The sequence below is a fragment of the Arthrobacter sp. 05N429 genome (assembly GCF_056397045.1).
This window is the reverse complement of the sequence record NZ_JBFTMQ010000002.1, coordinates 226968-339024: the sequence shown is the minus strand read 5'-3', so window position 1 is coordinate 339024 and position 112057 is coordinate 226968. Positions and strand designations below refer to the sequence as shown.

Here is a 112057-nt window from a genome sequence, read left to right as displayed (position 1 = left end):
TAGTCCACGGTCGCGCGGGAGAAATGCGGCAGGGCGGTGTCGCCACCGACGAATCCGGTGCAGGCCACAATGTGCACACCTGTCTTGGCGGACAGGGACTTGTAGTAGTCCACGTCGCGGCCGTTGCAGATGCCCGTGGCGTCCACGAAGGTCCCGCCGCCATATTCGCGGAATTTCCGCAGCTTCGGCACGGTCTCCTCATAGGCCTGCTCGGGGGTCTTCCACCACGTCGTGTCGAGTTCGGACCCGGGCATGCCGTACCCGATGTGTTCGTGGACCGCCACGATTTCCAGTTCTTCGGCCGGGATGGTTCCCAGCACGGTATTGACCTTGGTCATTCGTTCACTCACCTCAGGGGTTCGAAAGTTGCTTGTGTGGGCCGACGGGTGCTTAGCGCACGGTCAGCAGGTTGCGCGGGTTGTCCACGAGGATGCGCCGGGCGTCCTCGTCGTTCAGGCCTTGGGCCTTGAGGAAGGGGGCGAACGTGGACATGACGTGGCTGAACGGCAAGTCGTAGTCGGGCTGCCCCTTGGCCACGCCGATCGAGTTGCCCGAAAGGATGATCTTGTCCGCATGGCCGGCCGCAACGAGCTTGAGCACCAGTTCGGCCCGCTCATGGTCGGTGAGGTAGTCCGCGTGGTCGTTCAGGCCCACGTGGTCGATTCCGACGAACGCTCCGCGGCGAGCCACCTCGAGGGCAGCGCCGTCGGCGTCCTTGCGGTCCAGGCCGCCGACGAGCACACGGTCGGCCTGGAGCTCTTCGGCCAGGACGATATCGAGATCGTGCCGCGCGTCGGCACCAAACCGGATAGACACCGGGACGCCGGTCTTCACGGCTGTCCTGGCCGCACCGCGGAACAGGCTCTCCTCTGTCGGGGTCATGCCGGCCCGGTCGGCCGTGGTGGCCACCAGCCCGGCGGCGCCACGCCGCTCAACACGGGGAACCACCATGCCCTCGGTGACTTCCCTGCTGAAGAGTTCGGCGAACCTCTCGGCGGGCCACGGCGTCGGCGGGTTGGTCTGCGGCGTCAGGAAGTAGCCGCCGAGCATTTCCTCCGGGCCCATGCCCGTCGACGCGACGATGTGCACGCCGGTAGAGCGCGACAGCGCCTCGTACAGTTTCACGTCGCGGCCGTGGAACATGCCCGTGCTGTCCACAATCGTTTGCCCGCCGTGCTCGCGGAAGCCCGTCAGCTTTCCGGCCAGGATCTCGAAGATCTCCGCCCGGTCCATGGAGATGTCCGGGGCGTACTGGGCCCCGGGAACCACCGACAGCAGCGCCTCGTGGACGGCAACCACACCCAATTCAGAAGCTGGGATGGGCCCAAGGACCGTATTGACGGTTTGTTGGGTCGGGGGGTGGAACGTATCACCGGTGGCGACGGGTGGGGTGGAACTCACTGGCTTCTCCCTTGAAGATCGGTGCCGAATGCAGGGGGCCGCGGAGCTTGACCGTGCCGGCGTCGCCCCGTTGCTGTGTAGCCAGCGTCACATATTTCTATACAGAGTGTCAAGCAAATATACGTGACGTACATTCATGGAGCTTCATGTCGGCTATATATCCAACAGTTCGTTAATACTCTTGACACTCTGTAAATATAATGGCCACAATGTGTTGAACGCCACATCCACCTCCGGCTCAGCCCGGGGCTAGTCCCGATGGGGCACCAGCCCTGGCGAAACGCCGGAGGATCGACCGGAAACAAAGGAGTTTCATCGATGAGTCAAACCTTTAAGGTGTCGAGCCGAGGCTCGGTACGCGCCACCTTCGTAGCCGCCTACAGCGCGGTCACGCTGGCCCAAATCACCAACGCCCTGCCAGGAGCCCTCAGCGGCACGTTTGCTGTGGAATTCCACACCTCGGGGGCTGGCCTGACCTGGATTGCAGGCATGTTCCTGATGGGCATCGTTGTGTTTGAGCTCAGCTGGGGCCTCCTGGGTGATGTTTTCGGGCGCAAGAAGTTGCTCTACGTCGGCGCTGCTGTAAGCGTTGTCGGCTCCGTGCTGGCCGCGCTGGCGCAGACCACCGAATTGATGATCTTCGCGCAGGCGGTTGGCGGCATCGGGGCCGGCATCCTGTTCCCCATTTCGCTGTCCATGATCGCGGCGATCACGCCGGACCACCGCGCACGGGCGAAGGTCATCGCCACGTGGGCAGGATTCCTGTCCCTCGGCGCGGTGATCTCCCCAGTGCTCGCCGGGTTCACGGCGCAGTTCTTCACCGTGCCGGGTGTTGCTCCGGGCGCACCGAACGCGTTCAGCGGCTGGCGGGCGGCCTACCTGGTTGCGGCCGCCATCGCCGTGCTGGTTCTCATCGTCGCGCTCCGGGCGAAGGACTCGGCGGCGGCGGAGGGGCGCAAACTGGACCTGCCCGGCCAGATTACGCTCGCGCTCGGCCTTATCGCCGTCCTCTACGCCACTGTGACAGCGGTGGATGCCGGCTTCGGCAGCGCCCAGGTGATTGCAAGCTACGTAGCCGGCGGAATCCTGCTGGTCGCCTTCGTCGTCATCGAATCACGCACCGCGCAGCCGCTGATCCACCTGTCCCTGTTCAAGAACAGCGCCTACTCAATCACCGGCGTAGTGGCGGTCACGGGCATGTTCGCCTTCCTCGCGATCTGCTTCAGCACGAGCGTCGCCGTCAGCGGCCTCGCCCTCGCCGAGACCTGGAAGATCGGTGTGCTCTTCGTCTTCATCCAGGGTCCCGCATTCGCCTTCATCCCGATGGTGGGATGGCTTATCCACCACGTGGCCCCGCGCTGGGTCCTCACCGCGGGTTTCGCACTCATGGCCGTCTCCGGTTTCTGGCTCTCGACATTCGCCCTCGGCACTCCGGAGGCCTTCGGCGGCACCCCATGGACGGCCTTCATCCCGCCGCTTCTCGTGCTCGGCATCGGATTCGCCCTTACGGTCGGCTCCGTCACGGCTGTTGCCATCAACACCGTCCCGCCCCAGCAGATCGGCATGGCCTCGGCGACGACGAACCTCCTTCGCGACCTCGGCTTCGCCCTCGGCCCCGTTGTCGGCTCAGCCATCGCCTTCGGCATCGGAGCGACGGCCTTCGCGGGTCCCCTTGCCGGGATCCTCGGCGGGGCGGGACTGCCCGCAGAGGCCGTCAGCGGGCTGGCGAACGTGCCGCCGCTGGGCTTCCTCGCCGGCTGGGACGGCGTCATCGCCCAGTTCACCGGTCAGGCAGTGGCCGGCGGCGCACCCGCTCCTGCCGTCGACGGCATGGTCCAGGCCCTCAACGCCGCACAACCGCAGATCCAGGGCGTGGCAGGGACCTCGCTGGGCCAGGGGTTCCAGGCTGTGTACCTCACCGCGGGCATCGCGGCGGTCCTCTCCGCCATTCTTACCCTCTTCATCTCCGCACGGTCTTCGGCACCCACGTCCGTTGCCGTCGCGGATACGACTGAGACGAACGTCGAGGCTGCCGTCTAAGACTGACGGCGCGTCCCGACCCCAACCACCCGCAAGGAGAACACCGTGACTGCACCCATCGAATCAGACATCGACATCTGGAACGACGACATCCTCATCGACCCGTACCCCACCTACGCCGCGCTGCGCGAGCAGGCCGCCGTCGTCCATCTGCCAAAAAACGACCTGTACGTCCTGACGCGTTACGACGCCATCCGCGAAGCACTGGGGGACCCGGAAACCTTCTCGTCCACCAGCATCGGTTTCAACCCCATGGTGAACGAGGCGCTGCAGGGCACCTCGCTGGCCTCCGACCCGCCCACTCACACGCAGCTCCGCGCCACGCTGTCCCAGAACCTCACCCCCCGCGCCCTCCGCGGCCTGAAAGTCACCATCGACGAGAAGGCGGACAAGCTCGTCGCCGAGCTCGCCGCCAGCGGCAGCTTCGAGGCCATCGATTCGCTGGCCCGCGCCTTTCCGATCGAAATCGTGGCCGACCTCATTGGCTTCAGCGGACACGTCAAGGACAACATGCTGCGCTGGGGCCAGGCCGCGATGCAGGTCATCGGCCCGCTGAACCAGCGCACCCAGGAGAGCTTCCCGATCGCCGGCGAGCTCTACGGCTGGTGCTCCACGGTCACCGCCGAGGACCTCACCCCCGGCTCAATCGGCCGCGGAATCTTCGACGCCGAGACCCGCGGCGAAATCCCCGAAGGCTCCGCAGGGCACATCATCCACCAGTACCTGGGGGCGGGTGTCGACACGACCATCGCCTCCATCGGGAACATCATCGCCCTGTTCGGCCATCACCCCGAGCAGTTCAAGCTGGTCCGGGAGAACCCGGAACTCGTCCCCGCAGCTTTCGCCGAAGTGCTGCGCTACTGGGCACCGATCCACGTCTGGGGCCGCAAAGCAACGCGTGATGTTGAAATCGACGGCGTCACCATTCCTGCAGGCGCCCAGGTGGGCATCCTCTTTGGCGCCGGCAACCGCGACCCGCGGCACTACGAGAACCCCGAAACTTTTGATGTGCTCCGCAACCCGGTGGACCACCTCGCCTTCGGCTATGGACCTCACGGCTGCGCCGGCCAGGGTCTGGCAAAGCTTGAAGCGCATGCGGTCATCGAGGCACTTGCCCGCAGGGTGAAAACGCTGACCATCTGCGACGAGGTCCGCGAACCCAGCAACATCACGCGGAGCCTCGAGTCGCTGCAGGTCGCAAAGGTGGTGGCAGCATGAGGATCGAACTGGACCGTCCGCGCTGCGAGGGGCACGGTCTCTGCGAGGAAGCGGCACCTGCACTCATGCACCTGGATGACGACGGCGAACTGGTCATCGATGTGCCCGAGGTCGACGGGTCCCGGCTTGATGCCGCCAAGGCGGCGGTCAGGGTCTGCCCGGTTGCCGCGCTGCGGTTGACCGCGGCATGACGATGCGCAGGATAGTGGTGGTCGGCAACGGCATCGCAGGGCTCACCGCCTGCGACTCGCTGCGCTCGGCCGGCTTCGACGGTGAGCTCACGGTGGTCGGCGCAGAGCGCCACCACCCCTACAGTCGCCCGGCCCTGTCGAAGGCGCTGCTGCACGGTGTTAATGGGGGCGGCGTCGACGATCTCCAGGCTCATGAGTTGCCCGAGCCGAGCCACAACGCGGCCGAGCTGCTCGGGATCAGCGCCACGGGTCTCGACGTCGACGCCCGCCTGGTCCGCCTCGACGGGGGCGGTGAGCTGCCGTATGACGGCCTTGTCATCGCCTCCGGATCCCGGGCGAAGCGCCTCGCCGCGGGACCCGGGCCAGGAGGAACGCAGGGGGACGGCCCGCCCCGGGAGCTCACCCTGCGCACCATCGAGGATGCGGTACTCCTCAAGGAACGCGTCGCGTCGCGCCCCACGGTCATCGTGATTGGCGGCGGACCGCTCGGCATGGAGGTCGCGTCCGGATGCCTGCACATGGGCAGCGAGGTCACCCTCGTCGCCGACGCCAAGCCGCTGTCCCGCCAGTTGGGTGACCATCTGGCCGGGCTCTTCACCTCCGCCGCCCTCCGCCGCGGACTCCGGGTGGTCCGCGGCGGCAAGGCCCGCTTGGTCGATCACGGTGCCGGGTCCAAAGTTGTCTTGGCCGACGGCACCGAACTCGAAGCGGATCTCGTCGTCACGGCCATCGGCGACGAGCCAAACATCGACTGGCTGGCCGGCTCCAGGCTCCTGGTCGACGGCTCGCTGCGGGTGGACACCCGAGGCCGGCTCCGGCCGGAGATTGTGGCAGCCGGCGACGTGGCGTTCTTCCCGACGAACCGCGGGCTGCAACGCGTGCCCCTGTGGACCAGCGCCATCGACCAAGCCAAGGTCGCTGCCGTCGGCCTGCTCCAAGGCGACGCGGCGCCCGAACTCAACTTCCAGCCGTACTTCTGGACGGAGGGCTTCGGCCTGTCGCTCAAGTCGGTCGGCTTCACCCCCGTGGCCGGCGCCCCCGACCACTGCGAGCCGGGCAACGGCCCGGAGTCGGTGCTCCTGCGCTGGGAGAACCAGGACGGCTCCGGAACCGCCGCTGCGGTCAACTACAGGATCCCCATCCCCAAACTGCGCCGACTGGCCGACGCCGGGCCGGGAGCGCTCCGCCCGGCAGCGCCCGTGACCGTCTGATGCGCGGCTGCGCGCAGCTTGCTTTACAGCGTGTCAGGCCGCTTGCCGTAGCGCATCTTTGCTCCTCCGCCGGGCAACTACCGCACACCATGGATAGGATTGGCTCATGTCGTCACTGCGAGAGGCCCAGAAGCAGCTGACCCGTGACATGATCATCGACCGCGCGCTCGAGCTCTTCACCGAGAAGGGCTACGCTGCGACGACGATCGACGAGATCGCTGTGGCGGCCGGGACAACCCGGGCGACGTTCTATGCGCACTACCCCACGCGCGCTGACCTGATGAGGGACTTCATGGCGCGCGTGAACGCCGTGCTCGACCGCGCGGATGGCCCCGGCCTGGCGACCACCGCCGCCGGGCTCGTCGACGTGGTCCGTGGCGGCGAGCTGGAAGGGATCCTTGCCTGGCTCGAGTCGCGTGCTGCGCTCTGGCCGGTCTTCCGCCCTTACCTCGACGTGCTCGACGAGGCTGCCGCCGTCGACCGCGAGGTGCGGGCGTTGGTCCGCGGGTGGCATGAGGAGGTCATCTCCGACATCGTCCGCGGCATGCAGCTGGCCGGCCGCTTCCCGCAGGAAACGCACCACATTCGAGGAACACTTGCGTTCACCCAGCTCGACTACGTCGCCACGCTTTGGACGCGACGCAAACTCGAGCCCAACCGCGACCATGCGCTCGAAGTGCTCGCCGACAGCTGGTACCACCTGCTCTGCGACGAAGGCTAAGAGTGAGCCACCCGTAGTCCTTGCCGTCCGGCGCGTGCTCAGTACAGGAAGATCGGCAGCCAGTCGCGGTTGTGTGCGTGGACCAGCGCGAGGAGCAGGACGAAGTCGAACGTCAGGTGCACAGCCACAACGTAGGTGAGGGACTTCGTCAGCTTAAACGTGTAGCCCTGCAGCAGCGCAAACGGGAACGTCAGCAGCGGCCCCCACGACTGGTAGCCGATCTCCCACAGGAATGACGAAAAGATCACGGCCTGCAGGATGTTGGCCAGCCAGTCCGGAAAGTGTTGCCGCAGCAGCGTGAACGCAGTGCAGATGAAGAACAGCTCGTCCCAGATGCCGACAGCGTTCACTCCGAGAAAGAGCCGCCAAAAGATGGCCGGGTCGGTTGCGTCCGGCCAGTTTTGGTAGACCCCGGTGCGGATCAGGTACGCGGGCAGAATGAAGTAGCCGAGCAGTACGACGCCGGCCAGGTACAGCTTTGCGATCAGCGGCCATTTCCGGCCGGTTTTCACCGGAAACCGGATGATTCTCTCGCCGTAGACGAACCGCGATACCAGCCACGGCACGAGTACGGCCAAGGCGAGGGCGCCGCCCATGAGGACGATGTGCTGCGTGCTCAAGTCAGCGTTCAGCGGCACCGCGCTGATGATGACCATGCCCGCCGCGACCAGCGCAAGGTGCCGCAGCAACGCGCGGTCGATGAAAGCCGCAGTGACCAGGCCCATGGCAAGAATTCCGTAGCCAAGGTGATTTTCTGCCCCAAACAGCACCACGCCGGACACCGAGACAAGCGCCGCCGGCACCAGCTTCCAGCTGAGCGCGGTGCGTGGAGCGTCCGTCGAGATCGATTGCACCCCACCAGCATGTCAGTGCCGACGACGGCACGCATCGTTCGCCGGAAAGCGCACGTGGGGTGCCGCCGTCGCCTGTCCCATCCCTTGCCGGGCTCAGTTCCGGCTCAGGAACTACCGCAAGAAATGTCAGTGCGCGCCGGGCCAGCCGGTGTAGGCCTCGGCGAGGTAGGCGCGGCCGTGGCGGGATGACACCACCGACTTGAGTTCGCCGAGCTGGCGGGCGCGGGCGAAGTCGTCGCCGTCGGCCGGGGTGTGGAGCATGGAGGTCATCCAGTAGGAGAACTGCTGGGCCTTCCAGACCCGGTCCAGTGCGTTGTGGCTGTAGGCATCCAGGAGTGCGGTGTTTCCGGTTTTGTAGAAGCTGTCGAGGCCCTCAAAGAGGACCTTGACGTCGTGCAGGGCCAGGTTCAGGCCCTTGGCCCCGGTCGGCGGGACGGTGTGGGCCGCGTCGCCGGCGAGGAACAGCTTGCCGTGGCGCATCGGGGTGTGCACGAAGCTGCGGAACTTCAGGACGGTTTTGTCGATGACCGGGCCCTCCTTGAGTTCGAAGCCGTTGCCGTTGACTCGGCTGCGGAAGGTGTCCCAGATCCGGTCCTCGCTCCAGTTGGCGACGTCCTCGTCCGGGTCGCACTGGAAGTACATCCGCTGGACGGTTTCGGTCCGCTGGCTGATCAGCGCAAAGCCGTTCCCGGAGTTGGCGTAGATCAGTTCCTCTGAGCTGCGCGGGGCCTCGGCCAGGATCCCGAACCAGGCGAAGGGATATTCGTGGAAGTACCACTTGCGCTGGGCTTCGGGGATCTGGAAGCGGCTGTGGCTGCGCGAGCCGTCGGCGCCGGCGATGAAGTCCGCCTGGAGCTCCCAGTCCACGCCGTCGGCGTCGGTGAACCAGACTTTCGGCTTGCCTTCGAGGTCGTGGATGGTGGTGCCGGTTACGCTGTAGCGCACGTCGCCGCCGTCGGCCCGGCGCCGTGCGGCGAGGTCGAGGAACACATCGGTCTGGGGGTAGAGCCAGACGGACTCGCCGACGAGGTCCTGGAAGTCGATCCGGTGGCTCTCCCCGTTGAAGCGCAGTTCGATTCCGTCGTGGCGGTCGCCGTCGCGCAGTACCCGGTCCGAGACGCCGCTGTCCACGAGCAGGTTCACGGAGCCATGTTCCAGGATGCCCGCGCGGACGGTTTCGGAGATTTCCCGGTGGCTGCGGATCTCGATCACGGTGGATTCGATGCCCTGCTTGGCCAGCAGGTGCGAGAGCATCAGGCCTGCCGGGCCGGCGCCGATGATGGCGACCTGGGTGGTGATGATCTTGCGGCTTGCCATGGGTGTCCTCGCTTCATTGCGGTGCCGGACTGCGGGGCGGCCGGCCGGGTGGGTGCTTGCTACAGTGTGCGCCCGGCCACGTGAGGTGCGTTACTCGGATTCCGTTGAATGGAATACATGCCAGGTTCCGGATTCTGCAGTTGCCGACCAATTCCGCGGGCGGCGGTCTGCAGGGCCGGAACCAGCGCCTGGAGCCGCATCTCCCGCAGGGGAACGACGGCGCCGAGCGCCGCCACAGTCCGGTTTCCCGCGTCGCGCACCGGTACAGCAATGCCCCACGTGTCCGGATCCACGACGCCGGCCAGCTGCGCGAAGCCCATGCCGGCCGCCTCGTCCAGCAGGGCGCGGATTTCCTCCGGCTGCACCTTCCCGGCGGGATCGTGGAATTCCCGCACGTACTTTGTCTGCACGGCGGGCGGCTGGTTGGCCATCAGTGCCAGCCCGACGGAGGACAGGTGCACCGGCATCCGGCCCGCCACCCGGGCCCGGTTCGCCACAGATCCGCGGCGCGACAGCCGCTCGACGAACAGCGCCTCCCCGCCCTCCAGCACGGCGAGGTTCACGTTCTGGTTGAGCACCTGCTGGATGTCCTCCATAAAAGGCATGGCAGCCTGGCGGAGGGCCAGGGTGGGCGAATTCCGGTTGACCAGCTCCCACAGGCGCAGGCCCAGCCGGACCGACCCGCCGCTGCTCAGCTCCAAGAGCCCGTGGCCGGCAAGCTGTCGGACCAGCCGGTGGGCCGTGCTCAGTGGCAGGTCGGCCCGGTCCGCAAGCTCGGAGAGGGACAACACGGTGACCCCCTCCGGGAACGCTGCGATCACCCGGACCACACGGTCCACCACCGAATCGCCGGTGCCTGAATTAGCCATGGCCATCACTTCCGTTGAATGGATCCTGCTGCCACTCTACGTGCCCGGACGGCTCTCTGGGCTCTCCGGGGGCCCTGCGCCGGGCCGGGAGCGGCATTCCGCGTATTTCTGCGGCAACTGCCGCCGCGCCCGAACCCGACTGACTGGTTTATTCCTCGTGCCCCTGGTCGCGGCTCATCTGGTCCTCGGCCGGCGGGGTCTCTCCCGGCGGTACTCCTCCGCCGGGTTCCAGCCCGGTGATCTTCCCGCTGAGCGGATCCGGGTTGGCCGAGGAGGCCGGGTCTGCCGCGCCGTCGCCGCGCGCTCCCGGGTGCTCTGCGCGGTCCGCCTGCTTCGGCGGATCCGGATTGGCCGGGTCATTTTCAGGATGATAGGTGCTCATACTTCTGCCTTTCGTGGGTCGTTCTGGCGGTATCTTCCGGCTATGGCTTCAGGACCACCTTGATGCAGCCGTCTTCCTTTTTCTGGAAGATCTCATAGGCGGCTGCGGCGCCGTCGAGGGAGATCTCGTGGGTTTTGAGGTCCATGACGCCAAGCGGGTCGGCGGAATCTTCCACGAGCGGGAGAAGTTCGTCCGTCCACCGGCGGACGTTGCACTGGCCCATCCGAAGCTGGATCTGCTTGTCGAACATGGTGAGCAGGGGCATGGGGCTGGCTGTGCCGCCGTACACTCCGCTCAGCGAGACGGTCCCACCCCGGCGCACGGAGTCGATGGCGGCATGGAGGACCGTCATCCGGTCGACGCCCGCGGTCTCCATGGCCTTCTTGGCCAGGGCGTCGGGCAGGAGACCCACCGCGTTCTGTGCAAAGGCGCCGACGGGCGAATTGTGCGCTTCCATGCCGACGGCGTCGACCACCGCGTCGGGGCCTCTTCCGTCGGTCATGTCGCGAAGCTGGTCACCGACGTCCTTGGTGAAATCGATCGTTTCCACTCCGTGCCGCTCGGCCATGCGGCGGCGTTCCGGAACGGGTTCGACGGCGATGACCCGGTGGCCGAGGTGCCGGCCCACCCGGCTGGCGAACTGCCCCACCGGTCCGAGGCCGAAGACGGCCAGCGTCCCGCCGACGGGGACGTCGGCGTACTTCACGCCCTGCCAGGCGGTTGGAAGGATATCCGAAAGGTAGAGGTATCGCTCGTCGGGCAGTTCCTGCCCCACCTTGATCGGCCCGTAGTCGGCGTGGGGCACGCGCAGGTATTCTGCCTGGCCGCCGGGGACCGACCCGTAGAGCTCGGAGAATCCGAACAGGCTCGCCCCGCTGTTGTGCGCATGGACCTGGGTTGTCTCGCACTGGGACTGCAACCCCTGTTTGCACATCCAGCAGTGGCCACAGGAAATGTTAAACGGGATGACCACCCTGTCGCCGGGCTTGAGGTTCATGACTCCGGACCCCACCTCCTGGACAACCCCCATGGGCTCGTGGCCCAGGATGTCGCCCGACTTCATGTACGGCCCGAGCACCTCGTACAGGTGAAGGTCGGAACCGCAGATCGCCGATGACGTGATCTTCACGATGACGTCCGTTGGTTCCTGGATTACCGGATCCGGAACCTCCTCCACGCTGACCGATCGTTTTCCCTGCCAGGTAAGTGCCCTCATGCCCGCTCCTTCAGTTGCTGTTGGAATTAATAAGTATGCTGACCAATCTGATTATTGCCTGCCTGCGCTTCGATGGGAAGGCGGCCCGGTGCGCGGTGCACAGTGCTGGCGGGCTGTCGATCGGCCTGCCGGCGGCCCGACGCCTATGCTTATGGAATGGAAAGTGTTCGCGCAGACGAGGGGCCGGTGAAGGCTGTGGACCACCGCTCCCTGGCCGTCTCCGTGATCGACATTTCCGCCGACATCCGCCGGAAATCGCTCAATGACACCGGCGTCCGGCCGCTGTCCAACGGCGTGCTGGAGATCCTTCGCGTCATCGAAAGCCACCCGGGCATCACTGTCGCGGAAGTCGCCGCCAGGCTTGGCCGGCAGTTCAGCAACGTCAGTGTCCAACTTCGGGAACTGGTCGCCGCCGGCCTCGTTACGCGCACCCGCGACGCCGCCGACAAGCGCTACGTCGCCCTCCACCCCACGCCGGAATCGCAGCGGATCAAAGCGCTCCTTGAGGGCGCCTGGGCAGAAGCGCTGGCCGCCGCGAGTTCACGCCTGCTGCCTGAAGAGCGCGAGCAGATCGCCGCCAGCCTGCCTGCCCTGCAGCGCCTCGCCGCGCTTCTCGCCGCGCCCGAGTAGCGCATCTCCCCGCCCAAATCACGTCCGAGCGCCCATCGACGGTAGTTATACTTGCATAAGTATTATTACTTTGAAGGGTGGAAACAGGCGTGGCAACACAGTTGGCAAAAGCAGGCACACAGCAGGGGAGCAGGCCCAAAAGCCGCTGGTGGGCGCTGGTGTTCCTGGCCCTCGCGCAGTTCATGGTGGTGCTCGACGGCACCATCGTGAACCTGGCGCTGCCGCGGCTCCAGGTCGAGATGGGCATCAGTGACTCGACGCGTTCCTGGGTGGTGACGGCCTACGCCCTGGCCTTCGGCGCCTTCCTGCTGCTCGGCGGCCGGATCGCCGACTTCTGGGGCCGCAAGCGGACCTTCATCGTGGCCGCCGTCGGCTTCGCCGTCGCATCCCTGGCCGGCGGCATCGCGCAGCAGCCGTGGGAACTGATCGGCGCCCGAGCGCTGCAGGGTGTGTTCGCGGCGCTGCTGGCCCCCGCCGCCCTTGCGCTCCTGACGGTCGCGTTTCCGGGCGGAAGGGACCGCGGCACGGCGTTTGCGATCTTCGGCTCCATCACCGGCGTCGGTGCCGCCGCCGGCGTCCTGCTGGGCGGGTTCCTCACGGAACACGTGAGCTGGCGCTGGTGCTTCTTCGTGAACGTGCCGATCGCCCTCATCGCCCTCGCCGGCGTATGGTCCCTCGTCAGCGAAAGCAAGGCCCAGGGATCCACCAGGTACGACTGGCCCGGCGTTGTCCTGGCCGCCCTCGGCCTGGGGTCCCTCGTGTACGGCTTCACCAACGCGGAGCATGGCTGGGACGCCCCCGAAGCCTGGGGTTTCATCGCCGCCGGCGCCGCGCTCATGGTGCTGTTCGTCGCCGTCGAGAGGAAGGTCAAACACCCGCTACTGCCGCTGCGCGTGGCCACCGAGCGGAACCGCGGTGCGGCCTTCCTGGCCTCGTTCCTGTCCGGCGCAGTCCTCATCGGCGGCATCCTCTTCATCAACTTCTACATCCAGATAGTCCTCGGCTTCGCACCGTTCCTCGCCGGCCTCGCTTCGCTGCCCATGACGGTAGCGGTGCTCATCACGGCGGGGCTCGTGGCGAAGAACCTGCCGAAACTCGGGGCAAAGATCCCGACGGCCGTGGGCCCGGTCTTTCTGGCGGCTGCGATGCTTTGGCTCTCCCGGGTCAGCGCCGAGGGCAGCTACCTCGTCAACATGCTGCCCGCGCTGCTGCTCATGGGTATCGGCCTGGGCATGGTCTTTGTGCCGATGCAGAACCTCGCCCTGTTCGGCGTGGACAAGGACGACTCCGGTGTCGCCAGCGCCCTGGTCAACGCCTCGCAGCAGATCGGGGGGTCCCTGGGCATCGCGCTGTTCAGCACCATCGCCGCAGCGGCCACGGCCGGCGGCGTTTCCCTTGCGGCGCTTTCGACCGGCTACGCCATGGTCTTCCTGTGGGCCGCGGGCGTCGCGATCCTGATCGCCCCGATCGCGGTGCTGCTCATCAACATCGACCCCGCCACGTTCACCGGCACCGACGGCGACGCGGCGGTCGTCCACCTGGGCTGACGGGCTGCTGCTCCGTCCGGAGGCAACCAAGCACAAAAGCGGAGGCCCCTCCGCCTGAACTGTTCAGGGGAGGGGCCTCCGCTTTATCGATCGTTGAGCTGGCCTCAGATCCACTTGGGCGCGGCAGGAACGCTCTCGTTTGATGAGCCAGTGCCCGGCGCGGAGGCGGTGACGCCGCCGTGGCCCCGCCCTGCTGCCCATTCGACGACGGCCGCCAGCGGTCCGGAGACCACGGTGGGGGACGCCGACGTCGTGTCCCCGAGCGTGAGGTCGCGGTCGGTTACCTTGACCAGAAGGCCCTGATCGGTGCCGCGGGTCTTCCAGGCGCCGGTGATGTCGTTGAGGAGCCGTTCCAGGACGGGGGCCGGGATGTCGGTGAAGGCGGCGCCGTTGGCCAGGTCCACGGCGTGCATCCAGACTTCGCGGCTGCGCATCCAGACCGTTTCCGTGGCGGGCACCTCGCGGCCTTGGATGGTCCGCACCTTGTGGTGCCAGGCGTCCCCGGGCAGGTCCCGCCATTCGACGTTCAGGTGCACGGCGGAGTGGTCGAAGAGGTGCCGCAACGCGATCGGGCTCAGCGTGGCGCCGAAGTCGATCTCGTGGTCCCGGACGTCGGTGGAGGCGTACATCGGGGTTTCCACCCCGGTGGCCGCCCACTCGATGAGCCGGGCGATGGCCCGGGCGTTGTAGCCGATGTGCGCCGTGATGTGGCGGCGGGTCCAGCCCGGCAGCAGCGAGTCGCCGTCGAGCTCCGCGTCACTGAGCTCGTTGAGCTTGCGGGCGAAGAACGCCGTGCCCCGGCGCGCCTGCAGCAGGGCTGCAAGGAGCTCCGGGTCCGTCGTCTGGTCGTGGCGGGCAACCATCAGGCTTCCTTGACCACGCGGTTCTTCAGCTGTCCCAGGCCCTCGATGGCGGTGACCAGGATCTGGCCTTCCTGCAGGTAGCGCTTCGGGTCCTGGGCGTGGCCCACGCCTCCCGGGGTGCCGGTGGCGATGACGTCGCCCGGGTTCAGCGTGATGATGGTGGAGATGTAGGAGACCAGGAACTCCGGGGTGAAGACGACGTCGTTGGTGGGGGTCTGCTGCTGGATGTCGCCGTCGACGGCGGTGGTCATGAGGCCGCCGCTGAACTCGTCCTTGGTGACCAGGGCCGGGCCGAACGGGGTGGACTTCTCCCAGGTCTTGCCCTGCAGCCACTGGATGGTGCGGAACTGGTAGTCGCGCATGGACACGTCGTTGAGCACGGCGTACCCGGCGATGTGGCCGGCGGCGTCGGCTTCGGAAATCCGGCGGCCCTTCTTGCCGATCACGACGGCGAGTTCGGACTCCCAGTCGACCGTGTCGGATTCCTGCGGCAGGGCCAGGTCATCGTTCGGGCCGATCAGGGATTCCTGGTACTTCGCGAACAGGGTGGGGAACTCGGGGACTTCCCGGCCCATTTCCTTGATGTGGTTGCGGTAGTTGTGGCCCACGCAGATGATCTTGCCGGGGGAGGGGACCACGGCGTCGAGGTCCGCGCCCTCGAGCGGGTGGGTGGCGCCGTTCGCGTTCTGCGCGGTCGCTTCCCAGCCCTCCGAGCGGAGCAGCGCTCCGACGTCGGCGAAGCCGTCGATCTCGGTCAGGGTGTCGCCGTCCTGGCGCACGGCCTTGGTTACTGTCTTGTCCCCAACAGAGGTGCGGAGGGTGAGGAGTCTCATTTGTTGTTGCGTCCTTCGATGTAGGTGCGGTTGAAGTTCAGCCGTTCGAAAATGGGGGCGTCGCTGAAGCGGAAGAGATCGAACTCCGTTTCCGCCTGCAGTGACCACTGGGCCCAGGACGGGACGACGAAGAGGTCGCCCTTTTCCAGGGTCCTGGTTTCGCCGTTCAGGACCACGGAGCCGGAGCCCTCGAAGACCTGCCAGACGCTGGAGCCGACCTCGCGCACGGCCTCGGTGGAGGCGCCGGCGCGGAGGCGGTGGAATTCGGCCCGGATGGTCGGCATCACGTCGCCGCCGGTGGTGGGGTTGGTGAAGCGGACGGCCGCGTGGCCCTGGGACACGGTGGCCGGGTGGCCCTCGTCCTCGAGCAGCAGCTGCTCGGCCAGTGCGCGGTCGGTGTGCTCCCAGCGGTAGGCCGCGATCGGGGAGCTCGTGGTGTCGTCCAGGCCCGAGAGGGGACGCAGGCCCGGGTGCGCCCAGAGCCGCTCGGACCGGGAGATGTCCGGGGTGGCCTCGTCGGTGACGCGCTCCGTGCCGAACTCGAAGAACCCGGCGTCGGCGTAGTGCACGAACGGGATGTCCAGACCGTCGATCCAGGCCATGGGCTCATCGGTGTCGTTGTGGTGGCCGTGGAAGTTCCAGCCCGGGGTCAGCAGGAAGTCGCCGCGGGACATCCGTACCGGGTCGCCGTTCACCACGGTCCAGACGCCTTCGCCCTCGACCACGAAGCGGAACGCGTTCTGGGAGTGGCGGTGTTCCGGGGCGGTCTCGCGGGCACCGAGGTACTGGATCGCAGCCCACAGCGTGGGGGTGGCGTACGGGGTGTTGCCCAGGCCCGGGTTGGCCAGCGCGATGGCGCGGCGTTCCCCGCCGCGGCCCACCGGAACCAGGTCGCCGGCGCGGGCAGCCAGCGGATACAGGTCGCTCCACCGCCAGACGTGGGGCACCGCCTTGGGGGTCGGGACCATGGGCATGAGGTCCGCGATCTCGGTCCACAGCGGGATCAGGTTCTCGCGGTCAAAATCCCGGTAGAGCTCCTGAAGCTGGGCGGCTTCTTCGGGCGTCGGCTCCGGGGCAGTGTGCCCGGCGGCCACTGATTCGTGAGTCGTGTTCTCGGCGCTGATGGACACGGAGGCCTCCTCGGTAGGGTCAGAACAGTTCATTGGCGTAGTTCGACTCTACGGACGGCGCAGTGTGATCCCCAACATATTCTGCTGGACAGAATCGTTGGGCGGGCTGTCAGTCCGGCTCGGCCGGATTGGCCGCGATATCGATCTCCAGCTGCCGGCAGGTTTCCCGCAGTGCGGGGACGAGCCCGGCGTCGAACACCCTGCGGAAGCGGGTCGCCGGGGTGGCGACACTGAGCGCGCCCACCACGAGCCCGTGCCGGTTGTGCAGAGCGATGCCAAGGGCGCTCACACCGTCCTCCGTGCCTTCGAAATTTGCGGCGAAGCCGTTGCTGCGGATGGACTCCAGCTCGCGCAGGAACGCAGCATATTCCGCGGCCGGAATGGTGTCCCCGCCGATCTCGGCATTGTTGCTGCGGAAGAGCTGGTCGATCATCGCGGGTTCCAGTTCGGCGAGCATGGCCTTGCCCCCGGATGTTCTGTTGGCGGGCATCACGGTTCCCTGCCGGTCACCCACCCGCAACACATTGTTCCCCTCGACGGTGGCCAGGAAACGCACCTTTGTCCCCACCCGCACCATGAGGTTGACGGTCTCGTTGAGCCGCGCGGAGAGCAGTTCCATGTGCGGCTGGGCCAGCGAGCGGAGCAGCCTGGTCCAGCTCAGCCCGGCCGGCCCGACGCCCATCGCCGGACCCGGCACGTAGCGGCGGGTTTCATCCTGCACTGCGAAACCCCGGTAGACCAGCATCGCCAGGAGGCGGTGGGCGGTGGACGGGGCCACGCCCAGCTCCTCGGCGGCGTCCTTGAGCCGCAGCGTCCCGCCGTCGCGGAGCAGCTGCAGGAGCTGCAGCGCGTTGTCCACCGCCTCGATGGAATAGGTCGGCCGCTTCTGGACGGGCTTCCGGGCCGACTTGGACGCTGGCTTGTTCTGCACATCAGAATTGTATTGTGGTTCACCTGCGGCGGCTAGGACAGTTAGTGGCATGAATCACACACCTTCCGCTGCAGCGCCGCACCGGTCCCCGCCAGGGGCTCCCGCACCCACTGCCGCCGACGGGCCCGCCTCCCGGTTCTCGAAAGGCTCGGCAGCCGCCGTCTTCGTCTGCTGGCTCCTGGTGGTCTTCGACGGCTACGACCTGATCGTCTACGGCACTGTCCAGTCCTCACTGATCTCGGAGACCGGCTGGGGCCTGACGAAGGCCACCGCCGGAACCATCGGTTCCATGGCCTTCGTCGGCATGATGATCGGAGCGATCTTCGCCGGCCGCATGGCCGACTCGTGGGGCCGCCGCCGCACCATCCTGGGCTGCGCCGTCGTCTTCTCGGTCTTCACCGTCCTCTGCGCCTTCGCCCCCAATGCCGCCGTCTTCGGCGCCCTTCGGCTCCTTGCCGGCATCGGGCTGGGCGGCCTGGTGCCCTCGGCCAACGCCCTCGTTGCCGAACTTGTCCCGACCAAATGGCGGTCCACCATCGCCACCCTGATGATGTCCGGTGTCCCGATCGGCGGATCCATCGCCGCCCTGGTAGGCATCCAGCTGATCCCCGCCTTCGGCTGGGAGTCCATGTTCCTCGTGGCCGGGCTGGCCCTGGTGATCGTGGTGCCGCTGGGGCTCAAATACCTGCCGGAGACGCTGGCCCCGGCCAGTGCCGCAGACAAGGCCGCCCGCAAGGCCGCCGGCAAGGCCCACACGATCAAGGAGCCGTCGGGCTTCTCCTCCCTCCTTCGCGCCCCGTACCTGGGGGTCAGCATCCTGTTCGCCCTGGCGACGATCGCCACGCTCTTCGCCTGGTACGGGTTGGGCACCTGGCTGCCCAACCTCATGCAGCTTGCCGGTTACAACCTGGGTTCCGCCCTGACGTTCGCGCTGGCCCTGAACCTCGGTGCGGTGGCCGGTTCGGTCATCACGGCCTGGGCCGGCACCCGCTTCGGCCCGGTGCCGACCGCCATCGCCGCGGCTGCCGTCGCCGCCGGCGCGCTGATGGTCCTGGTCGCCGGACCCCCGGTCACGGTCGTGTACCTCATGCTGGTCCTCGCCGGCGTCGGCACGCACGGCACGCAGTGCCTGATCATCGCCGCCGTCGCGAGCCATTACCCCGGCCACCTGCGCGGCACCGCGCTGGGCTGGGCGCTGGGGACGGGCCGCATCGGCGCCGTCGCCGCACCCCAGGTCGGAGGCCTCCTGCTGGCCGCCGGGCTGGGCGTCAATTCCAATTTCCTCGCCTTCGCCGGGGCAGCCGCGATCGCCGCGGTCCTGCTGGCCGCCGTCGGCCTCAAACTCAAGTCAAAATCCTCAATCTCACCCTTATCAACAGGAGCAAGCAATGTCTGAGCACGTCCAGTCCACCGGTGACCAGTCCACCGATGTCCTCGTCATCGGAGGGGGAATGGCCGGACTGGCCGGGGCCCTCGCGCTGCGGGAAAACGGCGCCAACGTCACCCTGGTGGAGCGGGCTCCCGAATTCGGCGAGGTCGGCGCGGGGCTGCAGATGGCGCCCAACGCCTCCCGCGTGCTGAAGCGCTGGGGCCTGCTGGAGAAGGCGCTGGAAATCGGCGTCCAGCCCAAGCACCTGGTCTTCCGCGACGCCGTCAGCGGGGAGGAGCTCACCCGCCAGACCCTCAACGGGGAATTCGCGGACCGCTACGGCGCGCCGTACGTCGTGATCCACCGCAGCGACCTGCACCGGGTCCTGCTCGAGGGCTGCGAGGCGGCCGGCGTCAAGCTGGTCAATGACGTCATGGTCGAAAGCGTGGAAACCGTCAACGGCCGCGGCGTGGCCCACACCGCCGCCGGCGTGGACTACGAGGCCGACGTCGTGATCGGCGCCGACGGGCTCAAGTCCACCCTCCGCCCGCTCGTGGCCACCGACGAGCCGGTGCCGTCCGCCTACGTCGCGTACCGCGGCACCGTTCCGATCACCGCGGACACCCCCAAGGCCGACCTCGAGGACGTCATTGTCTACCTCGGCCCGGACTGCCACCTGGTCCAGTACCCGCTGCGCAAGGGCGAGCTGCTGAACACCGTGGCCGTCTTCAAGTCCGCCTCGTTTGAGCGCGGCGAGGAGCAGTACGGCGGCGTGGACGAGCTGGAGGCCGCGTACAAGGACTGCGTCCCGGCCGTCCAGGAAGCACTGAAGAACCTGGCCACCGGCATCCGCTGGCCCATGTACGACCGCGACCCGATCGAAAACTGGGTCGCCGGCCGGATGGTGCTGATGGGCGACGCCGCGCACCCGATGCTGCAGTACCTCGCCCAGGGCGCCTGCCAGGCGCTGGAGGACGCCGCCGTGCTGCAGGACGCGAGCATGGGCACCGTCTTCACCGCCGACGGCGTCAACCCCGGTGGCTGGGACGGTGCGATCAAGGAGTTCAATACCATCCGCGCCGGCCGCACCGCCCGGGTCCAGCGCACCGCCCGCGTCTGGGGCGAATCCTGGCACGTCTCCGGCCTGGCCCGGACGCTGCGCAACCTGCTCTTCAAGAGCAGGAAGGACAACGACTTCCGGTACAACGACTGGCTGTACGGCCAGGACGGCGACGGCGTCCCGGCAGTCCGCGAGGCCCGTTCCACCCTGGCGGACCGGGTTTCCGCCTGACCTGATCCGAACAACGCGGGGTCACCTGGCGCCCGTCCCGAGGTCTGGGATGGACGCTAGGTGACCCCGCGTTGTTTGTTTGGCGGGCCGGGCAGGATCTTGCCGGCGCGCAGGACCGCCACCAGCTCGAAATCCGGGTCCACGGCGACGATGTCGGCGCGCATCCCGGCCCGGAGCGCCCCGATCTCGGCCTCCAGGCCCAGGACCCGGGCAGGGACCAGGGTTGCCGCCAGGACGGCGTCGGCGGGGCTCACCCCGCCGGCAATGGTGGTGCGGACAACCTCCAGCAGCGTCGCCGTGCCGCCGGCGAGGGCGCCGTTGCTGCTCAGGGTGGCCACGCCGTCGTGCACCACCACCTCAGACGGACCCAGGGCGTAGTCGCCGTCGGGCAGCCCGGTTGCCGCCATGGAGTCGGTCACCAGCGCGATGTTTCCGGCGCCGGCCAGGTCGAACACCATCCGGACGGTCTCCGGGTCGAGGTGGACCCCGTCGCCGATGAGCTCGACGACGGCGGTCCCCGCCGCCGCCAGTCGCAGGCAGGCCGCGGCCGGCCCCGGCGACCGGTGGTGCAGCGGCGGCATGCCGTTGAACAAATGAGTCACCGTCGGCCGGGCACGCGGCCCGAATCCCCGCGCAGCGCTGCCGATGAAGTCTGCGGCCTCCGTCAGCGAGGCGGCAGCCGTCCGCGCATCGGCGTCGGTGTGGCCCAGCGAGGGCGTGACACCGTGTCCGGTGAGCATCCGGACCAGCTCGCTGGCGCCCGGCAGTTCGGGGGCGTAGGTCACCGTCCTCAGGGCACCGCCGGCAGTGTCCAGCATTTCCCGCAGCAGTTCAGGATCGGGGTCCCGGAGCCAGCGGGGGTTCTGCGCGCCGCAGCGGGCGCGGGAGAGGAAGGGGCCTTCGGAATGGATCCCGGCGATGAGTCCCTCGGCGGTCAACGCTTTGAGGACGCCGAGTGCCCGCAGCAGCTCATCGGCCGGGGCGGTGACGAGGCTGGCCAGCAGCGTGGTGGTCCCGTGGCGGTGGAGAAAGTCCACGGCCTCCCGGCAGGCCTGGTCGTCTCCGGTCGGGAATCCGCCGCCAGCCGCGCCGTGGCAGTGGAGATCGACGAGTCCGGGCAGCAATGAGCTGCCGGGCGGCAGCGGGAGCTCCTCGGCGCCGGGGAATTGCGTGGGGTCATAGCCGCTGCTGGGTCCCGCGTAGGCGATCCGGCCGCCCGTCACGGCCACGATGGAGTCCGCGGACCGGCCGCCGTCCGTGAGGAGGGCGCCGCGCAGGATGTAGGCGGGAGCGGCTTCGCTGGATTCCGGCATCTGGAAAGTCCTCAGGCAATCAGCGTGAGCACCGCGATCCGGTACCCCTCGGTTGATTTGATGAGCTGGTAACAAAAGCGCTCAGGCTGCCGGCCGCTGTAGGACCAGGTGACGTCGGCCCAGACGGTGCCCGGCGCCTCGCCCATGATGATGATCTGCCGGCCGACGTCGTCCACTCCGGCGTACTGGCTGAAGGCGGAAGTGAAGAACTCCTCCGTCTGGCGGGAGTCGCTGACCGGAATCGACGTGCCGGGGAAGAGGATGAGTGAAGGCACCGCGTACAGGCCGGCGATCGCCTTGGCGTCGCGCGCCAGCAGCGCTGCGGTGTAGCGCTCGAAAAACTCTTCTACCTTGCCAGTGGTCGCAGTCATGGCCCCAGACTACAAACTCCCCGAGTCCCGCGCACCGGCTTCTTGATCCCGGCGACGGGACGTCATCGGGTAAATCGGCCCTACCGGCCGGCCGGCGGGCGGTCCGATAATCGGCGTATCCACCCCTGTTCAAACTATGGAGGCGATCGACGTGTCGGTTTATACGCTGGGAATCTGGTTGGTGCACCCGGGCCGCGAGAATGATTTCGTGCAGGCGTGGCGGGATCTGGCCCGGAAGACCCAGGAGGACTTCCCGCACGCGAAGGCCGTGCTGATGCATGACCACGACGTCCGGAACCGGTTCATCAGCACCGGACCGTGGGAATCCCTGGAACAGGTGGAGCAGTGGCGGGCGTCCGCGGTGTACACGCAGGGCATCGAGGCGATGAAGGACCTGCTGGAGCACTTCGAGCCGCACACCCTGGACGAGGCCGCGGGCATCGGCGGGGATTAGCCCTGGCTGCCTGATTCCCCGACCGTCAACGCCTCGAGCACTGCGGGCAGGAGCACGTTCCGGCCCCAGACCGGGTCAAACACCTCCACGTACCAGGACTCGGCCAGCAGCAGGGCGAGGGTTTCGTTGGCCTCCTCGGTCCAGTCCCGGAGCTGTTCCTCGCTGACCGGGCCTTCGCTGCTGCCAAGGACGGTCACCACGGCGTCCTCCCACAGGGTCACGGGGATGGAAGCCTGGCTGGTTTCCCCGGGAGCGTGCGCCACGGTGACCAGGCCGGTCCGCGTGGACAGATCCAAGAGCGCCGACGCCGACTCCGCGCTGCAGAAGCCCGTCACGTAGGCCCGCTGCGCATGTCCATCGGCGAGGACGCCGGGCTGCGATTCCTTGGTGAAAAGGCTGTTCCGGTTCAGCTCCGCGAGCCCGCCGGCGATGACCTTCGTTTCGGCGTCGAAACCGGGGGTGAACGTCCCCGGCTGGTATTCGCTGCGGCCTTCCAGCCAGCGCGCGGTGAGCTCGCCGGCCGCCGGGATCGTTCCGGCCTGCCGCCAGACCTCACGGTCTGCCAGAAGCCGGCCGAAGGAATCCCGCTCGGTGGTGTATCTGTCCTCTGCCATGTTTGAACGCTACGCCTCCCCGGCGGTGGTCGGCGAAGGACAGTACACAACCCTTAACAAAAGAACCGGCGGATAGACGTTCTCCCCCTGGCGGCCCTTCCAAGGTTTCCCGCTAGAGTTTTAGGGAGAACCAGCACTCAGCAACCGCCGCGAATCCGTGGCGGAGAAGTACCCGGGAGTCATCAGTGCGGCACGGATCCAAGCCCACCATCCGCGATGTCGCGGAGGCCGCAGGAGTGTCCCTGACCACGGTGTCCTACGTGCTTTCCGGCCGCACCGGCGGAAACACCCGGATCAGCCAGCCCACGCAGGACCGCGTCCATGCCGCGGCCCACGAACTCGGCTACGTGCCCAACGGGGCCGCCCGCGGGATGCGGCGCGGCCGCACCGACGTCGTCGCGGTGGCCATCACCAACCTCGACGATTCCCGGGACCGCGCGCTCGCGGCGGCAGCCTCCCGGATCCTGCCCCGGCACGGCTACCAGCCGGTCGTCCTGGTCGGCGAAAGCTGGCGTCGGTTTATGCTCTCCGGCGGCGCCGACGGCGTCATCCTCGGCTCCGTACCGACAAAGCGCACGGCCGCCGACGTCGAGACGATGGCGGAGCTCGTAGACCGCGGTGTGGCCCAGTTGGTCGTCTCGGACACCCTGCTGCCGGACGGCGTCGACGTCCTGGCGCCGGGAACCAGCACGACGCCGGATGCCCTCGCGGAGGGCGCCGTCGCCCGGCTGCTTTCCCGCCTGCGCGGCTGAGCACCCGGCCGGGCGCGGGAGGCTACGCGTCCCGCAGCGGGCGCCGCGCCAGCCAGGCCGCGACGATGGCGCCGGAGATGTTGTGCCAGAGCGAGAACACCGCGGACGGCAGCGCGGTCAGCGGGCTGAAATGCGCCGTCGCCAGGGTGGCGGCGAGGCCGGAGTTCTGCATGCCGACCTCGAACGCCAGCGCCCGGCGGGCCTTGTCATCCAGGCGCCCCAGCTTGCCCGCCAGATACCCGAGGCCGAGGCCGAAGCCGTTGTGCAGCACCACGGCTAGGAACACGATCCCGCCGGCGGCGACGATCTTGCTCGCGCTGCCGGCCACCACAATCGCGACGATCAGCGAAATGACGACGGCGGAGGCCCAGGGCAGGGCCGGCAGCACCTTGGCCACGAGCTTCTTCAGGAACAGGCGCGCCAGCAGGCCGGCGATCACCGGCAGCAGAACGGTCTTGACGATGTCCAGCACCATGCCGCCGGCGTCGATCTGCAGGTAGGAGCCGGCCAGGAACAGGATCAGCAGGGGCGTCACCACCGGGGCGATCAGGGTGGACACCGAGGCGACGGCGACCGAGAGGGCAACGTCGCCCTTGGCCAGGAACGCCATCACGTTGGACGCGGTGCCCGAGGGTGCGCAGCCGACGAGGATCAGCCCCACGGCCAGTTCCGGCGGGAGGTTCAGGGCGACGGCGATGAGCCAGCCGGCGCCGGGCATGATGACGTAGTGCGCCACGATGCCGAGGACCACGGCCCAGGGGCGCTTGGCCACGGATGCGAAGTCGGGTGGCGTCAGGGTCAGGCCCATGCAGAACATGATGATGCCCAGCAGGTACGGCACGCTGGGACCGAGGGGCTTGAACGCGCCCGGCAGCAGGTAGCCGGCGACGCCCGCGATGACGACCAGCAGCGGGAAAACGGTTACCGCGATCCGTGCGATCTTGGCCTCGGCGGCGAGGGCGGGGTTGACCGGGATCGCGTCTGGGCTGGTCTCCGGGGTGGACTCACGTGATTTGGTTGCCTCAAGCATCCAAGAATGGTGCCAGTGCGAAGGCTTAGGGGCCAGTTCGTGACTGCCGTGGGCCGTTTATGTCAGATTTTTGGCCCTGTCATGCCTTGTACGGCGGCCCCGGCCGGTCCGCAATCCCCGCGGTAGGGTAGAGGCGCAGGCAAGCTGCGGCCACAACGCCGGTGCCCCTGTTTCCGGATGAACCCTTCTGGCGCGGTGCTGCGTCTTCCCGAGCCCGAACGGAGCCAGCATTGGCCACCAAACCCGCCGGCACCCACGCCGCCCTCAGCCCCGAGCAGCTCCAATCAGTCCGCGGCACCCTGCGGTCCCCGCGCCGGCTCAAGACCGAAGTCCTCGGCGGGCTCGTCGTCGCGCTGGCACTCATCCCGGAGGCCATCGCCTTCTCGATCATCGCCGGCGTCGACCCCCGCATCGGGCTCTTCGCCTCCTTCACCATGGCGGTGACGATCGCGTTCATCGGCGGCCGTCCCGCAATGATTTCGGCGGCCACCGGCGCCGTTGCCCTGGTGGTCGCCCCGCTCGTGAAGTCGCACGGCCTGGACTACCTCGTCGCCGCCGTAATCCTGGCCGGCATCTTCCAGATCATCCTCGGCCTGTCCGGGGTGGCGAAGCTGATGCGGTTCATCCCGCGCTCCGTGATGGTGGGCTTCGTCAACGCCCTCGCCATCCTGATCTTTCTGTCCCAGGTCCCCGAGCTGATCGGCGTCCCATGGCTGGTCTACCCGCTCACCGCGGCTGGCCTGCTGATCGTCTTCGGCCTGCCGAAACTCACCAAAGCCGTGCCCGCCCCGCTCGTCGCGATCGTGGTGCTGACCCTCTTCACGGTCCTCGCCGCCGTCGCGGTCCCGACCGTGGGCGACAAGGGCGCGCTGCCGGACTCGCTGCCGTCGCTGTTCCTGCCCAACGTCCCGTTCACGCTCGAAACACTGCAGATCATCTTCCCGTTCGCCCTGGCCATGGCCTCCGTGGGGCTGCTTGAATCCCTCATGACCGCGAAGCTCGTGGACGACATCACGGACACCCACTCGGCCAAGACCCGCGAGGCCTGGGGGCAGGGCGTCGCGAACATCGTCACCGGCTTCTTCGGCGGCATGGGCGGCTGCGCGATGATTGGCCAGACCATGATCAACGTCAAGGCCTCCGGCGCCCGCACCCGGATCTCCACCTTCCTGGCCGGTGTTTTCCTGCTAATCCTCGTGGTGGCACTCGGCGACATCGTGTCCCTCATCCCGATGGGCGCCCTCGTGGCCGTGATGATCTTCGTGTCCGTGGCCACCTTCGACTGGCACAGCATCCATCCGTCCACACTAAAGGCCCTGCCCAAGAGCGAAACGCTGGTCATGCTCGCCACCGTGGCCGTGACCGTGGCCACCCACAACCTGGCGATCGGCGTCGGCGTCGGCGTTCTCGTGGCGATGGTCCTGTTCGCCCGCCGTGTGGCGCACTTCGTCACCGTGGACCGCGCCGTGGCGGAGGTCGACGGCGTACCGGTGGCGACGTACAAGGTCGACGGCGAGCTCTTCTTCGCCTCCTCGAACGACCTCTACACCCAGTTTCAATACGCCCTGGATCCCGGACACGTGGTCATCGACATGCACGCCAGCCACCTTTGGGACGCCTCCACTATCGCCTCGCTCGATGCCATCACCGAGAAGTACCGGCACCACGGCAAGACCGTCGACGTCGTGGGCCTCAACGACGCCAGCCTGCACATGCGCGAACGCCTGGCCGGGAAGCTCGGCTCCGGCAAGTAGGCTGCGCTCCTGCCCGGTTGCTTCTGCCGACGCGCGGGAAAGACCGGCGTGTCACCGGGTTTCTGACCCCCCTTTGGCTTGTAACTGGGAAGGAGCGCGCGGCCCTGGGCTGTCAGGGCGCTGGTTTGCTCGCTTTGCCGTCCAGCCAGAGCGTGTCCGACCCGTCGCGGTGCACGCCGGAGGACCCGACGTGCTTCGAATCGATCTGAGGCCCGTTCTTGATGACGTGGACCAGCGCCATGCCGTGGCCGCGGCCCAGCCCGTAGTCCTCCTTGAGCCATTCGAGGACCGGCCCCGCCTTCACGGACGGGCCGGTAAAGCCCTTCTCCCCGGCGATCTCCACGAGTTGGCGCGGGGTGAGTCCGGTCTTGTCCTCGATGGTGTCGAGATAGGCCTGGAACGACATGCGGGACTTCCTCTCAGCAGGCTGCGGGTTCCTCCGTCACTCTAGGGACAGCCGCGCCGCGCCGCCAGACCCTGTTTCCCCCGGATGCAGCCGAACCGGCGCGCTCCTGCCCAGTTACTGAGCGCGGGGCACGAAAAAGTACGGCGTGTTCCCCGGGTTCGTCGGGTTCTCGCGCCGCGGCCGGGGAGTAACCGGGCAGGAGCGCGGCCGGTGCGGGTTGGAGGCGGAACGGCTACGCTCGGGAACATGACGCAGACCTGGGATCCGGGCCAGCAGGGAGTCCTGGAACTTCCCTCCGGCCGGCTCATCCGCGGCCGCGGACTGCTCCAGCCGTTCCCGGCCGGCCCCCGGCCCGAGTTTGGCCTGTACCTGCTGGGACGGCGCCCGGCGCCGGTGGCCTGGGATTCCCGGTGGGTCCGCTGGCGGGATTTGCGCCTGCCGGCCGACGACGCCGAAACCCTGGACGCGCTCACGGAGGCCTGGCGCCGTGCCGAGACCGAGAGGGTCGAGGTCGCCTGCTGGGGAGGCCGCGGCCGGACCGGCACCGCCCTGGCCTGCCTTGCGGTCCTGGACGGCGTTCCGCCCGCGGAGGCCGTGGCCTTCGTGCGCGCGCGCTACCGCCGGGGCGCCGTTGAGACTCCATGGCAGCGGAAGTACGTCGCCCGGTTCCGGCGCCCGGAGGCCTGACGGGCAACCCCCAATGGTGCGCCAAACCCCGGCCCGGTCCCGGTATTAGGGCACACGATTGGGTCTTTTTGTTTGCCGTGGGCGGGCCTACCGTGGACAGACGGAGCCGCCCGGTCCGGGTGGCCGAATCCATGGAGGACTATCCAATGACGACGCATGTAGCCGACTGCAGCGTGACCAATTGCTCCTTTAACGACCACTCCAACTGCAACGCCGCCGCCATTACCGTCGGTGGCGCTGAAGATCACGCCTCCTGCGCCACTTTCATCGATATCGGCGTGCACGGAGGGCTGCCCAAGGTGCTGGCCGACGTCGGCGCCTGCCAGCGTTCCGAATGCGCGCACAACGACCACCTGATGTGCAAGGCCACCGAGGTGCATGTCGGTCCGGGCGTCGACAACGCTGATTGCCTCACTTACGCCCACAGATAGGCCGCGCAGAAAAGCTTGCCGAATACGTGCAGCCCTTTCCGCGGGCGAGGGTACGCTCGACTGCGAGACCGCATTTGCCCGACCCAGGAGACTCCCCTTATGGCTGCCGAAAGTCCGACCATCCTTGCGACCTCCGGCGGCTACAAGCCCGGGGCGCGGACGCGCCTGGAATTCAACAAGCTGGTCCATTACGCCGTCGACTTGTCCGGCGCCACCGGGCGGGCGCCGAAGATCGCCCACGTCGGCACCGCCAGCGGGGACCAGCGGTGGTTCAACAACGAGGTCAGCGAAGCGGGAAACGCAGCCGGATTCCAGCTCACGCACCTGAATCTGTTCACCATGCCCAACGTTTCCAACGTCGAGGAGTACCTGCTCGGCCAGGACGTCGTCTGGGTCAACGGCGGCTCGGTGGTCAACCTCCTGGCCGTTTGGCGCGCCCATGAACTGGACGCGATCTTCCGGCGGGTCTGGGAGGCCGGGGTGGTGTTGGCCGGCGTTTCGGCCGGCTCGATCTGCTGGTTTAACGGCGGGACGACCGACTCGTTCGGTCCCGAGCTGCGTGCCGTAAAGAACGGCCTGGGTCTGCTGCCTTACGACAACGGCGTCCACTACGACTCCGAAGCCGCACGCCGCCCGCTGGTGCACCGCCTGGTGGCGGACGGAACGCTGGGCGAGACCCACTGCACCGACGACGGCGTCGGCCTGCTCTACCGCGGGACCGAACTGGTCGAGGCGGTCACGGAAGTGCCCGGCAAAGCTGCCTACCGGGTGACGCCGGCCCCGACTGACGGGTTCGCTGCCGACGTCGTCGAGGAACGGATCGAGCCGAACGGACTCTAGGAGCTCAGGTCACTCACTCAGCAGGGTTCATGGCTTCGGACACGTGGCGCCGCGACCGGACAAAGGCCGCAACAGCGACAAAAATGCCGGTGGCACAAAGGGCCGTCGCCGCAAGCTGGGATTCCAAGTGCGCGCCCGTGGAAATTCCGAGGGCAATGGTCAACGGAAACCAGATGGCGAACCATCCGCCAACGACCGCGACGGTTCGAGGCAGGGATGGCCGCCCGCGTCCGATCAAGACGCCCAGACCCACGGCCGCGGTGGTCAGGCCGCCGGTGATCATGGCTGCAAGACCCAGCCGCGCCAGCCCGGGGTCGACGACGGGTTCGATGGCGTAAATCCGGATGGTCTCCAGGACGCCGGTCAGCAGCGAGAACAGCCCAGCCGCAGTCAGGGCCAGGGACAACGTGGTCATCGTCTTAATCCGCCGGTGGCCACTCTCCGGACGGCGGACGCGCCCAGCGAGTCCCACTAGCGTCCCGTGTCGAAGATGCTCAGTAGGTCCATTCCCGGCCGAAAGTGAATGGTCTGCAGGCCCAGGCCGCGGGCGGCCGCAATATTGGCGTCATTGTCATCTATGAAGATGACGTGCTCGGGGCGGGCGCCGAGCACGCCGAGAACATGATCGAAAATTCGGCGGTCCGGCTTGGCCATCCCCAGGACCCCGCTGAAGAACAGCTGGCGGAAATACTGCACCCAGCCGGCCTCCGAGCTGTACGTCGCGGCCATGCCGGCGGGCATGTTGGAGAGCAGCGCGAGCCGCTGATCGCGGGAGTGGAACGTCTCCAGAGCCGAAATGGTGCGTGGGTTCAAGTGCGACCATTGGGCCGCATCGAGTTCTTCAAGCTGCACCAGCAATTCGGCCGAAACGGGCCCGCCGATCACGCTGCTCCAGTAAGCCGCAGCATCGATTCTTCCCGCGTCGAAATCAAGTCTGGACCGCCAGTACGGACCTTCGTGGTGCCTCAGGTCAAGACCTGTTGCACGCCCAAGTCGGGTCCAATCGCTTTCCTGGGCGCATCGGAGATGACCATTCCATAGTCGAAAAGCAGCCATTCGGGCGCAGGGCTCGGGGAATTCATTCCGTCAGCTTAGACCTGGCGTGTCCCTTACCCCTGCGTCAGGCGGTAGCGCTCGATCTGCTTGAGCCGCCGCAGGAGGCTGTCGCGCCGCGGGTGCGGGACGGCGTCGGCCGGTTCGGCGGTGAGGTCGATGTGCTTGGTGCCGTACTGCCAGAGCAGCAGGTCATCGAGGAGCCGGTCCGGGCCGGGGGAGTAGCGGTGGTCCAGGGCCCGGCGGACCTCGGTGATCCGGTTGGCGCTGAGCAGCCCGGCCAGCTGCATGGTCTGGTTGAGGCCGTGGGCGGCCATCAGCTCGGCGGCCCAGCCCCAGTCGTCGTCGACCTTCCGGTCCACGTGCGGCAGGAGGGTGCGCCAGACGTCGCGGATCCGGTTCGGGGTCAGCTGGGCGGCGCCTTCGCCGTCCATGTCCCAGTAGCTGCGGACCTCTTCGTAGCGTTCGTGCAGGTCAGCGAACGCCCCCTCCACGGTTTCCAGCATGGCGGCCGTGGCAGTGAACTGGCGGTCAAAATGCGGGGTCCAGGCGCGCGGGTCCTCGGCCTTGAAGCGGATGTCGTGCTCGATCTCGCTCCAGGCGTGCGCGAACACGGTCCGGATCTGGCATTCGAAGAAGTAGCTGCCGTTCGGCGGCACGTCCGGGTTGAAGGCCTGCTGGTAGTCCTTGACGGCCTCGTTCTGGATGGTCCGCAGGATCAGGTGGCGGCTGGAATAGCCGTACGTGCCGGACTCGATCGAACCAATGTCCTTCTCGCGGTCGCCGCGGCAGTCGAAGAGCTGGCGCTGGCGCTTGATCAGGTTGGCCACCACAGCGTTTTCCGCCGGCAGCTTCGTGATGACGCGGACGCCCACCATGTCATTCAGGGTCCGGAACGGGTCCGGGAACTTCAGCACCGGCGGACCGCCCGGCTCCAGCGGCTCCTCCGTCCGGGAGATCTTCTCGCGGAAGGATTCGACCGTCTTGGTGCGGCCGGTGACGAAGAGCGGCGTCACCTCGGTTCCCTTGAGCATGCTCCGCAGCGTCAGCAGGACCTCGCGGGTGACCAGCTTCAGGGCAGGGCGCACCCGCTCGTACAGTTCCACGTTTTCCTGCACGGATTCGCGCAGGTCCGCGTCCAGTCGATCCCAATTGCTCGCCATGCGTCCAGCTTACGGCGGGGGTACGACGGCGGCCGGCTGACACCCGGGTGCCGGGGCGCCTTCGGGACCCCTACCCGGCCCGGCACGGCCTTACGCACTGCCGCGCGGCGCTCAGGGTAGGCTCGGCACATGGCTGATGTGCGGCGTCGGGCTTTAATCGCGGCCGCAGCGACGGTGACACTGGGGGCAGTCTCCGCCGCCTGTTCACCGGGCCCCAAGGAGGACAGTGTGAAGCGGCATAGGTACAGCTACGGCGATGACTCCAGCCAGTGGGGGGAGCTCTTCCTGCCGGATGCTGCCGCCATCAAGGGCGTGGTGGTGGTCATTCACGGCGGCTACTGGCGTTCTCAGTACGGCGCGGAACTCGGCGAACCCCTGGCCAAGGACCTCGCGGCGCACGGCATGGCCGCCTGGAATCTCGAGTACCGCCGCGCCGGAAACGGCGGCGGCTGGCCCCATACCTTTTCCGACGTTCTGGCCGGAATCGATAAGCTCGGCGACATCGCCGGTGAACATGGCCTCGGGCTGGACAGGGTGGTGGCCCTGGGGCACTCCGCAGGCGGGCACCTCGCGGTCTGGGCAGCGGGACGGAGCCGCCTCGCACAGCTCGGCGCCCCCGATGCGGACCGCCAGCTGCTGCGCAAGGACGACGACGGCGCGGTGCACCTGACCGGCGTCGTCAGCCAGTCCGGGCTGCTCAACCTCGCCGAGGCCGAACGGTTGAACCTGAGCAATGGCGCAGTCAGCAACCTGCTGGGCGGCTCCTCCGAAAAATACCCCAAACGGCATAAATACGCCGATCCGATGAGCGCAGTGCCGCTGAAGATTCCCGTGTATGCCGTCCACGGCACGGACGACGACACGGTTCCCGTCAGCCAGTCCGATTCATACGCGGCCGCGGCCAAGTCCGCCGGCGCGCCGGTCCAGCTCCTGAAGGTTCCGGGCGACCATTTCGCGCTGATCGACCCGAAGGCCGCCGCGTACCGGAAGTGCCGCGAACTCGTGCAGGTTCTGCTCGGCTGATCCCCGTCTGCCATTGCCACCCGCCGGTGGTAGCGTGGCGCCTATGCAAGTCGAAGTTCCCGCGGTTCTGCGCACCCTGGCTGCGGGCTTCACCCGGTTCCTCCGTGCGTTCGCGCCGCGCCATCCGGCCCAGGTGATCGTGCTGGGCTTCGCCGCCGCCGTCGCCGTCGGGACCGGCCTGTTGTTGCTCCCGATGGCCAAAGCCGGCGACGGCGGGGCCAGCCTGCTGGAGGCGCTGTTCACCGCCACGTCCGCCGTCTGCGTCACCGGCCTGATCACCGTGGACACGCCAGTGTTCTGGAGCGGATTCGGCCAGGTGGTCATCCTCATCCTGATCCAGGTCGGCGGCTTCGGCGTGATGTCCTTCGGCACGCTGCTCGGGGTCCTGACCGCCCGCCGGCTGGGCTTGAAATCCCGGATATCCGCCGCCACCGAGACCAAAAGCACCGGCTTCGGCGACGTCCGCCGCGTGCTGGTGGGCGTTCTGCTCATCAGTGTTGTCGTGGAAGCGGCGCTGGCGTTGAGTCTCGCGGTCCGCTTCATGGCCGGGTACGGCTATGCGCCGGGCGACGCGATCTGGCATGGCGTGTTCCATTCCATCTCGTCCTTCAACAACGCCGGTTTCGCCCTGTACTCGGACAACCTGATGGGGTTCGTCGGCGATCCCTGGATCTGCCTGCCGATCGCCGCGGCCGTGATCATCGGCGGACTCGGCTTCCCGGTCCTGTTCGAACTGGGCCGGCAGTACCGGCGCCCGATCCACTGGAGTATGAACACGAAACTCGTCCTCGTCGGATCGGCTCTTCTCCTGGCCGGCGGGACGGTGTTCCTCACCGCCGTCGAGTGGGCCAACCCGGCAACCCTTGGCGGTCTGCGTCCGGCCGAGCGCGTGCTGGCCGGGTTCTTCCAGTCCGTCATTACCCGCACCGCGGGCTTCAACAGCATCGACATCGCCCAGATGAACCCGGTGTCGTGGCTGGGCATGGACATCCTGATGTTCATCGGCGGCGGGCCCGCGGGCACTGCCGGCGGCCTGAAGATCACCACTTTCGCCGTACTGTTCTTCATCCTCAGTACCGAGCTGCAGGGCGGCACGGCCGTGAACATCTTCGGCAAGCGGCTGTCCCGCGCGGTGCACCGCCAGGCCATCACCGTCGTGCTGCTGGCGATCGCCCTGGTCACCGGCTCCACGATGTTCCTGATGCTGATCACCGACTTCGGGCAGGAACGGATCCTTTTCGAGGTCGTTTCAGCCTTCGCCACCGTCGGCCTGTCCACCGGCATCACAGCCGGCATGCCTCCGGCCGGACAGCTCGTGCTGATCCTCCTGATGTTCGTCGGGAGGCTGGGCCCGGTCACGCTGGGCGCGGCCCTGGCCCTGCGCGAGCGACCCCTGCTTTACGAGTACCCCAAGGAAAGGCCCCTCATTGGCTAGGAACATCTTCTCGTCCCGCTCCGCCGGCGCCAGCGACAAGGCGTCCTCGGTGGTGGTCATCGGCCTGGGCCGCTTCGGCGGCTCACTGGCCCTGGAACTGGAGGCGCAGGGCACCGAGGTGCTTGGCATCGACGCCAACGACGAAATCGTCCAGTCCTACAACGGGCGCCTCACCCACGTGGTCCGGGCCGACTCCACCAAGGAAGAGGCTCTGCGGCAGCTCTCGGTCCATGAATTCGACCGTGCCGTGGTCGGGATCGGCTCGGACATCGAAGCCAGCATCCTGACCACATCCCGGATCCTGAAATTCCAGCGGCCCCAGATCTGGGCGAAGGCCATCAGCGAACCCCACGCGGAGATCCTGGGCCAGCTCGGCGTGGAGCATGTCATCCGGCCCGAACATGACATGGGCAAACGCGTCGCGCACCTGGTCCTGGGCTCGATCCTTGACTACGTGGAATTCGAGGACGACTTCGTCATGATCCGCACCAGCCCGCCGTCCGCCGTCCGCGACCGCCCCCTCGGCGTGCTCGGGCTCCGGGACAAGTTCGGCGTCACCATCGTGGCCGTCAAACGTCCCGGCGGCACGTGGGGCCACACGACGGCGCAAACGGTTCTTTACGACGACGACCAGATCATCGTCCAGGGCAGCAAAGCCAAGGCCGAACGGTTCAGCACCATGCCCTGACCCACTAGACTGGGGGCAGGTGCGCCGGGAAGTCTGGTCGGCATAGTTCAGTCGACCCAAATTTTAGGACTCCCGCATGAGCGCCACTCCTCCTCCCGTCCGGCCCAGGCTGACCATCTTCGGCCGCGGCAGCTACGCCGAGTCCCTCCGGATCGGTGAGATCCTCCGCAAGGAGACTGTCGGCGGCGCCCTGCTCGTCGCGGCAGCCGTGATCGCGCTCGTCTGGGCCAACTCGCCGGTTTCGGAGAGCTACTTCGCCCTCCGCGACTTCAAATTCGGCTACGAACCGTGGCACCTGGAGCTCAGCCTCGGCGCGTGGGCGGCCGACGGGCTGCTCGCCATCTTTTTCTTCCTGGTGGGCCTCGAACTCAAGCGCGAATTCATCGCCGGGGACCTGCGGCAAATCAACAAATCGATCGTTCCGGTCGCGGCGGCCGTTGGCGGCGTCGCCATCCCCGCGCTGATATACGCGGTGATCAACTTCGCCAGCCCGGAGACCCTGCGCGGCTGGGCCATTCCCACCGCCACCGACATCGCCTTCGCCGTCGCCGTGCTTGCCATCATCGGCTCGCATCTGCCCAGCGCCCTGCGGATCTTCCTGCTGACCCTTGCCGTGGTTGATGACCTGATCGCCATCACCATCATCGCCGTCTTCTACACGAATGACCTCCAGCCGATGCCGCTGCTGATGGCGCTGATCCCGCTGGCCATCTACACTTACCTGGCGCACAGATACCGGCGCTTCTTCAAAATCAACGCCTCGGCCGCGTGGCTGATTCTCCTGCCGCTCGGGGCTGTCACCTGGGCACTGGTCCATGCCTCCGGCATTCACGCGACCGTGGCGGGTGTACTGCTCGGCTTCGCTATCCCGGTCCTGCGTTCGAAGGCCAGCGGAGGCCCCGAGGCCGGTCCGGGCCTCGCCGAGGTCTTCGAGCACCGGTTCCGCCCGATCTCGGCCGGCGTGGCCGTCCCCATCTTCGCGTTCTTCTCCGCCGGAGTGGCCGTGGGCGGCTGGGATGGGCTGGTTTCGGCGCTGACCGACCCAGTGGCGGTCGGCATCATCATGGCGCTGGTCCTCGGCAAACCGATCGGCATCATGGGCACCACCTGGCTGCTCACCAAGGTCACGAGGGCCCGGCTGGACACCAGCTTCAAGTGGATCGACGTCGTCGGAATCTCCCTGCTGGCCGGTATCGGATTCACCGTTTCGCTCCTCGTGGCCGAGCTGAGCTTCGGCCAGGGCAGCATCCACGACGACCACGCCAAGGTAGGGATCCTCGCGGCGTCTGCGCTGGCGGCCTTGCTGGCCGCGGCGGTCCTGCGGACCCGGAACCGGCAGTACCGGAAGGCCGAAGAAGAAGAGAAGGTCGACTCGGACCAGGACGGGATCCCGGACGTCTACCAGCAGGACGGCTCCACCCCCTAGCCCCCGGTAGCGGAGTTCGCCGGCCGACGTCGTTATTCTCAACGAAGCAGGTCTTGCGTTCATACCCCAGGGGGTTTGATGATGGAAGGTGCGCAGCCCCGCCGCCCGGTCGGCCGTGGCTGCGCAGACCGGCAGGAGTGAATCATGGACGTCGTCGTCATTGAGACCAGACAACTCGGGGACCGCAGCTACCTCGTCCACGACGGCACGTTTGCGCTGGTCATCGACCCGCAACGGGACACAGACCGCGTGGAGGCGGCCGCCCGCGACGCCGGCGTCACCATCACCCATGTCGCCGAGACCCACATCCACAACGATTACCTGACCGGCGGGCCCGAACTGGCCCGGGCGCACGGCGCGAGCTACCTCGTGAACGCCGCAGACCCGGTGACGTTCGAGCGGCAGCCGATCACCGACGGGCAAAGCGTTCAGGTCGGTGCGCTGACGGTCAAGGCCGTCGCCACCCCGGGCCACACGCACACTCACCTGTCCTTCATCGTGGACGACGGCAGGCAGCAGGCCGTCTTCTCCGGCGGAAGCCTGCTGTACGGCTCGGTCGGCCGCACGGACCTTGTGGGTGCCGGGGACACCCTCGGCCTGACGCATGACCAGTACACCTCGGTGCGCCGGCTCGCCGGGGAGGCCGCACCCACCGCAGCGCTCTTCCCGACCCACGGGTTCGGCTCCTTCTGCTCCTCGGGCCCGGCCAGCCGCGCCGGAGGATCCACCATCGGCGAACAGCTCACCAGCAACCACGCCCTGACGGACCCGGATGAGGACCACTTCGTCCAGGAACTCATCGCGAACCTCACCGCCTACCCCTCCTACTACGCCCACATGGGGGTCACCAACGCCGCCGGGCCGGGCCCGGCTGACCTGACCGTGCCGGAATCGCTCGATGCGGTGGAACTCCTGCGCCGGCTGGAGGGCGGCGAGTGGGTGGTGGACCTGCGCCGCCGCGTGGCTTTCGCCAACAACCACCTGCTGGGCAGTGTGAGCTTCGAATACGGCACCAGCTTCAGCACCTACCTGGGCTGGATCCTGCCCTGGGGCGAGCAACTGACCCTGGTGGGATCCCACGGCGACGTCGAAAAAGCCATCCGCGACCTTTCCCGGATCGGCATCGAATCCCCGGACGCCGCCCTCGGAACGGACCCGCACGCGCTGGCACCCCGCGCCGCCCTCGCCTCCTACCCCCGTGTGGGCTGGGACGGCGTGCTCGCCGGCCGTGCCCCCGGGGACACCGTCGTCGACGTGCGGCGGGCCGACGAGTACGCCGCCTCGCGGGTGGCAGGAGCGGTCAACGTCCCACTCCATGAATTGCTGCGCCGCCTGGATTCCGTCCCCGCAGGGAAGCTGTGGGTGCACTGCACCACCGGCTACCGGGCCGGCACCGCCGCGAGCCTGCTGCAGCGCGCCGGCAGGGATGTGGTCCACATCGACGCGAAATTCGACGACGCCGGGGCGGCGGGAATCCCGGTGGACAACGCCCCCGTCCCGGCGGGGCCGCCGGCCTGAGCGAGTTGCCCGCGTTCCGAAACACTGGGGCGCATGCCCGCGTTCTCTGGCAGAGTATGAGCATGCTCACAGTTATAGGCGAGGGCCTGGTTGATGTGGTCCAGCGCTCCTCCGGCATCCAGGCCCATGTGGGCGGCAGCCCCCTCAACGTCGCCGTGGGGCTGGCCCGGCTGGATCATCCGGTGCAGTTCATCGGCCGCTACGGCCGCGACGCCTACGGTGAATCGGTGGCCGCTCACCTGAAGTCCAGCTCGGTGCTCCTCCCGGTGGGCCCGGACGAGCTGCCCACGTCCGTGGCCACCGCCCTGATCGACGACGACGGCGCCGCCAGCTACACGTTCGAGCTCGCCTGGGAGCTTCCCGGCCTCGCGGACCGGCTGCCGTTCATGCTGCAGGCGACGACGCTGCTGCACACCGGCTCGATTGCCACCATGCTGGCTCCCGGGGCCGCCGAGGTGCTCTCCGCCGTCGAGCATGCCCATCCTTTGGCCACCATCAGCTTTGACCCCAACTGCCGGCCCAGCATCATCACGGACGTGGATTACGCGCGCCGGCAGGCGGAAAAGTTCGTCACGCTGGCCGACGTGGTCAAGGCCTCGGATGAGGACCTCGAGTGGCTCTACCCGGGCGAGGATCCGTTGGATTCGGCCCGGCGCTGGCTCTCGCTCGGCCGTTCCGAAGGTCCTGCCATGGTGGTGGTCACCCGTGGCGCCCAGGGGCCCTGGGGCGTGAATGCCGCCGGCGAAGCGCACTTTCCTGCACCGTCAGTAAAGGTGGCGGACACTGTGGGCGCCGGGGATTCCTTCATGGCGGCACTCCTCTCCGCCATCGTGGACCTGGGCCTGGACGGGGCGCAGAACCGCAAGGACCTGCGCGGACTTTCCGCCGGGAGCCTCCGGGAACTCCTGGCCCACGCCGCCTGGGCCGCCGCCGTCACCGTCTCCCGGGCCGGCGCCAACCCGCCCACCCGAGCGGAGCTGAACCGGATCGAGCTGGGCGCACAAACGTCACCCAGGGACGCCGGGAGTAACGACCCCGAAAGTGCAGAACTCCCCAAGAACTGAAAGGCAGCCATGACACACCACGATGCCACGTCCTTCCGCGTCAGCAGTGAGTCATTCGAGGACGGCCAGACCCTGCCGCCGGCCCAGCGCGGCGCCTCCACCGGCGCGGGCGCGAAGGACGAGTCGCCGCAGCTGAGCTGGAGCGGCGCCCCGGCCGGGACCCTGAGCTACGCGGTCACCGTGTTCGACCCCGATGCCCCGGGCCGCGGCGGCTTCTGGCACTGGGCCGTGCTGGACATTCCGGCTAACACGACGTCCCTGCTGGCCGGGGCGGGCTCGCGCCAAGGCGGGCACCTGCCGCCGGGTGCGTTCCAGCTGAAGAACGACGGCGGCAGCACCGGCTACATGGGAGCGGCCCCGCCCAAGGGCCACGGCCCGCACCGGTACATCGTCACGGTCCACGCCCTCGACTTGGCGCACTCCGGCCTCGACGCCGGAGCCCACCCCGCGAAGCTCGAAGCGAAGCTCGCCCCGCACACCCTAGCCCGGGCGAGCGTGACCGGGATCTACGAACGCCACTAGCCTGGAACTGTCGGGACGTCGGGGCCGCCAGACCGGATACCCGCGCCTCGGTCGCCTCGGCCGCCGAATTCACCGGACACGTACGTCCACGCCAGCGGTGCCCCGCGGATTCGCCGGTCGGCCGCACCCGACCCGGCCCCGCGCGGGCTCCACCGGCAGCCCCGCCCCCGCGCCGGCACCGCCAACGTAGACTGGCGGTATGCGGCTGGTAGCAAGTGATATTGACGGAACGATCCTCGGCCACGACGGCAAAATCAGTGACCGGACCGTCCGTGCGTTCCACGCCTGCCGGGAAGCCGGCGTCGAACTGGTCTTCGTCACGGGACGCCCGCCGCGCTGGCTCCACCCGCTGCAGGACCGGCTGGGGCACGCCGGAACCGTCATCTGCTCCAACGGCGCCGTCGTCTGGGACCTCGAGGCGGACCGGCTGATCTCCGCCCGGGCCCTGCAGCTCGACGCCGTGTTCGAGGCGCGCCGCATCATCCAGCGGCTGCGCCCCTCCGCACTGTTCGCCGCCGAGACCCTGAACGGCTTCCACCTGGAACCGGGGTTCATCGAGAACGGCTCCAGCGAACTGCTGGCCGAGGTCACACCGGCACCCTTGCACACCACCCTCGCCGCGACGGACTCCGTCGTGAAGTTCCTCGCCATTGTCCGGGAGGGCACCGCCGACGAATTCCTCGCCGAAGTGACGCCCGCCGTCGCGCATCTGGCCGCCGCCACCCACTCGGCCCCCAACATCGCGCTCCTGGAGCTGTCCCTCCCCGGCGTCAACAAAGCCGTCACCCTCGCCGAATACGCCGCCTCCCTCGGCGTCGCCTCCGCCGATGTGGTGGCCTTCGGGGACATGCCCAACGACATCGAGATGCTGCGCTGGGCCGGCGACGGCTACGCGATGGCCAGCGGCCACCCGGAAGCCATCCTCGCCGCCGGGCAGCAGGCTCCGCACTTCGACGACGACGGTGTCGCCCAGATCCTCGAGGCCAAACTCGCCGCCCTGGGTGTCCGGCTGCCCTGACGCGCCGGCAGGACCCCGCCGCGACTGTCCCGGTCAATCCAACAGCCGGCCCGCGCGGACACCGGACTCCCAGCTTTTGGTCAACTGGCGTTCACTTTGGCGTCCTAGGCTGAAATCTCACGACGGATCAGCTGACTGACGGTGGGACATCATGGCCAGGTACCGCACGAAGAATATGGAAGACATGCCCCTGCGCCCGGCGGCGCCGGACGCGCACTGGAAGAGCCTGCAGCAGGGTGACCGGGTCAGCGTCCGGCTGGCGCCCGGCTACGAGACCGAAGGCCGGGTGGACGCCGTCACGGCCGACCACACCGCCGTCTGGGTGGACCTCGACGGCGGCCGGGGCCGCACGCTGCTGCACTGCAGCGACGGCGTGGAGATTCTTCCGCACACGAACTGATCCAGCCCACCGGGCGGCCGGCGAACAGCAGAATTCAGGGTCACCAGAGACGGATCGCTTTCACGATCACTGATCACAAGGGAGCTAAGGCCCTGTGTGAAGGACGGTGCCGCCCAGGCTCTTCTGGATGAGTTTCGGGTCTTCGCTGACGACGGTCCAGTTCTTGCCGACATTGATTGAACGTTGCCCAGCCGGCCTCGCGAAGTCTAGCTGCGACTGCAGGTACGTGTCGTTGCTGTAGGTAGCAAGGAATAAGAACTCGCCGCAGCTTCCCGAGGAGGAGGCGTACTTGGCAGGCGGTGTGTCCAAGACCAGCTCCGGGCATCGCAGGCCCGCGGACTCCACTGCTTCCTTCAATTGGTCAATCGTCTCAAACGTGCCGCCATCCGCCGGCGGGGCCGTGGCATCGGAAGTAGAACAAGACGCCAATGAGAGAGTGATGATGGCTGTGGCAGTGCCCAACGTAAGTCGGTTCATATCTGGTCCCCAATCAGAAAACTCTTCCGTCACTCCAGCCTAGGCCCTCCTTGCACGCATCTCGCGCTTGGTCAGCCACTCACGGGCTTGTCTAAAGGAACTTCCAGTGGCGCCTTCCGCGGCCGCGGATGCCTGTCCGCGCAGTGCTGTACCGTGCTCCGCTAGGCTTCAGGAGTGAGCACCCCGCACCCGTTTTTTGCCTCCGGCTCTGCCTCCGGTGACGGCCCTGATCTTCCCGTGGCCATGGCCCACCGCGGCTTCTCCCGCGACGGCCTGGAGAACTCCATGGCCGCGTTCCGCGCCGCCGTCGAACTGGGCTTCCGGCACCTGGAGACGGACGTGCACACCACCGCCGACGGCGTCCTGCTGCTGTTCCACGACGAGACCCTGGACCGGGTCACGGACGGCCGCGGCCGGATTTCGGAACTCCCGGCAGAGACAGTGGCCCGGGCGAGGATCGGCGGTGCGGAGCCCATCCCGCTGTTCGAGGAACTCGCCGCGGCCTTCCCCGACGTCCGGTTCAACCTCGACGTCAAGGACTGGAACTCGGTGGACACCCTGGCCGCGGCGATCGAACGGTTCGGCCTGCATGACCGGGTACTGATCGCCAGCTTCTCGGACCGTCGGCGCCGGGCCGTACTGAAGCAGCTGAGCCGCCCCGCCGCTGGCTCGGCCGGCATCGTATCCAATGCCCTCTTCGTCCTGCTCGGACCCGTACTCCCCGCACCGCTGCTGCGCCTCACGGCCGGACGTGCGCTCCGCGGCGTCCACGCCCTCCAGGTCCCGGTCAGCTACGGTCCCGTGACCGTGGTGACCCCCGGCTTCGTCCGGCGCGCGCACCGGCACGGGCTGCAGGTGCACGTCTGGACCGTCAACGATCCCGCGGAAATGCACCGGCTGCTGGATCTTGGGGTGGACGGGATCGTCACCGACCGGGCGGACCTGCTCAAGGAAGTCCTCCAGAAACGCGGCGTCTGGAGCGCCTGAGCCGGCCCCGCTTCCGGGACTGGCAGGATGGGACCATGCGCATTTTGATCGCCCCGGACAAGTTCAAGGGTTCCCTGACCGCCGCCGAAGCCGCCGCCGCCATAGCCGAAGGCGCCCTGCGCGTCTATCCCGACGCCGAGGCCATCCAGTTTCCGGTGGCCGACGGCGGCGAAGGAACCCTTGAGGCGGCCGTCGCCGCAGGGTACGAGGAGCGGCTGAACGCGGTGGTGGGCCCCATCCTGGCACCTGTCGGCGCGGCCTGGGCGATCTGGAAGGACGCCTTCGGCGGGGCCACCGCCGTGATCGAAACCGCGCAGGCATCCGGGCTGGCGCACATGGAACCCACCCCGGCCAACGCCCTGCGCGCACACAGCTACGGCTGCGGCCAGCTGATCGCCGCGGCCCTCGACGCCGGCGCGACGGAGATCGTGCTGGGCCTGGGCGGCTCGGCAATGAGTGACGGCGGCAGCGGCGCCCTGCGCGCGCTGGGCCTCAAACCGCTCGACGCCGCCGGCAACGTGGTGCCGCTCGGCGGCGGTTCGCTCGCCGAGGTGGCGCAGCTCGATGTCAGCGGCCTCGATCCGCGGCTCGGCTCGGCCAGGTTCCGGATCGCGGTCGACGTGCAGAACCCGCTCGTGGGCACCGACGGAGCAGCCCACGTGTTCGGCCCGCAGAAGGGCGCCGACGCGGACGCCGTGGAACTGCTCGACGCCGGACTCCGCAACTGGGCTTCGGTGCTGCGCCAGTCCACCGGCCGGGATGTCAACGTCCCCGGCGCCGGAGCGGCCGGCGGCTTCCCGGCGTCGTTCCTGGCCTTCAGCGACGCAACGCTGGAAGGCGGCTTCGAGCTGGTGGCCGGACTCACCGGGCTGGCTGACAAGCTCGTACAGGCCGACCTTGTGATCACCGGCGAGGGCTCGCTGGATTCGCAGTCGCTGACCGGAAAAGCGCCGATTGCGCTCGCCGATGCCGCGCAGCAGCTGGGCATTCCCGTGATTGCGGTCGCGGGCCGGATCCTGGTCACGCCTGAAGACCTCGCCAAGCACGGGGTGGTGGCAGCGGCGCAGCTGCTGGACCTGGCCGGAAGCCCGGACGACGCCGTCGCCAACGCCGCGAAGTACCTCGCCTGGGCCACCAGCCAGGCGCTCGAGGGCGCCTGAGCGCTCAGGCGCCCGTCTCATAGTGCGGCTCCGCGACCGGTTTGGATTCGGGGGAGCCCCTCTCCCGGAGGTACACCGAAGCGCCCACCAGCACGGCGACGGCCAGGAACTCGCTTTGCCAGTTCTGGAAGGACTCAAACCAGAAGCGGCTCGTCGCCAGGTACTCGAGGACCGTCACGGGAGCCTCGCCGTGGCTCTGCTGCTCGGAGCTGTACTCGTCCGCTCCTCCGACGGCGTGGAGTGCGAAGGACGCGAGGAACAGCACCAGGAACATGATCGACAGTGAGTGTTCATAGAGCTTAAGGACCCGCCCCCCGCGGCGCACAGGCCATGGGGTGGCCGCCTTGAGGTCCGCGGTTCGAGGGTCCTCGTCCTGCGGGGCATCCCGGCCCACCGGTTTGGACTCCGAGGATCCTTTCTGGAACAGAAAGACCGTCAGGATGACGTACATGCCCATTTGCAGGAACTCGGACTCCCAGTTCTCAAATGTCGCTTCGAGGAACGCGCCCGTTCCCAGGTATCCCAGCACCGTCACGGCCGGTTCGCCGTGGGCCAGCTGGTCCGAGCTATAGTCCGCGGCTCCACTGAGGACCATGCCGCCGAAGAACACCACGAACAGGCCGATATTGGCCAGCAGCAGGCCGTGGTCCTTTGCCCACCGCCTCGCGGTCCTTCCTGGTGGTGCGCTGGGCTGTTGGCGTGCGGCGCTAACCATGTCAGTTCCCCTTTTCGGCCTGCCGACGCAGCCGGCTCGGCACAAAGACCAGCAGGATCAGCAGAACCGCCAGCAGTACCGCACCGGCCCACAACCCCGCGGCCCGGCCTGCCGTGACGTCGAAAACCAGCGACGACGTTCCGACGCTGAGGAGCCCGATGCCGGCCAGTGACACCTTGGCAATTCTGTCCGCGCTGGATACCAGGGCCGCCCTGAGGTGCAGCCGGAAGAGGCGGCGGTGCACGCTCACGGGCAGCAGGATCAGGGCTGTGGTCAGTGCGGCCAGCGCCACGTTGGCGAGGTACAGGGTGGTCTGGTAATCGTCCAGCGTCTCGAACCTCGCCTGGAACGGCAGGGTCAGCAGGAACCCCGCCAGGATCTGCACGCCGGTCTGCAGCACCCGCAGCTCCTGCAGCAGCTCCATCCAGTTGCGGTCCAGTTTCTCGACGGCGGACTCGTTCCTGCTGCCCTGCACGGACCGTTCCTGCGCGGCTTCAGCCGGGCCGGACTCGTTCGGAGCGGACTCCGGCTCTAAATCAGGCACTTGCACCTCCACGTGGATGAGGACGGGGCTGCGGGGGCAGTCAACTTCAACCTAGGCTTGAGCGTTACGAAATTCAAGCTGATACTAAGGTTGCTGATCAATTCCCGGGTAGGGTGTAATTGTTTACTCCGTGGGGGACGTCATTGCGGATCCGGGCCATCGCCCGCGACCCGGGACGCGGCCCTTGGAAACCGACACGTTGGGTAGGTGGACTATGAGCGATTCACGCAGACAGCAGGACCAGCCGCGCGACCCCCGGGGCGGCTACTACTCCGGGTCTTTCCCGGAGCAAGTGCAGGAACAGCCGGGCCTCACCGCGCCCATGGACCCCCAGCCGGACCACGGCGAGGAGAGCTACGAAGGCAGCGGCGCCCTCACAGGGAAGGCCGCGCTGATCACCGGCGGGGACTCCGGGATCGGCAAGGCGGTGGCCATCGCCTTCGCCCGGGAGGGGGCCGACGTCGCCATCTCCTATCTGCCGGAAGAGGAAGCCGACGCCCAGGACACGGCCGCGTGGATCCGAAAAGCGGGCCGCAAGGCGCTGCTGATCTCCGGGGACGGCCGCAACGAGGATTTCGCCACGAAGATCGTCGACGACGCGCTCGCCGAGTTCGGCCGACTCGACGTCGTGGTACTGAACGCCGCGTACCAGAAGAACCGCGACAGCTTCGAGTCGCTCCCCACCGAGGAGTTCGACCGCGTTTTCCAGACAAACCTCTACTCGCTGATCTGGACCGCGCGGGCGGCGGTGCCGCACCTGAAAGCGGGCGCGTCGATCATCACGACGGCGTCGATCCAGGCGTTCAACCCCTCGCCCGAGCTGATCGACTACGCCATGACCAAGGCCGCGCAGGTCGCCTTCACCAAGGCCCTGGCCCAGGAGCTCGGCCCGAAGGGAATCCGCGTCAATGCCGTGGCCCCGGGACCCATCTGGACGCCCCTGATCCCGGCGACCGAGTGGCCGGAGAAGCTGCCGTCGTTCGGCCAGAACACCCCGCTGCAGCGCGCGGGACAGCCGGCGGAGCTCGCACCGGCCTACGTGCTCCTGGCCTCCGATCACGGCTCCTACATTTCCGGCGCGGTCTTGCCAGTCACCGGCGGCAAAGGCCTCTGACCCCCGTCACGGCATTTCCGGAAGATCCAAGAAACCAGGCAGTTCACCATTCCACTACGGGAGGAACAGCATGACCGAGGAAAAGCAGCAGGAACCGATCGAGGAAAGCGGCGGCTACGGAACGCCCACGGCGGAGCAGGAGCTGCCCGGCGGAGACACCAGGAAATTCGCCCAGCCCCGCGAAGAAGAAGCTTTCGACGCCGCCGGACTCAGCCAGGACAGCCCGGACGGCGAGACGTACCCCGCCGGCGCACCCGACCTGAGCCAGTTCGGCGCCGAAGACCAGGACAGTGCAGGAGAACCCGGGGCAGGACGCTTCGGAGGAACGGAGGAACAGATGAGTTCAGAAAACGCCAGCACAACCCCTGGCTACGACGCAGACGCCACGGAGAATTCCGAGGTGGCCATGCCGTCCGCTGAGGCGGAGATGGATGCGACCAACACCGAAGAGTCCGACGCCGGGCGGCCGTTCTCCTCGGAGCCCGGCCAGGACGCCGCAGGGCTGCCGGACGGATCGGGAACGGACCTGCCCGAAAGCAAATCGGCCAAGGACGGCGACGGCGACGACGAGGAACCCTTCGACGCCGGCTAACGCCGCCGCGCGACGCCGGCTAACGCCGCCGCGCGACGCAGTGAAGGCCGGGATCCGGACACCCACGTGGCGTTCGGATCCCGGCCTTCGGGCTGTAATCCGGTGGCGGCGGCGCTAGCGGCGCTTCTTCGGCGCGCGTTTCACGGCGGCCGTGGCGGCAGCTACCGCGCCTTCCGTTTCCGGCTCGGCCACGGTGCCGCGGACCTTCGCGATCGCCGTCATGCCGTGGTAGATCACCAGGGCCGCCGCCGAGCCGAGGGCGATGCCGGTGAACACCAGGTCGCCGATGGTCCACGTGTAGTCGGCGATGCCGACGATCAGTGCGACGGCGGCCGTGGTCAGGTTGATCGGGTTGGAGAAGTTCACCTTGTTCTGCACCCAGATCTTGACGCCCAGGACGCCGATCATGCCGTAGAGCATCGTCGCGGCGCCGCCCAGGACGCCGGCCGGGACGGTGGCGATGAGTTCGCCGAACTTGGGCGAGAAGCTCAGCACCACGGCGAAGACACCGGCAACCCAGTAGGCCGCCGTCGAGTAGACCTTGGTGGCGGCCATGACGCCGATGTTTTCCGCGTAGGTGGTGGTGCCGGAGCCGCCGCCCATGCCGGCAAGGACGGTGGCGGCGCCGTCGGCCATCAGCGCCCGTCCGGAGACGCCGTCGAGGTTCTGGCCGGTCATGGCCGACACGGACTTAACGTGGCCGATGTTCTCCGCCACGAGGACCAGGACCACCGGCACGAACAGGCCGACGACGCCGATGTGGAATTCGGGGGTCTGGAAGAACGGCAGTCCCACCCAGGCGGCGGAGTCCATTTTGGTGAAGTCCACTTCGCCGCGGATCATCGCCACGAGGTAGCCCGCCACAACGCCAACCAGGATGCTCAGCCGGCCCAGGATGCCGCGGAAGAAGACGCTGACCACGATGATCGTGGCCAGGGTGATGAGGGCGGTGATCGGGGCGGCGTCGAAGTTGGCCTTGGCTGCCGGGGCGAGGTTGAGGCCGATCAGCCCCACGATGGCGCCGGTGACGATGGGCGGCATCAGGCGGTTGATCCAGCCGGCGCCGAACTTCTGCACCACCGCGCCGATGACCGCCAGCCCGACGCCGGCCAGCACCACGCCGCCGAGAGCGCCGGCGACGCCGTACTGCTGCTGCGAGGCCATGATCGGTGCGATGAAGGCGAAGCTGGACCCGAGGTAGCTGGGCACTTGGCCCTTGGTGATGACCAGGAACAGCAGCGTGCCGATGCCGGAGAAGAAGAGCGTGGTGGCCGGGGGCATGCCCGTGATGATCGGAACCAGGAAAGTTGCGCCGAACATGGCGACCACGTGCTGCATTCCGACGCCGATGGTCAGCGGCCAGGCAAGGCGCTCGTCCGGCCTGACGACCTCACCGGGGCGGATGGCCTTGCCGTTGCCGTGGAGCTTCCATTTGGTACCGAGCATGCTCATTGCCGGGGCCTTTCAGAGAATGTGTGGCGGGGCGGGAAGGAATCTTCCGGGGGCAACTTTACCGCGCCGGTGTTTCCGGCATGCGTCGCCGGCGGCGGCGCTGTATCTGACGGCGGCGCCGCTGTGCCGGACGTCACGGGGCGTTGCGGGAAGTGGGAAGCACAAGTTGAAGTTGCAACTATGGACAGTAACCAGTGGCCGCCGTTCCCGGCGGGCGCACCCAGCGAAAGGGATGCTCATGACCATCGCCCATGACGAAGCAGTAATCGACGCCGCCGCAGTGGACGCCATCTTTGCCGAGGCCCGCACCGCCAACACCTTCACCGGTGAGGTCACCGACGAGCAGGCCCGGGCCATCTACGAACTCACCAAGTTCGGACCCACCGCGTTCAACTCCCAGCCGCTGCGGGTGACCTACGTCCGGTCCGCTGAGGCCCGCGCCACCCTGGTGGAAACCCTCGCCAACGGCAACCGCGCCAAAACCGCCTCCGCACCGCTCGTCGCCGTCCTCAGCTACGACACGTCCTGGCAGGACCAGTGGGACAACTTCCTGCCCGGCTACAACGCGCCCAAGGCCATGTACGACGCCGCCCCGGACCTCGCCGCGGCCACCGGCAACAACAACGCCCACCTGCAGGCCGGTTACTTCATCCTTGCCGTCCGGTCCCTCGGCTTTTCCGCCGGACCCATGACGGGCGCGGACTTCACCGCGATTGACGAGGCGTTCTTCCCCGACGGCGGCCAGAAGAGCTTCCTCGTCGTCAACATCGGACAGCCTGCAGCCGACGCCTGGGGTGCGGCCAAGCCGAAGTTCGCTTACGACGACGTCGTCCGCACCGTCTGACGGGCAGTCGCTGACGCGGAGGTGCCTCCGGCACCATGGGGGACAGGCCGGAGGCACTCGGGACGCAATTCTGCGGTTGAGCGCAAGGCCGCATCCGGGGCCGCTTCCAGTTTAGTCCGCTTCGGTCCTCTTGCTACAGGGCTGCAGGGCCTGCGCTGGGGTTTCGTGGCGGACTTGCCGGTCGAACAGCGGGTCGCGTTAAGTCATGTCCGAGACGGGTGTCACACTTTGTGCGACGGGGTGCAATACTAGGCTCACCTGCGGCGCTCAGTCGGCGCATATCGGGCTATTGCGAGCGGACCGGGGGGCCACTACATGACGCTTGACACCTTATCTTTGCGTGTCGCCCTGGCGGTGGTCGACCTGACCCTGCTGCTGCTCTTCTACTTCATCACGTTCCGCCGGACGCGGTCCACCTACAGCGGCTCGTGGTGCCTGGCGCTCCTGTTTTTCCTGTCCGGCAACGCGGCGTACCTGCTGGACGGTTCGCCGCACCAGGTCTGGGCCAACCCGCTGGGGAACGTTTTCCTGGTGGCGGGCGCGGCCAGCATCTGGGCAGGAGCCCGTTCGCTGCGGACCACGCCCCCCAAGATCTGGTCTCTGGCAGCCGGCCCGGCCATTACTGCGGTGGTGTCGGCTCTGGACCAGCCCGGCACCAACGTGTGGTCCGGCGGCCCGGCCTATTTGGGATTCATGAGCCTGCTGATCGGCCTCGCCTGCCGGGAACTTTTTCTGCTGGACAGGCACTTCTCGCGCGTGCACCGCACGCTGGCCGTGGGCTCCGCCTTCCTCGCGGCGTTCTATCTGGGCCGCCTGGTTACCTTCGTTGTCGAGGGACCCGACGGGGCTGTGTTCCTGACCGTCTTTGGATCCGTTCCGGCGACCGTGACTTCGGCCGTGATCATGGTGGTGGCGTCCTTCACCATGGCGGAGCTGAGCTACGAGCAGCAGACCCAGGATCTCCGTGCCCGCGCCACCGTGGACGGGCTGACGGGGCTGCTGAACCGCACCGCCTTCCTGGACCTGGCGGAGGACGAACTGCGGCGCCTCAACCGGGCCAGGACCACAGCGTCGCTGATCCTGGCGGACCTGGACCACTTCAAGGCCATTAACGACGAGTATGGCCATTCGGCCGGCGACACCGCCCTGCAGGCGTTCGCGGAAGCCTGCACGTCCACCGTCCGTTCCACCGACCTTGTGGGCCGCTACGGCGGCGAGGAATTCATCATCCTCCTGCCGGGCGTAACCCCGGAAACTGCCGGTAACATCGCCCGGGACATCAGCGCCCGGCTGCAGGCGTCGGCGTCGGCGGTAATCCCCCGACTGCCTACCTCCAGCTACGGCATCGCGTCGACCTTGCCCGGCCGCGTGGATCTAGACGCGTTGATCGCCTCCGCGGACGCCGCGCTATACCGTGCCAAGACCCTGGGCCGCGACCGCTCAGTGCTCGCCGGCAGCCTCGAGGCAGAACCGGCCTGAGCAGCCCGGCCTTGGCTGAACCCACTGTCCGCCTGGGGCTCCAGGCGGACAGGATCTACGGCAACTCCACCGTCCAGACGCCACGCGTAGTTCGCCTTCGCGTTCGACTCGTATCTTGATGCGCCATACTTCCGCCGCACCCCGCCGCCGCTTCCTGGCGGATTGGGATCAGGCTGTGTGGGTCCCTCAACGACGCCGCCGAATTCGTCCACCCACCGACAGGTTCCTACTTCCGGGCATTGCGCGTGCACGCTCTCGTCGATGGAAACCCGTACTGAAACCTTGACCAAGGCGGCCGGCAGGGGGAGGGGTTCAACTTAGGAGCTAAGGCGCAGGTCGAAGGCTAGTTCGTCTGCACGCCATTCGGGACCCAGCGACTCGGGCCTGGGATTCTTCAGGAAGTCTTCCAGCGCCGCTTCGACGGGTCCAAGGTCGTGGACGAACTGCGAGGGAATGAAGCCTTTCATCGAACCCATCGGAACTTCCACCGACCCATCCGCGTCCTGTCCGGGCCGCGCCAAAATTACCCAGGAGTCGTCGCGTTCCGCATAGGAGTTCCGGTGGCAGACCAACTTCGACACCACAGTTCCGGCTACCTCAAAGCGTGCCGACCCATGCTCCACGACCACGCGCTCACGCTTGTCTCCGTCCAAGGCATGCAATGCCTCCCCGGCGGCTATCCGGGCCTCGGCAACCGTAGTGCATCCCTGGTCGTCAACGATCCACTTCGCCTTCACCTCGTCATTGAAGGCGGCCATCCTCCAGGCAGCACCAAGATTCGATCCTGCAACATATCCGCCCATCCAAATGAGCCCGGGTGGCCCCAACAAAAGACCGACGACGAGAAACGACGCAAGAAGGAGGAAACTGAGCCACTTCCAAGGCGTACCGAAGCGAAACAGGTACGTGCTCAATGCCAGTCCGGCAAGCAGAGGCACGATCTCCTGCGACGGCTGCTTGTTTGCACCGAACACCATGAGTACAACCGTGGCAGTCAGTATCACCACACCGGCGGCCAAGTAGAACCGGATCTCATTCCGGGTCTTGTTCCCCGCCATAACTAAACCCTTTCCTGGGTCTGAGCTCTTGCCATCCGCCGGGGTCCGAAAGTCCCCGACGAATGCCCACTGCGGCGCCGTACAAGGCAGGGGCACCACCCGCCCGCTCACTGCTGGCCCGAAGGCCCGCCGTTAGGAGATGACCCCGTCCACCAGCGCCTTCGCCTCGGCCTGGACCTGCTTGAGGTGCTCGGCGCCCTTGAAGGACTCGGCGTAAATCTTGTAGACGTCCTCCGTGCCGGAGGGCCGGGCCGCGAACCAGGCGTTTTCGGTGACCACCTTGAGGCCGCCAATCGCGGCGCCGTTGCCCGGCGCCTCGGTCAGCTTCGCCGTGATGGTTTCGCCGGCCAGTTCGGTCGCGGTCACGTCCGAGGACGAGAGCTTGCCGAGGGCCGCCTTCTGCTCCCGGGTGGCCGCTGCGTCGATCCGCGCGTAGACCGGGTCGCCGAACTGGTCGGTGAGGCCCTTGTAGAGCTGCGACGGCGACTTTCCCGTTACCGCGGTGATCTCCGACGCCAGCAGCGCCAACAGGATGCCGTCCTTGTCGGTGGTCCAGACGCTGCCGTCCATCTTGTTAAAGGACGCGCCGGCGGATTCCTCTCCGCCGAAGGCGCCTTCGCCGGAGAGCAGTCCCGGGACGAACCACTTGAAGCCCACAGGCACTTCGACAAGTTTGCGGCCCAGGCTTTCGGCCACGCGGTCGATGATCGATGAGGAAACCAGGGTCTTGCCGATCACGGACTGCGGGTTCCAGCCGGTCCGGTGGCGGTAGAGGTAGTCAATCGCCACAGCGAGGTAATGGTTCGGGTTCATCAGCCCGCCCTGCCCATCAACAAACGGCGTCACGATCCCGTGCCGGTCGGCGTCGGCGTCGTTGCCTGTGGCGACGTCGAACTTCGCGCCTTCCGACATGCGGTTGATCAGCGAGGCCATCGCCGACGGCGAGGAGCAGTCCATCCGGATCTTCTCGTCCCAGTCGAGCGTCATGAACGCCCACTGCGGATCGACGGTCGGGTTGACCACCGTGAGGTTCAGGTGGTGGCGTTCGGCGATCTCGCCCCAGTAGTCCACCGACGCTCCGCCCATCGGGTCGGCGCCGATCCGGACCCCGGCCTCGCGGATGGCATTGAGGTCCAGGACGGAGGGGAGATCGTCCACGTAGCTGCTGAGGAAGTCGAACTTGCCCGTCGTGCCCGCGCTGAGGGCGTCCGCGATGGGAATCCTTTTGACCCCGCGGAGGCCGTTTTCCAGCAGTTCGTTGGCCCGGTTGGCGATCCAGCCGGTGGCGTCCGAGTCGGCGGGTCCGCCGTGCGGGGGGTTGTATTTGAAACCTCCGTCGCCGGGCGGGTTATGGCTTGGCGTCACCACGATGCCGTCTGCCTGCGGGGCCCCGGTGGGGGAGTTGTTGTTGTGCGTCAGGATGGCGTGGCTCAGTGACGGTGTGGGGGTGTAGCCGTGGCGGGCGTCGATCAGCACGTTGACGCCGTTGGCCGCGAGGACCTCCAGGGCGGAATTCTGCGCCGGCTCGCTCAGGGCATGGGTGTCTTTGGCGAGGTACAGGGGCCCGGTGATCCCTTGGCCTGCCCGGTACTCCACGATCGCCTGCGTGATCGCGAGGATGTGGGGTTCGTTGAAGGAGGCTTTCAGGCTCGACCCCCGGTGCCCGGACGTGCCGAAGACCACACGCTGGCCGGGGTCGCCCAAATCCGGTGAAACGTCGTAGTACGCATCCAGGAGCGCAGTGAGATCAACAAGGTCTTGGGGTTGGGCAACAGTGCCCGCGCGGCTAGCCATGGCACCAGCATGCCAGACCGTCGCGGCAGGGGACATGATTTCGGCGGATTACGGCCCCTGTGACGCAAGAAATATCCTGCCCCTTGAAGCGGCGCGGCGGTAGGCTGAATCCAGAGACTTCACGAGGGGAAAACCATGACTGACCAGCCGAAACCGGACAAAGACGAGACTCCTGAGGGCTACCGGCCGCCGTCGTATATTCCGGCGCAGGAGTCCGACGTTCCTCCGCCCCCGGCGCCGCCAGCGACGTCGGCGTTCGAGCAGCACGACTACGGGCACCGGACACCCGGAGCGCCGGGCCAAGGCGAGCAGTACGGCCAGTCCGCGCCGGACTACAGCCAGCCCACCGACCCGTACGGCACGCCGGCACAGTATGGCCAGCAGCCGTACACCCAGCAGCCCTACGGGCAGCAGCCGTACAGCACGGCGCCTCAGTACGGCCAGCCGGGCACGCCGTTCAACGCCTACGGCCAGCCGGCCTACTACGGCGTGCCGCCGGAACCCAAGGGCCTGAGCATCGCCAGCCTGTGCTGCGGCATCGCCGCCTTCGTGGGTCTGGGCTTCTTCCTCCTGCCGCAGCTCGCGGCGGTCATTCTGGGGCACATGGCCCTCAAGCGCGAGCCGGCGGGCAAGGGCATGGCCATTGCCGGCCTGGTCATGGGCTATGTGGGGATCGCGCTGGCCATTCTGGTGATCGTGCTCATCGTGGTGGGACTGGCCATCGGCAGCTCAACCTACCGGGGGTCCGGGGTCTAGGCAGTTCCGCCAGAGGTAAGAGCCGCGACCAGCCGTCCGGCGTTGGCTTCGAGCCAGGTGCCGCGGCGGCGGATGACGTCGCCCACGCCGTCGTCCCACATCCGCGCCCAGCCCCCGCCGAGCGCCCGGGCGTTGTTTCGCATCCGCTCGTGGCTCAGCGCGGTGGCTTCGATTCCGAACGCGGGCAAACGCCGGCGTTCCTCGGCGTTCCAGCCGAAGGCGTCAGCGAAAATCCGGAGCCGCCGGAACGGGTCCGTCGCCTCCCAGCCGGGCCAGGCGTCGGCGGGGTCCCGGAGCGGAACCCAGTGCATCGCGGTGTTGAAGGAATCCTTGAACGCCGTCGTGGGGCCGGCGAGGTCGAAGTCGACCAGTCCGGCGGCACGGCCGCCCCGCACCACCACGTTCTGGGGCGTGACGTCGAGATGGCAGACCAGCTCTGCCGGATCCTGCCGGACCGGGCGGGGCGGGAACGGGTGGGCGCCGGGCACAAAACCGGCCGATGCCCCGTGCAGGCGCCGCAGCAGTTCCGCTACGGAGGCCAGGAGATCCTCGGACTGTGCCCACGCCTCCGGGACGGGACCGGCGCACTGTCCGGGCAGGAAGGTCAGCACGTCCCGCCCGTCCGTGTCCCGGCCCAGGAACCGCGGGGCGCCGTCGAATCCGGCGTCTTCAAGCCAGTCGAGGTACGCGGCGACCGCCAGGGACTGCGGCTGGTGCGGGCGGCGGATGGTTCCGCCCACCCGCACCACACCGTCGGTGACATCGCCCGCCGGCATGAGTTCGACGTCGGACGCCTCGCCTGCGGCGGGGGCGTAGACGCGGGACTCAAGCGGCGCGCGGTGCCTGGAGCTCATCGGCTCAGCGTACGCCGCCCATCAGCTTCTTGATCGCCGGCGAAGCCGCGGCCAGGCCAACGGCGAGCAGCATGGCCGTGCCGCCGATGCCGATGAAGTAGGGCAGCTCGTCCTCCGGGTTGTACAGGCCGGAGAGCAGGCCGGCCAGGGTGGTGCCCAGCGACACCGAGAGGAAGAACAGCGCCACCATCTGGGTGCGGAAGGCCTCCGGCGCCAGCTTGGTGGTCACGGACAGGCCGATCGGGGACAGGAAGAGCTCCGCGAGCGTGAACAGGAACAGGATTCCCACCAGTGCCAGCAACGGGGTCTTGCCCTCTCCGGCCAGCGGGATGAAGGCCAGGAAGGCCAGACCCATCACAAATAGGCCAATCGAGAACTTCAGCGCCGAGCCGGGCTGTTTGCGGCCCAGCCGGGTCCAGAGCGCAGCCATCACGCCGGCGAAGATGATGATGAATACCGGGTTGATGGACTGGACCCAGGCTGCCGGCATTTCCCAGCCGAACAGGTTCCGGTCCAGCTTCTCCTCCGAGTACACGGCGATGAAGGTGAATTGCTGCTGGAACAGGGCCCAGAATGCGGCCGAGGCGATGTACAGGGGGATGAATGCCCCGACGCGCCGGCGTTCGGTGCCGTTGACCTTCTTGCTGCTGAAGATCAGGGCGAAGTAGAGTACTGACGCGCCGATGGCCGCGTAGGCCATGGACATGGCCAGGTTCCCGGCGTTAACGATGCCGGTGGCCAGCAGCACGGCGATCACGGCGGCGATGGCGGCGAAGCGCAGGCCGTACTTGGTGCGCTCGGCGGCAGGCAGCGGGTTGTGCACCCGGTTTGCCTCTTCGGGCAGCTTCTTGCGGCCCACCGAGTAGATGGCCAGGCCCACGCCCATGCCGATGGCGGCGGCGCCGAAGCCCCAGTGGAAGCCCTGGCTTTCCTGCAGCCAGCCGGTGACCAGCGGGCCGATCAGCGCGCCGGCGTTGATGCCCATGTAGAAGATGGAGAATCCGGCGTCGCGGCGTTCGTCCTTCTCCCGGTAGAGGCTTCCCACCAGGGCCGTGGCGTTGGCCTTCAGGCCGCCGGAGCCGACGCCGACCAGCACCAGGCCGGTGATCAGGCCCGGAATGCCCGGTACCAGGGCGAGGCCTATGTGGCCGGCCATGATCAGGATGGCGGAGCCGAACAGCACCTTTTCGGAACCGAAGAGCCGGTCCGCGAGCCACGCGCCCAGGATGGTGGAGAGGTACACGCCGCCGCCGTAGGCGCCGACGAGGCCGGCGGCCAGGGCCTTGTCGATCCCCAGGCCGCCTTCAGCGGCCGTGAAGTACATGTAGTAGAGCAGGATGCCCTGCATACCGTAGAAGGAGAAGCGCTCCCACATCTCTACGGAGAAGAGGCTGGCCAGCATCTTTGGGTGGCCAAAAAAGGACGTATCCGCCGGCGTTGTAGCGGGGGGACGGGATAAATGAGTTGTGCTCATTTACTTAATGCTGACAGTGTGACGCGTGATTGTCACATTCGCAGCGTCCCGGGGCAAGTCATTCGCCCGGCGTTTCGCCCTCCTTTTCCGCCCCGTTGCGCTGTCAGTTAATGCTGCTACGAGGCCGGAATGGCAGCATTAACTGACAGCGCAAGCGGGGCGGGCGGGGGGGGTCAAGGGGGCGCGGCTACCCGGCGTCGAACATGATGACCTGGCGCACGGCCTTCCCGTCGGCCAGCTGGTCCATGGCCTGGTTGATGTCCGCCAGCGCGATCCGCGAGGAGATCAGTTCCTCGACGGGCAGCTTCCCGTCCCGCCAGAGCTGGGCGTATTTGGGAATGTCGCGCGACGGCACCGCGGAGCCGAGGTAGCTGCCGACGATTGTCCGGGCCTCGGCTGTGACGGTCAGCGGCGAGATCTGGGCGCGGGCGTCCGGGTGCGGCAGGCCGGCGGTGATGGTGGTGCCGCCCGCCGCGGTCGCGGCGAAGGCGGTTTCGAAGGCCCGCGGATTCCCGGCGCATTCGATCACGTATCTGGCCTTGACGCCCTCCTCGAGAACCTGCTGCGGGGTGTAGGTCTCGTGGGCGCCCAGGCGGCGGGCGTGCTCGAGTTTTTCCGCCAGCGTGTCCACGGCAACGATCCGCGAAACACCCTGCGAGATTGCCGTGATCAGCGCGGCCATGCCGACGCCGCCAAGCCCCACGATCATGATGCTGTCCTGCGGCCTGGGCCGCGCTGCGTTCAGGACGGCACCGCCTCCGGTCAGCACGGCACAGCCGAGGACGGCGGCGACGTCCGCCGGGATGTCGTCGTCCACCGGTACGGCCGAGGCGCGGTCCACCACGGCATGGGTGGCGAAGCCGGAGACGCCCAGGTGGTGGAAGATCTTCTCGCCGTCGCGGTCCAGTCGCATCGATCCGTGCAGAAGGGTGCCTTCGCCGTTGCTTTTCGAGCCGGCCGTGCAGGGGAGCCGGCCGTCTTCGGCGCAGTTTTCGCACTGTTCGCAGCGGGGCAGGAAAGACATCACCACGCGCTGGCCCGGGGCGAGGTCCGTGACGTCCGAGCCGACCTCGACGACGCGCCCTGCGGCCTCATGCCCCAGCAGCATCGGCACCGGACGCACCCGGTTGCCGTCCACAACGCTCAGGTCCGAGTGGCAGATGCCGGCCGCCTCGATCTGCACCAGGATTTCGGTGGGGCCGGGACCTTCGAGCTCCAGCTCGGCGATGGTGATGGGCCTGGAATCCGCGAACGGTCGGGGGCGGCCGATTTCCTCAAGTACTGCGCCGGTAATCTTCATCGATCCCTCTCATGTGGTTTCCAGGCTGAAAAACGTCGTGGCTTTGCTCTGCTAAACCGTAGCGGCACCGGCCCGGTAATTCACCCACGCCGGGCGGGTCGCGAGCCTAGAACCCCAACTGCGCGGCCAGCTGCAGCAGCAGCGCCTCGGAACCCATCGGCCCGATCAGCTGGACGCCCATAGGCAGCCCCGCACCCTTTGCCCCGCCGGTCCAGTGCACCGGAATGCTGATCGCAGGCAGCCCGCACACGTTCACCATGGACGACCAGGGCGCGTACTCGCACTGCTTGCGGTAATCGCCGTCGGCATCCCCCGCCCATTCGGCCGCCGGCCAGTACCCGTCGCCGTGGGCGGCCCCGGTGAACCAGCCCACCGGGCGTGGGGTCTGCGCCAGCGCCGGCATCAGCATCAGGTCCCAGGCGGCGTACTGGGCAATCGTGTCCCGCTGGAACTGGCGCAGGAAACCGAGGGATTCGGCGAGTTTGGCTGGCCCGCGCTGCTGCGCGCGGCGCCGGAATGTCCGTGTCAGCGGCGTCAGGAGCGCCTCGCGCTGGGGAGTGATCCGGGCGTCCCCGACGGCGGCGGTCCAGGCAGTGGTGAACGCGCCCGGGTAGCGGTTGTCGTAGCGGATGGAGGCTTCCGAAGTTTCGTGCCCGGCCGCCTCGAGCCGCCGGATGCCTTCGGCCAGGGCGTCCAGCGCCGCGGGGTCCGGGGTGAAGGGGAAGATCGTCTGCCACGGGCTGTCCAGGCTCACCCCGATCCGGAGCCCGGGCGGGTCCTGTGCGCTGAGTTCGAGGTAGCTGGAATCGGTGCTGCCGGTCCCGGGGTCGGTCCCTTTCACCATGGCATCGAGCAGCAGCGCGACGTCGGCCGCGGAACGGGCCAGCGGCCCGGACACCACCAGCCCGGCGGGATCGCCGGAGCTCTCACCCGCCGGAGCCAGCCCGCGGCCGGGCTTGAGGCCCACCAGCCCGCAGGCGGCAGCCGGAATGCGGACCGACCCGCCGCCGTCGGAACCGGGGGCAAAGGGAACCAGCCCGGCCGCCACGGCCGCGGCGCTGCCGCCGCTGGAACCTCCCGAGCTGCGGCTTAGGGCGTGCGGGTTCCGGGAGGGCGGCGCGATCCGGTTCTCGCTGTACGCAGTCAGGCCGAACTCCGGAACCTGGGTCTTGCCCAAGGAGACCACACCCGCGCCTTTCAGGGTGGCGACGAGGGCGCCGTCGGTCAGGGCGGGTTTGTGGTCCAGGGCGGCGCTGCCGTGGGTAGTGACGACGCCGGCGACGTCCGTCAGGTCCTTGAAGGCCACCGGCATCCCGTGCAGCGGCGCCAGACGGGTCCCGTCACGCGTGGCCCGGGCGTGGGACTCATCCGCCATGGCCGCGTCCAGCAGTGCCTGCTCCGCGGTGACCGTGATGAAGGCGCCCAGGTGAGGGTTTTCAGCAGCGATGCGGTCGAGGAAATGCCCGGTGGCCTGCCGCGAGGACAGCTCGCCCGAGCGGAGGGCATCGCGGAGCTCCACGGCGGAGAGCTCGTGGATCTCAGCCACAGTTTCGTGGCTCCCCGGGTGCGCCCTCCGGGGGACATGTCCAGTGGTGGTGTGGGCGGGTGGACATGGTGGCATTGTGCCCAGTCGTCGCGGCGGGGGGAGGGCATGTCCCTCGGGTGGGGGAGCGGGGAGCCACAGGGATCGCTGGCCGGTCTGCTGCCTCGGGTCTCCTTTGCGCCATCCCAGAAGCGTAACGTGCTGCCGGGTAGGGGTGCGGCACGGGCGGCTGGCGATACGCTGGAGGCAGACCATGCATTCTGCGGAAGGGACGACCATGAGCGACTTTGACACGGTGACGGTGTCCGGCATCCCCGAAGGGGCCAGGATCCTTGATGTCCGCGAAGGATACGAATGGGTCGCGGGCCACGCCGCCGGTGCGCTGCACATCCCCTTGGACCAACTCCCGGCGCGGCTCGAGGAACTCGACCCCGACGAGGACCTTTACGTCATCTGCCGCACCGGGGGCCGCTCCTTCCGCGCGGCCCAGTGGCTCACCGGGCAGGGGTACTCCGCCCTGAACGTGGCCGGTGGCATGGACCAGTGGCTGGAAACCGGTCTGCCGCTGGTGTCCGACAACGGACTCAAGCCCGTCATCCTGTAGTTGAAGAAAGAAGCGCCGATGCCCGCATCACCCGTCACGTACACCTTCCTCGGACCCGCGGGCACCTTCACCGAGGCGGCCCTGATGCAGGTCCCCGGCGCGGAGGACGCCGTGCGTATACCGTCGTCGAACGTCAACACGGCGCTGGACAGGGTCCGCGACGGCTCGGTGGACGCGGCGATGGTGCCGATCGAGAACTCCGTGGAAGGCGGCGTCACCGCCACCCTCGACGCAATCGCGACCGGACAGGAACTGCGGATCCTGCGCGAAGCCCTGGTGTCGATCAGCTTCGTACTGGTGGCCCGGCCCGGGACCAGGATCGAGGACATCCGCCGGATCTCCACTCATGGCCATGCCTGGGCACAGTGCAGGCTCTGGGCAGAAAATAACATTCCCAATGCGGAATATATCCCCGGCTCTTCCACGGCCGCGGCGGCCATGGGACTGCTGGAGGGCGATATCCATTACGACGCGGCGATCTGCGCCCCGATAGTGGCGACTGAGCAGCCAGGGCTCGCGGTGCTGGCGGAGAACATCGGCGACAACCCCGGTGCGGTGACGCGTTTTGTGCTGGTCGGCCGGCCCGGCGAACTGCCGGAGCCCACCGGCGCGGACAAGACCACCGTGGTGGTGCCGCTGCCGGAGGACCGCCCCGGCGCCCTCATGGAGATCCTTGACCAGTTCGCCACCCGAGGCGTGAACCTCAGCCGGATCGAGTCGCGGCCCACCGGCCAGTACCTCGGCCACTACTTCTTCAGCATCGACGCCGACGGCCACGTGGCCGACGCCCGCGTCGCGGACGCCCTGGCAGGCCTGCACCGGATCAGCCCGGCCACCCGCTTCCTGGGTTCCTACGGCCGCGCCGACGGACACCGGACCGTCGTGGAGCCCCACACGTCCGACCAGGCATTCCGGGCCGCCCATGCGTGGGTCAAAGACATACTGTCCGGGGCATCTGTGGTGCCGGAATATACGTCCGGGGCTTCGCCCACAGCGTAGACAAATGCCACATCGGGCACTTCCGCCCCTATGAAACTGTGCGTATGCTTGCCTGATCCATATTGGGGAAGTCCTCTACCGAGGGAGCAGGTCATGGCAGGAACCAGCCTTGAAAATGACGGCCAGGGAATGATCGTGAATCCCAAGCCGACCGCTGACAACCAGGACTGGGACGGCGACGACGCCGACCGTGCAGACCGGCTGCGCTTCGAAGAGGAGCAGGCCATGATCCGCGAACAGTCCGAGGCGCGCGCCGCCAAGGCAGCCGCGGAAGCCAAAAAGACCGCAGAAGCAGCCAAGGACGCTGCAGAGAAGTAGGCCGCCACAAAGGCAGCTGCGCCTAATCTCCCTCGGTGCCGTCCTTGACCCGGACGAGCAGCGAGCCGGGGGCAATCTGCACGGTGACCTTCGTGGCCGCGCCGGTCGGATCGCCGTCGACCTGTGTTGGCATCGGCTCCGCACAGCGGATGGTGATCTTGCCGGAGCGGTAATACGTCATCACCGGCAGGTTCCGCTTGTGCTTCAGCACGATTTTCCAATACATCGCCAGCCAGCCGATGGCGCTGCGTGGACTCATCACCACGACGTCGAGCATCCCGTCATCGATCATGGCCTGGGGGATGAAATCGATGCCGCCGGGGATCAGGCCGCAGTTCGCGAACAGCACGCTGCGGATCTTCCGGCTCTGTTCCGGCTGGTCGTCCAGCGCGATGGACACCTTCTTGCGGCGGCCCGGGAGGTGCCGCACGCCCGCTTCGGTGTAGGCCAGCCAGCCGACGGCCTTCTTCAGCCCGTCGTTGGTGTCGCCCACGACCTCCGCATCCATGCCAATGCCGGCAATGACCAGGAAGGTGTGCTCCGCCGCCGCGTTGGTGCGTGAGTTCTCCACCTTCATCCGCGCCGTGTCGATGAAGCGCTGGTGCCCGAACAGGGCGGTCTGGACACTTCCGTTCAGGTCGCCCACGTCGAGGTGGATGTTGCGGGCCAGCAGGTTGCCGGTGCCGAGCGGAATGAGGCCCATGGCGATGTCCGTGCCGGCGAGGGCGTCCGCCACCACCCGGACAGTGCCGTCACCGCCGCCCACGAGGACGACGTCGGCGCCGTAATCGATGGCGGCCCGCGCCTGTGAGAATCCGGGGTCCTCGACGGTGGTGTCGAAGAAACGCGGCGGCACCCAACCGGCCGCGGCGCACGCACTTTCAATCACAATGCGGGCCTCATCGGACCGGGACTTGATGGGGTTCATCACCACGGCGACCCTCTGCTGGCCCTGGCCGGGGCTGTGCGTTTCCTCCCACACGGCGCTGCGCGTGTGTTTGGCCTTGAGCTTGCGCACTCCCCACCAACTGGAGACGGCGAACGCCAGGACTCCAGCGATGATGAGGTACAGCAGCCAGTCGCGCATTGTGCTCCAACACTATCCCGCCGGTGGCCGGAGCCCTGATCGACTGTCGATTGCCCGGTAATGCTGGATGGATTGGATACTCTTGTCTGGTGATCGACGTAAAAGACCTCAGCGAAAATCCGGATAAGTTCCGGGCCAGCCAGCGCGCCCGCGGCGCCGACGAATCCGTGGTGGACGCGATCATCGCCGCGGACTCGGGCCGGCGCGCGGCCCTGATCCGCTTCGAAAACCTGAGGGCCGAGCAGAATGCGTTCGGCAAGAAGGTGGCGCAGGCCAAGGGCGAGGAAAAGCAGGCCCTGCTGGCCGAGGTGAAGGTCCTTGCGGGCGAGGTCAAGGCCGCCTCCGCCGAGGCCGACGTCGCACAGGCAGCCCATGAGGAACTGCTGCGCGGCATCCCGAACCTGATCGTGGACGGCGTCCCGGAAGGCGGCGAGGATGACTACATCGTGGTCAAGACCGTCGGTGAGCCCCGCGAATTCACCGATTTCGAGCCCAAGGACCACCTGGAGATCGGTGAGCTGATCGGCGCCATCGACATGGAGCGCGGCGCCAAGGTCTCCGGATCGCGTTTCTACTTCCTGCGCGGTGCGGGCGCCCGGCTGGAAATGGCGCTGCTGCAGATGGCCATGGAGCAGGCCATCGACGCCGGCTTCGTGCCGATGATCACGCCGACGCTGGTGCGTCCGGAAACCATGCAGGGCACCGGTTTCGACGTCAAGCACGACGCCGAGATCTACCGCCTCGCCGAAGACGACCTCTACCTCGTGGGCACCTCCGAAGTGGCCCTCGCCGGCTACCACGCGGATGAGATTCTGGACCTCTCCGCCGGCCCGATCCGCTACGCCGGGCAAAGCTCCTGCTACCGCCGCGAGGCCGGTTCGCACGGTAAGGACACCCGCGGCATCATCCGGGTCCACCAGTTCAACAAGGTGGAGATGTTCATCTACACCACCGTGGAGGAGGCCGCCGCCGAGCACGCCCGGCTGCTGGCTTGGGAAGAGGAAATGCTGGCCAAGTGTGAACTGCCCTACCGGGTGATTGACACCGCCGCCGGAGACCTCGGCAACTCCGCCGCCCGCAAGTTCGACTGCGAGGCATGGGTCCCGACGCAGGGCGCCTACCGCGAGCTGACCTCCACCTCCAACTGCACCACCTTCCAGGCGCGCCGGCTCAACATCCGCGAACGCGTGCTGAACGAGGACGGGGCCCCCAAGGGAACCCGCGCCGTCGCCACGCTCAACGGCACCCTGGCCACCACCCGCTGGATCGTTGCCATCCTGGAGCACCACCAGAACCCGGACGGCTCCGTCAACATCCCGAAGGCACTGCAGAAATACCTCGGCGGCATGACGGTCTTCCCGGTCATCTGACCCGCAGTCCAGGCCCGTGGCCCCGCCAAGTGCGGCGGGGCGCGGGCGCCAGCAAACTGTTCATCCCCGGTTCACCGCACGCTGTGGCCTGCGTCCTAGCGGCTGTCGGGGGTGTCTGCTCTACTTGTGAGATGACAACATTGACTGAATCCTCAGTCGCCGGCAACGATGACCGGCGAGACAACAACCAGAACCAGAAGAACTCAGCGGCCCACAAGCTGATGGTCGCGCTCGACGTCGACGGCACCCTCGTGGACCACGACGGCCACATGTCCGTGCCCGTCCGCGAAGCCGCCAAGGACGTCGTCGCCGCCGGCCACCACGTCACCATCGCGACCGGCCGGTCACTCAACGCGGCGCTGCCCATCATCGAGCACATCGGCATCGACAACGGCTACGCCGTGTGCTCCAACGGCGGTGTCACGCTGCGCCTGGATTCCAGCCTCAGCGACGGCTACGAGATCGTGCACAAGGCCACGTTCGACCCGGGTCCTGTGCTGCGCGCGCTGCGCAAGCGGCTCCCCACGGCCAAGTACGCGCTGGAGGACAAGGACGGAAACTTCCTCTCCACCGAGCGCTTCCAGGACATGAGCTTCGGCGTGGAGGCAATCGGCGTCGACTTCCAGACCATGCTGGAGGCCACCGCGGTCCGCGTGGTGGTCTTCAGCGCCGAGAACACGCCCGAGGAGTTCAACACCGCCATCCGGCACATCGGCCTGGCCGGGGTGACCTACTCGGTGGGCTGGACTGCGTGGCTGGATATCGCCGCCGCCGGCGTCACGAAGGCCAGCGCGCTGGAGCACCTCCGCGGACGGCTGGACATCGAGGCGCACCGCACGGTCGCCGTCGGCGACGGACGCAATGACATCGAAATGCTCACCTGGGCCGCCCGCGGCGTTGCCATGGGCCAGGCGCCCGAGGAAGTCATTGCCGCCGCGGACGAGGTCACCCACTCCGTTTTCGACGACGGCGCCGCCCACGTGCTGCGCAGCCTGCTGCTCTAGCAAACGCCGCGCGGGCCGGGTCCTGTCAGCGTGGGGCCGTCAGCGCACCTCGAGGATGAGGCCCAGAAGCCTGGCCGCGGCGGGACGCGCCGCGTGTTCCTCATTCCACTGGGCCCGGGCCACGGCCTTGCTGACCGCCTGGGTGGTGATGCCGAGCTCCTCGGCCACTGCCTTCTGCTGCCCGCGGACGCCCGGGGTCAGCAGGTCCAACACCCGCCATTCCGCGGGGCTGCGGTCGTGCACGATGTGCCCCAGCAGCCGCAGCACAGCCTCCGCCTCCGCCGCGAGGTCGGCCAGCGGGCCCTCCACGGCCACCGGGATGCGGTCCTTGCCGTTGCGCAGCCGGTCCACGGCCCGGCGGGCGTAAATCAGCCCGTGGCCTGAGGCGTCCTTAATCTGGTTAGGCAGCGGCTCATTGACCGGCCCGACGCCGATCCCGACGTACCAGGCGCCGGTCCGCAGGGCGATCATCGCCGCCTCGACGGCCTGGTGCGGGAAGTCCACGATGCCCTGGACCTCGTCCTCCACGGAACGGTCGAAGTCGAGGCGCGCCGGGATGTGCCGCAGGTCCTTGAGGAGCTGCGGCACGCAGTCGCCGTCGCGCCGGCTGTCTGTCTGGTTGATGGTCAGCGTGAACATTCTGGGACCACACTACCCGGTGGTAGATTCGTGGCAAATGTCCCAGTCCGACCTCGTCACATGACGGCCAGAGCCGGTGGAAACGCTGAATCGGATGGCCCTGCAGCCGGCTGGAAACCGGAACGGGCGGGTTGCCTCAACTGCCCTGAGATGTTGCGATGGATGCTGCGCCGCCGGCGGAGGCCCGAGTGAAACGAGGACTGCAGTGAGACGTGACGCGAATGGTGCCCGGCCCGGTGACGAAGAGCTAGACCTCGTGGACCGGTGGTGGCGGGCCGCCAACTACCTGTCCGTCGGGCAGATCTACCTTCGTTCCAACCCGCTGCTGCGGGAGCCCCTGGCCGCCGGCAACACCAAGTCCCGGCTGCTCGGCCACTGGGGCACCACACCGGGGCTGAATTTCGTCTACGCCCACCTGAACCGGGTCATCCGCCGGGACAGCCAGAGCATGCTGTTCATTGCCGGCCCGGGGCACGGCGGTCCCGCCGTCGTGGCAAACGCCTGGCTCGAGGGCACCTACTCCGAGATCTACAGCAACGTCGGCGACGACGAACCGGGCATGGCTGAGCTGTTCCGGCAGTTCTCCTACCCCGGCGGCATTCCCAGCCACGCCGCCCCGGAAACCCCGGGCTCCATCAGCGAGGGCGGAGAGCTCGGCTATTCCCTGGCGCACGCCTACGGCTCCGTCTTCGACAATCCGGACCTGATCACCGCCGTCGTCATCGGTGACGGCGAGGCGGAAACCGGGCCGCTGGCGGCGAGTTGGCATTCCCACAACTTCCTGGACCCCGTGCATGACGGCGCAGTGCTGCCCATCCTGCACCTGAACGGCTTCAAGATCGCCAACCCCACCATCCTGGCGCGTATGCCCGAAGCCCAGCTGGAGCAGCTGCTCCGCGGCTACGGGCACGAGCCGCACTTTGTGACCGTGGCCGATCCGGACGACACGGCGGCCGCGCACCGGGACTTCGCGGCTGTGCTGGACGACTGCCTTACCGAGATCCGGGCCATCCAGTCGGCCCGCAGGGGCGGTGCGGGCGGACCCGACGAAGGACGAACCGCCCCGGGCGGCGGGTCAACCGGCGGGCCGGCGGCGCGTTGGCCCGTGATCGTGCTGCGCTCGCCGAAGGGCTGGACCGGGCCCAAGGTAGTCGACGGGCTGCAGGTGGAAGGGACGTGGCGGAGCCACCAGGTGCCGCTGTCCGAGGTGCGCACCAACGCGGCGCACCTGGAGCAGCTGGAGGAGTGGCTCGAATCGTACCGGCCCGGCGAACTTTTCGACGGCGCCGGGCGCCTCCGCCCGGACGTCGTGGAGAATGCCCCCGCGGGCGACCTCCGGATGAGCGCGACCCCGTATGCGAACGGCGGCGGCCTGCTGCGGGACCTCAAGCTGCCGGCGTACGGGGACCACGCAGTCCCGGTGGCGCAGCCCGGGGTGGAGCGGGTCAGCGCCATGATCACGCTGGGGTCCTGGCTCCGGGACGTGATCAGTCTGAACCCCAAGACGTTCCGGCTGTTCGGCCCGGACGAGACGGCCTCCAACCGGCTGCAGGACGTCTACGAGGTCACTGACAAGGTATGGCAGTACCGGATCGACGAAGTCGATGAGCACCTTGCCCGCGCCGGACGGGTCATGGAAGTCCTCAGCGAGCACCTGTGCCAAGGCTGGTTGGAGGGGTACCTGCTGACCGGACGGCACGGTGTCTTCAGCTGCTACGAGGCCTTCATCCACATTGTCGACTCGATGTTCAACCAGCACGCCAAGTGGCTCAAGGTGCACCGTGACCTGGCCTGGCGCCGCCCGGTCGCGTCGCTCAACTATCTGCTGTCCTCGCATGTCTGGCAGCAGGACCATAACGGCTTCTCGCACCAGGATCCCGGCTTCATCGACCACGCCGTGAACAAGAAGGCCGAGGTCATCCGGGTGTACCTGCCGCCGGATGCGAACACCCTGCTCTCCGTCATGGAGCACTGCCTCGAGTCACGGGACTACGTCAACATCGTGGTCAGCGGCAAGCAGCCCTCGCCGACCTGGCTGGGCCCCGCCGAGGCCGCACACCACTGCCAGCGCGGCCTGGGAATCTGGGAGTTCGCCGGGTCCGAGGTCCCCGGCGAGGAGCCCGACGTCGTGCTGGCCTGTGCCGGCGACGTGCCCACCGTGGAGACGGTCGCCGCCGCGGAACTGCTCAAGGCCGGGGCTCCCGGGCTGAAGATCCGGGTGGTCAACGTGGTGGACCTGATGCGGCTCCAGGACGCCAGCGAGCATCCGCACGGCCTGACTTCCCGGGACTTCGACGGAATTTTCACGGCGGACAAGCCCATCATCTTCGCCTACCACGGCTATCCGTCACTGATCCACCGGCTGGCGTACCGACGGACGAACCAGGAGGGGCTGCACGTCCGCGGCTACAACGAGGAAGGCACCACCACGACGGCGTTCGACATGGCCATGCTCAACGGGATCGACCGCTTCCAGCTCGCCATCGACGCGATCGACCGGGTGCCGGGCCTTGCGGAGAAGCACTCGCTGCTGCGGCAGGCGCTGCAGGACAGCCGCATCCGGGCGCACAACCAGACCCGGGACCACGGCGAGGACTCGAAGGAAATCAGCGGATGGACCCTCGGCCTGGAGTAGCCGGGCAGCCGGACCGCTACGGGATTCCGGCCAACACGCCCAGCCCGCCGGCGGGCAGGTGGATCCAGCCCTCGGTCCGGGCTGCCCGGGCATGGCCGGCATCCGGGCGGATGGTCGCGCCGAGGGCCACTGCCCGCGCGGTGAGGGAGGCGATGAGCGCGTCGAACATGTCGTCGGAGCCGGCCAGCCGGTCCTCGAATCCGGCCAGGTCCAGCCAGGGTGCTGCCTGCTTCAGCCCCTCCAGGATCCCGGCCAGCCGCTGGGTTTCCGCGCCGCCGCGGCCCTTGTAGCCGCGGGCCAACAGGCCCCAGGACTTCAGCGACGCCGCCGGATAGACCTCGGCCAGCCGGCCACTGCCGTCCCTGGCCTGCGGTCCGTGTTCCACGGCGATTTTGGCCTGGATGACGGCGCAGCGCATCGCGGGATGGGCCAGCCGGTCGGCGGAGACGCTGAGCGGGATCAGCCCGGTCCGGGCGGTGATGAAGCGGTCGGTGTCCCGGTAGGCCAGCAGCCGGCGGCCTTCGATTCCGTCATGGTCGAGCACGGGATGCGGCTCGGACGCCAGATGCCCGGCCAGGAAGGGCAGGAAGGCATCCGGCCAGCCCACAGGGCAGTCGATCCCGGTCATGTCGGCAGAGCCGTAGAGCCGCACAATCTCCTCGTCTCCGACGTCGAGGGCAAGGTGCTCCAGACGGGCACCGCCGTCGCCCCATTCGAGAACGGCGGCGGCAGTTTTCCGGGCGGCCGCGGCGAGGTCGACGCCAAGGGTCAACACCCGCGGCCCTGAGAGGCGCAGGGACGTGGGCGTCGAATCGACCGTCAACCGGCTCAGACCTCGTGGTACCGCAGGGCGCCGGGCAGTCCGCCGCGGCTGTCCAGGCCGTCCCCGGCGGCAAAGCGGGCCCAGACGGCGCGGAGGGCCCGGCCCTGGGCGTTGATTTCCTCCCACGAAGCACCCGCGAGCAGGCCCGCTCCTGCCCAGGTCTGCCTGTTGCCGAACAGCAGCGGCAGGTCAACGGTGTGCGCGGCACCGTAGACATTTCCCGGCGCCGCCCAACTCAGCACGTAGCTGTACGCCGTGCCGCCCGCCTGCGCGTGCCGGCGGGCGAACTTCCGGGCGGCCCTGCCGTAGACCGCCTCGGTCACGGCCCAGTTGATGGCTTTGACCACAGCGGTTCCGAGGAACGGGACCCTGGCCAGGCGGCTGACGGCCCGGTTGCGCGGCAGGAACAGCCGGGCTTCATCGGAGGTGTGGCCGATCAGGACCTCGATCCCGGGGGCCGTGGCATTCCAGGCGTCCTCAATGCCGGATTCCGGCGGCAGGGGAGCGTGCCCGTACTGGGTGCCGAACGGCATGGCCGCGATCAGCCCGAATTTCCGGGCCACCTGGGACACGTGCCCTTCGATCTCCACGACGTCCATCGCCGGGGTGTCTTCGGTGACGGTTTCGGCAGCGATGCCCATGGCGGTGCTCATCTTTTCCCGGCCCCGGGTGATGCCAAGCGGTGCGCTCTGGATGATGGCGCGCTGGAAGAGCGCGGGGGCCTCCGGCGTCGCCATGAGGTGGGCGACGGCGTCGCCCCCGGCGGACTGCCCGAAGGCCGTGACGCGTCCCGGATCGCCGCCGAAGGCGCCGATATTGCGCTGGACCCAGCGGAACGCCTCGAGCTGGTCCAGCAGGCCGAGGTTCGCGGGCCTGCCCGTGCCGGTTGCCAGGTAACCGAAGAGGCCCAGGCGGTACGTCACGGATACAACGATGACCCGGTTTTCCGCGACGAGGGCCTTGGGATCGAAGATGGCAAGGTCGCCGGAGCCGGATGTGTAGGATCCGCCGTGGAGCCATACCATCACCGGGACCCGCTCGTCCGCGGCGAGGCCTGCCGGCATGGTGATCGAGAGCCGCTGACAGTCCTCACTGCCGGGAAGCTCGCCGTAGCGGGTGCCGAGGATGTCATCCAGGAACGGGACCGGACCCTGCGGGCACGCCGGGGAAAGGGAGGTGGCCGCGAGTACCCCGGCCCAGTCGGGTGCAGCCACTGGGGGCTGGAACCGTCCCGCAGTGGCGTAGGGGATTCCGGTGGCGCGGACCACGTCGCCGTCCTGCCATCCGGCGACCGGACCGCAGGGGGGACTAAAGGAAGGCTCGGCGTTCATGAGCCAACGATTTCACACATTCCTGACCCGCCACTGACAACCGCCAACCCACTAACCTGCAGCCGTCGTCGGGCCTTAAACAGCAACGCGGGGTCACTTTCGGCCCATCCCGGGGGATTTATGGGCTGCAAGTGACTCCGCGTTGGAGTTGAGGAACGTTAGTGCGTGTGCGGGACGTAACGCTTGATGGATGCCTCGAGCTCGGCCTCGGCGGCGGCGCGGTCGCCCCAGCCCTCGGCCTTGACCCACTTGCCCGGCTCCAGGTCCTTGTAGCGGGTGAAGAAGTGCTCGATTTCCTTAATCAGGTACTCGCTGACGTCGCTGATCTCGTTGATGTGATCGAAGCGCGCGTCGGCCGGCACGCAGAGCACCTTGGCGTCTCCGCCGCCGTCGTCGGTCATGTTGAACACGCCGATGGGGCGGGACTCAACGATAACGCCGGGGTGCAGGTCGAAATCCTGCAGCAGCACCAGGGCGTCCAGCGGATCGCCGTCTTCACCGAGGGTGTTCTCAAAGAAACCGTAGTGCGTGGGGTACTGCATGGAGGTGAACAGGACGCGGTCCAGGCGGACGCGGCCCGTTTCGTGGTCGACTTCGTACTTGACGCGTGATCCCTTGGGGATCTCGATGGTCACGTCATGCTTCATGGACTGCTCCTCGACGAATTCAGGGGGTTCGCGGCACCCGTGACATCTCCGAAAAGCAGTGCCGGTGCCGCCGACTACTATTGAGGATATAGCGAGAGGCCCTGGTTTCAGGAACTAGTGGGGACATTTCAGGACTAAAGGACCAGCAGCAGCATGAAACGCAGAACGATCCGCGCAGGCATGGCCCCGATCTCCGGGCCGTTGCGGCGGAGCCTCCCGCTGCTGCTCCAGACCCTGCTGGTGGTGGCCGTCGCCCTCCCCGCGGGCCTGGCCGCCGCACCGGCCTTCCTCGGCCCCCAAACCCCCGCAAACCCGGCACAGTCCGCCCCGGCCTGGCACCAGGCCCCCGGCACACTGGCCGCCGGCGGCGGCCCAACGGACGGGATCGAACCGCTCACTGCCGCGGCCCCCTTCCCGGCGCCCGGCTCCCTCGCCGCGCAACTCAACCAAACGCTGAAGGTCGACGGCGCCGGAAGCTTCACGGGGGTGGTGCAGGACGCCTCCACCGGAGAGGTCCTCTTCGACCGTTCCGGCGACGAGGTCCGCGTTCCCGCCTCCAACATGAAGCTCCTCACGGCCGCCGCCGCCCTGCGGACGCTCGGCCCGGAACGCCGCTTCAGCACCAGGGCAGTGGCAGGCGCCGCTCCCGGATCCGTGGTGCTGACCGGCGGCGGCGATGTGCTCCTCGGCGCGGGCGAATCGGTCCCGGGTGCGGTGCTGGGCCGGGCCGGGCTCGCCAGCCTGGCGCAGGCGACAGTCCGCGCCCTGCAGGACGACGGCGTCACCGTCCCCCTGACGGTGATGCTGGACGACTCCCTCTTCACCGGCCCCGCGCTGAACCCGGCTTGGAGCCCGGAGGACGTCGCCGCCGGTGAGGTGGCCCCGTTGTTCCCCCTGGCACTGAACTCGGCCCGCTTTGACCCTGCCAAGACCACCGGCCCGCGCCCGCAGGACGCCGCCATGAGCGCCGCCGAGGCGTTCTCCGCCCAGCTCGCGACGGCCGCCGCCGCCGCGGGGCTGACGGTGGCACCCGGCGTCGTGCGGGTTCCCGCCGGAACGGACACCAGCGACGGCGGTTCGGACACCGGTGCCGCCAGGGTCCTCGCCGAGGTCCAGTCCGCCACCGTGGGAGAGCAGGTGGACCTGCTCCTGCGCACCTCGGACAACTACCTCACCGAGGTGATCGGCCGGATGGCTGCGCTCGCGGCCGGGAAGCCCGGCAGCAACGAGGGCGCGGTCGCGGCTGTACTGCAGCAGCTCGAACAACTGCAGATCCCCGCCGGCACGCTGCGCGCCGCCGACGTCTCCGGGCTGGCGCTGGCCAACCAGGTCTCCGCCCGGCAGCTCTCCGAAGTGGTCCGGGCCATCACCTCGGGCGCGGACACGCGGCTGCGCGCCGGGCTGGCAGGGTTCCCGGTCGCCGGGCTTACCGGAACCCTGGGGGACCGCTACATGGATGCCACCACGGCCCGCGGCGCCGGACTGGTCCGGGCCAAGACCGGCACCCTGAACACGGTGATCGCGCTGAGCGGTTACGTAGTGGACGCCGACGGCCGGCTTTTGGTGTTCTCCTTCATCGGCAACGGCCTGACCCCCGGGGCGGCGAACAAGACCGCGCTGGACCGTACCGCCGCCGTCCTGGCCGGCTGCGGCTGCCGCTGAGCCCGCCGGCGTTCGCCGCCCGACGAATTTAAGGCGCATTGTCAGGCCCTTGTGATCTGATGGGACCTATGGAGTCCTCTGCCCGCGAGACATCAGCCCAAGCCCAAGCCCTCATCAACTGGGAGCTCGCCGCTTCCACCGCCGCCCGCCTCACGCCTGCCGGGCCTACCCTGGGCTCGGCTGAGATCGGCGCCGCCGTCGAGAATCTGCGGCTCATGGCGGACAATTCCGTGCCGCACGTCCATGACATCACCGGACTGGAAGCCGCCCGCGACCTGCGTGATTCCTCGGTCCTTGTCGTGGACCGGGCCTCCTGGTCCAAGGCCAACACCCAGAGCTTCGCCGTCATGCTTCAGCCCGCGATGGAGAAGATGCTCGAGGGCCGCCGGGGCGCGCTGAACCCCGGTGCGGCCAGCGTCAGCGGCGCCATCACGGGCAGCCAGCTCGGCGCCATTCTCGCCTTCCTCTCGAGCAAGGTCCTGGGCCAGTACGATCCCTTCTCCGCGCTCGCCGAGAACTCCACGGCCCCTGCCGCCGGACGCCTGCTCCTCGTGGCGCCGAACATCATTTCCGTCGAACGTGAAATCAACGTTGAACCCGAAGACTTCCGGCTCTGGGTCTGCCTCCACGAACAGACCCACCGGGTGCAGTTCGCCGCCGCGCCCTGGCTGCGGCACCACATGCTGGACGAGATCGAGAACCTCAGCGGCCAGCTGCTCGGGAACGTCGATTCCCTGATGGAGCGGGCCTCCGCCGCGGCGAAATCGCTCAAGGACCGCACCGCGTCCGGAACCGCCCCGAGCCGTGGCGCCATCCTCGACCTGCTGCAGAACCCCGAGGAAAAGGCCGCGATCTCGCGACTGACCGCCCTGATGAGCCTGCTCGAAGGCCACGCCAACGTGGTGATGGACGCAGTCGACTCCAGCATCGTGCCGTCCGTGAAGACCATCCGGCAGCGCTTCAACTCCCGGGCCACGGAGCGCGGCGTGATCGAAAAGTTCATCCGCAATCTGCTGGGATTGGACGCCAAGATGCGCCAGTACAGCGACGGAGCGAAGTTTGTCCGCGAAGTGGTGGACGTGGCCGGCATGGAGGGTTTCAACAAGGTCTGGGAGTCCGCGGACCACCTGCCGAGCGAGGCCGAGATCCACGATTCCAGGCTCTGGCTGGAACGGATGGGGCACTAGTTCCCGTGACTTCCAGTCCCGTATCCGGCGAACAGGTTTCCGGGGGCCAGGTTTCCAGTGGAAGGCGCCGGCCCGGCCGGCTCGCGCCTGTCGTCGGCACCGCGCGGAAAATGCTGCAGGACGCGCTCGCCGCTGCGGGCTACCCGGAACGGGTCCTGGTCGCCTGCAGCGGCGGGCCCGACTCTCTGGCCCTCGCCGCCGTCGCCGCCTACTTCGCCCGCCGCGGGCACGTGGACGGCCACCCCGTCTCCGTGGGTGCCGTCGTTGTGGACCACCAGCTGCAGCCCGGTTCCGCCGACGTCGCCGCTGCCACCGCGGTGGTGCTGCGGGAACTGGGGCTCTCGCCCGTGCAGATCAGGACCGTCGACGTCGCCTCCACCGGCATGGGACCTGAGGCGGCGGCGCGGGACGCCCGCCACGCCGCCCTCGACGCCGCCGCCGACGACGCCGGAGCCGGTGCAATCCTGCTCGGCCACACCCTTGACGACCAGGCCGAACAGGTCCTGCTCGGGCTCGCCCGCGGCTCCGGCACGCGCTCCCTGGCGGGAATGCGGCCCGTCCGTGACCGCCTGCTGCGGCCTTTCCTGGGGCTGCGGCGCGCGGACACCCTGGCGATCTGCGACGTTGAGGGCCTAGACCCCTGGCACGATCCGAGCAACGCCGATCCCTCATTTGCGAGGTCCCGGACCCGCGTGGAGGTGCTGCCGCTGCTGGAGGAGAAGCTGGGCCCGGGGGTTGCCGAATCGCTCGCGCGGACTGCCGCCATCCTGCAGCTTGACGCCGACTACCTCGAAGACGTGGCGGAAGACACCTATCTCCGGCTCCGGGAACAGTCCGGGGCCACCGTCAGCCTCCCGGAGGAAGCCCTGCGCGAACTCGCGCCGGCGGTGAGGTTCCGTGTCATCGCGAAAGCAGCGGCCGCCGTCGGAGGCCAGCAGCCCAGCTACCAGCGCTTGCTGGCCGCGGAAGCACTCCTCCGCCGGCAGGGATCGGCCGGTCCCGTGGAGCTCCCCGGCGGGGTCAGCGTCTACCGGCTCTCGCTCGCGCAGCTCCTCGCCGAGGGGCAGCCCGGCCCCGACGGTGTTCCCCGCGAAGCGGCCCGCTGTGGGAAGCTTGTATTCCGGCCTCAAAAACCGCCCAAAATATAGTTGCCCCCGCATCTACACAGGAGTTATTGGTGGATTCAAACGACGTCCAGTCAGATCTCAAGCACGTTCTGTACTCCAAGGAGCAGATCCAGTCACGGATCACCGAACTCGCTGCCCAGATCGACAAGGACTACGAAGGCCGCGATCTGCTGATCGTCGGCGTGCTCAAGGGCGCCGTGATGGTCATGGCTGACCTCGCCCGCGCCCTTCACAGCCACGTTTCAATGGACTGGATGGCCGTCTCGTCCTACGGTTCCGGCACCCAGTCCTCCGGCGTGGTCCGGATCCTCAAGGACCTCGACACGGACCTCATGGGCAAGGATGTGCTGATCGTCGAGGACATCATCGACTCCGGCCTGACCTTGTCCTGGCTCAAGACCAACCTGGAATCACGCGGCACGGCGTCGGTGGAAATCTGCACCGCATTCCGCAAGCCCACGGCCGCGAAGGTCCAGATCGACGTCAAGTACGTCGGCTACGACATCCCCAACGAGTTCGTCGTGGGCTACGGCCTGGACTACGCCGAGAAGTACCGCAACCTGGACTTCGTCGGCACCCTGGCGCCGCACGTTTACGAGTAAATCGTTCACGCAGAGGCACCCCCCGCCCGGGACCCGGGCGACGGGGAGGCCCGGCTCCGCTACGCCCTCAGGGAACTTTTGGACTACACCGTGCGTGACTTACAGCGACGGTGTATAGCTAGAAGCTGACGCAGCACCACACGCGCGCAGATCGGTCGCCGTGCAGCACTACCAGGAGGGACGGGGTCTGCCCCGATCAGATGAAAGCTAAGAGTTTCTTCAAGGGCCCGGGCATCTGGATTGTCGTTGTCATCGGCATGCTCCTGCTGGCTTTTGCCACCCTGTCCCCGGGCGGCTCCGCCCGAATCGACACCGACAAGGGTCTCGCGCTGCTGACCGATGGCGGCAAGGTCGAACAGGCCAAGATCTTCGATGCGGAAAACCGTGTGGACCTGGTCCTGAAGGAAAACCTGCAGGTTGACGGCCAGGACAAGGGCAAGAACATCCAGTTCTACTATGTCAACGCCCGCGCCGACGATGTGGTCAAGGCTGTCACCGACTCCCGGCCCCCGAGCGGCTACACCGACCAGCCGATCGAGAACAACTGGTTCGCCGGGCTGTTCTCCCTCCTGATCCCGGTCCTCCTCCTCGGCGTCCTGTTCTGGTTCCTGCTCTCCCGCATGCAGGGCGGCGGCTCCAAGGTCATGCAGTTTGGCAAGTCCAAGGCCAAAATGGTCAACAAGGACATGCCACAGGTGACCTTCAGCGACGTCGCCGGAGCCGACGAGGCCGTCGAGGAACTCGAAGAAATCAAGGAATTCCTCCAGGAGCCGGCGAAGTTCCAGGCCGTGGGAGCCAAGATCCCCAAGGGCGTGCTGCTTTACGGTCCTCCCGGCACCGGCAAGACCCTCCTGGCCCGCGCAGTCGCCGGCGAAGCCGGCGTCCCCTTCTTCTCGATCTCCGGTTCCGACTTCGTGGAAATGTTCGTCGGCGTCGGCGCCTCCCGCGTCCGGGACCTGTTCGAGCAGGCCAAGGCCAACTCGCCGGCCATCATCTTCGTGGACGAGATTGACGCCGTCGGCCGTCACCGCGGCGCCGGCATCGGCGGCGGCAACGACGAACGCGAGCAGACCCTCAACCAGCTGCTGGTCGAAATGGACGGCTTCGACGTCAAGACGAACGTCATCCTGATCGCCGCCACCAACCGCCCCGACGTCCTCGACCCGGCGCTGCTGCGTCCGGGCCGCTTCGACCGGCAGATTTCCGTCGAAGCCCCCGACCTGATCGGCCGCGACCAGATCCTCAAGGTCCACGCCAAGGGCAAGCCGATGGCGCCCGACGTCGACCTGAAGGCCGTGGCCAAGAAGACCCCCGGCTACACCGGCGCCGACCTCGCCAACGTCCTCAACGAGGCCGCCCTGCTGACCGCCCGCTCCAACGCCAACCTGATCGACGACCGAGCCCTCGACGAGGCGATTGACCGCGTGATGGCCGGCCCGCAGAAGCGCAGCCGCGTCATGAAGGAACACGAACGCAAGGTCACCGCCTACCACGAAGGCGGGCACGCCCTCGTGGCCGCGGCACTGCGGAACTCGGCTCCGGTCACCAAGATCACCATCCTGCCCCGCGGCCGTGCCCTGGGCTACACCATGGTGGTCCCGGAAAACGACAAGTACTCCGTCACCCGCAACGAACTGCTCGACCAGATGGCCTACGCCATGGGCGGCCGCGTCGCGGAAGAGCTCGTCTTCCACGACCCGTCCACCGGCGCGTCCAACGACATCGAAAAGGCCACCGGGATCGCCCGCAAGATGGTCACCGAGTTCGGCATGAGCGAGCGTGTGGGTGCGGTGCGGCTCGGCCAGGGCGGTGGCGAGCCCTTCCTGGGCCGCGACGCCGGCCACGAGCGCAACTACTCCGACCAGATCGCCTACATTGTTGACGAGGAAGTACGCCGGCTGATCGAGGGCGCCCACGACGAGGCCTACGCCATCCTCACCGAGAACCGCGACGTCCTCGATGAGCTGGCCCTCGAACTGCTGGAACGCGAAACGCTGAACCAGGCCGAAATCGCCCAGGTCTTCACCCAGATCCGGAAGCGCGATTTCCGCGAGATCTGGCTCTCCAAGGAGACCCGTCCGATCCAGGAAATCGGCCCGGTGGAATCGCGCATGGAGAAGGCCGAACGAGAAGCGCAGGAAGAAGCCAAGGAAGCCCGACTCGAGGAACCGCTGGACGCCCTGCCGCCGCACGCTCAGGGCGTTGCCGGACAGGATTCGTTCCAGGGCGGTGTAACGGATCTCGGGACCGATGGCCATCCCGGCTAGGCTTCTTCAGTGACTTCTTTCTTCAATGACGACGACGACGCTCCCGCCACCGATGATTTGGCGGCGGGAGGGTCCGTTCCCGGCACCGTCGTGGACCAGGCCCGGATCCAGGCGGCAGTCCGCGAGATCCTGCTGGCCATCGGCGAGGACCCGGACCGCAGCGGGCTCCTGGACACCCCGAAGCGGGTCGCCAAGGCCTACACCGAAATGTTCGCCGGGCTCCACCATGATCCGGCCGAAATCCTGGCCACCCAGTTCGAGCTGGACCACGAGGAACTCGTCCTGGTCAAGGACATTCCGTTCTACTCCACCTGCGAGCACCACCTCGTGCCGTTCCACGGGGTCGCCCACGTGGGCTACATTCCCTCGCATGACGGGAAGGTCACCGGGCTGAGCAAACTTGCGCGGCTGGTGGACATGTTCGCCCGCCGTCCCCAGGTCCAGGAACGCCTGACCACCCAGATCGTCGAAGCCCTCGTCACCCACCTCAAGCCGCGCGGCGCCATTGTCGTCGTCGAATGCGAACACCTCTGCATGTCGATGCGCGGCATCCGCAAGCCCGGCGCCAAGACCGTCACCAGCGCGGTACGCGGGCAACTCCATGACCCGGCCACCCGTGCCGAAGCCATGAGCCTCATCATCGGAAGGTAAGAACACAGAATTATGGATTCCCTCGCCGCAGCCCCCGGAACCGGACCCGCGACTTCGCCCCTGCCCGTACTGCGCAAGTCGCGCCCGGCAGCGCAATTCAAGGATCTCCCCACGGACCGGACGCTCGTGATGGGGATCCTGAACGTCACCCCGGATTCCTTCAGCGACGGCGGCAAGCACGCCGCCGCGGACACGGCCATCGCGGCCGGCCTGCGGATGTTCTACGCCGGAGCGGACATCATCGACGTCGGCGGCGAATCCACCCGCCCGGGAGCAGCCGAGGTCGGCGCCGAGGAAGAGCAGCAGCGGGTCGTGCCCGTGATCCAGGCACTGGTCAAGGCCGGTGCCCTGGTCAGCATCGACACGACGCACGCCGCCACCGCCGCGGCTGCCCTCGATGCCGGGGCCGCGATCATCAACGACGTTTCCGGACTGAGCATGGAGCCGGAGATGGCCGAGCTCGTGGCCCGCAGCAAGGCCCCGTACATCCTCACCCACCGCCGCGGCAATGCTGTCACGATGGACTCCCTGGCCGAATACGGGAACGTCGCGGACGAAGTGGCCGCCGAACTGGCCGGAGTCCGCGACAAGCTGTACGCGGCCGGCGTCGCCCCCGAACAGATCATCCTGGATCCAGGCCTGGGCTTCTCGAAGAACGAGGAGCAGAACTGGGAACTCCTCCAGCGCCTGGACGTCCTGCAGGCCATGGGCCACAAGGTCCTGGTGGCGGCCTCCCGCAAGCGCTTCCTCGGCAGCCTCCTGACCGTGGCGGGCAAGGCCGCCGCACCGGCCGAACGCGACGCCGCCACGGCCGCCGTGACCGCCATCAGCGCCTACCGGGGTGCCTGGGCAGTCCGCGTGCACGACGTCGGTCCCAGCCTCGACGCCGTCAAAACCGCCGCCCGCATGACCCCCGCCCTGCCGGCTGCCGCCGGCCACGGCTGAACCGACGACCACCCATGGACCAGATCACGCTGAGCGGCGTCACCGCCGTCGGCCATCACGGAGTGTTTGATTTCGAACGGCGCAACGGCCAGCCGTTCGTCGTCGACGCCGTACTGCACCTGGACTTCAGCCGCGCCGCCGCCTCCGACGACGTGCTCGACACCGCCCACTACGGTGAAGTGGCAGAATGCATCCGGGGCTGGATCACGGGGGAGCCGCTGAACCTGATCGAGGCGCTGGCCGTGCGCATCGCCGAGGACGTGCTCCGGAAGTTCCCCGTCGTCGCGGTGGACATCACGGTGCACAAGCCCAAGGCTCCGATCGAAGTCGAGTTCGGCGACGTCTCCGTCAGCGTCCGGCGGACCCGGCAGGAGCAGCCATGAACTACACCCGGGCCGTCCTGGCGCTCGGCAGCAACCTGGGGGAGCGCAGCGACACCCTTTCGGCGGCGGTCGCGGACATCGTCGATCCGCCCGAGGTCCGGCTCCTCGCGATTTCGCCGATCGTCCAGACGAAAGCCGTCGGCGGGCCGTCCGGCCAGCCGGACTTCCTCAACATGGTGATCGCGGTGGAGACCACGCTGACGCCCCTTGAGCTGCTGCAGCACTGCCACGCCGTGGAACAAAAGCACCTCCGCGTCCGCGAAGTGCACTGGGGCCCGCGCACCCTCGACGTCGACATCATCACCTACGGGGAGCTGGTCAGCTCCGACCCGGACCTGACGCTGCCCCACCCGCGGGCGGCGCAGCGGGCGTTCGTGCTTTACCCGTGGTCGCTCATTGACCCGGCTGCCGAGCTGGACGGCGAACGCGTGGGCGAGCTGGCCGCCAAGGCCGCGGACTTCGCCGACCTCGTGCCCTTCGACGGCTTCGAAAACCTCCACGGCGTGGCCGGGGCGGTGGAATGATGAAGCTGACCAACCCCCTGACGCTGCTTGTCATCGGCTCTGCCGTGGGGGTCCTCGGCTGGCTCGCCGCCGTGCTGACCACCCGCTACGGCCTGAACACCCCCGTGCTGCCGCTCAACGGGCTCATCACGATGGGTGTGATCGTTGTACTCACGCTCGTGCTGGGCATCAGGGTCCGCCGCTGGCGGAACGGCAACAAGAAGAAAATGCTCAACCCCATCCTGGCCGCCTGGACCCTGGTCCTCGCCCAGGCCTGCGCTTACACCGGCAGCGTGCTGCTGGGCTGGCATGCCGGGATCTTCGTTGACCAGCTGCGGCTCTGGAACCTGCGCAGCGACCAGACCCTCGCCTGGCAGGCCCTGGTCATGGCCGGCGGCGGGCTGGTGATGATCGTGGTTGGCCTGATGGTGGAACGGTTCTGCCGGATACCGCCCGAGGACGGCGAGGGCGAGTCGGCTCCGGGCCCCCAGGAACAGCGCAAGCCCAAGTCGGAAGGCGAATATGCATACCGAGGCGATTGATCCTCCGGGCATCACGTGGCTGCGCGTCTCACCAAAGTACGTCACGGTACGGCTCGCCAGCTGGGCCCTGGCCAACCTCATCGTCGTCGGGCTGCTGTGCTTTCCCCTGATCCTCGTCCTCAACGGCTGGTGGCAGTCGTTCCCGCTCTGGCTGGCCGTTGCCATCCCGGCGGTGATGCTGGTCCTGGCCCTGTGGCGGCTCCTGCTCATTCCCCGCCAGGTGCGGGCCATCGGCTACGCCGAGCGCGAGGATGACCTGCTCATCCGCCGCGGCATCTTCTTCCAGCGCACGCTCGTGGTCCCCTACGGCCGCATGCAGTACGTGGACATCGGCGCCGGGCCGGTGGAACGCGGGCTGGGGCTGTGCACGCTGAAACTGCACACCGCCTCCGCCGGCACCAACGCGGAAATCCCGGGCCTGCCCGCCGCGGAAGGCGCGCGGCTCCGCGAGCAGCTCTCCGCCCGCGGCGAAGCCCGGCTGGCCGGGCTGTGACGGGTTCGCCGTGCAGGCCACGCAGTGAAGTCACAGCAATGAAGGCCGGCGCAGGGAAGGGGCCCCGGTGAAGCCGGGGGCTGCCCCGGAGGCCGCTGCCGGGGCCGCGGCGGGAACCGCGGACGGTGCGTGGCTGCGTGTGCACCCGGCCTCACCCTTTGTGCGCGGCTGGGTGGCGCTGGCCGCCATTGGATTCTTCTTCTTCCGGGATACCTTCGAGCGGATGCTCCGGGGCGGGCCTTTGATCGATCAGCAGCTCGCGGGCCGGGCGCCATGGCTGCTGCTGGGCGGCGGCGTGCTGTTGCTGCTCACCGTCCTCGGCTACATCCTGAGCTGGTACTTCACCCGCTACCAGGTGGCGGAAGGCTATGTCCGGCTGAACACGGGCTTCCTCTTCAAACAGCAGCGGCAGGCCAGGCTGGACCGCGTCCAGGCGATCGACATCGTGCAGCCCCTGCTGGCCAGGATCTTCGGGCTGGCCGAGCTGAAGTTCGAGGTGGCCGACGCCGGGGAATCTGCGGTGCGACTCGCCTATCTCCGCATGGACGAGGCACGGCAGCTCCGCGCCGCGATCCTGGCCCGCGCCGCCGGCGTGGTGCCGGACCCTGCGCGCCCCGGGGAGGCACCCGCGGAGGCGCCCGAGCAGGCCGTCCTGACCGTCCCGCCGCGGCGCCTCATCGGGTCACTGGTGCTGAGCGAGCAAAGTGTGTTCATCGTCGTCGGCGGCGTGGTTTCCGTGGTGCTTTCGGCCCTGACCGAGAACCGCAGCTTCTTCCTCTTCCTGATCCCGGCCCTGCTGGGCATGGCGGCCGCGTACTGGAACGCCATCAACCGGGGCTACAACTTCACCGCAGCCATTTCGCCGGACGGAATCCGGCTGCGCTACGGGCTGCTCGACACGCAGGCGCAGACCCTGCCGCCGGGCCGGATCCAGGCGCTGCGGGTCAGCCAGCCGCCGCTCTGGCGGATCTTCGGCTGGTACCGGATCCAGGTCAATGTGGCCGGCTACGGTGCGGCGGGCAGCGACGGCGAAAGCTCGTCCCGGACCACGCTCCTGCCCGTGGGGACATTCCCCGACGTCCTCACCATGCTCTCCCTCGTCCTGCCCGACCCGGGCACCCCGGACCCGGTGGCGGTCTTCAGGGCCGGCATCACCGGAATCGCGGGCCCGGGCGGAGTTCCGGCGGGTGCACCGCGAGCGGACGACGACGGTTTCGTCACCACCCCGCGGCGGGCCCGGCTGCTGGCACCCCTGGGCTGGCGCCGCAACGGCTTCACCGCCACCGACACTGCCCTGCTGATCCGCTCGGGCCGCTGGTGGCGCCACTTCGTGGTGGTCCCGCACCAACGCACCCAATCCATGTCGCTGGAGCAAGGCCCCCTGGCGCGGCGCTTCCGCGTCGCGGACCTGGTCCTGCACACCACGGCCGGGCCCGTGTCCCCGCGCCTTATCCAGGCCGGTCTCGACGAGGGACGTGCCCTGCTGGATGCGCAGGCGGCCCGCGCCCGGGCCGCGCGCAAACGGCAGACCAGCGAGCACTGGCTGGACCATGTCCGGGCTCTCGCGCCAGAACCCACTATTACCGCAGCACCCTCCCACACCGCAGAACCCGACAGGCAGGACGACCGGCAGCATGGCTAAACCAGGACGACTCGGCATCGGAATCGTCGGCGCCGGCAAGGTCGGCGCCGTCTTGGGGGCGGCGCTGCGCGGCGCGGAGCACGCCGTCATCGGTGTCTCGGCGGTATCGGACGCCAGCCGCGAACGTGCGGAAACCCTGCTTCCCGGCGTCCCGGTGCTGGACGTGCAGGACATCGTCGAACGCGCCGAACTGGTGCTGCTGGCCGTCCCCGACGATGCGCTCGGCCCGCTCGTCGAGGGTCTGGCCAAGCTCGGCGCCTGGCAGCCCGGCCAGCTGGTGGCCCACACGTCCGGCCGTTTCGGCGTCGGAATCCTGCATCCGGTCCGCGCCGCCGGGGCCGTCCCGCTGGCGCTGCACCCCGCGATGACCTTCACCGGGATGAGCCTGGACCTGACCCGGCTGCTGGACTGCACCTTCGGCGTCACGGCGGACGCTGCAATGCTGCCCATCGCGCAGGCCCTCGTGGTGGAGATGGGAGCGGAGCCCGTCGCCATCGCGGAGGCCGACCGCACGCTCTACCACGCGGCCCTCGCCCACGGCTCAAACCACCTGGTCACCCTCGTGGCGCAGGCCTCACAGCTGCTCCGGGAGGTCGGCGTCGAAGCCCCCGAACGCATGCTTGGCCCGCTGCTGCGCGCGACCCTGGAGAACGCCCTGGCCTCAGGCGAATCAGCCCTGACCGGGCCGGTGGCCCGCGGCGATGCGGGCACCGTGGCCGCGCACGCCGAAACCCTGCGGGAGCACGACGGCGGGGCCGGCGGCGATATTCTGGAGGCGTACCTGGCCATGGCCCGGGCGACAGCCCGCCGGGCAGGACGCCGCGGACTGCTGAAGCCGGAGCAACTCGACGCCATCGCGCAGGCGCTCGACGGCCCCGGCGATGACGGCCGGCAACCCTAAGGAAGGTCCAAAACTTTGGCGATCCAACTTGTGACCACGGCTGCCCGGCTCCGGGCCGAAAGCGCCCGTCTGCTCAAGGAGAAAGGTGGCACCTCACAGGGCCTGGTTCCCACCATGGGCGCCCTGCACGAAGGCCACGCCGAACTGGCGCGCACCGCCGTCGAGCAGAACGACGTGGTGGTGGTCAGTATCTTCGTGAACCCGCTGCAGTTCGGCGAGGCCGTTGATCTGGAACGGTACCCGCGGACCCTGGACGCGGATCTGGCACTCCTGGACGCCGTGGGCGTGGACCTGGTGTTCGCGCCGGATGTCGAAGAAGTCTATCCCGGCGGGGAACCCCTGGTCCGGATCAGCGGGGGCCCGATGGCCGGGAAGTGGGAAGGCGCCTCCCGCCCCGGGCACTTCGACGGCGCCCTGACCGTGGTGGCCAAGCTGCTGCATTACGGAATGCCCGGCGCGGCGGCGGGCACCGAACTGCCGGCCTACCGGGCGTACTTCGGCCAGAAGGACGCCCAGCAGCTGGCCCTGGTCCAGCGCATGGTCGCCGACCTGAACTTCCCCGTGGAGATCATCCCGGTGCCGATTGTGCGGTCCGCTGACGGGCTGGCGCTGTCCAGCCGCAACCGCTTCCTCTCCGCCGAGGAACGCGAGGCGGCCCTGGTGCTCTCACGGGCCCTGCACCTGATCGAGGAACGGGCCAACGCCCACCAGCCGCTGGACCTGGAGTCCGTGCAGGCGCTCGTGGAGTCCCAGCCGCTCGTGGAACTGGACTATCTCGACGTCGTGGACCCCGCCACCCTCGAACCGCTCGCGGAGAACTGCCGGGACACGCCGTTCCGCGGCGAGGGCCTGGCCCTCATCGCGGCCAAAGTGGGCCCGGTCCGCCTGATCGACAACGTCCCGTTGGACTCCTGAGCCAAACCCCACCACCACGTTGTATTTGGGGCCGCAGGAATTTTTCTCCACCGTCGGGAATTACCGCGGCGGATCCCGGGTTAGCACGTTCAGTAGCGGCCAACGCCGCAGGACCCCAATTCAAAACTCCCTGAGGGAACCCCTATGTCTACAGACGTCTCTTCACAGACTCCCGGCGATCCCGTGCAGACCGCGCCGGCCGCGCCGCCCCAGGTTGCCGGCGGGGCTGCCGCACTCCCGGCGAAGATGTCCCGGGAATCGGTCACCGTCATCGCCACCCTGCTGGTGGCCACCTTTGTGGTGATCCTGAACGAGACCATCATGAACGTCGCCCTGCAGCGGCTGATGGTGGATCTGGGGGTCACGGCACCCACCGTGCAGTGGCTGTCCACCGGTTTTATGCTCACGATGGCAGTCGTGATTCCGACGACCGGCTTCATCCTGCAGCGGTTGTCCACCCGCGCCGTCTTTATGCTGGCCATGGGCCTGTTCTCCGGCGGCACGCTGCTCGCGGCGCTGGCTCCGGGATTCGAAATCCTCCTGCTCGCCCGGATCATCCAGGCCGGCGGCACCGCAATCATGCTGCCCCTGCTGATGACCACCATCCTCACCCTGGTCCCGGTGACACGCCGCGGCTTCGTGATGGGCAATGTCAGCATCGCCATCTCCGTGGCCCCGGCCATGGGCCCCACCGTTTCCGGCCTGATCCTTGAGCACTTCTCCTGGCGCTTCATGTTCGTCTTTGTCCTCCCGATCGCCCTGGTCGCCTTCGCCATCGGCGCCCGGTTCCTGACGAACATCGGCGAAAAGGAGAAGACCCGGCTGGACCTCCTGTCCGTGCTGCTGACCGTTCCCGCGTTTGGCGGGCTGGTCTACGGCCTCAGCCAGATCGGCGGAGGCGAGGGTGGCCCGGGCTCGCCCGCCATCATTGCCCTGGCCGTGGGCGTCATCGCCATGGTGGCGTTTGTCCTCCGCCAGCTGCGGCTGCAGAAGTCCGCGGCGCCCCTGCTGGACCTCCGCGCCTTCACGTTCAGGATGTTCACGGTGTCCGTGCTGCTGCTCGTGGTGGCCATGATCGCCCTCTTCGGCGCAGTGATCCTCCTGCCGCTGTACCTCCAGGAAGTCCGCGGGCTGACGTCCCTCGAAACAGGGCTGACCCTGCTGCCCGGAGGCCTCGCAATGGGGCTGCTGGGCCCGTTCATCGGCCGCCTCTTCGACAAGGTAGGCCCGCTGCCGCTGACCGTCACCGGCTCGTCAATGCTGGTGCTGGCCCTGTTCCAGTTCTCCCTGCTCGACGCCGGCACCCCGGTCGGGTGGATCATCGCGCTGCACGTGGGCCTCAGCCTGGGACTGGCCCTGATCTTCACACCGGCCTTCACCACCGGGCTGAACCCGCTGCCGCCGCACCTGTATTCACACGGCTCCGCCATCATGAGCACCTTGCAGCAAGTGGCCGGGGCCGCCGGAACGGCGCTGCTCGTCTCGATCTTCGCGGTGGTGTCCGCCGGTTCCGGAATGGTCGCGGGCATGCACGCGGCGTTCCTCACGGCATCGGTTATAGCCGTCGCCGCCGTCGTGCTGGCCGCCATGATGCGCAAGACCGCAGCAGTCGAACACCCCGCAGCGGAACCCGCCGCGGCACACTGACCGGTTAACCCAACGCGGGGTCATTTATCGCCCATCCGGGCGATAAATGACCCCGCGTTGTTTGACGCAGCCTAGCTGGCGAAGAACTCGCTGAGCGCGGTGATGAGCTTGTCCGGTGCCTTGTTGACGCCGTCGTGCCCCATGCCCGGCAGGATCGTGTAGCTGGAGCCGGAGAGCACCTCGTGGATCTGGGCGCAGGCCACACCGAAGTACGCAGGGCTCTTCTCGCCGACAATGATCAGCGTTTCCAGCGGCAGTTCCAGGAACGGCTCGGCCGGCATGTCCGCGGCGATGATGGCCTTGATCTCCCGGACGCCGGTCTTCATGAGCTCGCGCATCTGCTTGCCGAGGGGCGTGCCGGCGGCCAGCTTGTTCGCCAGCGTCAGCATGGACAGAGGCATCCGGGACAGGGCGCTGCCGGTTTCGAGGCCCCTGAGCAGGACGGCGAGGGCGCGGTCGTCGTCGCCGGCCGCCGTCGCCTTCTCGTATTCGGTGGTCCAGTCAGCGGTGACGCTGTGGTTCACGGAGACGGCGGGGTCGTACACGGCGAGGCGTTCCACCGGCAGGGTGCGGGCAGCGTGCAGCGCCACCGCACCGCCGAAGCTGTGCCCGAAAACGTCCGTGCTGGAGGTGTGCTTCATCACCGCATCGAGGTCATGGATGTCACCGTCGAGGGTGTAGTCCTCCGGCTGCGGCGAGGAGCTGCCGCGGCCGCGGCGGTTGAAGGTGTGCACCGGGCGGCCCAGGGACGCGCTGAGCTTCTGTGCGAAGCGGGTGTAGTCGGCGGCGGTCACCATTGACGCCGGAACGACGACGACGCCGGAGCCCGCCGAGGCAAGCTCGGCACCCGTGCTGAAAAGCTCGATCGTTCCGCCGTCGGGGGTTCTGATGTTCTCGCGGGTCATGCTCCGAGCCTAGCCGAGGCTGCAGCTACGGCGTAGTAGGGGCTGGACGCGGCCGCAGGAGGCTAATCGCCCAGCCGCCCACCGGAGACCTCCAGGTAGCAGGAACCGCAGAGTGACTCGTACCAGACATCCTGGCCGTCGATCGCGACCTGGTCGCCGTCGAAGACCACCGCGTCACCCGCCCGGCGGGTGTTGAAGATGGCCTTGCGGCCGCACCGGCAGATGGTCTTGAGTTCCTCGAGGGTGTGCGCGATCTCCAGGAGCCGCAGCGATCCCGGGAACGCCCGGGTGCGGAAGTCCGTGCGGATTCCGTAGGCCAGCACGGGAACGTTGTCCAGGACTGCGATCCGGAAGAGATCGTCCACCTGCGCCGGTTCGAGGAACTGGGCCTCGTCCACCAGGAGGCACGCCACGGGCTGCGTGTCCACATGCTCCAGCAGCGCATTGGGGTCGTCTCCATGGGCCTGGGCGGTGAACAGCTCGCGGGCGGAGGCGCCGGCCGGGATGAGAAAGTCCACCGAACGGGTCATGCCCAGGCGGGATACGACGTCGGCGTCGCCCTTGGTGTCCACATCCGGCTTGGCCAGCAGAACTCGCTGGCCGCGTTCCTCATAGTTGAAGGCGGCCTGCAGCAGGCCCGTCGACTTGCCGGAGTTCATCGCGCCGAAGCGGAAGTAGAGCTTGGCCAAGGGGGTCCTTTCGAAGGGGTCGCCCACCGATTGTAAGGGCGCGCCCCTCAGCGACCCAGCCTGAACCGCCTCCTGCGCGCCGGGAGGGGCTGCAGGCTCCCCGCCCCGGCCAGGAGGAACCGCGCAACCGCCCGGGGTAGCCGGATTCCGGGGCGGAGCGGGCTCTCGTGGAGCTGGCCCGGCAACACGGCACACTCGATGGACGGGACGGCGGCGGCGAGCTGCCGGGCCGTTTCTGTGAAATAGTCCGGGCTCCAGCCGCCGCACAGCATCAGCGTCGGGGTGGTCACGGCCGCGAAGTCGTCCAGTAAGGCGTCGGCGTCCAGCACCGCCCGTATCTCCGCGACGGCGGTGGGCAGCAGTTCGCGCATCTCGGCGCCCATGCTGGTCCGTGCCGAGAGAATGCTGAGCATCCGCAGCGCGCCCAGCGGAAGCTTGGCGACGGGCCCGCCCACCTCAAGGCCCTGGACCATGTGCGCCCAGGCCTCGTCGAGCTGCCCGGCGGCGACCGAACGCTCCAGCTCGGGCCGCCAGCGCCGGGTGAGGTTCCCGGAGAGGGACACAGCCGCGTCATAGGTGACCATCCGGCGGATCGGCACCGTCCGTGCCGCCTCAAGGGCCACGAAACCGCCGTAGCTGTGCGCCACGACGTCGCTCGACCCGGTCTCCCGCAGCACCGCGGCCAGATCGGCGACCTCCGTGGCCGCCGAATAGCCCGGCGGCTGAGGGGAGGACCCGGCCCGCCCGCGCCGGTTGTAGCAATATACCGGGCGGCCCAACAGGCGGCTGATGTTCCACGCGAACGGGCGGTACAGCGCCGCGGTGATCGATGTGCCGTGCACGACGACGATGCCCGGGCCGGGCGCCGGCCCTGGTGCAGGCCCTCCCGCCGGGACCGGGCCGGCAGGCGGACGGAAAGAGAGCAGCTCCAGGTGCCCCTCGCCGTCGTCGGTGCTGATGGTCCGCGTCTCCACAGCCCTGAGTCTATTCCGCGGAGGGTGTCCTGCGGTGGCCCTTTACCGGGCCGGAACTGCCCCCGGCCGAATCCCCGGTAAACTTGGGGATTGTGACTTCCCAAAACACCTCCGCCCCGAACACCGCCGCCGATTCCCACGACGCCAGCGAACAGACGCGCATCCGCATGGAGAAGCGCGCCAAGCTGATCGAGCGCGGCATCGAGGCGTATCCGGTAGGTGTCGAACGCACGCATTCACTGAACGACGTCCGCGAAAAGTACGCGCACCTCCAGGCTGACGAAACCACCGGCGACGTCGTCGGGGTGACCGGCCGCATCGTCTTCGTCCGCAACACCGGCAAGCTCTGCTTCGCCACGCTCCAGGAGGGCGGGGTTGACGGCAAGGCCGTCCGGCTGCAGGTCATGCTGAGCCTGGCCAACATCGGCGAGGAAGCGCTCGCCGACTGGAAGGCCCTCGTGGACCTGGGCGACCACGTCTTCATCAAGGGCGAGGTCATCTCCTCGCGGCGCGGCGAGCTCTCCGTCATGGCCGAGTCCTGGTCCATGGCGTCCAAGGCCCTGCGGCCGCTGCCCGTGCTGCACGCGGAGCTCAACGAGGAAACCCGCGTCCGCCAGCGCTACGTGGACCTGATTGTCCGCGACGAGGCCCGCGAGATGGTCTACACCCGGGCCGCGATCACGCGTTCCATCCGCGAAACCCTGCACCGCCAGGGCTACGTCGAGGTGGAAACCCCTATGCTGCAGCTGGTGCACGGCGGCGCCACGGCCCGTCCCTTCGAGACGCACATGAACGCTTTCGACCAGAAGATGACCCTGCGGATCGCCACCGAGCTGTATCTCAAGCGCACCGTCGTCGGCGGAATCGACCGCGTCTACGACATGGGCCGCGTCTTCCGCAATGAGGGCGTGGACTCCACGCACAGCCCCGAATTCACCACCCTCGAAAGCTATGAGGCCTGGGCCGACCAGTTCGTTATGGCGGACCGGATCAAGGAACTCATCCTCGACGCCGCTGACGCCGCCGGCGTGGGCCGCGTCCTGCAGACCGAGGCCGGGGAGATCAACCTCGACGGCGACTGGGCATGGATGGCGGTCTACCCGGGACTGTCCGACTTCGTGGGGCAGGACGTCACCCCGGAAACCCCCGTCGCCGAGCTGCTGGCACTGGCCGCCAAGCACGAGGTGAAGGTGGACACCAACTGGGACGCCGAGAAGCTCGTCGTGGAACTCTTCGGCGAGCTCGTCGAACCGACGTTGCTGAACCCGACCTTCGTCTACGATTACCCGCCGTCCGCCCAGCCGCTGGCCCGCCAGCACCGCGAGGATGACCGGCTGATCGAAGCGTGGGACCTCATCATCGGCGGCATGGAGCGCGGCACCGCGTTCTCCGAACTGATTGACCCGGTAATCCAGCGCGAACGGCTCACCGAGCAGTCCCGCCGCTCCGCCGCCGGCGACGTAGAGGCCATGCAGCTGGACGACGACTTCCTCCGTGCCCTCGAGTACGGAGCCCCGCCGATGGGCGGAATCGGCCTGGGCATCGACCGGCTGGTCATGCTCTTCACCGGCGCCGGAATCCGCGAAACAATTCTGTTCCCGCTGCTGAAGCCCGAAGGACACTGACCATGGAGTACGTTGCCGTATTGCTTCCCTCCGTGGTGGTCGGGCTGATCTTCTGGTTCGCCATGAAATCGATTTTCAATGCCGACAAATCGGAGCGCCAGGCCGAGGCCCGTGCCCAGGCGGAGGCCGATGGAAATGTCTCCGGGGCGGATACCCTCCGCAACGACGGCCATTCCAGCGGCCCGAACTAATAGCAGACTATTCCGCCTTGGGTTTTCCTTTGGAAGCGTTTTTTCGCTTTGACTCGCTGCCATAAAGCAGAGGATACTTTTAACCAGATACATCCTGCTTTTCCTAAATACTCATCCTTTTGGAAAGAGAGTCTTTAATGGCACAGAAAGTGAAAATCATCCTTGTCGATGATCTGGATGGGGGATCCGCGGACGAGACCGTCCGGTTCGGCCTTGACGGCGTCAGTTACGAAATCGACCTGTCGGCGGGCAATGCTGCAGAACTCCGCTCGGCAGTTGAGCGGTTTGTAAACCACGCGCGCAAGACCTCAAGTGGCCGCGCAACGCGAACCAAGATTGCATCCGGCCGCAATCAGGACTCGGCCCAGATCCGGCAGTGGGCCCGCGATAACGGCTATGCGGTAAACAGCCGCGGCCGTATTCAGGCTGAAATTCAGGAAGCCTACCAAAAGGCAAATTCCTAGCAGCCGAGCCGAGAACGCTGCGTCGTGGACGGAGCGTCGGGCCGCAATACCAATGACTGGCCCCCGCCTTCGGGTGGGGGCATTGTCATGTGTGCCCGCAGTGGCCGGAAGCGTCGCCGGCAGTTCCGGGTCGCCGTGCGTTCCAGCCCGGTTACCGGCCCAGAAAGAGGCCAACACCCGGGGACGCGCCGGCCGGTCCGGGGTGTCGGCGGAAGTAACTGGGCAGGAGCGCACCAGGCCCGGAATCGAATCTGCAGCCGGCCCGGCCGCTCCACCCGCTTCCGACGCCGGACCGCCCGCCCACGCTGTCGCAGGTCCACCGCCGGCCCGCGCGGCCACACTGTCGCAGGGCCACCGCCGGCCCGCGTTCACACCCCCGTGTGACGCCGCTTCGGCGTCCGGGTTTCCCCTGTGGCGAACAAGCCCCAAATCTTGAACCCGGCCACGTAGCATCAAAGTACGTCGTAGCTAGGAGTGTGGCGAAATGTTTGAGCGATTTACGGACCGTGCCCGTCGCGTAGTTGTGCTTGCCCAAGAAGAGGCACGCATGCTGAACCACAATTACATTGGTACCGAACACATCCTCTTGGGTCTGATCCATGAAGGTGAAGGTGTTGCTGCCAAAGCCCTTGAGTCCTTGAGCATTTCGCTCGACGGCGTCCGCGAGCAGGTACAGGAGATCATCGGACAGGGCCAGCAGGCCCCATCCGGACACATCCCCTTCACCCCGCGCGCCAAAAAGGTCCTGGAACTCTCGCTCCGCGAGGCCCTCCAACTGGGACACAACTACATCGGCACCGAGCACATCCTGCTCGGCCTCATCCGCGAGGGCGAAGGCGTTGCCGCCCAGGTGCTGGTCAAGCTCGGTGCGGACCTCAACCGCGTCCGGCAGCAGGTCATCCAGCTGCTCTCGGGCTACCAGGGCAAGGAAACCACCGGTGCCGGCGTTGGCCCAGGGCAGGCCGAAGGCACTCCCGCCGGTTCCGTCGTCCTGGACCAGTTCGGCCGCAACCTGACCCAGGCCGCCCGCGAGAACAAGCTGGACCCGGTCATCGGGCGCGAATCGGAAATGGAACGCGTCATGCAGGTCCTTTCCCGCCGCACCAAGAACAACCCTGTCCTGATCGGTGAGCCCGGCGTCGGCAAGACCGCCGTCGTCGAGGGCCTCGCCCAGGCGATTGTCCGCGGCGACGTTCCGGAAACCATCAAGGACAAGCAGCTCTACACGCTGGACCTCGGGTCCCTCGTGGCCGGTTCCCGCTACCGCGGCGACTTCGAAGAGCGCCTCAAGAAGGTCCTCAAGGAGATCCGCACCCGCGGCGACATCATCCTGTTCATCGATGAAATCCACACCCTCGTGGGTGCCGGTGCCGCCGAAGGCGCCATCGACGCGGCCTCGATCCTGAAGCCCATGCTGGCCCGCGGCGAGCTCCAGACCATCGGTGCCACCACGCTGGACGAGTACCGCAAGCACATCGAGAAGGATGCCGCGCTGGAGCGCCGTTTCCAGCCGATCCAGGTCAAGGAGCCCTCTGTCGCTCACGCGATCGAGATCCTCAAGGGCCTCCGTGACCGGTACGAGGCGCACCACCGCGTCACCATCACCGACGGCGCCCTCGCCTCCGCGGCGAGCCTGTCCGAGCGCTACATCTCGGACCGGTTCCTGCCGGACAAGGCGATTGACCTGATCGATGAGGCCGGCGCACGGCTGCGCATCCGCCGGATGACCGCCCCGCCGGAACTCAAGATCATGGACGAGAAGATCGCCGCCATGAAGCTGGAGAAGGAATCCGCGATTGACGCGCAGGACTTCGAAGGCGCCGCCTCGCTGCGCGACAAGGAGCAGAAGCTCATTGCCGAGCGTGCCGAGAAGGAACGCCAGTGGAAGACCGGCGGCATGGACGACATCTCCGAAGTTGATGAGGACCTCATCGCCGAGGTGCTGGCGAACTCCACCGGCATCCCGGTCTTCAAGCTGACCGAGGAAGAGTCCTCGCGACTGCTGAAGATGGAAGACGAGCTGCACAAGCGCGTCGTCGGCCAGGACGAGGCCATCCGGTCCCTGTCCCAGGCGATCCGGCGGACCCGTGCAGGCCTGAAGGACCCCAAGCGTCCGGGCGGTTCGTTCATCTTCGCCGGCCCCACCGGTGTCGGCAAGACCGAGCTCGCCAAGGCTCTGGCCGAATTCCTCTTCGGCGAGGAAGATGCCCTGATCACCCTGGACATGTCCGAGTACTCGGAGAAGCACACGGTGTCACGTCTCTTCGGTGCCCCTCCGGGCTACGTGGGTTACGAGGAAGGCGGACAGCTGACCGAAAAGGTCCGCCGTCGTCCGTTCTCCGTGGTCCTGTTCGACGAAGTGGAGAAGGCGCACGCCGACCTCTTCAACTCGCTGCTGCAGATCCTGGAAGACGGCCGCCTGACCGACTCCCAGGGCCGCGTCGTGGACTTCAAGAACACCGTGATCATCATGACCACCAACCTCGGCACCCGGGACATCTCCAAGAGCGTTGCCACCGGCTTCCAGTCGGGCACCGACACGCAGACCGGCTACAACCGGATGCGGGCCCGCGTCACGGAGGAGCTCAAGCAGCACTTCCGCCCCGAGTTCCTGAACCGTGTTGACGACGTTGTGGTCTTCCCGCAGCTGACCCAGGACGAGATCATCGAGATCGTGGATATGTTCGTTGGCCGCCTGGAGAAGCGCCTCAAGGACAAGGACATGGGCATCGAGCTCACGCCCGCGGCCAAGGTGCTCCTGGCAACCCGCGGTTACGACCCCGCCATGGGTGCCCGGCCGCTGCGCCGGACCATCCAGCGCGAGATCGAGGACCAGCTCTCCGAGAAGATCCTCTTCGGCGAAATCCACGCCGGCGACATTGTTGTAGTGGATGTGGACGGCGAAGGCGACGACGCCAAGTTCACCTTCGCCGGCAACACGAAGCCGCGCATCCCGGAGATCGCTCCGAGCGTCTAAGCACTAAACCAAAGGCCCCGTCATTCCCGCAAGGGAGTGGCGGGGCCTTTGCGTTATGCCGCCGCCTCCAGCTCGACACCGGCGACATTGCCATGCCGCCGCCCAATCTGAAAGTACCGTTTCACTCTTAGTGAACTTGATGTGATCCAGCGCACAGGGGGTGTTGAATCGGTGCATGGCTTCCAACGATTCAGAGACCCTGAGCGAAAAACCCGAAACACCGTTCCACGACCTGGACCACTACCTCGCCATCCCGAAGGTAAGCGGCCTGGCGCTGAGCCCCGACGGCAGCAGGCTGGTCACCACGGTGGCCACCCTGAACGCCAAAGGCACCGAATACGGCACCGCACTCTGGGAACTGGACCCGGAAGGGCAGAAACAGGCCCGCCGGATCACCCGCAGCGCCAAGGGCGAGGCTGGCGCAGTGTTCGCCGCCGGCGGTGACCTGTACTTCAGCTCCGCCCGCCCCGACCCGGAAACCCCCGAGGCCGATCCCGTGAACGCCCTGTGGATGCTGCCCGCGGACGGCGGCGAGGCCCGCGTCGTGCTCACCCGTGCCGGTGGAGTCAGCGGACTCCTGGCCGCGAAAGACACCGGCGCCCTGTTCGTCAACGCCTCCGTGCTGGCGGGGTCCACGGACGAGGACGGCGACGAGGAGCGCCGCAAGGCGCGGAAGGACAACAAGGTCGCCGCCATCCTGCACAGCGGCTATCCCGTGCGCTACTGGGACGCCGACCTGGGGCCCGCCCAGCCGAGGCTGTTCGCCGTCGAACCGGGCGAGGAACAGGAGCCGGGCAAACCGGCAACGGTTGACGCCGCGGCGCCGCTCAAGCTCCGCAACCTGACTCCCGACGCCGGGAGCGGACTCCGCGACGCCGATTCCGTCGTCAGCCCGGACGGCAAGACCATCTACAGCAGCTTCAACAAGCCGCTTGCCCTCGCGAATTCACGGTCAATCCTCGTCGCGATCGACGTCGCCACCGGCACCCGCAAGGTCCTGCTGGATACCGAGGGAATGAGCTACTTCCCCGGGCCGGTCAGCCCCGACAACCGGACGCTCGTGGTGCTCAGTGAGAGCGACACCACGCCGGAAGCGGCCCCGCAGGTCAAACTGCACCTGCTCGACGTGACCGGCGGCGCGCCCGCGGCCGAAACCGCCCTGAGGCCGCTGGCCCACGACTGGGACCGCTGGGCACGCCCGGCCGCCTGGCTGCCGGACGGCTCGGCCCTGCTCGCCACCGCAGACGACGACGGCGCCTCGCCCGTCTTCCGGATCAGCGTGACCGGAGACGGGGGAGCCGGCCAGGTCACCCGGCTGACCGCCGATACGGCCGCGTACACCGACGTCGTGGTCGCCCCCGGCGGGCGCGCCGCCTACGCGCTGCGCAGCTCCTATGAATTCCCGGCGGAAGCGGTGCGGATCGACCTCAGCAGCGGCGACGTCGTCCGTCTCCCTGCCCCCGCAGAGCGCCCGCAGTACAAGGGTTCCCTGGAACGCGTCGAGACGACGGCGGCCGACGGAACCCGCGTGCCGGCGTACCTGGCGCTCCCCGAAGGCGCCACCGCCGGAAGCCCTGCGCCCCTGCTGCTCTGGATCCACGGCGGCCCGCTGGGCTCCTGGAACGCCTGGACCTGGCGCTGGAATCCCTGGCTGCTGGTGGCCCGGGGCTACGCCGTGCTGCTGCCGGACCCGGCACTCTCCACCGGCTACGGCCAGCACCACATCCAGCGTGGCTGGGGCGAATGGGGGAAGGCTCCGTTCACCGACCTGATGGCCATCACCGACGCCGTCGTGCAGCGGCCGGACATCGACGAGACCCGCACGGCGGCCATGGGCGGTTCCTTCGGCGGCTACATGGCCAACTGGGTGGCCGGCCACACCGACCGCTTCAAGGCAATCGTCACCCACGCCAGCCTCTGGGCTCTGGACCAGTTCGGCCCCACCACGGACGCCGCACAATACTGGCTCCGTGAAATGACGGCCGAGATGGCGCTGGAGAACTCCCCGCACCTGCACGTGGAGAACATCAGCACCCCCATGCTCGTCATCCACGGCGACAAGGACTACCGCGTCCCGATCGGCGAGGGCCTGCGCCTCTGGTACGAGCTCCTCTCCAAGTCCCAGCTGGCGGCCGACGAAAACGGCGAAACCGAACACCGCTTCCTCTATTTCCCGGACGAAAACCACTGGATCCTGCAACCGCAGCACGCCAAGGTCTGGTACGGCGTAGTGGAGCACTTCCTCGCCAGGAACCTGCTCGACAAGGACCTGCCGGTGCCTGCTGAGCTGGGTCTCTAGGCCAAGCCCGGCCCGGGTCCAGCGCCTCCTCGCCTCCGGCTCGGAGGCTGGGACATTTACCGCGTGCTCGCTCGTACACCCCGCCGTCCCCTGACCTCGCAAGCTCGGCCAGGGAACCCGACGGCGGGGCACTCGCTTAGACGCACGCTACATAAATGTCCCAGCCTCCTCCGCCTAGCGCGTCAGTCACCGATCCAAAAATCAATTCAGATAGCCCCGCCTCCCGCGCGACACTTTCTTGGATTAGGAACACTTAACTCATAAGCGCTATTTCCCGAGCTAGTTGCCACCCTTGAGTCCTCCGTTCGCCGCGAAGGTGAGGCGCTGACAGACCCAGCAAAGAGTCATGCAAACACCCCCAGTAGGATTGGGCTGTGACTGAGCCAATCCGCATCCGCCTTGCCCGCACCAGCGATGTCGGGGCGATCAAGACGCTCGTGGCCCCCCTGGCCGATCAGCGGATCCTCATGGCCAAGGAAACAGTGGCCTATTACGAAAGCCTGCAGGAGTTCCGGATCGCCGAGTCCTCTGACGGTGAAGTGATCGGCTGCGGGGCGCTGCACGTTATGTGGGAGGACCTCGCCGAGGTGCGCACGCTCGCGGCATCGGATGCCTGGCGGGGCAAAGGCGTGGGCCATCTGCTCGTGGAGCGCCTGCTGGAAGACGCCCGGGCTCTTGGCGTCTCCCGCGTGTTCTGCCTGACCTTCGAGGTGGACTTCTTCAAGAAGCACGGCTTCGAAGTCATGGCCGACCAGACCGCCGTCGACCCCGTGGTGTACTCGGAACTGCTGCGCTCCCATGATGAGGGTGTTGCCGAGTTCCTGGACCTGGCCCGGGTGAAGCCCAATACGTTGGGCAACACAAGAATGATCAAGGTGTTGTAGGCCCGCGCCGCTGATCACCCCCCCCAAAAACAGCAAAAAGCACCGCAAAAAGAGCGCCGTTAAAACTACTGCAGCAGCTCCAGGGCGGGCCGAAAAGGTGCCGCTGCCGGCGCGGTACATGGTCTTCCCATCAATAAATTTGATGGATAAACTGATCCGGTCCAGGGGGTGGACTTCCCGAGTTTCGGAGGCAAGAAATTGCACGATCGCGTGATTTTTCCAGATTTCTCCGCATTCCAAATGACTATCGCGGACGCGGCCTCACCGGGGCGCGCCGAGGATCCGGGCGCCGGGGACGACGAACACCCGGCGCCGGAGATTAACGGCGGGCGGCTCAATGCGCCGCCCTTCTCCTGGCTTGGCAGCGACGCCTGGCCGAACTTCCCGTTGTGGGCGGACAAACCAACCTGATGCACCCGCGGATCCCGGGGCGGGCTGCCGTCCGAAAGAACCCCGGTTCAGCGTAGAAGGTTGTGAAACCGGAGCCTACCGCTCGCATGGGCCCCGGTAGTAGGGTTCAAGCAAGCAGCCAGGACACCATCCAGGGAGCACAGCCATGAAGAAGCTCATCAATGATCCCCGCGCCGTGGTTGACGAGTCAGTGGAGGGCTTCGGGCTTGCCCATGCCGACCTCGTGACCGTCTTTGCGGACCCCAAGTACATCGTGCGCAAAGACGCGCCGGTGGCAGGAAAAGTCGGACTTGTCTCCGGCGGCGGCAGCGGGCACGAGCCCCTGCACGGCGGCTACGTCGGGATGGGAATGCTCGACGCCGCGGTGCCGGGCGCTGTTTTCACCTCACCCACACCCGACCAGATCCTCCCGGCCACCCTTGCCGTCAACTCGGGCGCCGGCGTCGTGCACATCGTGAAGAACTACACGGGCGACGTCCTCAACTTTGAGACGGCTGCCGAGCTGGCCCAGGCGGAAGGTGTGGACATCCGCACCGTGCTGGTCAACGACGACGTCGCGGTGGAAGACTCGCTGTACACCGCCGGACGGCGCGGGGTGGGCGGGACCGTCCTGGTCGAAAAGATCGCCGGTGCCGCCGCCGAGCGCGGAGACAACCTTGACGCCGTCGCCGCCGTCGGGGACCGGGTCAACCAGAACGTCCGCAGCATGGGGGTCGCGCTGACCGCCTGCACCGTCCCGCATGCGGGGGCACCAAGCTTCGTGTTGGAGGAAAACGAAATCGAGATCGGGATCGGCATCCACGGTGAACCCGGCCGGCACCGCATCGCGATGGAGAACGCCGACGGGATCACCGACCGCCTTCTGGAGCCGGTGGTCAGCGACCTCGGGCTCACCTCCGGGGACAACGTCCTCCTGTTCGTCAACGGAATGGGCGGCACCCCGCAGAGTGAGCTCTACATTGTTTACCGCCGTGCCGCGCAGCAACTGTCAGAGCAGGGCGTTACCGTGGCGCGCTCGCTGGTCGGGAACTACATCACCTCCCTCGAAATGCAGGGCTGCTCCATAACCGTCCTGCGCCTCGATGACGAGATGACGGCGCTCTGGGACGCGCCCGTCCACACCCCGGCCCTCCGCTGGGGCGTTTGACCGTGGGGCTGGACGTCACCTGGGCTGTGCGGTGGCTGACCCTTTCAGCCCAGGCCATGGCGGACCACCGGGAAGAACTCATCGAACTGGACAGGCCGATCGGCGATTCTGACCACGGCGAGAACATGGACCGCGGCTTCAAAGCGGTGATGGTCAAGATTGCCGAGACGCCCCCGGAAACGGCAGGGGCGGCCCTGAAGCTGACCGCGATGACCTTGATGTCCAAGGTCGGCGGGGCCGCCGGCCCGCTGTACGGCACGGCCTTCCTCCGGGCAGCCACGGCACTGGGCGAGGCGGCCGACATCGACGCCGGCACCCTCGCCGCTGCCTTCCAGGCCGCCAGGGACGGGATCGTGGCCCGCGGAAAGGCCGAATCAGGCGACAAGACGATGGTCGACGCCTGGACCCCGGCGGTCGACGCCGCCGCTGCCGCCGCCGGGGACAGCGACGTGCGCAGGGTCCTGCTGGCCGCCGCGGAGGCAGCCGAGGCCGGGGCCGTATCCACCGACCCGATGCTCGCCCGCAAGGGACGCGCCAGCTACCTGGGGGAGCGCTCCATTGGCCACCGGGATCCGGGCGCCGTCTCCAGCGCCCTGATCCTGCGCGCCGCCGTCGGGGCAGCCGAATGACGGTCAAGCTCGTCGTCGTCTCCCACAGCGAAAAGATCGCCGACGGCGCCGTCGAGCTTGCCGCCCAGATGGCGCCCGACGTCCTGATCCTTCCCGCCGGCGGTACCGACGACGGCCGGATCGGCACCAGCCTCGAGCGGGTCATGGCGGCGCTCGAACAGGCAGCAGACGCCAACAGCGACGGCACGGTCGTCGTGACGGATCTGGGTTCGGCGGTGATGACAGCCGAGTCCGCGCTGGAATTCGTGGCGGATCCTGCGTCCGTGCTCCTGGCCGATGCGCCCCTCGTCGAGGGGCTCGTCGCCGCCGCCGTGGCAGCACAGGCCGGAGCAGACGCCGCCGGCGTGAAAGAAGCCGCGGAGGCGGTCTACCGGCCGCCGGCCGCCCCGCAGCACCCCCACGAGCACCGGGCCCCGGAGGCAACAGGGGACTTTGAACTGGTCAACAAAGCCGGCATGCACGCCCGTCCCGCGGCGAAGATCTCCGGCGGGCTGTCCGGCCTGGACGCCGAGGTGACCATCAACGGCGCCGACGGCGCGTCAATGACGGAGCTCATGATGCTCGGGGCGGCGAAAGGGACGGTGCTGCACGTTGAAGCCAGCGGCCCCGATGCCGCCAGAGCCGTGGACTATCTGCGCGGACTGATCACAGCGGGGTTCGGGGAACCCTAGCGACCGGACCTCACGCCGTACCGGCCGCGGTCAGATCCGGCGCCGGCGCGGCGTCCCGGGATCCCCTCCACGCGATCCACCCGCCGCCGACTGCCATAAGCAACGCCCCTGCCGTCTGCGTCGGCAGGCTGCTGCCCGTCGTCGCCTGGCCCAGAACTACCCCCAGGACATAGAACATGACGGCCCCGGCCACCCAGAGCACCCCGGCCCAGCGGGGCAGCACGTGGGACCGCCACACCGCGACCCCCAGCAGCACGTTGCCGAGGAATGCAAGCAAGAGGCCAAGCAGGAACGCCCCTGTCATGGACCAAGGGAACTCCAGCTGCATCACGTCGTGGTTTCCGGCCAGGTAGGCCCTGCCGATGGCCGGCGTGGCAAAGGTCGAAATTGCGGCCGGCACCAGCAGCAACGCCGTACCCGCGACGGCGGTGACCATCGCGGCCAGCGCCAGGCGCCCGACCCGGCTGTTCGCCAGGCAGCAGCCGAGGGCGAAGACACCAAAGATCGCGAGGATGGTGCCGGCCGTGCCGCCGAAGATATGGCTGACCTGGTACGAGTCGGAACCGACGAACCGGGCCCAGGCATCCGGGTCCTTCTCCTGGTCCGGCTGCGGCTCCAGCGTGGCCCAGGCGGTGACGAGCGCCGAGACCGGCAGCGCCCATAGCCCCGCCCGGATCCAGTGGCTGATGTTTGACGAGCTCACGTTGTACTCCTTTCACCGCACGGGTTAGCCGGCCTGCCGGAGGCCTTCCGCGTCCAGTAGCACTCCGGCTGAAATGAACCGGCCGCACTGCTCGCCGTAGGGGTAGGCGACGCGCGGTGTGAACGTCACCGTGCGCACAGGCAGCGGCAGGCCGTCGGAGCCAGTGCCGCTGGAAGTTGCCTCGATGGGGGAATCCGTCAGCGGATCGAGCAGGAGCATTCCCACCAGGGTGCCGTCGGGGGAGGCGGTTGCGGAACAGGGCCGGTCGCCGTCGTAGGGTCCGGGCTCACAGCCCTGATCGACCGGGGTGCTGCCAGTGCGGAGTTCGAGTTCCGCCTCCGCGCAGCGGCCGTCCTGGCAAGCTTTGAGCCGGAGTGTCTCGACCGACCCGGCGTACTCCCGCGCCACGGTCAGGGCAACCACCGGAGCCTGGCCGATCGCCGGGCACGCCGTCCCGGGCTGGCACCCGGTGACCAGGAGCGCCGCGCAACCCAGACCCGCCACTGCCACGAACGTGCGCATGATTCAGGGTAGTTCCGGGACGTCCGTCCAGCTAGGGGCGCCGTGCGACCGGCCCGGTGGGGCGGGACCAGGCGAACCGGGATCAGGCGGGAAGCTGGAAGCCGGAAGGATGCAGCTCTGCCAGGCCGTCGCCCAGGAGCCCGGCCAAGGCGCGCTCCAGCTGCTCCGGGGCGGAGTTGAGCCGGTGCAGGGCGGCCAGCGGAATTCCGATCCCTTCCGGTTCGAAACCAAGGTCCGCCGGGGCCCGGTGGAACAACTCCGGTGCCACGGGCGAATCGGCCACACGGAGTACTGCCATTACGGCTCCCCGGACCTGGCGGTCGGTCCCGTGCCACGACTGCCCCTTCGGCGTGTACGTCGGCGGCGGCTCACCGGCCGCCAGCCAGGCGCAAGAGCCGCTGACCGGGCATTCCCGGCACTTCGGCGACCGCGCCGTGCACACCAGCGCCCCGAGTTCCATGACGGAGGCGTTCCAGCGGACGGAGGAGCCGACGTCGTCCGGCAGCGACTGCGCGGCGAGCCGCATCTCAGCGGCGGTCAGTGCCTGTGACGGCAGGGCCGTGCCGGAAAACAGCCGCGCATGGACGCGGCGGATATTGGTGTCCACCACGGTTTCGCGGCGCCCGAAGGCAAAGGCGGCGACGGCCGCCGCTGTGTAGCTCCCCACGCCGGGCAGCTCCAGCAGGTCCGGGTACGCGCCGGGGACTTTGCCGCCGTGGTTGTCGCCGATGGCAACGGCGGCCGCGTGCAGACGCAGCGCGCGCCGCGGATATCCCAGCCGTCCCCAGGCCCGGACCGCTTCGCCGGCAGGCTCCCGGGCCAGGTCGGCAGGTTCCGGCCAGCGCCGCAGCCATTCCTCCCAGACCGGCAGCACGCGCACCACCGGGGTCTGCTGCAGCATGATTTCGCTGACCAGCACGCCCCAGGGGGTGCAGCCAGCAGCCCGCCACGGCAGGTCACGGGCGTTCGACTCGAACCATTCGGCGAGGGCGTCGTGAATGGCGGGCAGCGGGAGGCCCCCGGGAGTATCTTCCGGGCGGGCGGCAGCAGGGGCAGCGGGGGAATCGGCAAGAGCTTTGATGGATTCAGCGTAATAGATGAGGGCCACAGTCCGCCCGCGGCGTGGGAGGGCGCCATACCCGGCGCGGTTCTCTAGCCTAGAAGGATGGGCAGGCAAGACAATTCAGGACCGCAGGGTTCCCGGCCGAGGGCTTCCGGCGGCGGAGCAACCGCGGCGCGCAAGCCTGCCCGGAAACCGGCTCAGGGACCAGTCCGCAACCCGACGCGGAAGCCGGGCCGGAAGCCTGTCAGCCCCGTCTACCGCCGCCGCCGGCTGTTCGTGGGCGCCGCCCTGCTGCTGGTGATCGCCGTCGCCATCGGCGGGTTCGCCGCCGTCTCCAGCGTCCTCAACGCCGGGCAGTCTTCCTCCGGCGGGCAGTCTTCCTCCGGTGGAGGAGCGGCGCCGTCGGGCCAGGAAACGGGACCGGCCGCCGGGCCGGAGAGCACGCCCTCACCTGCTGCTACTCCGGAGGGGGACGGCTGCGAGCAGAATCTGGTGACCGTCACGGCCGCCACGGACAAGCAGGCCTACGCGGACGGCGAGAACCCGTTGCTTACGCTCAAGGTGACGAACAACAACCGGGTGCCGTGCGAAGTCAACATCGGAACTTCGCAGATGGAATTCCTCGTGACCAGCGGTTCGGACCGGATCTTTTCATCCACTGACTGCCAGGCGGACGCCACCGACCTCGTGAAGACCATCGCGCCGGGGCAAAGTGAGACGGCGAACTTCCTCTGGGAGCGCAAACGCTCGCTCGAGGGCTGCAAGGTCATCGAGGCCAAACCGGGGGCGGGCGGCGCGTACTACGTCTTCACCGCACGGCTGGCGGGCAAGACCAGCCCCAAGGCCGTGTTCCAGCTCAACTAACCCCCGCGTCGGGAATCAGAGGAAGCGGTCCAGCAGGCTGGCCTCGGCCATCCGGCTCAGACCCTCGCGGACCGTCCGGGCGCGCTGGTCGCCGATGCCGTCCACCGTCATGAGGTCATCAATCGTGGCCGCCATCAGGAACTGCAGGCCGCCGAAGTGGTCCACCAAGCGGTCGGCGACGGCCTTCGGCACAGCCTTCAGTCCGGACAGCAGCCGGTAGCCGCGCGGCTGTACGACGGCGTCGAGGTTGGCCTCGCCGCCGGCGAAGCCCACGATCCCGGCGATCTTGCCCAGATCGATCAGCTCGGTGGGCCCCAGGTTCACGAGCGACTTCACAGCGAGGTCGATGTCCTCGGCGGAAGCGTCCGGGCCCGAGTAATCGCGGATGATCACGTCGCTGCCGGGGCCGCGGCCCACGGTCAGCTCGTCCAGCTGGAGTGAGAGCAGCCGGCCGTCCTCGCCGAGTTCCAGGACGTACTGGGAGATCTCCTCGGAGATCCGGCGGACCATCTCCTGGCGCTGCAGGGTCACGGCAACGTCGCGGACCGTCACCATGGCCTCGATTTCCAGTGCCGAGAGGGAACTGGTCACCTGGTCCAGACGCGAGCGGTAGCGTTCCAGAGTCGCCAGGGCCTGGTTGGCGCGGGCCAGGACCTTCTCCGAGCCCTCCAAGACGTGGCGGAGCCCGTTCACGTAGAGGGCGATGATCTGCATGGACTGGCTGACCGAGATCACCGGGACGCCCGTCTGGATGGCCACGCGCTCGGCGGTCCGGTGCCGGGTGCCGGATTCCTGGGTCTCGATGCTGGAGTCGGGCACCAGCTGGACGGCCGCGCGCAGGATGTTGCTGGCATCCTTGTCACAGATGATGGCGCCGTCCATTTTGGCCAGTTCCCGCAGACGGGTGGGGGAGAAGTCGATGCCGATGTCGAAGCCGCCGGAACAGATGGATTCGATGGTCCTGTCGATGCCCAGCACGATCAGGGCGCCGGTCCGTCCGCGGAGGATGCGTTCGAGGCCGTCACGGAGGGCGGTGCCCGGTGCCACTCGGCCCAGCGTCGCCTTGAGTGAATCTTCAGGGCTCCGAGCCATAGATATTCCCTTCAAAGGTGCGGACCTCGGTCCGCAGGTGCGCCGGGTTCCATTGTTTTCCAATGTTGCCGGCAGGATCAAAAGTACTCGGTTCCCCGCTCTCACCATAGTAGAGGTAATGCGGGCCAACTTCCGCACGGACAAGCCCCAAAGTGGTCCAAAAAGATGTCCGCCGGAACGCCTCCGGAACGCTCGTCCGGACCCCGTCCCCGGACCGCACTTTTGACCCCCGATGCTCCCTTGCCGGGGCCACTTCGCGGCGGCGGCACGGGCTGCGATAAACTTGGAGCCTTGGGGTGCACCGTCGGCCCGGCGCCGCTCCCCACCTACAGCCAGCAGTTCCGCAGAACTCCCGGACAGCCCGCGCTCCCGCCGGGCAAGCCGGATTCCCGCAGGCCCGGGACCGCAACCATTCAAAGCCGCAGCGAAAGTAGCACCGTGTCTCAAGAAGTCCTTAGCCCCGCACGAGTCCAGGAGATTCACAAGCAGGCGGCCCGGCGTCGGACTTTCGCGGTCATTTCACACCCCGACGCCGGCAAGTCCACGCTGACCGAGGCGCTCGCGCTGCACGCGAAGGTGATCGGCACCGCCGGCGCCTCCAGCGGCAAGGCCAACCGCAAGGAAACGGTCTCGGACTGGATGCAGATGGAAAAGGACCGCGGCATCTCCATCAGCTCCGCGGCCCTGCAGTTCGCCTACCGGGACACCGTCATCAACCTGCTGGACACCCCCGGCCACGCGGACTTCTCCGAGGACACCTACCGGGTGCTCGCCGCCGTTGACTGCGCCGTGATGCTCGTGGACGCCGCCAAGGGCCTGGAAACCCAGACCATGAAGCTCTTCGAGGTCTGCAAGCAGCGGAACCTGCCCATCATCACCGTGATCAACAAATGGGACCGGCCGGGCCTGGATGCCCTCGCCCTCATGGACGAGATTACCGAGCGCACCGGCCTGCAGCCCATGCCGCTGACCTGGGCCGTGGGCATCTCCGGTGACTTCCGCGGTGTCTGGGACCTTCGCAACGACCGCTTCGCCCAGTTCAAGCGCAACAACGCCGGCGCCAACATCGCCCTCACCGAATACTTCACCCCGGACGAGGCAGCGGCGAGCCAGGGCGATGACTGGTCCAACGCCGTCGATGAGGCAGGGCTGGTCATCGAATCCAACCTCGAGTTCGACATCGACGCCTTCCACGCCGGCAAGGCCACCCCGATCCTCTTCAGCTCCGCGGCCCTGAACTTCGGCGTCAAGGAGATCCTCGACGCCCTCGTGGACTTCGCCCCGCCGGCCGCCCCGCGGCCCGACGTCGACGGCGCCGCACGGCCTGTCGACGCGCCCTTCGCCGGCTTCGTCTTCAAGGTCCAGGCCGGCATGAACAAGGCACACCGCGACCACGTCGCTTTCATCCGGGTCTGCTCCGGCATCTTCGAACGCGGCATGGTGGTGACCCAGGGCCGGACCGGCAAGTCCTTCGCCACCAAATATGCCCAGCAGGTCTTCGGCCGTGAACGCGAGGTTATCGACGAAGCCTTCCCCGGCGATGTCGTGGGCCTGGTGAACGCCTCCTCGCTGCGGGTGGGCGACAGCCTTTTCCTTGAGCAGCCGGTGGAGTTCCCCGCCATCCCGCTGTTCGCCCCGGAGCACTTCCAGGTGGCGCGCTCCAAGGACCCCAGCCGCTTCAAGCAGTTCCGCCGCGGCATCGAGCAGCTGGAACACGAGGGAGTCATCCAGGTGCTGCGCTCGGACATCCGCGGCGATCAGGCGCCGGTGCTGGCCGCCGTCGGCCCGATGCAGTTCGAGGTGGTGGAGGACCGCATGGCGCACGATTTCAGCGCGCCGATGCGGCTGGAACGCCTGCCGTATTCGATTGCCCGGATTTCGACGGTGGACGCCATGGCGGCGCTCGCCACCGTGCCCGGCGCCGAGGTGCTGCTGCGCTCCGACGGCGAATACCTCGCCCTGTTCAACGACGTGTGGGCCCTGCGCCGGATCGAGAAGAACCACCCGGACCTGACCCTGCTGCCGATCGGCACGCACAACCCCGCCAAGTAGCGGCCGCCGCCCGCCACGGGCGGAGACATTGGGTAGCCCGAGGGTCTTCCTGAATCAGGAAACCGCGGTACTATAAGTAACCTTGCTAATTATGCGGGCGCCGGATCTCAACGAATGCCGGTATTGGACTGATCCGCCCGGCGCCATCGGCGGACCCCGCTTTAAGGGATAACGAACACTCCTTGACAGAGCTCATTTCACAACCGGCGCGTGCCACCCCGGTTTCACCGAAGCAGCGCATGGAACCCGGCTACTTGCTTAGCGGCCGGTACAGGATCGCGGATCTGATTGGCCGGGGAAGCCAATCCACCGTGTTCCGGGCCTACGACGAACTTCTCCAGCGCGACGTTGCGGTCAAGCTCTTCCGCAACGACGCTGACGATCTTGAAAAAACCCGCCAGCAGGCCGAGGAAATCCGCATCCTGGCCGGCATGAGCCACCACGCACTCGTGACGCTCTTCGATGCAGGGGCAGACCTCAGCGACCAGACCGGCCCGCTCACCTACCTGGTGATGGAACTTGTGCGCGGGCAGGACCTGCGCCACCGCGGCGCCCAGGGTCCGCTCTCGGCAGTGCACATGGCCCACATCGGCTATGACCTGGCGGACGGGCTTTCGTACATCCACCACCACGGCATAGTGCACAGGGACATCAAACCCGCGAACATCCTGCTCGTGGACTACAGCAACGATGACCGGCGCCCGCGGGCCAAGCTCACCGATTTCGGCGTCGCCGTCGTTACCCGCAACGGCCCGGCGCCGGATGAAGGCGGAACCTCCGGCACACCCGCCTACCTCAGCCCTGAGCAGGCGGCCGGCGAAACGGTCGGGCCGCCCAGCGACGTGTATTCGCTCGGACTTGTGCTGCTCGAAGGGCTGACCGGGAAGATGGCGTACCCCGGCGCGCCCATCCAATCCGCCGTCGCACGGCTGCTGCACGATCCGCAGATCCCCGAGGAGCTCGCCCCCCTGTGGGTTGCGCTGCTGTCCTCCATGCTCGCCCGGAACCCGGCAGAGCGCCCGCAGGCCCGGGAGGTGTCGCTGGCCCTGCGCCAGGAAGTCATCAACAGCGCGGCACGCCACCGCCTGGAAGCAGCCCCCGGCGCGACCGACGAGGAGGGCCGGATGCGCGCGGTGGAACGCTACCGGATCCTCGACACCCCCGCGGACGGCACCTTTGACCGGATAGCGGGACTCGCGGCACGCATGTTCTCCGTGCCGGTGGCGATCGTCAGCGTCGTTGATCATGACCGGATCTGGTTCAAGGCCCACCACGGCACCGAGGTCACGGAGATCGGCCGCGACCCGGGGCTGTGCGCCTCAGCAATCCTGCAGGATGACGCCTGGGTTGTTGAAGATGCCGTGAGGGATCCCCGCACGCTCGCGAATCCGCTGGTGGCAGGCGAGTTCGGGCTGCAGTTCTACGCCGGCGTCCCGCTGCGCACGCCGGACGGCTACAACCTCGGCACCTTCTGCATCCTGGACCGGGAGCCGCGGGAGTTCAGCGCCGACGACGTCCGGGCGCTGGAGGATCTGGCCGCGATCGTCATGCACGACCTGGAGCAGCGGCTTCATAGCCGGGAAGCGATCCTCAGCTAGACGGACCCGACGGCGGACTCGCCGACGGCCGCCGTCCCGCTAGCCGCCGCTTAACGCTTACGCTGTTCAACGCCTGCGCTGTTCAACGCTTACCAGCGTGCAGCGCCAGCTCCAGTTCGAACCGTGCCTTCGGATCCTCCAGGGTGTCACCGAACAGCTCACGCAGCTGCGCCGCCCGGTAGCCCACGGTCTGCGGGTGGATGCCGAGCTCTGCCGCCACCGGGGCGCGCTGGCCCCAGTGCCGCAGCCAGGACAGCAGCGTCTCCGCGAGCCGCTCGCGCTGGGCCGGACGGAGCCCTTCCAGCGGTGCCAGGCGGCGGTTGGCCAGTTCGGCGATGGCGGAGGGTTCCGCGCCGAGGATCACCTCGGCCAGGTGCTCGTCGGCCCAGATCGGCGGGTCCTCCGGGCCGTCGCGCGGTGGCAGGACCGAGGCTGCGAGCACTGCCAGGCGCAGGGAATCGGGAACCTTCTCCCACCCGCCCGCCGGGCCGACGGCTGCGCCGCGGCCCCGCAGCGCCTTCTCCAGGTCCGCCCGCGCGGACTTGGACTTCCTCGCCGGAACCAGGGCGACGGCGTCGGTCTCCCGTTCGATGACCAGCGTTCCCGGCCCCAGCCGGAGCCGCAGCCCCGCGGACCGGTCCACCGGCAGGGTCACCACCACCATCCGCTGCGGCAGTGACCAGTCCGCCATCGCAGCTGTCTGGCGCAGGGCCGCCTCATCGGCCTGCCCCAGCAGCAGCAGGTCCAGCAGTTCGGTGCGCCGGCGGTCCACCGCGCCGGCCCGCTCGGACTGTTCGAAGGCGTACGCCTCGGCGCTGACCGCGGACAGCTCGTCGATGTAGGCCAGGATCGATTCGCCCAGATCCACCACCACGGTCTGGCCGAGGTGGTGCTCCACGGACACCCGGGACATCTCGCGGAAGGTCACGCGGGCCCCCATCCGGTAGGCGCTCAGCAGCGCGTCCATGCTCCGGCCCTGCCGGAACTCGCCGCTCCCCAGCCCCGCCACGAGTTGCCTGCTCTCCTCTGAGAGGGCGGGCAGCCTGGTCCCCGGCAGCTGCAGGAAGCGGTCCAGGGCGGCCGCCACGCCGCGGCGGAGCCCGCGCCCGAAGCGGCCCTCGATCGGCCGGGCGTAGGCCGGCACGAGTTGCGGCACGGCGTCGATGATGGCCTCGACGATGCCCGGCATCATCGGCCGGAGCACGTCGCTGACCTCGCGCGGCAGGGCCAGCCACGGGGGGTCGTAGGCGGGGGAGCCGGGGGTGCCGGTGGGGGAAGTATTCATGAGGCTGATTCCAGTATGTTGTTGTGGGGCGATAGTTTCTTCTGGTCGATCGTATGCCTTGGGTGAAGAAGTATGACCCCGTCTGACATAAGATTGATAAATGATCCGGCTCCGTAAGCTGGCGCGCGCCGCATCTCTACTGACCACCCCACTAGCTCCAGAAGACATTCTGTCGCTGTTCAACCCTGTGTTTTCTGCCCGCCAATTGCGCGGCGTGGTCACGCGGGTGGTTCCAGAAACGGCCGATTCCGCCACCATTTTCTTCCGTCCCGGCCGCGGCTGGCAAGCGCACCTTGCCGGCCAGTGGGCCCGTATTGGCGTCGAGCTCGACGGCGTCCGCCACTGGCGGTCGTACTCGCTTAGCGCCCCCGCCGGCAAAGACCCGGCCATCACTGTCAGCGACATGGGTGCCGTCTCCGGGACCCTCGTGCGCAACACCAAGCCCGGCGACGTGCTCTTCCTGGCGCCGCCGCAGGGCGACTTCGTCCTCCCCGAACACCCGCGGCCCCTGCTGATGCTCACGGCCGGCAGCGGCATCACTCCGGTCATGTCCATGATCCGGACCCTCGTGCCGCACCGCCCGGACTCCGACGTCGTCCTCATCCACACCGCCCGGACCCCGGCGGACGCCATCTTCCGCGAGGAACTGGCCGAACTGGCGGACCAGTTCCCCAACTTCCGTGTCATCCACTGGTTCACCGGCGAACGCGGCCGGCTCGACTTCAGCTCCATGGCCGGACTCGAGCAGCTCTGCCCGGACTGGCGCCAGCGCGCCGCCTATGCGTGCGGCCCCGAAAGTTTCCTGGACGACGCCGAGGCGCTCTGGGAGGCGGAGACCGCCACCGCCGAACCTTCGGACGCCACCCTCACCATCGAGCGCTTCAGCACCAAGCTCGCCGGCGGCGAAGGGCATGACGGCGGTCTGGTCACGTTCGAGGCGTCGGACCGCGAAGTCGAAGCCGACGGCGACACCCCGCTGCTCGACGTCGGCGAGGACGCCGGCGTCCTGATGCCCAGCGGCTGCCGCATGGGCATCTGCCACAGCTGCCTTATCCCCCTCCGGGCCGGCCAGGTCCGTGACCTGCGCACGGACGAAGTCCATGGCGAGCCCGGCCAACTAATCCAGACGTGTGTTTCGGCAGCCGCCGGACCCGTTAACCTCGACCTCTGAGGAGTACCCACCGCATGACGATTGTTTCCGACAAGCCCGACCTTTCCGGGGACGCTCCCCAGGGCGCTGACGACTCTGCCAAGACGCCTGCTGCCGTGAAGACGCGGCGCGGCGCCTTGGCCGAGACCGGCAGCCCCACAGTCCGGCCGCCCGCTGCAGCGCACCTCTCCGACGAACAGGTCGCCGAGTTGGGCCGCGAACTCGACGCCATCAAGGACGACATCCTTGCCAAGCGCGGAGCGTCTGACGCCGCCTACATCCGCCGCATGATCAAGATCCAGCGCGGCCTGGAGATTTCCGGCCGCGCCACGCTTCTGGTCAGCAAGCACAAGGCTGCCTGGGTTGCCGGGACCACGCTGCTCAGCCTGGCGAAGATCCTGGAGAACATGGAGCTTGGCCACAACATCCTGCACGGCCAGTGGGACTGGATGCGGGACCCGGACATCCACTCCACCACGTGGGAGTGGGACTTCGTGACCCCGGCACGCTCCTGGCAGCACACCCATAACGATCTGCACCACCGCTGGACCAACGTCGTCGGCAAGGACAACGACGTCGGATACAACCTCCTGCGGATGGACGCGGACCAGGAATGGAAGCCGTTCAACCTGGGCAACCCGCTCTACAACGCCCTGCTGGCCCCGGTCTTCGAATGGGGCATCGCGATCTACGATCTCGAGCTGAACGACTACAAGGAGGGCAACAAGTCCAAGGAAGCCCTCACCAAGGACCTCAAGGCCCTCGGCCGCAAGGCCCTCACCCAGTTCACCAAGGACTACGCCGCCACTCCCGCCGTCGCCATGCTGACCGGCTCCGGCAAGCAGGCGCTCTACGGCACCCTGACGGCCAACGCGGTCCGCAACGTGTGGGCCCACGCGGTGATCTTCTGCGGACACTTCCCCGAGGGCACGGACACCTTCACCGAGGAAATGGTCGAAGGCGAGACCCGCGGTGACTGGTACGTCCGGCAGATGATCGGCTCCGCCAACATCTCCGGCTCCAAGTTCATGCACCTGATGACCGGCAACCTCTCGCACCAGATCGAGCACCACCTCTTCCCGGACATTCCGTCCAACCGCTACGCCGAGGTGGCGCCGAAGGTGCAGGAGATCTGCCGGCGTTACGGCCTGCCCTACACCACCGGACCCATCTGGAAGCAGGTCGGCTCCACCTGGGCCAAGGTCTTCAAGCTGGCATTGCCGCCCAAGAAGGCCTAAGCACCGGGCCCACGAGGTTTGAATGATTGACGCAAGGGGCGTCTGCCATCGCGGCAGGCGCCCCTTGCGCGTGGAGTCGTGCCTGTTAGCCGACGCTCCAGCCCAGTTACCGGCCGTGGGCGGGCCCTCCGGCAGCGGAAACCCCCGGAAATCCGGGCCGCAGCACGCCGGTGAGCCGAAGTAACCGGGCGGGAACGTCGCGCGGAGGCGTCACATAGACGGGCGGCGCTCAGGGTTTGCTGGCCAGTCCCAGAACGTGGGCCAGCCGCGGGTTGCCGGGGAGGACCGAAAAGCCGAACCGCTCCAGGTCCTGCACCGTGAAGCCGGCCCCGGCGATCGCGGCCGGGGTGTCGCGGTTGGGGTGGCATCCGCCTGCCATCCGGCTCCATAAAGGGGTGACCAGATCCTCGGCGGCCGCCAACACAGGGTGGGCCGAGCGGACGTGTTCATAGAACAGCAGCAGGCCGCCCGGCCGCAGGACCCGGGCCATTTCCGCCAGGACGACGGACTGGTCCGCCACACTGCACAGCACCAGGCTGGAGACGACGACGTCGACTGAGGCGTCCGCCGCCAGCAGTGATTCCGCCACGCCGTCTTCCACGGTGACAGGCACCCGCGCCCGGCCGGCGGCGGCCCGGGCCAGCTCCCGGAGCACGGGGTCCGGTTCGATGGCCAGCACGCCCGTCACCGCGGCCGGGTAGAACGGAAACGTCGCACCGTAGCCCGCCCCGATTTCGACGACGACGCCGTGCGCCGCTGCCACGAGCCGCCGGCGGTGGTCCGTCGCTCCGCGGGCGTCCATCCGCGGGCCAACCCGCGCATAGGATCTCCCGAATGATGACTCGCGGGGACTGCTCTCCTGCACGGGTGCCTCGTTCCGCTCAGCCGACGTCGGCCGGGTTGAGTTTGAGGCCCCGCAGCAGCTGGGCGTTGAGGGCCACCACGATCGTGGAGGCGGACATCAGCACGGCGCCGGCGGCGGGGGAGAGGACGATCCCGGCGAAGGCCAGGACGCCGGCGGCCAGCGGCACGGCGATGATGTTGTAGCCCGTGGCCCACACGAGGTTCTGCCACATTTTCCGGTAGCTTGCCCGGGACAGGTCCACCATGGACAGCACAGCCCGGGGGTCGTTCCCGGCAAGGACCACACCGGCGGACTCCACAGCGACGTCGGTTCCGCCGCCGATCGCGATTCCCACCTCGGCCCGGGCCAGGGCGGGGGAGTCGTTGACGCCGTCTCCCACCATCGCCACCCTGAGGCCGCGGGCCTGGAGTTCGGCCACTTTCTTGTCCTTGTCCGCCGGGAGGACCTCGGCGAAGACCTCGTCAATCTTCAGTTCGGCGGCCACGGCCTGGGCTACCTGCCGGGCATCGCCGGTGATCATGGCAACCTTGATGCCGCGGCGCTGCAGGGCCGCGACGGCCTGGCGGGATTCCGGCCGGACCGCGTCCTCAAGGCTCATGGCGCCAATCACGGTGCCACGGTCCACCACATGGAGCACCGCGGCGCCGCGCTCCCGCCAGTCGGCCGTGACGGAGGCCAGCTCCGGCGGTTCTGCCGCCCCGAGCTCCCGGAGCAGG

Annotated in this window: 110 protein-coding genes (2 of these 110 only partly in view); 67 read left to right on the top strand and 43 right to left on the bottom strand. The window is 67.9% G+C overall.

Annotation, left to right across the window (positions count from 1 at the left end):
* Positions 1-338: the 5' end (the start) of a phosphotriesterase family protein gene (locus AC1DF4_RS05480; protein ID WP_476911923.1), read on the bottom strand. It extends 616 nt beyond the left edge of the window; 338 of the gene's 954 nt are visible here — the first part of the coding sequence; the start codon lies at positions 336-338; the stop codon falls past the left edge of the window.
* Between the two features lie 52 nt (positions 339-390).
* The gene (locus AC1DF4_RS05475; RefSeq protein WP_476911922.1) at positions 391-1401 is read right to left on the bottom strand and encodes a phosphotriesterase family protein; all 1011 of its coding nucleotides are present in this window, start codon (positions 1399-1401) and stop codon (positions 391-393) included.
* Positions 1402-1719: 318 nt separating this feature from the next.
* Here AC1DF4_RS05475 and AC1DF4_RS05470 point away from each other — a divergent pair, with 318 nt between their 5' ends.
* From AC1DF4_RS05470 to AC1DF4_RS05450, 5 genes are all read left to right on the top strand, one after another.
* Entirely contained in the window at positions 1720-3441 is a 1722-nt protein-coding gene (locus AC1DF4_RS05470; protein WP_476911921.1) for an MFS transporter, read from the top strand.
* 45 nt (positions 3442-3486) lie between these two features.
* Positions 3487-4659, top strand: coding sequence for a cytochrome P450 (locus AC1DF4_RS05465; protein ID WP_476911920.1), 1173 nt, complete (start codon positions 3487-3489; stop codon positions 4657-4659).
* On the top strand, positions 4656-4850 hold the full coding sequence (locus AC1DF4_RS05460) for a ferredoxin (protein WP_476911919.1): 195 nt from the start codon (positions 4656-4658) through the stop codon (positions 4848-4850). Before AC1DF4_RS05465 ends, AC1DF4_RS05460 begins: the two co-directional genes overlap by 4 nt.
* Entirely contained in the window at positions 4847-6061 is a 1215-nt protein-coding gene (locus AC1DF4_RS05455) for an NAD(P)/FAD-dependent oxidoreductase (RefSeq protein ID WP_476911918.1), read from the top strand. Before AC1DF4_RS05460 ends, AC1DF4_RS05455 begins: the two co-directional genes overlap by 4 nt.
* A gap of 106 nt (positions 6062-6167) precedes the next feature.
* Positions 6168-6782 carry a TetR/AcrR family transcriptional regulator gene (locus AC1DF4_RS05450; protein ID WP_476911917.1) on the top strand — a complete coding sequence of 205 codons (615 nt, stop codon included), beginning with the start codon at positions 6168-6170 and terminating at the stop codon, positions 6780-6782.
* Between the two features lie 38 nt (positions 6783-6820).
* On the opposite strand, the gene AC1DF4_RS05445 is transcribed toward AC1DF4_RS05450, so the two are convergent.
* From AC1DF4_RS05445 to AC1DF4_RS05425, 5 genes are all read right to left on the bottom strand, one after another.
* The gene (locus AC1DF4_RS05445; RefSeq protein ID WP_476911916.1) at positions 6821-7636 is read right to left on the bottom strand and encodes a CPBP family intramembrane glutamic endopeptidase; all 816 of its coding nucleotides are present in this window, start codon (positions 7634-7636) and stop codon (positions 6821-6823) included.
* Between the two features lie 126 nt (positions 7637-7762).
* Positions 7763-8953, bottom strand: a complete 1191-nt coding sequence (locus AC1DF4_RS05440) for a 4-hydroxybenzoate 3-monooxygenase (RefSeq protein WP_476911915.1) — start codon at positions 8951-8953, stop codon at positions 7763-7765.
* 59 nt (positions 8954-9012) lie between these two features.
* Entirely contained in the window at positions 9013-9822 is an 810-nt protein-coding gene (locus AC1DF4_RS05435) for an IclR family transcriptional regulator (protein WP_476911914.1), read from the bottom strand.
* A gap of 148 nt (positions 9823-9970) precedes the next feature.
* Positions 9971-10204 (bottom strand): DUF6480 family protein, encoded by a 234-nt coding sequence (locus tag AC1DF4_RS05430; RefSeq protein WP_476911913.1) that lies wholly within the window; start codon positions 10202-10204, stop codon positions 9971-9973.
* Positions 10205-10244: 40 nt separating this feature from the next.
* Positions 10245-11420: a zinc-dependent alcohol dehydrogenase gene (locus tag AC1DF4_RS05425; RefSeq protein ID WP_476911912.1), complete on the bottom strand. Its 1176-nt coding sequence runs from the start codon at positions 11418-11420 to the stop codon at positions 10245-10247.
* Positions 11421-11576: 156 nt separating this feature from the next.
* Here AC1DF4_RS05425 and AC1DF4_RS05420 point away from each other — a divergent pair, with 156 nt between their 5' ends.
* Both AC1DF4_RS05420 and AC1DF4_RS05415 read left to right on the top strand, forming a co-directional pair.
* Positions 11577-12050 (top strand): MarR family winged helix-turn-helix transcriptional regulator, encoded by a 474-nt coding sequence (locus AC1DF4_RS05420; RefSeq protein WP_476911911.1) that lies wholly within the window; start codon positions 11577-11579, stop codon positions 12048-12050.
* Positions 12051-12139: 89 nt separating this feature from the next.
* Positions 12140-13597 (top strand): MFS transporter, encoded by a 1458-nt coding sequence (locus tag AC1DF4_RS05415; RefSeq protein ID WP_476911910.1) that lies wholly within the window; start codon positions 12140-12142, stop codon positions 13595-13597.
* 104 nt (positions 13598-13701) lie between these two features.
* Here AC1DF4_RS05415 and AC1DF4_RS05410 read toward each other — a convergent pair whose 3' ends face one another.
* The 4 genes from AC1DF4_RS05410 to AC1DF4_RS05395 all read right to left on the bottom strand — a co-directional run bounded on the left by AC1DF4_RS05410 (position 13702) and on the right by AC1DF4_RS05395 (position 17354).
* Positions 13702-14460: a maleylpyruvate isomerase family mycothiol-dependent enzyme gene (locus AC1DF4_RS05410; protein WP_476911909.1), complete on the bottom strand. Its 759-nt coding sequence runs from the start codon at positions 14458-14460 to the stop codon at positions 13702-13704.
* Positions 14460-15293, bottom strand: a complete 834-nt coding sequence (locus AC1DF4_RS05405; RefSeq protein WP_476911908.1) for a fumarylacetoacetate hydrolase family protein — start codon at positions 15291-15293, stop codon at positions 14460-14462. Before AC1DF4_RS05405 ends, AC1DF4_RS05410 begins: the two co-directional genes overlap by 1 nt.
* Positions 15290-16423 (bottom strand): cupin domain-containing protein, encoded by a 1134-nt coding sequence (locus AC1DF4_RS05400; RefSeq protein WP_476911907.1) that lies wholly within the window; start codon positions 16421-16423, stop codon positions 15290-15292. The genes AC1DF4_RS05405 and AC1DF4_RS05400 overlap by 4 nt, the downstream gene beginning before the upstream one ends.
* A gap of 109 nt (positions 16424-16532) precedes the next feature.
* Positions 16533-17354, bottom strand: a complete 822-nt coding sequence (locus AC1DF4_RS05395; protein WP_476911906.1) for an IclR family transcriptional regulator — start codon at positions 17352-17354, stop codon at positions 16533-16535.
* A gap of 49 nt (positions 17355-17403) precedes the next feature.
* Between AC1DF4_RS05395 and AC1DF4_RS05390 the strand changes: the two genes are divergently transcribed.
* Both AC1DF4_RS05390 and AC1DF4_RS05385 read left to right on the top strand, forming a co-directional pair.
* Entirely contained in the window at positions 17404-18750 is a 1347-nt protein-coding gene (locus AC1DF4_RS05390) for an MFS transporter (RefSeq protein ID WP_476911905.1), read from the top strand.
* Positions 18743-20014, top strand: coding sequence for an FAD-dependent oxidoreductase (locus tag AC1DF4_RS05385; RefSeq protein ID WP_476911904.1), 1272 nt, complete (start codon positions 18743-18745; stop codon positions 20012-20014). Before AC1DF4_RS05390 ends, AC1DF4_RS05385 begins: the two co-directional genes overlap by 8 nt.
* 56 nt (positions 20015-20070) lie before the next feature.
* On the opposite strand, the gene nagA is transcribed toward AC1DF4_RS05385, so the two are convergent.
* Both nagA and AC1DF4_RS05375 read right to left on the bottom strand, forming a co-directional pair.
* Positions 20071-21327 carry an N-acetylglucosamine-6-phosphate deacetylase gene (gene nagA / locus AC1DF4_RS05380; RefSeq protein WP_476911903.1) on the bottom strand — a complete coding sequence of 419 codons (1257 nt, stop codon included), beginning with the start codon at positions 21325-21327 and terminating at the stop codon, positions 20071-20073.
* A gap of 11 nt (positions 21328-21338) precedes the next feature.
* On the bottom strand, positions 21339-21698 hold the full coding sequence (locus tag AC1DF4_RS05375; protein WP_476911902.1) for a Cif family virulence factor: 360 nt from the start codon (positions 21696-21698) through the stop codon (positions 21339-21341).
* Between the two features lie 151 nt (positions 21699-21849).
* On the opposite strand from AC1DF4_RS05375, the gene AC1DF4_RS05370 reads away from it, so the two are divergent.
* Positions 21850-22152, top strand: coding sequence for an antibiotic biosynthesis monooxygenase family protein (locus AC1DF4_RS05370; RefSeq protein ID WP_441407183.1), 303 nt, complete (start codon positions 21850-21852; stop codon positions 22150-22152).
* On the opposite strand, the gene AC1DF4_RS05365 is transcribed toward AC1DF4_RS05370, so the two are convergent.
* A complete protein-coding gene (locus tag AC1DF4_RS05365) occupies positions 22149-22766 on the bottom strand; it encodes a DUF6919 domain-containing protein (protein ID WP_476911901.1) in 618 nt (205 codons plus the stop codon). The genes AC1DF4_RS05370 and AC1DF4_RS05365 overlap by 4 nt on opposite strands.
* A gap of 185 nt (positions 22767-22951) precedes the next feature.
* On the opposite strand from AC1DF4_RS05365, the gene AC1DF4_RS05360 reads away from it, so the two are divergent.
* Positions 22952-23518 (top strand): LacI family DNA-binding transcriptional regulator, encoded by a 567-nt coding sequence (locus tag AC1DF4_RS05360; RefSeq protein WP_476911900.1) that lies wholly within the window; start codon positions 22952-22954, stop codon positions 23516-23518.
* Between the two features lie 22 nt (positions 23519-23540).
* On the opposite strand, the gene AC1DF4_RS05355 is transcribed toward AC1DF4_RS05360, so the two are convergent.
* Positions 23541-24548, bottom strand: a complete 1008-nt coding sequence (locus AC1DF4_RS05355; RefSeq protein WP_476911899.1) for a bile acid:sodium symporter family protein — start codon at positions 24546-24548, stop codon at positions 23541-23543.
* Positions 24549-24778: 230 nt separating this feature from the next.
* On the opposite strand from AC1DF4_RS05355, the gene AC1DF4_RS05350 reads away from it, so the two are divergent.
* Positions 24779-26302: a SulP family inorganic anion transporter gene (locus tag AC1DF4_RS05350; RefSeq protein ID WP_476911898.1), complete on the top strand. Its 1524-nt coding sequence runs from the start codon at positions 24779-24781 to the stop codon at positions 26300-26302.
* A gap of 112 nt (positions 26303-26414) precedes the next feature.
* Here the strand turns inward: AC1DF4_RS05350 and AC1DF4_RS05345 are convergent, their stop codons facing one another.
* Positions 26415-26708 carry a DUF4287 domain-containing protein gene (locus AC1DF4_RS05345; protein WP_476911897.1) on the bottom strand — a complete coding sequence of 98 codons (294 nt, stop codon included), beginning with the start codon at positions 26706-26708 and terminating at the stop codon, positions 26415-26417.
* A gap of 246 nt (positions 26709-26954) precedes the next feature.
* On the opposite strand from AC1DF4_RS05345, the gene AC1DF4_RS05340 reads away from it, so the two are divergent.
* From AC1DF4_RS05340 to AC1DF4_RS05330, 3 genes are all read left to right on the top strand, one after another.
* Positions 26955-27395, top strand: a complete 441-nt coding sequence (locus AC1DF4_RS05340) for a protein-tyrosine phosphatase family protein (RefSeq protein WP_476911896.1) — start codon at positions 26955-26957, stop codon at positions 27393-27395.
* Between the two features lie 146 nt (positions 27396-27541).
* The gene (locus tag AC1DF4_RS05335) at positions 27542-27826 is read left to right on the top strand and encodes a DUF1540 domain-containing protein (protein WP_056428399.1); all 285 of its coding nucleotides are present in this window, start codon (positions 27542-27544) and stop codon (positions 27824-27826) included.
* A gap of 99 nt (positions 27827-27925) precedes the next feature.
* Positions 27926-28666, top strand: coding sequence for a Type 1 glutamine amidotransferase-like domain-containing protein (locus AC1DF4_RS05330; RefSeq protein ID WP_476911895.1), 741 nt, complete (start codon positions 27926-27928; stop codon positions 28664-28666).
* 13 nt (positions 28667-28679) lie between these two features.
* On the opposite strand, the gene AC1DF4_RS05325 is transcribed toward AC1DF4_RS05330, so the two are convergent.
* The 3 genes from AC1DF4_RS05325 to AC1DF4_RS05315 all read right to left on the bottom strand — a co-directional run bounded on the left by AC1DF4_RS05325 (position 28680) and on the right by AC1DF4_RS05315 (position 30882).
* The gene (locus AC1DF4_RS05325) at positions 28680-29081 is read right to left on the bottom strand and encodes a hypothetical protein (protein ID WP_476911894.1); all 402 of its coding nucleotides are present in this window, start codon (positions 29079-29081) and stop codon (positions 28680-28682) included.
* Between the two features lie 56 nt (positions 29082-29137).
* Positions 29138-29551, bottom strand: a complete 414-nt coding sequence (locus AC1DF4_RS05320) for an HAD-IA family hydrolase (RefSeq protein WP_476911893.1) — start codon at positions 29549-29551, stop codon at positions 29138-29140.
* 224 nt (positions 29552-29775) lie between these two features.
* Positions 29776-30882: a GTP pyrophosphokinase gene (locus AC1DF4_RS05315; RefSeq protein WP_476911892.1), complete on the bottom strand. Its 1107-nt coding sequence runs from the start codon at positions 30880-30882 to the stop codon at positions 29776-29778.
* A 228-nt stretch (positions 30883-31110) separates the two neighbouring features.
* Here AC1DF4_RS05315 and AC1DF4_RS05310 point away from each other — a divergent pair, with 228 nt between their 5' ends.
* From AC1DF4_RS05310 to AC1DF4_RS05260, 11 genes are all read left to right on the top strand, one after another.
* The gene (locus tag AC1DF4_RS05310; RefSeq protein ID WP_476911891.1) at positions 31111-31905 is read left to right on the top strand and encodes an alpha/beta hydrolase; all 795 of its coding nucleotides are present in this window, start codon (positions 31111-31113) and stop codon (positions 31903-31905) included.
* 43 nt (positions 31906-31948) lie between these two features.
* A complete protein-coding gene (locus AC1DF4_RS05305) occupies positions 31949-33340 on the top strand; it encodes a TrkH family potassium uptake protein (RefSeq protein WP_476911890.1) in 1392 nt (463 codons plus the stop codon).
* Positions 33333-34028 carry a potassium channel family protein gene (locus AC1DF4_RS05300; RefSeq protein WP_476911889.1) on the top strand — a complete coding sequence of 232 codons (696 nt, stop codon included), beginning with the start codon at positions 33333-33335 and terminating at the stop codon, positions 34026-34028. Before AC1DF4_RS05305 ends, AC1DF4_RS05300 begins: the two co-directional genes overlap by 8 nt.
* A 76-nt stretch (positions 34029-34104) precedes the next feature.
* Positions 34105-35454, top strand: a complete 1350-nt coding sequence (nhaA, locus tag AC1DF4_RS05295) for a Na+/H+ antiporter NhaA (protein ID WP_476911888.1) — start codon at positions 34105-34107, stop codon at positions 35452-35454.
* A gap of 144 nt (positions 35455-35598) precedes the next feature.
* Complete coding sequence (locus AC1DF4_RS05290) at positions 35599-36972, top strand: MBL fold metallo-hydrolase (protein ID WP_476911887.1); 1374 nt, start codon at positions 35599-35601, stop codon at positions 36970-36972.
* A 62-nt stretch (positions 36973-37034) separates the two neighbouring features.
* Entirely contained in the window at positions 37035-38036 is a 1002-nt protein-coding gene (locus AC1DF4_RS05285; RefSeq protein WP_476911886.1) for a carbohydrate kinase family protein, read from the top strand.
* 9 nt (positions 38037-38045) lie between these two features.
* Complete coding sequence (locus AC1DF4_RS05280; RefSeq protein ID WP_476911885.1) at positions 38046-38558, top strand: YbhB/YbcL family Raf kinase inhibitor-like protein; 513 nt, start codon at positions 38046-38048, stop codon at positions 38556-38558.
* A 199-nt stretch (positions 38559-38757) separates the two neighbouring features.
* Positions 38758-39576: an HAD family hydrolase gene (locus AC1DF4_RS05275; protein WP_476911884.1), complete on the top strand. Its 819-nt coding sequence runs from the start codon at positions 38758-38760 to the stop codon at positions 39574-39576.
* 151 nt (positions 39577-39727) lie between these two features.
* A complete protein-coding gene (locus tag AC1DF4_RS05270; protein WP_476911883.1) occupies positions 39728-39976 on the top strand; it encodes a hypothetical protein in 249 nt (82 codons plus the stop codon).
* A gap of 651 nt (positions 39977-40627) precedes the next feature.
* Positions 40628-41440 (top strand): glycerophosphodiester phosphodiesterase family protein, encoded by an 813-nt coding sequence (locus tag AC1DF4_RS05265; RefSeq protein ID WP_476911882.1) that lies wholly within the window; start codon positions 40628-40630, stop codon positions 41438-41440.
* 35 nt (positions 41441-41475) lie between these two features.
* A complete protein-coding gene (locus tag AC1DF4_RS05260; RefSeq protein ID WP_476911881.1) occupies positions 41476-42600 on the top strand; it encodes a glycerate kinase in 1125 nt (374 codons plus the stop codon).
* Between the two features lie 4 nt (positions 42601-42604).
* On the opposite strand, the gene AC1DF4_RS05255 is transcribed toward AC1DF4_RS05260, so the two are convergent.
* Complete coding sequence (locus AC1DF4_RS05255) at positions 42605-43315, bottom strand: DUF6766 family protein (RefSeq protein ID WP_476911880.1); 711 nt, start codon at positions 43313-43315, stop codon at positions 42605-42607.
* Between the two features lies 1 nt (position 43316).
* Positions 43317-43790, bottom strand: a complete 474-nt coding sequence (locus AC1DF4_RS05250; RefSeq protein ID WP_476912189.1) for a DUF6328 family protein — start codon at positions 43788-43790, stop codon at positions 43317-43319.
* 283 nt (positions 43791-44073) lie between these two features.
* On the opposite strand from AC1DF4_RS05250, the gene AC1DF4_RS05245 reads away from it, so the two are divergent.
* Together AC1DF4_RS05245 and AC1DF4_RS05240 are read left to right on the top strand one after the other, a co-directional pair.
* A complete protein-coding gene (locus tag AC1DF4_RS05245) occupies positions 44074-44973 on the top strand; it encodes an SDR family oxidoreductase (RefSeq protein WP_476911879.1) in 900 nt (299 codons plus the stop codon).
* A gap of 70 nt (positions 44974-45043) precedes the next feature.
* Positions 45044-45565 carry a hypothetical protein gene (locus tag AC1DF4_RS05240; RefSeq protein ID WP_476911878.1) on the top strand — a complete coding sequence of 174 codons (522 nt, stop codon included), beginning with the start codon at positions 45044-45046 and terminating at the stop codon, positions 45563-45565.
* A gap of 114 nt (positions 45566-45679) precedes the next feature.
* On the opposite strand, the gene AC1DF4_RS05235 is transcribed toward AC1DF4_RS05240, so the two are convergent.
* A complete protein-coding gene (locus tag AC1DF4_RS05235; protein ID WP_476911877.1) occupies positions 45680-47017 on the bottom strand; it encodes a uracil-xanthine permease family protein in 1338 nt (445 codons plus the stop codon).
* 238 nt (positions 47018-47255) lie between these two features.
* Here AC1DF4_RS05235 and AC1DF4_RS05230 point away from each other — a divergent pair, with 238 nt between their 5' ends.
* Together AC1DF4_RS05230 and AC1DF4_RS05225 are read left to right on the top strand one after the other, a co-directional pair.
* The gene (locus AC1DF4_RS05230; protein ID WP_476911876.1) at positions 47256-47861 is read left to right on the top strand and encodes a malonic semialdehyde reductase; all 606 of its coding nucleotides are present in this window, start codon (positions 47256-47258) and stop codon (positions 47859-47861) included.
* Positions 47862-48176: 315 nt separating this feature from the next.
* Entirely contained in the window at positions 48177-49340 is a 1164-nt protein-coding gene (locus AC1DF4_RS05225; protein WP_476911875.1) for a GGDEF domain-containing protein, read from the top strand.
* Between the two features lie 317 nt (positions 49341-49657).
* Here the strand turns inward: AC1DF4_RS05225 and AC1DF4_RS05220 are convergent, their stop codons facing one another.
* Both AC1DF4_RS05220 and pgm read right to left on the bottom strand, forming a co-directional pair.
* Entirely contained in the window at positions 49658-50398 is a 741-nt protein-coding gene (locus tag AC1DF4_RS05220) for a hypothetical protein (RefSeq protein ID WP_476911874.1), read from the bottom strand.
* A gap of 132 nt (positions 50399-50530) precedes the next feature.
* Positions 50531-52192: a phosphoglucomutase (alpha-D-glucose-1,6-bisphosphate-dependent) gene (pgm, locus tag AC1DF4_RS05215; RefSeq protein ID WP_476911873.1), complete on the bottom strand. Its 1662-nt coding sequence runs from the start codon at positions 52190-52192 to the stop codon at positions 50531-50533.
* A 135-nt stretch (positions 52193-52327) separates the two neighbouring features.
* Between pgm and AC1DF4_RS05210 the strand changes: the two genes are divergently transcribed.
* Positions 52328-52948, top strand: coding sequence for a DUF4190 domain-containing protein (locus AC1DF4_RS05210; RefSeq protein WP_476911872.1), 621 nt, complete (start codon positions 52328-52330; stop codon positions 52946-52948).
* On the opposite strand, the gene AC1DF4_RS05205 is transcribed toward AC1DF4_RS05210, so the two are convergent.
* From AC1DF4_RS05205 to AC1DF4_RS05190, 4 genes are all read right to left on the bottom strand, one after another.
* Positions 52945-53802: a phosphotransferase gene (locus AC1DF4_RS05205; protein WP_476911871.1), complete on the bottom strand. Its 858-nt coding sequence runs from the start codon at positions 53800-53802 to the stop codon at positions 52945-52947. The genes AC1DF4_RS05210 and AC1DF4_RS05205 overlap by 4 nt on opposite strands.
* 4 nt (positions 53803-53806) lie before the next feature.
* Positions 53807-55276 (bottom strand): peptide MFS transporter, encoded by a 1470-nt coding sequence (locus AC1DF4_RS05200; protein WP_476911870.1) that lies wholly within the window; start codon positions 55274-55276, stop codon positions 53807-53809.
* Between the two features lie 187 nt (positions 55277-55463).
* Positions 55464-56576: an alcohol dehydrogenase catalytic domain-containing protein gene (locus tag AC1DF4_RS05195; protein WP_476911869.1), complete on the bottom strand. Its 1113-nt coding sequence runs from the start codon at positions 56574-56576 to the stop codon at positions 55464-55466.
* Positions 56577-56682: 106 nt separating this feature from the next.
* The gene (locus AC1DF4_RS05190; protein ID WP_476911868.1) at positions 56683-58122 is read right to left on the bottom strand and encodes an amidase; all 1440 of its coding nucleotides are present in this window, start codon (positions 58120-58122) and stop codon (positions 56683-56685) included.
* A 274-nt stretch (positions 58123-58396) separates the two neighbouring features.
* Between AC1DF4_RS05190 and AC1DF4_RS05185 the strand changes: the two genes are divergently transcribed.
* The 3 genes from AC1DF4_RS05185 (at position 58397) to AC1DF4_RS05175 (ending at position 60040) form a co-directional block, all read left to right on the top strand.
* Positions 58397-58723, top strand: a complete 327-nt coding sequence (locus tag AC1DF4_RS05185) for a rhodanese-like domain-containing protein (protein ID WP_476911867.1) — start codon at positions 58397-58399, stop codon at positions 58721-58723.
* 18 nt (positions 58724-58741) lie between these two features.
* Positions 58742-59722 carry a prephenate dehydratase gene (gene pheA, locus AC1DF4_RS05180; protein ID WP_476911866.1) on the top strand — a complete coding sequence of 327 codons (981 nt, stop codon included), beginning with the start codon at positions 58742-58744 and terminating at the stop codon, positions 59720-59722.
* A gap of 93 nt (positions 59723-59815) precedes the next feature.
* Entirely contained in the window at positions 59816-60040 is a 225-nt protein-coding gene (locus AC1DF4_RS05175; RefSeq protein ID WP_476911865.1) for a hypothetical protein, read from the top strand.
* A gap of 22 nt (positions 60041-60062) precedes the next feature.
* Here the strand turns inward: AC1DF4_RS05175 and AC1DF4_RS05170 are convergent, their stop codons facing one another.
* Positions 60063-61127, bottom strand: coding sequence for a diacylglycerol/lipid kinase family protein (locus AC1DF4_RS05170; protein WP_476911864.1), 1065 nt, complete (start codon positions 61125-61127; stop codon positions 60063-60065).
* Positions 61128-61216: 89 nt separating this feature from the next.
* Between AC1DF4_RS05170 and serS the strand changes: the two genes are divergently transcribed.
* Together serS and AC1DF4_RS05160 are read left to right on the top strand one after the other, a co-directional pair.
* Positions 61217-62497, top strand: coding sequence for a serine--tRNA ligase (serS, locus tag AC1DF4_RS05165; protein WP_476911863.1), 1281 nt, complete (start codon positions 61217-61219; stop codon positions 62495-62497).
* Positions 62498-62628: 131 nt separating this feature from the next.
* On the top strand, positions 62629-63501 hold the full coding sequence (locus AC1DF4_RS05160; protein WP_476911862.1) for an HAD family hydrolase: 873 nt from the start codon (positions 62629-62631) through the stop codon (positions 63499-63501).
* 39 nt (positions 63502-63540) lie between these two features.
* On the opposite strand, the gene AC1DF4_RS05155 is transcribed toward AC1DF4_RS05160, so the two are convergent.
* Positions 63541-64140, bottom strand: a complete 600-nt coding sequence (locus AC1DF4_RS05155; RefSeq protein WP_476911861.1) for a MarR family transcriptional regulator — start codon at positions 64138-64140, stop codon at positions 63541-63543.
* Positions 64141-64345: 205 nt separating this feature from the next.
* Between AC1DF4_RS05155 and AC1DF4_RS05150 the strand changes: the two genes are divergently transcribed.
* Positions 64346-66775, top strand: a complete 2430-nt coding sequence (locus AC1DF4_RS05150; protein ID WP_476911860.1) for a phosphoketolase family protein — start codon at positions 64346-64348, stop codon at positions 66773-66775.
* A 16-nt stretch (positions 66776-66791) separates the two neighbouring features.
* Here AC1DF4_RS05150 and AC1DF4_RS05145 read toward each other — a convergent pair whose 3' ends face one another.
* The 3 genes from AC1DF4_RS05145 to AC1DF4_RS05135 all read right to left on the bottom strand — a co-directional run bounded on the left by AC1DF4_RS05145 (position 66792) and on the right by AC1DF4_RS05135 (position 69576).
* Complete coding sequence (locus AC1DF4_RS05145) at positions 66792-67550, bottom strand: DUF429 domain-containing protein (RefSeq protein ID WP_476912188.1); 759 nt, start codon at positions 67548-67550, stop codon at positions 66792-66794.
* Between the two features lie 53 nt (positions 67551-67603).
* Positions 67604-68929, bottom strand: coding sequence for a carboxylesterase family protein (locus tag AC1DF4_RS05140; RefSeq protein ID WP_476911859.1), 1326 nt, complete (start codon positions 68927-68929; stop codon positions 67604-67606).
* A gap of 158 nt (positions 68930-69087) precedes the next feature.
* Positions 69088-69576 (bottom strand): inorganic diphosphatase, encoded by a 489-nt coding sequence (locus tag AC1DF4_RS05135; protein WP_476911858.1) that lies wholly within the window; start codon positions 69574-69576, stop codon positions 69088-69090.
* Between the two features lie 153 nt (positions 69577-69729).
* On the opposite strand from AC1DF4_RS05135, the gene dacB reads away from it, so the two are divergent.
* From dacB to AC1DF4_RS05060, 15 genes are all read left to right on the top strand, one after another.
* Complete coding sequence (dacB, locus tag AC1DF4_RS05130) at positions 69730-71238, top strand: D-alanyl-D-alanine carboxypeptidase/D-alanyl-D-alanine endopeptidase (protein ID WP_476911857.1); 1509 nt, start codon at positions 69730-69732, stop codon at positions 71236-71238.
* A gap of 68 nt (positions 71239-71306) precedes the next feature.
* Complete coding sequence (locus AC1DF4_RS05125; RefSeq protein WP_476911856.1) at positions 71307-72425, top strand: zinc-dependent metalloprotease; 1119 nt, start codon at positions 71307-71309, stop codon at positions 72423-72425.
* Between the two features lie 110 nt (positions 72426-72535).
* Positions 72536-73573 carry a tRNA lysidine(34) synthetase TilS gene (gene tilS / locus AC1DF4_RS05120; RefSeq protein ID WP_476912187.1) on the top strand — a complete coding sequence of 346 codons (1038 nt, stop codon included), beginning with the start codon at positions 72536-72538 and terminating at the stop codon, positions 73571-73573.
* Positions 73574-73602: 29 nt separating this feature from the next.
* Positions 73603-74154 carry a hypoxanthine phosphoribosyltransferase gene (gene hpt / locus AC1DF4_RS05115; RefSeq protein WP_024366624.1) on the top strand — a complete coding sequence of 184 codons (552 nt, stop codon included), beginning with the start codon at positions 73603-73605 and terminating at the stop codon, positions 74152-74154.
* A 200-nt stretch (positions 74155-74354) separates the two neighbouring features.
* Positions 74355-76421 carry an ATP-dependent zinc metalloprotease FtsH gene (ftsH, locus tag AC1DF4_RS05110; protein ID WP_476911855.1) on the top strand — a complete coding sequence of 689 codons (2067 nt, stop codon included), beginning with the start codon at positions 74355-74357 and terminating at the stop codon, positions 76419-76421.
* 9 nt (positions 76422-76430) lie between these two features.
* Entirely contained in the window at positions 76431-77072 is a 642-nt protein-coding gene (gene folE / locus AC1DF4_RS05105; RefSeq protein ID WP_476911854.1) for a GTP cyclohydrolase I FolE, read from the top strand.
* Between the two features lie 12 nt (positions 77073-77084).
* The gene (gene folP / locus AC1DF4_RS05100; protein WP_476911853.1) at positions 77085-78017 is read left to right on the top strand and encodes a dihydropteroate synthase; all 933 of its coding nucleotides are present in this window, start codon (positions 77085-77087) and stop codon (positions 78015-78017) included.
* 14 nt (positions 78018-78031) lie between these two features.
* Positions 78032-78400 (top strand): dihydroneopterin aldolase, encoded by a 369-nt coding sequence (gene folB / locus AC1DF4_RS05095; RefSeq protein WP_476911852.1) that lies wholly within the window; start codon positions 78032-78034, stop codon positions 78398-78400.
* The gene (gene folK, locus AC1DF4_RS05090; RefSeq protein WP_476911851.1) at positions 78397-78924 is read left to right on the top strand and encodes a 2-amino-4-hydroxy-6-hydroxymethyldihydropteridine diphosphokinase; all 528 of its coding nucleotides are present in this window, start codon (positions 78397-78399) and stop codon (positions 78922-78924) included. The genes folB and folK overlap by 4 nt, the downstream gene beginning before the upstream one ends.
* A complete protein-coding gene (locus tag AC1DF4_RS05085) occupies positions 78924-79445 on the top strand; it encodes a DUF3180 domain-containing protein (protein WP_476912186.1) in 522 nt (173 codons plus the stop codon). Before folK ends, AC1DF4_RS05085 begins: the two co-directional genes overlap by 1 nt.
* Complete coding sequence (locus tag AC1DF4_RS05080; RefSeq protein WP_476911850.1) at positions 79426-79938, top strand: PH domain-containing protein; 513 nt, start codon at positions 79426-79428, stop codon at positions 79936-79938. The genes AC1DF4_RS05085 and AC1DF4_RS05080 overlap by 20 nt, the downstream gene beginning before the upstream one ends.
* A gap of 67 nt (positions 79939-80005) precedes the next feature.
* Positions 80006-81580: a PH domain-containing protein gene (locus AC1DF4_RS05075; RefSeq protein WP_476911849.1), complete on the top strand. Its 1575-nt coding sequence runs from the start codon at positions 80006-80008 to the stop codon at positions 81578-81580.
* Complete coding sequence (locus AC1DF4_RS05070; RefSeq protein WP_476911848.1) at positions 81573-82481, top strand: Rossmann-like and DUF2520 domain-containing protein; 909 nt, start codon at positions 81573-81575, stop codon at positions 82479-82481. Before AC1DF4_RS05075 ends, AC1DF4_RS05070 begins: the two co-directional genes overlap by 8 nt.
* A 15-nt stretch (positions 82482-82496) precedes the next feature.
* Positions 82497-83396 (top strand): pantoate--beta-alanine ligase, encoded by a 900-nt coding sequence (panC, locus tag AC1DF4_RS05065; protein ID WP_476911847.1) that lies wholly within the window; start codon positions 82497-82499, stop codon positions 83394-83396.
* Between the two features lie 144 nt (positions 83397-83540).
* Positions 83541-85043, top strand: a complete 1503-nt coding sequence (locus AC1DF4_RS05060) for a DHA2 family efflux MFS transporter permease subunit (protein WP_476911846.1) — start codon at positions 83541-83543, stop codon at positions 85041-85043.
* 71 nt (positions 85044-85114) lie between these two features.
* Here AC1DF4_RS05060 and AC1DF4_RS05055 read toward each other — a convergent pair whose 3' ends face one another.
* The 3 genes from AC1DF4_RS05055 to AC1DF4_RS05045 all read right to left on the bottom strand — a co-directional run bounded on the left by AC1DF4_RS05055 (position 85115) and on the right by AC1DF4_RS05045 (position 87611).
* Positions 85115-85948 (bottom strand): alpha/beta fold hydrolase, encoded by an 834-nt coding sequence (locus AC1DF4_RS05055; protein ID WP_476911845.1) that lies wholly within the window; start codon positions 85946-85948, stop codon positions 85115-85117.
* Positions 85949-86010: 62 nt separating this feature from the next.
* Complete coding sequence (locus AC1DF4_RS05050; protein ID WP_476911844.1) at positions 86011-86637, bottom strand: thymidine kinase; 627 nt, start codon at positions 86635-86637, stop codon at positions 86011-86013.
* A 47-nt stretch (positions 86638-86684) separates the two neighbouring features.
* Complete coding sequence (locus AC1DF4_RS05045) at positions 86685-87611, bottom strand: alpha/beta fold hydrolase (RefSeq protein ID WP_476911843.1); 927 nt, start codon at positions 87609-87611, stop codon at positions 86685-86687.
* Positions 87612-87703: 92 nt separating this feature from the next.
* Between AC1DF4_RS05045 and lysS the strand changes: the two genes are divergently transcribed.
* From lysS to dhaM, 10 genes are all read left to right on the top strand, one after another.
* Positions 87704-89236, top strand: coding sequence for a lysine--tRNA ligase (gene lysS, locus AC1DF4_RS05040; RefSeq protein WP_476911842.1), 1533 nt, complete (start codon positions 87704-87706; stop codon positions 89234-89236).
* 2 nt (positions 89237-89238) lie between these two features.
* The gene (locus AC1DF4_RS05035) at positions 89239-89427 is read left to right on the top strand and encodes a hypothetical protein (RefSeq protein WP_476911841.1); all 189 of its coding nucleotides are present in this window, start codon (positions 89239-89241) and stop codon (positions 89425-89427) included.
* Positions 89428-89564: 137 nt separating this feature from the next.
* Positions 89565-89891 carry a histone-like nucleoid-structuring protein Lsr2 gene (locus AC1DF4_RS05030; RefSeq protein ID WP_441406071.1) on the top strand — a complete coding sequence of 109 codons (327 nt, stop codon included), beginning with the start codon at positions 89565-89567 and terminating at the stop codon, positions 89889-89891.
* Positions 89892-90375: 484 nt separating this feature from the next.
* Positions 90376-92868, top strand: coding sequence for an ATP-dependent Clp protease ATP-binding subunit (locus tag AC1DF4_RS05025; RefSeq protein ID WP_476911840.1), 2493 nt, complete (start codon positions 90376-90378; stop codon positions 92866-92868).
* Between the two features lie 175 nt (positions 92869-93043).
* A complete protein-coding gene (locus AC1DF4_RS05020) occupies positions 93044-95167 on the top strand; it encodes a S9 family peptidase (protein WP_476911839.1) in 2124 nt (707 codons plus the stop codon).
* Positions 95168-95541: 374 nt separating this feature from the next.
* Positions 95542-96051 (top strand): amino-acid N-acetyltransferase, encoded by a 510-nt coding sequence (locus AC1DF4_RS05015; RefSeq protein ID WP_476911838.1) that lies wholly within the window; start codon positions 95542-95544, stop codon positions 96049-96051.
* Between the two features lie 240 nt (positions 96052-96291).
* A complete protein-coding gene (locus AC1DF4_RS05010) occupies positions 96292-96462 on the top strand; it encodes a hypothetical protein (RefSeq protein ID WP_476911837.1) in 171 nt (56 codons plus the stop codon).
* 145 nt (positions 96463-96607) lie between these two features.
* Positions 96608-97609, top strand: coding sequence for a dihydroxyacetone kinase subunit DhaK (dhaK, locus tag AC1DF4_RS05005; protein WP_476911836.1), 1002 nt, complete (start codon positions 96608-96610; stop codon positions 97607-97609).
* Between the two features lie 2 nt (positions 97610-97611).
* Complete coding sequence (gene dhaL / locus AC1DF4_RS05000; protein ID WP_441406065.1) at positions 97612-98238, top strand: dihydroxyacetone kinase subunit DhaL; 627 nt, start codon at positions 97612-97614, stop codon at positions 98236-98238.
* Positions 98235-98909, top strand: a complete 675-nt coding sequence (gene dhaM / locus AC1DF4_RS04995; RefSeq protein ID WP_476911835.1) for a dihydroxyacetone kinase phosphoryl donor subunit DhaM — start codon at positions 98235-98237, stop codon at positions 98907-98909. The genes dhaL and dhaM overlap by 4 nt, the downstream gene beginning before the upstream one ends.
* A gap of 10 nt (positions 98910-98919) precedes the next feature.
* On the opposite strand, the gene AC1DF4_RS04990 is transcribed toward dhaM, so the two are convergent.
* The 3 genes from AC1DF4_RS04990 to AC1DF4_RS04980 all read right to left on the bottom strand — a co-directional run bounded on the left by AC1DF4_RS04990 (position 98920) and on the right by AC1DF4_RS04980 (position 101053).
* Positions 98920-99612 carry a hypothetical protein gene (locus AC1DF4_RS04990; protein WP_476911834.1) on the bottom strand — a complete coding sequence of 231 codons (693 nt, stop codon included), beginning with the start codon at positions 99610-99612 and terminating at the stop codon, positions 98920-98922.
* Between the two features lie 24 nt (positions 99613-99636).
* Entirely contained in the window at positions 99637-100134 is a 498-nt protein-coding gene (locus AC1DF4_RS04985) for a hypothetical protein (RefSeq protein WP_476911833.1), read from the bottom strand.
* An 82-nt stretch (positions 100135-100216) separates the two neighbouring features.
* Positions 100217-101053, bottom strand: a complete 837-nt coding sequence (locus AC1DF4_RS04980) for an A/G-specific adenine glycosylase (RefSeq protein WP_476912185.1) — start codon at positions 101051-101053, stop codon at positions 100217-100219.
* A gap of 246 nt (positions 101054-101299) precedes the next feature.
* On the opposite strand from AC1DF4_RS04980, the gene AC1DF4_RS04975 reads away from it, so the two are divergent.
* Positions 101300-102061, top strand: a complete 762-nt coding sequence (locus tag AC1DF4_RS04975) for a hypothetical protein (RefSeq protein ID WP_476911832.1) — start codon at positions 101300-101302, stop codon at positions 102059-102061.
* A gap of 15 nt (positions 102062-102076) precedes the next feature.
* Here the strand turns inward: AC1DF4_RS04975 and disA are convergent, their stop codons facing one another.
* Positions 102077-103153: a DNA integrity scanning diadenylate cyclase DisA gene (gene disA / locus AC1DF4_RS04970; protein ID WP_441406060.1), complete on the bottom strand. Its 1077-nt coding sequence runs from the start codon at positions 103151-103153 to the stop codon at positions 102077-102079.
* Positions 103154-103591: 438 nt separating this feature from the next.
* Between disA and AC1DF4_RS04965 the strand changes: the two genes are divergently transcribed.
* Both AC1DF4_RS04965 and AC1DF4_RS04960 read left to right on the top strand, forming a co-directional pair.
* Positions 103592-105205, top strand: coding sequence for a peptide chain release factor 3 (locus tag AC1DF4_RS04965; protein ID WP_476911831.1), 1614 nt, complete (start codon positions 103592-103594; stop codon positions 105203-105205).
* Between the two features lie 182 nt (positions 105206-105387).
* Positions 105388-106803, top strand: coding sequence for a GAF domain-containing serine/threonine-protein kinase (locus AC1DF4_RS04960; protein WP_476911830.1), 1416 nt, complete (start codon positions 105388-105390; stop codon positions 106801-106803).
* A gap of 82 nt (positions 106804-106885) precedes the next feature.
* Here AC1DF4_RS04960 and AC1DF4_RS04955 read toward each other — a convergent pair whose 3' ends face one another.
* On the bottom strand, positions 106886-108088 hold the full coding sequence (locus AC1DF4_RS04955; protein WP_476911829.1) for a PucR family transcriptional regulator: 1203 nt from the start codon (positions 108086-108088) through the stop codon (positions 106886-106888).
* A gap of 100 nt (positions 108089-108188) precedes the next feature.
* Here AC1DF4_RS04955 and AC1DF4_RS04950 point away from each other — a divergent pair, with 100 nt between their 5' ends.
* Complete coding sequence (locus AC1DF4_RS04950) at positions 108189-109259, top strand: ferredoxin reductase (RefSeq protein WP_441406056.1); 1071 nt, start codon at positions 108189-108191, stop codon at positions 109257-109259.
* Between the two features lie 14 nt (positions 109260-109273).
* Positions 109274-110476: a fatty acid desaturase family protein gene (locus AC1DF4_RS04945; RefSeq protein ID WP_476911828.1), complete on the top strand. Its 1203-nt coding sequence runs from the start codon at positions 109274-109276 to the stop codon at positions 110474-110476.
* A 229-nt stretch (positions 110477-110705) separates the two neighbouring features.
* Here AC1DF4_RS04945 and AC1DF4_RS04940 read toward each other — a convergent pair whose 3' ends face one another.
* On the bottom strand, positions 110706-111278 hold the full coding sequence (locus AC1DF4_RS04940) for a class I SAM-dependent methyltransferase (RefSeq protein ID WP_476911827.1): 573 nt from the start codon (positions 111276-111278) through the stop codon (positions 110706-110708).
* 79 nt (positions 111279-111357) lie between these two features.
* On the bottom strand, positions 111358-112057 hold the 3' end of the coding sequence (locus AC1DF4_RS04935) for a heavy metal translocating P-type ATPase (RefSeq protein WP_476911826.1). The gene runs 1451 nt beyond the window's last position; 700 of the gene's 2151 nt are visible here — the last part of the coding sequence; its start codon lies beyond the right edge, outside the window — the gene reads right to left on this strand; its stop codon occupies positions 111358-111360.

What these genes read in the sequence shown, in the direction of transcription:
- AC1DF4_RS05410 (WP_476911909.1), bottom strand. Translation starts at nt 14,460, where the DNA reads ATGGTTGCCCGCCACGACCAGACGACGGACCCGGAGCTCCTTGCAGCC.
- AC1DF4_RS05080 (WP_476911850.1), top strand. Translation starts at nt 79,426, where the DNA reads ATGCATACCGAGGCGATTGATCCTCCGGGCATCACGTGGCTGCGCGTC.
- AC1DF4_RS05030 (WP_441406071.1), top strand. Translation starts at nt 89,565, where the DNA reads ATGGCACAGAAAGTGAAAATCATCCTTGTCGATGATCTGGATGGGGGA.
- AC1DF4_RS05420 (WP_476911911.1), top strand. Translation starts at nt 11,577, where the DNA reads ATGGAAAGTGTTCGCGCAGACGAGGGGCCGGTGAAGGCTGTGGACCAC.
- AC1DF4_RS05225 (WP_476911875.1), top strand. Translation starts at nt 48,177, where the DNA reads ATGACGCTTGACACCTTATCTTTGCGTGTCGCCCTGGCGGTGGTCGAC.
- AC1DF4_RS04955 (WP_476911829.1), bottom strand. Translation starts at nt 108,088, where the DNA reads ATGAATACTTCCCCCACCGGCACCCCCGGCTCCCCCGCCTACGACCCC.
- pheA (WP_476911866.1), top strand. Translation starts at nt 58,742, where the DNA reads ATGCCCGCATCACCCGTCACGTACACCTTCCTCGGACCCGCGGGCACC.
- pgm (WP_476911873.1), bottom strand. Translation starts at nt 52,192, where the DNA reads ATGGCTAGCCGCGCGGGCACTGTTGCCCAACCCCAAGACCTTGTTGAT.
- dhaK (WP_476911836.1), top strand. Translation starts at nt 96,608, where the DNA reads ATGAAGAAGCTCATCAATGATCCCCGCGCCGTGGTTGACGAGTCAGTG.
- AC1DF4_RS05140 (WP_476911859.1), bottom strand. Translation starts at nt 68,929, where the DNA reads ATGAACGCCGAGCCTTCCTTTAGTCCCCCCTGCGGTCCGGTCGCCGGA.
- AC1DF4_RS05260 (WP_476911881.1), top strand. Translation starts at nt 41,476, where the DNA reads ATGCGCATTTTGATCGCCCCGGACAAGTTCAAGGGTTCCCTGACCGCC.
- AC1DF4_RS05315 (WP_476911892.1), bottom strand. Translation starts at nt 30,882, where the DNA reads ATGGCGAGCAATTGGGATCGACTGGACGCGGACCTGCGCGAATCCGTG.
- AC1DF4_RS05220 (WP_476911874.1), bottom strand. Translation starts at nt 50,398, where the DNA reads ATGGCGGGGAACAAGACCCGGAATGAGATCCGGTTCTACTTGGCCGCC.
- folK (WP_476911851.1), top strand. Translation starts at nt 78,397, where the DNA reads ATGAACTACACCCGGGCCGTCCTGGCGCTCGGCAGCAACCTGGGGGAG.
- AC1DF4_RS05435 (WP_476911914.1), bottom strand. Translation starts at nt 9,822, where the DNA reads ATGGCTAATTCAGGCACCGGCGATTCGGTGGTGGACCGTGTGGTCCGG.
- AC1DF4_RS05340 (WP_476911896.1), top strand. Translation starts at nt 26,955, where the DNA reads ATGACGCAGACCTGGGATCCGGGCCAGCAGGGAGTCCTGGAACTTCCC.
- dhaM (WP_476911835.1), top strand. Translation starts at nt 98,235, where the DNA reads ATGACGGTCAAGCTCGTCGTCGTCTCCCACAGCGAAAAGATCGCCGAC.
- AC1DF4_RS05085 (WP_476912186.1), top strand. Translation starts at nt 78,924, where the DNA reads ATGAAGCTGACCAACCCCCTGACGCTGCTTGTCATCGGCTCTGCCGTG.
- AC1DF4_RS05405 (WP_476911908.1), bottom strand. Translation starts at nt 15,293, where the DNA reads ATGAGACTCCTCACCCTCCGCACCTCTGTTGGGGACAAGACAGTAACC.
- AC1DF4_RS05010 (WP_476911837.1), top strand. Translation starts at nt 96,292, where the DNA reads ATGACTATCGCGGACGCGGCCTCACCGGGGCGCGCCGAGGATCCGGGC.
- nhaA (WP_476911888.1), top strand. Translation starts at nt 34,105, where the DNA reads ATGAGCGCCACTCCTCCTCCCGTCCGGCCCAGGCTGACCATCTTCGGC.
- AC1DF4_RS05455 (WP_476911918.1), top strand. Translation starts at nt 4,847, where the DNA reads ATGACGATGCGCAGGATAGTGGTGGTCGGCAACGGCATCGCAGGGCTC.
- AC1DF4_RS05185 (WP_476911867.1), top strand. Translation starts at nt 58,397, where the DNA reads ATGAGCGACTTTGACACGGTGACGGTGTCCGGCATCCCCGAAGGGGCC.
- AC1DF4_RS05055 (WP_476911845.1), bottom strand. Translation starts at nt 85,948, where the DNA reads ATGACCCGCGAGAACATCAGAACCCCCGACGGCGGAACGATCGAGCTT.
- AC1DF4_RS05175 (WP_476911865.1), top strand. Translation starts at nt 59,816, where the DNA reads ATGGCAGGAACCAGCCTTGAAAATGACGGCCAGGGAATGATCGTGAAT.
- AC1DF4_RS05205 (WP_476911871.1), bottom strand. Translation starts at nt 53,802, where the DNA reads ATGAGCTCCAGGCACCGCGCGCCGCTTGAGTCCCGCGTCTACGCCCCC.
- AC1DF4_RS05135 (WP_476911858.1), bottom strand. Translation starts at nt 69,576, where the DNA reads ATGAAGCATGACGTGACCATCGAGATCCCCAAGGGATCACGCGTCAAG.
- disA (WP_441406060.1), bottom strand. Translation starts at nt 103,153, where the DNA reads ATGGCTCGGAGCCCTGAAGATTCACTCAAGGCGACGCTGGGCCGAGTG.
- AC1DF4_RS05230 (WP_476911876.1), top strand. Translation starts at nt 47,256, where the DNA reads ATGACCATCGCCCATGACGAAGCAGTAATCGACGCCGCCGCAGTGGAC.
- AC1DF4_RS05070 (WP_476911848.1), top strand. Translation starts at nt 81,573, where the DNA reads ATGGCTAAACCAGGACGACTCGGCATCGGAATCGTCGGCGCCGGCAAG.
- AC1DF4_RS05460 (WP_476911919.1), top strand. Translation starts at nt 4,656, where the DNA reads ATGAGGATCGAACTGGACCGTCCGCGCTGCGAGGGGCACGGTCTCTGC.
- AC1DF4_RS05125 (WP_476911856.1), top strand. Translation starts at nt 71,307, where the DNA reads ATGGAGTCCTCTGCCCGCGAGACATCAGCCCAAGCCCAAGCCCTCATC.
- AC1DF4_RS05425 (WP_476911912.1), bottom strand. Translation starts at nt 11,420, where the DNA reads ATGAGGGCACTTACCTGGCAGGGAAAACGATCGGTCAGCGTGGAGGAG.
- AC1DF4_RS05335 (WP_056428399.1), top strand. Translation starts at nt 27,542, where the DNA reads ATGACGACGCATGTAGCCGACTGCAGCGTGACCAATTGCTCCTTTAAC.
- AC1DF4_RS04950 (WP_441406056.1), top strand. Translation starts at nt 108,189, where the DNA reads ATGATCCGGCTCCGTAAGCTGGCGCGCGCCGCATCTCTACTGACCACC.
- AC1DF4_RS05240 (WP_476911878.1), top strand. Translation starts at nt 45,044, where the DNA reads ATGACCGAGGAAAAGCAGCAGGAACCGATCGAGGAAAGCGGCGGCTAC.
- AC1DF4_RS05235 (WP_476911877.1), bottom strand. Translation starts at nt 47,017, where the DNA reads ATGAGCATGCTCGGTACCAAATGGAAGCTCCACGGCAACGGCAAGGCC.
- AC1DF4_RS05385 (WP_476911904.1), top strand. Translation starts at nt 18,743, where the DNA reads ATGTCTGAGCACGTCCAGTCCACCGGTGACCAGTCCACCGATGTCCTC.
- AC1DF4_RS05325 (WP_476911894.1), bottom strand. Translation starts at nt 29,081, where the DNA reads ATGACCACGTTGTCCCTGGCCCTGACTGCGGCTGGGCTGTTCTCGCTG.
- AC1DF4_RS05170 (WP_476911864.1), bottom strand. Translation starts at nt 61,127, where the DNA reads ATGCGCGACTGGCTGCTGTACCTCATCATCGCTGGAGTCCTGGCGTTC.
- AC1DF4_RS05440 (WP_476911915.1), bottom strand. Translation starts at nt 8,953, where the DNA reads ATGGCAAGCCGCAAGATCATCACCACCCAGGTCGCCATCATCGGCGCC.
- folB (WP_476911852.1), top strand. Translation starts at nt 78,032, where the DNA reads ATGGACCAGATCACGCTGAGCGGCGTCACCGCCGTCGGCCATCACGGA.
- AC1DF4_RS04945 (WP_476911828.1), top strand. Translation starts at nt 109,274, where the DNA reads ATGACGATTGTTTCCGACAAGCCCGACCTTTCCGGGGACGCTCCCCAG.
- AC1DF4_RS05290 (WP_476911887.1), top strand. Translation starts at nt 35,599, where the DNA reads ATGGACGTCGTCGTCATTGAGACCAGACAACTCGGGGACCGCAGCTAC.
- AC1DF4_RS05390 (WP_476911905.1), top strand. Translation starts at nt 17,404, where the DNA reads ATGAATCACACACCTTCCGCTGCAGCGCCGCACCGGTCCCCGCCAGGG.
- AC1DF4_RS05355 (WP_476911899.1), bottom strand. Translation starts at nt 24,548, where the DNA reads ATGCTTGAGGCAACCAAATCACGTGAGTCCACCCCGGAGACCAGCCCA.
- AC1DF4_RS05280 (WP_476911885.1), top strand. Translation starts at nt 38,046, where the DNA reads ATGACACACCACGATGCCACGTCCTTCCGCGTCAGCAGTGAGTCATTC.
- AC1DF4_RS05245 (WP_476911879.1), top strand. Translation starts at nt 44,074, where the DNA reads ATGAGCGATTCACGCAGACAGCAGGACCAGCCGCGCGACCCCCGGGGC.
- AC1DF4_RS05365 (WP_476911901.1), bottom strand. Translation starts at nt 22,766, where the DNA reads ATGGCAGAGGACAGATACACCACCGAGCGGGATTCCTTCGGCCGGCTT.
- AC1DF4_RS05060 (WP_476911846.1), top strand. Translation starts at nt 83,541, where the DNA reads ATGTCTACAGACGTCTCTTCACAGACTCCCGGCGATCCCGTGCAGACC.
- AC1DF4_RS05345 (WP_476911897.1), bottom strand. Translation starts at nt 26,708, where the DNA reads ATGTCGTTCCAGGCCTATCTCGACACCATCGAGGACAAGACCGGACTC.
- AC1DF4_RS04975 (WP_476911832.1), top strand. Translation starts at nt 101,300, where the DNA reads ATGGGCAGGCAAGACAATTCAGGACCGCAGGGTTCCCGGCCGAGGGCT.
- AC1DF4_RS05330 (WP_476911895.1), top strand. Translation starts at nt 27,926, where the DNA reads ATGGCTGCCGAAAGTCCGACCATCCTTGCGACCTCCGGCGGCTACAAG.
- AC1DF4_RS05450 (WP_476911917.1), top strand. Translation starts at nt 6,168, where the DNA reads ATGTCGTCACTGCGAGAGGCCCAGAAGCAGCTGACCCGTGACATGATC.
- AC1DF4_RS05270 (WP_476911883.1), top strand. Translation starts at nt 39,728, where the DNA reads ATGGCCAGGTACCGCACGAAGAATATGGAAGACATGCCCCTGCGCCCG.
- ftsH (WP_476911855.1), top strand. Translation starts at nt 74,355, where the DNA reads ATGAAAGCTAAGAGTTTCTTCAAGGGCCCGGGCATCTGGATTGTCGTT.
- AC1DF4_RS05160 (WP_476911862.1), top strand. Translation starts at nt 62,629, where the DNA reads ATGACAACATTGACTGAATCCTCAGTCGCCGGCAACGATGACCGGCGA.
- AC1DF4_RS05375 (WP_476911902.1), bottom strand. Translation starts at nt 21,698, where the DNA reads ATGACTGCGACCACTGGCAAGGTAGAAGAGTTTTTCGAGCGCTACACC.
- AC1DF4_RS05155 (WP_476911861.1), bottom strand. Translation starts at nt 64,140, where the DNA reads ATGTTCACGCTGACCATCAACCAGACAGACAGCCGGCGCGACGGCGAC.
- AC1DF4_RS05200 (WP_476911870.1), bottom strand. Translation starts at nt 55,276, where the DNA reads ATGAGCACAACTCATTTATCCCGTCCCCCCGCTACAACGCCGGCGGAT.
- AC1DF4_RS04985 (WP_476911833.1), bottom strand. Translation starts at nt 100,134, where the DNA reads ATGCGCACGTTCGTGGCAGTGGCGGGTCTGGGTTGCGCGGCGCTCCTG.
- folP (WP_476911853.1), top strand. Translation starts at nt 77,085, where the DNA reads ATGGATTCCCTCGCCGCAGCCCCCGGAACCGGACCCGCGACTTCGCCC.
- AC1DF4_RS05195 (WP_476911869.1), bottom strand. Translation starts at nt 56,576, where the DNA reads ATGAAGATTACCGGCGCAGTACTTGAGGAAATCGGCCGCCCCCGACCG.
- AC1DF4_RS05430 (WP_476911913.1), bottom strand. Translation starts at nt 10,204, where the DNA reads ATGAGCACCTATCATCCTGAAAATGACCCGGCCAATCCGGATCCGCCG.
- AC1DF4_RS05210 (WP_476911872.1), top strand. Translation starts at nt 52,328, where the DNA reads ATGACTGACCAGCCGAAACCGGACAAAGACGAGACTCCTGAGGGCTAC.
- AC1DF4_RS05020 (WP_476911839.1), top strand. Translation starts at nt 93,044, where the DNA reads ATGGCTTCCAACGATTCAGAGACCCTGAGCGAAAAACCCGAAACACCG.
- AC1DF4_RS04940 (WP_476911827.1), bottom strand. Translation starts at nt 111,278, where the DNA reads ATGGACGCCCGCGGAGCGACGGACCACCGCCGGCGGCTCGTGGCAGCG.
- AC1DF4_RS05035 (WP_476911841.1), top strand. Translation starts at nt 89,239, where the DNA reads ATGGAGTACGTTGCCGTATTGCTTCCCTCCGTGGTGGTCGGGCTGATC.
- AC1DF4_RS05305 (WP_476911890.1), top strand. Translation starts at nt 31,949, where the DNA reads ATGCAAGTCGAAGTTCCCGCGGTTCTGCGCACCCTGGCTGCGGGCTTC.
- AC1DF4_RS05285 (WP_476911886.1), top strand. Translation starts at nt 37,035, where the DNA reads ATGCTCACAGTTATAGGCGAGGGCCTGGTTGATGTGGTCCAGCGCTCC.
- tilS (WP_476912187.1), top strand. Translation starts at nt 72,536, where the DNA reads ATGCTGCAGGACGCGCTCGCCGCTGCGGGCTACCCGGAACGGGTCCTG.
- AC1DF4_RS05255 (WP_476911880.1), bottom strand. Translation starts at nt 43,315, where the DNA reads ATGGTTAGCGCCGCACGCCAACAGCCCAGCGCACCACCAGGAAGGACC.
- dacB (WP_476911857.1), top strand. Translation starts at nt 69,730, where the DNA reads ATGAAACGCAGAACGATCCGCGCAGGCATGGCCCCGATCTCCGGGCCG.
- AC1DF4_RS05470 (WP_476911921.1), top strand. Translation starts at nt 1,720, where the DNA reads ATGAGTCAAACCTTTAAGGTGTCGAGCCGAGGCTCGGTACGCGCCACC.
- AC1DF4_RS05025 (WP_476911840.1), top strand. Translation starts at nt 90,376, where the DNA reads ATGTTTGAGCGATTTACGGACCGTGCCCGTCGCGTAGTTGTGCTTGCC.
- nagA (WP_476911903.1), bottom strand. Translation starts at nt 21,327, where the DNA reads ATGCCGGAATCCAGCGAAGCCGCTCCCGCCTACATCCTGCGCGGCGCC.
- AC1DF4_RS05275 (WP_476911884.1), top strand. Translation starts at nt 38,758, where the DNA reads ATGCGGCTGGTAGCAAGTGATATTGACGGAACGATCCTCGGCCACGAC.